Raw genomic sequence first — 96,504 nt, forward strand, 5'->3', positions numbered from 1 at the left:
CGATCCGTGGAACTCCAGCTTCAGGCGGCGGTCGAAACAGGGCCGAAGTGGGTGGCGATCCGATTCACCTTCCGGGTTCCGCATCCGAGCCGCCCTCTGTCTGATATAAGCTTCTGATTCTTATACATGAATCAGACACAAACCGCATCAAATGGTTCGGTCACTTGGGAAATGCGGGTCTATACCTGGTTGACGCACCGCCTGCCGCGCGTCAGGCGCGCCAATGGCGATTTCGTAAGCTGGTACGCGCTGCGCGACCAGTTCGGCCCCGATGTCGCCGATCTGAAGCGGTTCCACGCCACCTTCAAGGCGGCGCTGCGCCAGGCGACGGCAGTCTACCCGTCAGCGAAGATCAGCCAGGTGGACGGCGGATTCCGCCTCTACGACAGCGCGCCGCCGGTCAGGTGGGTAGGGTGATGGCTGAAAGCGGCTGGAATTTGGGAGAGTGGCTGCGTCTCGATCAAAAACCCGATGGCATGACGACGATCACCGACTTCTGGCTGTTATCGGGCAAAATCTTTCATCTGCCGGGTGATGCCATCATTATTGGCTTGGCTGAGCATATGCCGAAGGTGGCAATCTTTCTGGAACTCTCTGGAGACAGTCTGGGGGAATTTGGGTCCGGTGTCATATCGTTCTTTGTGTGGATGTTCCTATCGGCGGCGTACTTCAGCGCTTTGGGGGATTAATTATCCACGCTAAGGGTAAGGGTGCGTCAGGGTTCATAGCTCAGAAGATTGTCTGAGTAGACCCACCAAGACTAACGGTTACCCATAAGCGTCCCATACAGATTTATGGCCGACAACGTCGTTGCCCTCTTTGAGCTGACACTCCAAGACGATGAGGTAAAGGTTGTCGAGGAACGGCACTATAAGCTGGTCCCTGCTTCCGACCTCGACCGCGACGCAATACGGACCTACCGCGATTAGCGCCTCGCAGCATCGAAAGAAGCAGCATCGTTTTCAAAGTGTGGGAGAGAATGTGGGATAAGCTGGGAATAAATCTAGTTTATCGAACAAAATCAATAAGATAGTATGTTTTTTGGCGGATGGGGTGGGATTCGAACCCACGAAGGGTGTTACCCCTTGCCGGTTTTCAAGACCGGTCCCTTCAACCACTCGGGCACCCATCCATGCTCTTGCTCAAATGCCGAACTTTCAAATTACTTTGAAGCGATCCGCCGACTGGACAGCAAAGGCAATATCACCCGCAGGCGGCAGGGTGCAAGAAGGCGTCATTCGAAATTCGATAGATCTGCGTCTAAAATCAGCGCAAACAGCTGCGCCGCCACGGATTTGGGAAGATTAAGCCGCCAAGCAGTCGAACACATCGCCATCGCTCGGATGGCCGAGAACATGGATTTGGTGCCAGGTAGCGTAGAATAGCAGAATCCAGGCGGCAAAATTCTGGTGTTTGCCGCCGTCTTTGAATATGCCGCGCACTTGGTCGGGCAGGCACAATTCAGCGACGCCCGGTTGCTCGGCCACCAGCGCGCCGAGATTCGCGCCATGGCGGTTGATCCAGGTCCCAACCGGCACAGTGAAGCCGCGCTTGTGCTCAAAGGCACGGGCCTCCGGCAGCCGCGAATCGAGCCATTTTCTGAGCAGCCATTTGCCGAGGCGCCCGCGAATCTTGAGGCTGTCCGGCAGGGCGAAGGCGACCTCCGCTACGGCGGGGTCGAGGAACGGCGTGCGGCCCTCGACACCATGCGCCATCAAGCAGCGGTCGAGTTTGATCAACAGATCATTGGGCAGCCACTCGGCGCAATCCACTGTTTGCACCCGCTGGAGGGGGGTGAGGCCGGCGCCGTGCGCCAGATGTTCGGCCGCCGCCACACCGTCGCGCCAACCATGTGGCGCTTCGCGCAACAGGCCGAGCCGCTCCAGTGCCGAGCGCGCCCGCATGGCTTTGGCACCACCGCGCCACCACGGCCGCGTGGCGCTCCGGTAGCGTCCGTACCCGGCGAACAATTCATCGCCGCCTTCGCCGCACAGTACTACCTTCAATTCCTCAGACGCCGTCTGCCCGAGCTTATAGGTCGGCAAGGTGGCGTAATCGGCCACCGGATCATCGAGCGCCGCCGCGACGCGCGGCAAAAGGGTGAGAAAATCCTTCTCATCGAATTCGATCTCCACATGTTCGGCGCCAACCGCCCGGGCCACAGCGCGGGCATGGGCCCGTTCGTCATGCGCGTCGCCTTCTGAGAAACCGATCGTGAAGGCGCGCACCGGCGTCTCATTCAGCCGTGCCATGGCGGCGAGCAGGGCGGAGCTGTCAATGCCGCCGGAGAGAAACATGCCGTAGGGCACGTCCGAACGCTGATGCACCATCACGCTATCCATCAGCGCCGCGTCGAGGCGCTCGAGCGCTTCATCTTCGCTTTGCACTTCTGGTGCCGATGATGTCGGGAGGGCTGAGATATGGCGGCGCTCGACGATGCGTCCCGCACGAACTTGAATGGTCTCGCCCGGCAGTACTCGTTTGATATCACGGTAGATCGTGTCGCGCCCGGTGGTGAACTGCATGCTCAGCAGCTCATTCTGGGCGCGTCGGGAAAGGTCCGAAGCAACGGCGAAACCGCCGGAGATTAGGGCCCGGGGCTCAGATGCGAAGGCCAAACCGAATGCACCTTCGACATAATAAAGCGGCTTGATGCCGAACGGATCACGCGCCAACAACAGGCTATTGGCGCGACGGTCGTGCAGCGCCAAGGCATACATACCGCGCAGGTCGCGTGCGACGTCCACGCCAGCGCCTGGATAAAGCCGAAGCGGCACTTCACAATCTGATTGCGTCGTAAATTCGAGATCCGGGTGCTCGGAGCGCAACTCAACAAAATTATAAAATTCAGCATTGGCGATCAGGGTCGCGCCGGCACCATCATTCAGCGGCTGATCTCCGGTGACGAGGTCGATGATCGACAACCGGGTATGCGCGAATGCTACATCCTGTAGGGCATAGGCGCCGCTGCCGTCGGGCCCGCGGTGGGTCAATACAGCGCCCATACGATCAACCGCGCTGATGTCTGGGCGTGTGGCATCCAGCGTCATGAGGCCAGCAATGCCGCACATCAGCTTCGTACCTGTTCGAAGAAATCCAGATAACGGCGGACGATGGCCGCTTCTGTGTAAGTTTCGGCATAGGCCGCGCGCCCGGCCTTCGCCAGCCTTGCTGCCAATTCCGGGTTATCGATCAGGGTGCGAATCGAAGTCGCCAAAGCCGGCGCATCTTCCAACGGGACCAGCAGCCCGGTTTCGCCGGACGTGATCAGGCTTATCGGCCCGGCCGCGGCAGCGGCGACCACAGGCGTGCCATGCGCCCAGGCTTCGATCACGACATTTCCCAACGGCTCGATGCGCGATGGGCAAACGAATATATCAGCCGCCGCCAATAGCGCGCCGACATCCTCGCGCCAACCCAGAAAGCGCACCCGCGCCGCAACGCCGAGGCTGTCCGCAAGGGCGTGCAATTCCGCTTTGAGCGGACCATCGCCGGCGATCCATGCGTAGGTGTCCGGCAATTCGGCAAGGGCGTACAGCAATTGGTCAAACGCTTTGTTGACGTGGAGACGGCCGAGCGCCACCACCAGCGGCGCGCGGTCTGGCGTTTCCAATTCGCCGCGCACGACTGCCGGCGCCGGTTCGGCAGAAACGAAATTTGGGAGGTAGTGGCTTCGTTCCGCTGGCCAGAGTTCGCTCCGAACGTAGCGCACGATGCCCTCGGTATTGCCGATCAGATGATCGCAGGAAGTATAATATTTGAGATCGTAATAACCGCCGAGGCGGGCGACATGGGTAAAACCGTGATCGGCGACTTTGGCCGGACATAGATGACTTGCCCGGTTCATCCAGGTAAGGACGACATGCGGAGAGAACGACTTAATTTCCCGCCCAAATGCGCGGCGCGTTGTGAAATCCGTCCAGCCGCCAAAGGGGAGCGCCACCGGTTCAAGCCCGCCATCGCGCAGCGCGGCTACCCAGGGCCGCCCATCGCGTACCAGAATATGTTGATCCACGCCGGCGCGGGCCAGCGCCAGCGCCAAGCGCACAAAAAAAGTCTCCGCCCCGCCATGCTCGCCGCCAGCGATCGCCTGCAACAAGCGCAAGCCAGATGCGCCGCCTGCGCTATTCATCGTCCAACTCGGCCTTGAGGTGAGAGAGCAGGGGATAGAGCGCCGCCATGAGGGCGATAGCAAAGCCCCAGCGGCCTTCGCGGTAACCCTTGCGCATAAAGTAACATTTTAGAAAGCGCGAGATTGAGCGCCGCAGCGTCCAAATCATGGGCGGCAACTTAACATCGCTAGCACGTAAATCTGCTGCTCGGGCATCGCTATAGCGTTGCAGGCGAGAGATCATGTCGGCAAAATCGCGGTCGACATAATGTGTCATAGCCGTGTGCAGCCAGCGCTTGGGTCCGCTCAGTATGAGCGGCGGATGAATGCGGCTCGACCCCCACTGCTTGGCGCCCGGCGTGAACAGGCGGGGTGCCGCCATCACCCCCCATGAGCCGCCCCAGCCGTAGCGCACTAGGCGGGCGCCTATATAGTTGTCGAACGGCACAAGAAAATATCCCGGCGCGGCATGGGCGATGGTCTGGCGGATTTCCCGGCCCAGCGCTTCGGAGGCGCGCTCGTCCGCATCCACTTCGAGAATCCAGTCGCCGGTGCAGAGATCGATGCCGGCATGGCGTCTCGGCCCCTCGAGCGGCCAGTCCCCAGCAACCGTCCGTGCACCAAACCTTTCGGCAATCTCCTTGGAGCCGTCGCTGCAGCGGTCAAGCACCACGATAATTTCATCGGCGAAAGCGAGCGCCTCCAAGCACTCGGCTAATTGTTCCGCCTCGTTGTGCACGCATAATGCGACCGACAGTTTTGGCGCTGACGATGCCTCGGTTCCGCCAGCGTTCATGAGCGCGTATCCAAAACCCGCGCCCACAATTCACGTGCAGCGTTCTCGGCCATCTCCACGGTCAAGCTGTCCATCAGGCTCCCGGTCGTCCTGTGATCGTAGCCGCTTCCGCCGACCAATTCGTCATAATCCAGACCCGTCCGTACGACCGCGCATTGTGCGCCCCAGGGCGCATAATGCGCCTCCCGGCTCGGCCCGAACAGGCCTAGTGTCGGGACCCCAGAAGCAGCAGCAATATGCATGAGCCCGGAATCATTTCCGACATAGAAATCGCAACGCGCAAGCAGGGCCGCGACGGTTAGCAAATCGAGCTTGCCCACCAGGTCATGTACTTGGGCTGCCGGAAGTGAGTCGATCGCCGCAGCCGCCGCAGCGCGCTCCGACGCCGCGCCAAGGATGATCACCGCCGCACCCGGCAGAATTCCGTCGCTGGCGGTCAGGCGAACCGCGAGCTCAGCGAAATTTTTGCCCGGCCATTGCTTACCGCGCCAATTGGCGGTCGGGCCGAGGGCGAGAACCGGCCCCTCGGGCAATACACGAGCCGCGGCGTTTTCCTGCGCCGCGCCGATCCACAAATGCGGCGGCGGCGGTTCGGGCAAGCGCGCAAGTTCAGCCAGCGAGGCCAGCCGGTGCGCCGCGCCACTATTGGGGCGCCAGACCATACGCCGGCGCGCCATCAGACAATAGGAAAGGGCGGACGCCCTGAGATCGATCACCAAATGCCAGTAATTCGGCCAACACTGCCACCAGAGAGCCAGCCAGTGCACTGCCAAGCGGCGCTTCTTCAGTGCAATGACGCGCGCTACCTGGGGTGTTTCAGCAAACAACGGCGCGGCGGCGGGGCCGCAGGCGATGGTGATCTCCGAGTCAGGATATTGTTCGATGAGGTGGGAGAGCAGCGCCGTGGAGAGTACCGCGTCGCCGATGCGCGTCGAGGTGATGAAGAGAAGCTTCATCGAAAGATGGTTTCGAACTCGCTTGCCGTTGTATCCCAACTTCTCGAACGCCCATGGCGCCGCGCCACGATGCTGGCGGATTTGAACTCGTCGTCGTCGCTCAGCATACGAACCGCGTGATCGGCGAAATCACTTTTCGAATCAGTTAAAAATGCCGATTTGTCGCCAATGACACGTTCTTTGACCGCGCCCATCGGGCGCGCCACAGCCGGCACTCCGACGGCCTGTGATTCGGCCAGCGTGGAGCAATACATTTCTTTTTCCGAACCGGGATAAAGATGAACTCGGGCGTGCCGGTACGCCTGGGACATGTCCCGGTCTCCCGCAGGTGCCTTGATTATGATGCCGCTCTGCTCGGCGGCGATGACCTTGCGGTAAATTTCGTTGAGCTCGTCGGGCAGGGTTTCGCCGGCTTCGGCCTGCTTGAAGGCTGCGGAATAGATATGCAACTCGGCGTTCGGAACTTTCGGGCGGACCTGCGTGGTCCAAATATCGAGAAGCCATTCAAGCCCGTGCTTGGGATGTGTGGTGACAATGGCGATCGGCGGGTCACTCGGGTCCATTTCATCGGCTTCGCGGTATTCCTCGCGGACGCCAGGTGAAATGTTGCGAGTCGAAGATTCTCCGGTGCCTGTGTAAGTCTCCCGATGGCTGCGCCCGAGAAACACCAAGCGCGCCTCGGTGCGTTGCAACATGTCCGTTACTTGCGGCTTGTCGAGATATTCGGCTGGGCCAGTAAGCCACAATATGCGGGCTTTGGTGGCGCGCACGAATTCCAGCAGCCGGGGTTTGCGGAATGCAATCAGCACCTCGGTGATCGGCGGGCGGCGGCCGTCCCAATCGACCCAACTGACGTTTTCATAACCCATGGCGTTCGGTGTGCGGTTAATCACGCGCACCACATGTCCGGCCCGTGCCAAGGCAGCGGGCAGGCTGGCAAACGCCTTTTCCGCTCCACCGAGCGGCTGATAGGCGGGTGTCATCCCGTTGAAGGGTATGGAATCATCGACCAGAGTAACCAACATCTTCCGGCCTTATAGCCATCCCCAATCGGCTTGCCAAGCACCCTGGAACACGACACCTTGCCAAGCGCCGCAATTCGCCCTAACTCATTGTCGAACAACATAGTCGTTAACAATTCATGGCGCGTTATGACAGGTATTTGTTACATCGAATTGGAGAGCCGGGGCGTCCTTGCAGTAACCGGCGGAGATGCAGCGGAATTCCTCCAGGGTTTGGTCTCCAATGATATTGCGCAAGTCGGCGATGGCCGGGTGGTGTATGCCGCGCTGCTCACTCCTCAGGGCAAGTATTTGCATGATTTCATGGTTGCCTGCGCGGCGGGCGCCTTCCTGCTCGATTGCGAGGCTGCACGCCTGATGGATTTGGGCCAGCGTTTCGGTGCGTACCGCCTGCGCGCAGATATCGAATTGTCGGATGCGACGGAGGATTGGCGTGTCGTCGCTCTTCTCGGCGACAATGCCGAAGCCCAGTTGGGGTTTTCGTTGGCTGAGCCCGGCGCCGCGGCGCCGCTCGAAAGTGGCGGGCTGATCTACCGCGATCCAAGGCCACAGATGCCGGGACTACGCGCTTTCGTTCCGCGCGACGCCGGTTTTGGCCAGTTCGAGGCGGCCGGAATTCCGGCCGGCACATTGGTGGATTATGAACGCCTCCGGATTGCCGCAGGCGTCCCCGACGGCAGCCGCGACATGACCGTCAATAAATCCACATTGATGGAATTTGGCTTCGAAGCCCTAAAAGGGGTGGATTTCGAGAAGGGCTGCTATGTTGGCCAGGAGCTGACTGCGCGGACCAAATATCGCGGTCTGGTGCGCCGGCGCTTTCAGCGCGTCTTCGTCGACGGCGCGGTGCCGGCGCCCGGCACACCGATTATGGCAAACGACAAGGAAGCCGGTGAAATTTGCTCCAGTGTGGGTGATCAGGCGCTGGCTCTGCTGCGTATCGATCGCAGCGCAGAAGCCGAGGCCGCCGGAATCTCCTTGACCGCCGGCAAGGCCACACTTCGGCTGCTGGAAAACGACGGCGCCTAGATTAGCTTGAACAGTTCGTTTGCCGCGATTTAGTCCGACAGAGCTCCGTGCAAGAACCCCGCGCTCTAATCCTCCAAACGCTTGCGGAATCGGTTGAATTCTTGGTGATAAGTTTTGAAGACATCTAGCAGTTTTGGTTCGAAATGCTCTGTCGGGGTGAGGCGGTCATCCCCGACGGTAAGTATGTTATACGTCTTTTCGTGGCTGAAGGTCGGCTTGTAGGCGCGCTCCGAGCGCAGTGCGTCATAAATATCGGCGATCGCCATAATACGCGCCGAAATCGGAATTTTCTCGCCCCTTAGGCCGTCCGGATAGCCCCCACCGTTCCATTGCTCGTGGTGTGAGCGCGCGATATCAGCAGCCATTTGCAAACGATCGGAGCGCTCCAGAATCTGATGGCCGTAGGTGGTATGCTGGTTCATCTCGAAGCGTTCATCATCGTTGAGACGCCCCCGCTTGGTTAGAATCGCGGAGTTCACGCTCATCTTGCCAATATCGTGTAGTCGGGCGCTGAAGTGAATTTCATTGCAAAATTCCGTCGGCATGCCGACTTTTTTGGCCATTAAATAGGCATATTCATTGCATCGGATAATGTGATTTCCGGTGTCTTCGTCATGTACTTCGGCGGCGCGGGCAAGTAGACGGATGGACACCATGAAGGCTTCTTCGGTATCTTTTTGTAACTCCTCGATCTGAGATTGCTGCGTGCGCAAGGCCTTGTTCTTGACTCTCAGATCAGAGTTGCTTTTGTTTATTTGTTCAAGCATATCAGCACGCTCAATGACACGGCCGACAATATGATTGAACGGCATTATCAGATCCGCTTGCGCGTCTTTGAAGGCGACAGTCTCTTTTTTCTTACCTGCTTTGCGATTGATAAGCTGCACAACGCCAATTACTTTTTTCTGAAAATTTGTCAGCGGGAATGCCAGCATTGAGCACGAGCGATAGCCGGTCGCCTTGTCGAAGGATTGGTCGAAATCAAACGGGACATTTTTCGGAATCGAGTAGAGATCGTCGATCAGTACCGTTTCGCCTGTCGACGCTACATAGCCGGCGATTGAGGTTGGCACGATTGGAATGCGGAAATCCGCCTTGCTCAGCCTGATGCGGTCATTTTGTATGCTGCTGGCTACAAGCCAGTTCTGCTTGCCGGTTTTGCGTACGATGAATATCGAGCCCGCCTCAGCGCCTGTCATTTGTCGCGCCTTCAGAAGAACACGGTCGAGCAGATCGCGAACCGTCTGTTGCCCCGGTTGCTCGATAAATTCTAGGAATTCGAGAATTGAACTCATATCTCGAAGCCGCTCCCCGCCATGTGCCATCCAAATGATAACGCGGAATTCCGCACGGAAAAATAATCTGTTTGGCTAGTCCTAATCAATCGAACACCTAAAAACCCGCTCCGGTTCATTTCCGCCGCCAAGAACTTTGCAATATAGCATTCCGAAGTTAATGCGGCATAACCCGAGATATTAGGTGGTTCCGCCCGAAACGAAGGAATCCCTTACTTGCGGTATCACTCGGCCGCTTGAAAGGATTCCGAGTAGCCACCGTCACAGGCTGCGCCGTGTTTGGCTTTAGCAACTTCGATCGCGGTCCGGCCTTCGTCGAGGCGCTGCGCCCGAGCCGCGTCGTCGTCCTGCAACAAACGATCGAGATAATAATTCAGCAAGTGATGGATCGCGCGCTCAAGATTTGCCATCGGCCCGGGTACGAAGGCCCTCGAAGCGACGCCGTTCTGTAACGATTCCAGCATTTCATAATCCTCGGTGACGACGAATTCGATGAAATCACTGTAGATTTTATTCTTCTCTTCGAAGCCCGGAGCATCGAAATACTCTTCCGGCAGCTGGGTATAGACAGTGACCAGGCTAGATTTCTCGTCGAGCGGAAGCGTCACCAAGGGCTGGATCAGATCATGACGGCCAAATAAATTCATGGTCGGGCGCATAAAGGTGGTGCAGGCAAAAAGATCCGTCACCTTGCCGCGCAGCCAAGGCATGGTGTCAAACAGGGTCACACCATTTGGCGCCATTGTGTGGCTCTCATAGGTCGCGTCATAGCCATATTTGTTCAGATTGAAGCGGAAATTGGAGACCGGGAAATGGCCTCCGAACGAACCCTTGTGAATGACGCCGACATGGTACATGTCCATGAAATTTTCGGGCCCAAATTTCCAATTACATGGCACGACGACCTCGAGCTTATGTGAAAGGCGGGTATTCTCCGGCTGCAGAAAGGCCGCGAATTCGCGAATACCATCTTCATCAAGATAGTCTGCCAGGCTCTGGCAATTAGGATCCAAATTGATGAATATATAGCCGCCCCAATCGTCGATTTGAGCGCGCGGCAAACCGCATGTGCTGACATCAAAGCCCTGAACTTCAGTGGCGAGCGGCGCATTCAGCAATTGGCCTTGCAAATCATAGACCCACGCATGATAGGGGCAGGTGAATTTGGACAGATTGCCCCGTCCGGAGGCAACTTCGACTCCCCTGTGGCGGCAGACATTGCGAAAGGCGTTCATTTTCCCTGCGGTGTCGCGGCATATCAGGACCGGCTCGCCGGCAATGCGAATTGCAGCGTAATCCCCGGGATTGGGAAATTCCTCAAGTCGTCCGACGCAGAGCCATTCCTTCATAAAAATGGTCTCCACCTCATGCTGATAGAGTTCGGGCGACGTGTAGAACCAGCCTGGCAAATGTCTGGATTCATGTAGGCCAGCGCGGGTTTTCGCCACTTCCTTCAACAAACTTTCGTCCATCCGAAAATTATTCGCGGACATCGGCGTTCTCCGTGCAATTGGCATCACAATAAAGGTTTAAAAAAGTATAGGGTATGGAGCCTACATCGAGAACAACAACATTGCGTACACATTAACCAGCAAGAAATTGTGTAAAAGTCGAAACAGGCCGAGACGTCGGCTATTCTTGACAAAATTTGGCGATGCGCCCTAAAACCGGGCACTGAAGCTAACGGGAGAGGGCAGCACGCATGGCTAGAATCAAAGGCAAAATCGCCCTCGTCACCGGCGCGACCGCGGGAATTGGAATTGCGGTGGCGTTGCGTCTTGCTGAGGAAGGCGCCCACGTCTATGTCAGCGGCAGAAATGAGGAAGCCGGCAACGACGTAGTCGCAAAAATATTAGAAGCGAAAGGCGAGGCGACATTCTTGCCGATTGATGTGGCCCAGGAAGCCGATTGGCAGACCGCCTTAAAATCGATCGAGGAAGCACACGGGCGGCTTGATATTTTGGTCAGCAATGCTGGCATCACCATGTGGCAAAATATTGAAGACACCGCACTGGAAGATTGGCGCAGTATCATGGCGGTCAATGTGGACGGCGTATTCCTTGGAACGAAACACGCCATACCGCTCATGCGCCGCGGCGGCGGCGGATCTATCGTCAATATATCCTCTGTGTTGGGCATTACCGGCATCGCGAAAAGAGCGGCCTATACCTCGAGCAAAGCCGCCGTCCGCCTGTTCACAAAATGTGCCGCGCTCGAATGCGCCGAATACGGCATCCGTGTAAACTCCATTCATCCCGCTTTCATTCATACGCCGATGATGGAAGATGCGGCGATGAGCATGTATGGCGATGTCGCCACCGGCAAGGCGGAGTTCGGCAAGCTCCATCCCATCGGCCGTGTTGGCGAGCCCATAGATATCGCCAATGGCGTGCTCTATCTTGCCTCAGACGAATCAGCCTTTACCACCGGCGCTGAACTGGTCATCGACGGCGGCTATACGGCCATATGAGCGAGCCGGCCTAAGGGCTAGCGCAGCACGGCAGCGTCGCTCCGCGCCGGGTGCCTGCCGTTTATTTGGGCCGCCACTCGCGCGCCGGTTATGCCGCTGCGCCAATCTGCATCGAGCACTTGTTTTCCCGCCACGATTTTACCGAAATCGATGGCGTTGCCCGCCCAGGAATTAGCCTGCCGCCTGCTTTGCTTCCTGGATGAGCCGCCAAATCTTGTTTGGGCGCAATGGCAACTCATTGATTTCGATTCCGAAGGGGCTGAGCGCATCACATATGGCGTTGGTAAGCGCACCCGGCACAGGCGCCGGAATGCCCTCGCCGAGTCCACGAGAGCCAAGCGGAGTGTACGGGCAGGGCTCACTGGCATCGTGATAGACCTCGATATTCGGGACATCAGCAGCGGTTGCCAATTTGTAGTTTTCGAAATCCGCCGTCAGTTGCTGGCCGTTCTCATCGTAAATGAACTCCTCGAACATGGTGTTCGATAAGCCTTGAACGACGCCGCCCTGGATTTGCCCCTCGACGACTTGCGGGTTGATCACAGTGCCGACTTCTTCCGAGGTGACATAGCGGGTGATCTCGAACTGCCCGGTTGCGATATCGACCTCCACCGTCGCGGCATGCGCGCTGAAACAAAACATCTGCGTGGGTGCTTCGAAATAGGCGGTGTGCTCGAGCCCGGCGCTTTCACCTGGCGGCATATTGATCGGCGCCATAATGATTCTCTCGGCCACATCGCAAAAACGCTGGCGACGATTATTGTCCTTCGAATAGATGATGTTGCCGTCGGCGAAGACAAAATCTTCGGCTGTCGCATCAAGCTCAAGGTCATGCGCGACAAAGCGCGCCATTTTATCTTTCAGTACGCGGCAGGCCGCAGCAACGGCGCTCACTGTGTAGGAGCCGGCCCGCGCGCCAACGGTGCCCGAGGAAAGCGGCGTTGTTGCCGTATCGCCTGTCGTCAGCGCGACATCATCCGGGAGGATGCCAAACTCATGCGCCGCCACCTGGGACATGGTGGTCTCATGGCTTTGCCCTTGCGGTGCATCGCCTTCGAAAATCGCGACCTTGCCGCGCGGGTCAACGCGCACGGTCGCCGAGCCATAGCCCGGCTGATTCTCCATCGGCACCAAAACTTCGGAGGCAACGCCCGATGTTTCGGCTCCAACCCCAAAGCCGACGCCAATATAACGCCCCTCGCGCAACGCCGCCTTTTGGCGGCGACGGAAACCCACCAGGTCAATGCGCTCCAGCAGAAGATCATAGGCGCCGATCCAGTTGCCGCTGTCATAATTGAGACCGGTGGCCGTGGTATAGGGCAGGTCGCGAATCAAGTTTATGCGCCTGACTTCTGCCGGCTCCATGCCGATACGCCGGGCCACCATGTCGATCGCGCGTTCCAACGCAAAGCGTGTGGGAAAGGCACCAAATGAGCGCGCCGGGGTCAGCACCGATTTGTTGGTGATCGCGACTCGCATGGAAATATCGCAATTCGGCAAATCATAGGCGTTCGGCATCAGCGCGGCGCCCATGAAGGGCATAACGAAGCCCCAGTACACGCCGGCGCAACCGTCGCCATTATCGGCCACGCCGCGATCGCGCAGCGCGACAATTTGGCCGTCCTGGTTTGCTGCGATCTCGAGGTCGTGAAGCTGATCACGTTCCTGGCTCACCGCCATGAGATGTTCCTGGCGGGTTTCCTGCCAGCGCACCGTGGCATCCAGTTTGCGCGCCAGGTGACAGACCAGAATGGCTTCACGGTAAAAGGGCGCTTTGACGCCGAACCCGCCGCCTTGGTCGCGCGGCGCAATGACGCGCAGCTTGTCGGTGGGAATATCGAGCACATCCGACATGGCCAGGCGGTCAATATGCGGCCGCTGAGTGGTGATCCAGGCCGTCAGTCCGTCGACTGAATCCCAGCGCGCCAGGACGCCGCGTGGCTCAAGTGGCGTAACGCCGCAGCGGTGCATGCGAAAACGCTGCTTGACGACGACCTCGGCACCGCCGAGCAGACGCTCAACCTCCGCTTCATTCGCCGCCTGGGATGTTGGGGTCAAGCCGCCAGTGACGGTCTTGGCGAATATCTCATTGCTGTCCCAGCCGTCGTGAACGATGGGTGATTCGGGCAACAGCGCCGCTTCCATATCGCCGACATAAGGTAGTGGCTCATAGGTCACGAGAACCGCCTCGGCGGCGTCCGCGGCAAGATATTTATCGGTGGCGACAATGGCGGCAACCGGCTCGCCGTGGAACTTTGCTTTGCCCACCGCCAACGGCCAAAAGGTCGGGAAATTCGCCTCGAGGTCGGGAACTACCACCGGCTGCGGCAGCGGCTTGATCTCATGCCTGATCGTTTCGCCGGTCACAATGCAGATAACGCCCGGCATCGCGGCTGCGGCCGCGGTATCGATCGAGACGATCCGTGCATGCGCGTGTTCGGAGCGCACGAACATCAAACAAAGCGCCTCCGGCGCCTTGACGTCGCCAAAATATTGGCCTTTTCCGGTCGTCAGGCGGTGGTCTTCCTTGCGCCTGACCGAGCGGCCGATCCACGTGGTCCCCGATTCAATTTGTGGCAATTGCGCCTCCCGCACACCGTCTGCGTCCTGCATCAAGCTGAGCACGGTTCCCGGAACAGGGTCAATGGCTGAGCAGAGCGGCGATTCCGTAAGCAGCGATGAAGAGTGTAAGGCCGTTTTGGTATATTGGGTTCGCAGTGCGCAAAAAGAGCCGGTTGCCGATCAGCAGATAGATCGCCGCTGCGATGCCGGCCATCGGCAGACTGTGCAGCAGTCTCTCGGCTTCGCCTAAGAATGTCACAATCATCAATATCTGGACCGCGCCGAAGGCGAGATAGTAATGTGCGACCGTATAACGGATAGCGCCTTTTTCGCTGTGCTGACCGGTGGCGAGAATCGCTAAGAGGGCGCCGCCGAGATTGGTCATGCCGTGAATGAGGCCCATGACCGCGTGATACAGCATCGAATGTTTCTTGACGACGCCCGAGATCCAGGCATTAGAGCGCGGCCACAGCCTAAAGACAGCCGAGATTAACATCACCGCGCCGATCAAAATATTGACCCAAGAGCCCAGGGCGCTGCCCTGAATAACCCACAGCCCAATCCCGATTCCCGGCAGGCAAATTAAATAGAGATTGCGTGAGACGGCGACCCGGTCTTGTTTGGAGGTCGTGACCTGCAGGAGAGAAATGGCGAATGATGCAGGGACAAGAAGGCTAATGGCTTCGGTAAAACCATAGCCCAGCAGCAACAGCGTTGGCGTGCCGAAAATCAGCACGCCCATACCGAATATTGATTGAACGACCGAGAGAACTGTGATGACCGCCACAACAGTGAAGGTATCTGCCGTCATATCGCTTCCCGCCGATCCGGCGGCCCGTGTAAATATTCGTTATCAAGGTGAAGCATGGTGGATTGCTGCACTACCAGCCTGCAATGCAATGAGGCCTATTGGCAAAGGAACTGTCCGGGCTTTATGCAGCTCCTTATCCCGGTATGTCTAATTGTAATGCGGGCAGATGCTCCGCCGGCGCCGGCATATCGCCCTTCGCCGCGGCGGCGGAGAAGGGGGGAGCAGTCGCCGAGACCGAGTGCCACGCTTTTGATGACGATTTGGCAGATCTTCTTTAGCGGGGAGGCGGGGCAGTGTTAGACGCCTGTGCCGTCAACCGGTCCCAAGCTCTGTCATGGCTGGTAGCCGTATTTCCGCATTGCTACTGGAGCTCCGGCGGCCTGTCGTCTTGGCTCCGTGCTTGGCCGCCGGCACATATCTTCCGTTAATCTAATCCGGCAACTGATCCGCGCGCTCGACAATTATTGCGAACCTGTCACCGAGTGCGGCGAGGCTGGCGTCATGCAGGCTGGCGGCGTCAATCACGCCGCCGGAGGGGGTCGGCAAATCGCGCGTGGCGGCGGCGGCGGAGACGAGGGTGGATCGGTAGCCGAGGTCGAGCGCCGCGCGCACGCTGGCGCTGACGCACATGTGGGTCATGAAGCCGACGAATATTAGATTTTTCGTATTTAGCTCCTGCAGCTTGTCATGCAGGATAGTGCCGGCGAAGGCGTTGGGCAGGTCTTTGCTGATGATGGTTTCGCTGCCGGCTTGCGCCACTTGCGGCGCGATCTGGCCGCCCGCACCGTCGAGATCGAAAGCGCCGCCAGCCTGGCCTTTATGCACGATATGAATGATCGGCGCATCGGCGGCACGTGCGCGCGCCAGCACCCGCCCGGCTTCCGCAAGCGCTGCATCCACGCCCGGCAGTGGCACGCCGCCAGTGACATATTCCATTTGGCAATCGATCAGGACGAGAGCGGAATCGGAAAGCGCATTTGGCGTCATATCGGCACCGGCCATTTCCAACAGAGTTTTCGGTTGGCTCATAAAATTTTTCCTCTTGCTGCGTTCAACAAACGGTACTTTATGGCGTCGTGAAATGCGATAAAGTCTTTTGTGAAACGCAGAACCAGCATCGGGATAAGGGGACGAACATGCCAGCCGACAAAAAAACCTACTTCACACCGAAGAGCCATAATTGGGCGCAGAAGCTCCCAATGTCGGCAGCGGTGCGCGCCGGTGATCTGCTCTTTATCTCGGGCCAAGTGAGTGCCGACACCAATCTCAAACCAGGCCATCTCGGCGATGTGAAGGCGCAAGCGCGGGCGGCCTTCGACAAGATCAAGGCGCTAGTCACCGAGGCCGGCGGTTCGATGGCGGACATTGTCGATATCATGTCGTTTCATTCCGATGTGCGTGATATTGACGCCGTCTTCGATGTCGGACGACAGGTGTTCAAGAAGGATTTTCCGGCCTGGACGGCGCTCGGCATGCACGGCACATACGGTCCGGAATTTCTCGTCAGTATCCGCGCAATTGCCCATCTCGGCGCCGGCAAGAAGAAATGCGTCACGCCTAAATCGATGACCTGGATGAACAAGCTGCCGATGTCGGCGGCCTGCACCAAAGGCGATTATCTATTCACCTCCGGCATCGTTTCCGCCGATGCGGCAGGAAATGTCGTGTCACCCGGCGATCACTATGCTCAGGCGCGTGTTTGTTACGACCTTTTGCGCGATACCTTGAAGGCCGGTGGCACCAGTCTCGAGGATGTGGTTGATATGATCTGCTTCAATCAGGACGCACGCGGCATGGACGATGCGGTCAATTGCTGGTGCAACGAAGTGGTGCAAAACGTGCCGGTCAACGGCGTGACCTCCTATACCGCCATCGCCATGACAGGATTTCACAAGATCGGCATGGTCGGCGCCTACCGCGCGATCGCCGATTTCAGCAAAGGCCCGCGCATCGCTGCCAATATCCCGAGCGTGCATTGGTATAAAGAGCGCATCGCGGGGGCGGCGAAAAAGAAGGAAGGCCGGCTGATCGGCATTTCCGGCCAAGTCGCGTCCGATGGAGCGAAAAATATCATCGCACCAGGCGACCCGGCGGCCCAGGCGCGCTATTGCTTCAGCCAGATCCGCGGCATATTGGAAAAACACGGCGCCAGCCTCGCCGATGTGGTCGAGATCACGTCATTTCATAAAGACCCGCGCGCTTGGAGCCAAGTGATGAAGGTCGGCGAAGAGATTTGGGGCAAGGGCAGGGGACCGGCGTGGACCCCGATCGGTTGCACTGGCCTTTACCTAGAAGGCTATCAGCACGAGATTTACGCTCTGGCGATGGTCTGACGGGTTGGCCCTGCGCTACGATATGCGTGAAACAGAAACAGAATGCGACTGGCGTTCTGACACGAGCGACGGCGCGTCTGAATTGATACGCGATAGCCAAAAGCTTGGCCGCGCCCACCCGCCGTCTGAGGGGCAACAAATATGAAATTAAACCAAAATCAATTGGCCGAGTTCGAGCGCAGCGGCTGGCTTTTTCTGGAAAACCTGTTCTCCGCCGAGGAAGTCGCCGTTCTTACAGAAGACGTGCCGCGCATCTTTTCGCTTCGGCGCGAAGAGGTGGTGCGTGAGAAAGATGGTGAGACACCGCGCACCGCCTTTGCAGCGCAATACTACTCCGAACCCTTTAGGCGCCTCAGTCGCCATCCCAGGCTGATCGAACCGGTACGCCAAATCCTGGACGGCGATGTTTATCTGCATCAGTTCAAGGTCAACGCCAAAGCCGCCTTTGACGGCGATGTCTGGCAATGGCATCAAGATTACGGTACCTGGCAGCGCGACGATGACATGCCTGATGCTCGGGCGCTCAACATCGCCCTCTTTCTGGAAGACGTAACCACCTTCAATGGCCCGCTCATGTTAATTCCGGACAGCCATCGTGACGGCGTCTTTGGCGCTGGACATGACCTCGCCACCACGTCCTATCCATTGTGGACACTCGACAAGGAAACCGTCACCCGTCTCGCCGATGAAAAAGGCATGGTTGCACCATTGGGCAAAGCCGGCTCGGTGCTGATGTTCCACGGCAATCTCGTACATGGTTCGCCCGGGAACATGAGCCCCTTCAGCCGCACCATCGTCTATATCAGCGCCTGCCATGTCGATAACCATATCCGTAAGTTTCAGCGCCCGGAATGGATCGCCCATCGCGACTTTACGGCTATCGACTGCCTGCCTGACGATTGTCTGACCGCGCCCTCTTAGGCCAGGCGCAACCGGTCATCTTTAATTTAATAGCCCTTAACACCGGGCCGGCGCGCCCGCGCCACATGGCTCCCTGAGGGCTACTCGTATTAACTAACTCGGGCGCGCCTCTTTATATGTTCCTTCAAGCGCCAGGCGGCCGCGACCGCGGCCTTATCTTGGCGCGCATGCCGGAATTTAAAATGCATTTCGGTATCACATATTTTTCCAGTTGCCGAGTTTCTCCACCGCATCGGCGACCTGCAAAACGGTCAGATCATCGAAATGCTTGCCGACAACCTGAAAGCCAACCGGCAGTCCGTTGCTCATCCCACACGGCACGCTGATAGCCGGATGGCCGGTGAGATTAATGCATGCGGTGTTGTGAATCATGTTAAGCGAATTGCCGACACGCTCTTCCAACGGTGAATCATTGTCGGGAATTGGCGGCGCCACCATGGGCACCGACGGCATCACGAGGACATCGTACTTCTCCAGCAATTCATCATACGAGCGGTTGATCTGGGCGCGAATATTCTGCGCCTTGGCATGGTATCGACCGTAATAATCATTCTGTAAATATTCGCCCGCTAGCAAAACGAGCTTGGCTGAAACGGATATGTCGTTCATGCGGGATTTTGCAGATTTGGCCACATTGTCGAGTAGCTGGGTGTTGTAGAATCCAGACCAGTTGGTGCCGATGCCATTGCCCTTCAACATGAACGCGGTGGAGCCTTCGAGAATAATGATACTCCATAGATGAAAGGCATCCTGATGGCGCGGATTAGAAACTTTGGTAACGCTTGCGCCTTTCTTTTGGAGACGCGCGATCGTCTCCCGCACTTTCTTATCGACGCCTTTTTCGCTTCCGGGCAGCCCGGTATCGCCCCACGGATCGGGAAAGCCGAAGCCATCTTCGAGCACGCCGATCTTGAGCCCTTTGCAGCCTTTGCCGAGGGCGGCGGTGTAATCCTTCACATAGTTCTTTGGAATAACGCCGCGCTGGCGGGGATCGAGCGGGTCGGGACCAGCCATCGCCGTCAACAAGCGAGCGCAATTTTCCACATTGTCCGCCATAGGGCCAACATGATCCATGGTCATTTCGATCATCATGGCGCCGGTGTAGGGCACGAGGCCATAGGTTGGTTTGTGGCCAACGATGCCGGTCCAAGACGCGGGAATGCGGATCGATCCGCCTTGGTCACCGCCCGTGGTGAGTTCACAATCGCCCGCAGCGATGGACGCGCCACTGCCGCCTGACGAGCCGCCGGCCGAATGACCCGGATTGTGCGGATTGCGCACCGGCCCGAGAGCGCAAGTATGGCTGCCGCCCGAGAACGACATATCCTCGCAATTGGTCTTGCCGATAATGGTGCCGCCGGCATCGAGAATTCGGGTAACGATGGTGGCGTCGATATCGGGCACATAGCCCTCGAACAGGCGACTGCCGTTCATCATCGGCAGGCCAGCAACGCAGACCGCGTCTTTGACGCCGACCTTGAGGCCCTTGAGAATTCCCTTGCCCGACCCCTTGATATCCGAGCGCCAATACCATGCGTTATAAGGATTGTCTTCCGGCTTCGGGCGAGCACCCGGGGTGCGGGGATATTTGACCTCGGGCTTGTCCTCGGTCATGGCGTCGACGCGGCGCGAGGAATTGACCACGCCCTGCATAAATCCCTGGTAGGCCACTCCTTCTTCTTGGCTCATTTCGATGCCGAAAGATTCGGCCAATTCCCGGACCCGGGCAACGCTTGGTAAATTCACTCCGATAGGCATTACTTATTTCTCCCGAATGCTAAGTGTTATTCTGCGGCTGCGGCTACGGCGGCAGCACGCAATCCATTGCTTTGAACTAGTGCTTCGATTTCGTCCAATACTTTCCGGGTGCGGACGAACATGTCATCGATCTCGGCCTCGTTGATAATGAACGGCGGCGCGAAGATCACCGATTCTCCGATCGGCCGGAGGATCAATCCATTGCGTTGCGCCGCGCGCACCACCTGCTCGCCGATTAGATGTTCCTCGGCGAAGGGTGTTTTGCTGGCTTTGTCGGCGACGATTTCCAATGCACCGATCAAGCCGACGCCGCGCGCCTCGCCGACCAACGGATGATCGGCAAAACTTTGCAATCCCGCCTGGAAACGCGGCGCCACATTGCAGAGATTTTCGAACATGCCGCCAGGCTCGGTGATCAACTCTAAGGTTTTTAGCGCAACCGCGGCGCCCACGGGATGGCCCGCCGTGGTGAAGCCATGCGGAAATTCGCCCAACGCCTCGGCGGCGTGCATCAATTGCGCGTCGATTTCAGGCGACATCAGCACCACACCCATCGGGAAATAACCCGCCGTCAGGCATTTCGAGGTGCAAATGATATCGGGGCGGAAGTTGAAGGTTTGCGAGCCCCACATGCTGCCCGTCCGGCCAAAGCCGCACACCACCTCATCGGCGATAATAGCGATATCGTGCTTTCTTAATACCACCTCGATCTTTTCAAAATAGCCTTGCGGCGGCACCAGCGCGCCGCCGGCGCCCATCACGGGCTCCGCGATGAAGCCGGCAATCGTATCGGCGCCTTCGGCCTGGATCAGGGCTTCCAAATTGTCAGCCAGACGCTGAGCGTAATCGCTTTCACTTTCGCCGGGTCTGCCGTCGCGCCAATAATGCGGGCAATCGGTATAGAGGATTTCCTTGAGCGGCAGACCGAAGCACTCGATATATGGTTTGCCGTTGAGGCTGCACGAGGCGACCGTGGTGCCGTGATAGGCGTTCTTGCGCGAGATGATTTTGCGCTTCTCCGGCCGACCGGCGCCTTTGTTCAACATCCACAGCATCTTGATCGCGGTGTCATTGGCTTCCGAGCCAGAATTGACGAAATAGACGCGCTTCATCGGCACCGGCGCCAGTTCGATCAAACGCTCGGCGAGATCGATCACCGGCGCGGCCGTGCGCCCGAAAAAGGTGTGATAGGCGGGCAGTTTTTTCATTTGCGCATAAGCCGCTTCGGCGATGCGCTCCTCGCTAAAACCGACGACGATGTTCCACAGGCCCGAAATACCTTCGATGTAGCGTCGACCCTGATTGTCGATAACGTAGATGCCGTCACCGCTTTCTAGCACCAGTGGCCCATCCTCGGCCAAACTCGGCAGATGGGTGAAGGAGTGGAGGTGATAGGCGAGGTCGCGTGCCTCGGCTGAATTTGATTGCTGTCCGCTCATGATCGTTCGCCTCTTTCGGTGGTTGGCATTGCCCGCTCGGCGGCATTTCGCTACAGAATGACCGAGCGGGACCCATCTCGACAATCGAAAAGAATAGCCATGCCCAAGGTCATCATTCATGACGCCGTCGACCCAGCAGCGCGCGCCCTGCTCGAAGCGCGTGAAAACATGGAAATCGTCACCGTCGAACGCGATGAACGAGAGCGTCTGCGCCGTGAATTGGCCGACGCGGACTCTATTATCCTGCGCTATTTGCCGCTCGATGCCGACGATCTGCGCGCCGCGCCAAATCTCAAGGTCGTCGCCCGCCACGGCGTCGGCTATGACAATATCGATATGGTTGCGGCCAGTGCGTGCGGCATTCCCGTCGCCACCATCGGCGATGCCAACTCGGTCACCGTGGCCGAGCTCGCGCTTTATCTCATGTTGGCCGCCGCCAAGCAGGGCCTGGTCTATGACGCGGCTTTGCGCAGCGGCGATTGGTGGCAGATACGTGAATCCGCTCACACCATCGAGCTGTATGAGAAAACTGTGCTCGTCGTCGGCTTCGGCCGCATCGGCAGCCGCGTGGCGCCGCGCTGCAAAGCCTTCGGCATGGAGGTGATGGTGTGTGACCCTTACATCCCGCAAACCGCGATCAGCGCTGCGGGATTCACGCCGGCGCCGGATTTCGCCGCGGCACTGTCCGACGCCGATATCGTTACCCTGCACACCCCATTGAACGACGAAACCCGTCACATGATCGACGCGCCGGCCCTGGCAAGCATGAAAAATGGCGCTTTGCTGGTAAACACCTCGCGTGGCCAGGTGGTAGATGGCGATGCGTTAAGCGCGGCGATCACGTCGGGTCATATATACGCCGCCGGTCTCGATGTGTTCGAAGAAGAACCGCCGGAGCCCGGCAGCGCGCTCCTAAGCCATACCAACATGGTCTTCACCCCACATATCGGCGGCCTCACCCGCGAATGCTTTCACCGCTCCGCCATCGTCTGCGCGCAAAACTCGCTCGACGCCATGGATGGCAAACTCGACCCGGCCTATGTCGTCAATCCCGAAGTGCTGTGAGCGCACCATTAATAAATTTACCCACCGGCACCGCCAATCGGAATGCTCTATGCATTCCGGCAAGAGCGACCGCGCGCCCGAGTTAATACGAGGCAGCCAAGAGAGCGGACGCGGCCGCCCGGCTCCTGAGGGATCAAACGAAAAGTGAATAAAGACCAGCAATCCAACTGGACCATCATCCTGCTGGCGGTCGGAGCGGGAATTATCACCGCGATGCAGGTCGGCAAGGTGCCGCCGGCATTGCCGGTCATAGCCGAGGATCTGGAGCTATCCCGCGTTACCGCCGGCCTGGTGGCGTCGCTGTTTTTCGTCGTCGGCGCGCTGTTCGGCGTCGCCGTGGGCGCCATTGCCGACCGGTTTGGCGAGCGCCGTCTGCTGTTTGGCGGCCTCATCCTTCTGGCTCTCGGCAGCCTGATCGGCGGCCTTGCCGCCGAGACCGGCATCTTGCTGGCCACGCGCGTGATTGAGGGTGTGGGGTATATTGCCGTCGCTGTATCGGCGCCCAAAATCATCTCCGGCGCTGCGCGGCCGGGCGATGTGCCGTTAGCCATCGGCATCTGGTCGACGTTCATGCCGATGGGCATGGCGATCATCATGGTGCTGTCACCGTTTATGCTGGACGGCATCGGCTGGCAAGGCCTGTGGCTGGTCAACGCCGCTGTCTTGGCCGCCTTCATCGCTGTTCTGCCGCTCGGCCTGCGCCCGAAAAGCCGGCGTGGGCAGGAGCCCCGATCGCTACAACAGGCAAACGACGGCGCGCCCAGAATTGAAGCACCACATGCCGAGGCACCGCGCGCCTTCGATTGGCCCGGCACCAAAGCCTTGATGGCGCGCCCCGGCCCGTGGCTGCTCGGCGTTATTTTTACGCTCTATTCGCTGCAATGGTTCGCCGTCATGACCTGGCTGCCGACATTTTTGATCGAGACCCAGGGCCGCTCGCTGACCAACGCATCGCTGTTTGCCGCGCTTGTGGTGTTCGTCAATGTGTTCGGCAACCTCGCCGCCGGCTGGATAATGATGCGGCGCGGCGCCCCGCGCTGGAGTCTGATCGCCTTCTCCTTCGTCATCATGGCGACGACTATCCCGCTGGTGTTTTCCGCCGCCGTCGGCGGCGATGGAAAAATCCTGTTGGCCATCGCCTTCAGCTCGCTCTCCGGCCTGTTGCCCGCCGCCTGCCTCGCCGGCGCGGCTGCACATGCGCCGAGCCCAGCACAAAACGCGATGTCGAACGGCTTCGTCATTCAGGGCGCGACCATCGGCAGTTTGCTTGGCCCGCCGATCATGGGTGCGCTGACGAGCAGCTTCGGCAGCTGGGAAAATTTCTGGTGGGTGATGCTGATCGGCCCGGCGATCGGACTGGTGGTGGTAGTACGGTTGAGGAGCGCGGAGCGGCGCTTACTAGGTCCCGCCTAGAGACTATTTGGGCAGTGCCCCTCAACAAAGCGTTTTAGATTCTGCCAAGCACAACCCAATCACTCGGTCGGCCGCCCATATTTCCTTTGGCCTTGGGCGAGCCTAACAGTACCGAGATTCCGCCGAATAGCGTTATTCTGCCGCCGCCTTATTCGCTTCCTCCCTCACTTTTTCGATGCACTCTGCCGCCGTCATGACATGCGCAGTGGAGAATGCCAGCGCTATCAAGGTGGAACGATGAAGTTCGTCGGCGGAGAGGGCGCCGTAGCCGAGGTCGGGGTAGGCGAGGGTGGCAGTGCAATCTGAAATGAAGGCGACGCGGTAGTCGCGGAACATCGCGTCGCGCGCCGTGGCGTGGCAGCAATTCTCTGTGGTGACGCCGGTCACGATTACCGTGTCGGTGCCGAGGCCGCGTAGGATCATGTCGAGATCGGTGCCGAAAAACGCGCTATAGCGGTGCTTCTTGATGATCACTTCGCCGGGCTCGGGCGCGATGTCAGCGTAGACCTCAATGCCGTCAGAGCCATCCACCAGCCCTCGGCCTTCGGCAATGGCCGGATATATATCGGCGAAGCGTCCGGCGTCTGTGCCATCCGGCCGATGCGCGTGGGTAGTGTAGATGACGCTGATCCCGGTGCCCCGGCAAAAGCCGATCAGCTCTTTCAGCTTGGGCAGCATCTCGCGGCCGGCTGGCACTTCGAAGGCGGCGCCGGGTTTGACGAAATCATTCTCCATATCGACGATGATTAAAACCGTCCGCGCCGGATCCATGCGCTCTATCTGTTGCGGCATAATGTTGTTCCTTCCCTATCCCTGTCACACTCTCTCCAGCAAGCCTACGCCCTAATATCCTTTTGGAATATGCCTAATCTGCGGCGGCACAACGCTCGAGTTCATAGGCGGCGGCTGGACAGTTTCACGCGGTCTCACCATATTTCTTGATCAATTTTGCTCGAATAACTTTCATAGTCGCCGCGGTTTAGGGGAAATTCACTTTCAAACCCGCGTGAGTTGCGGCGGCGAACTGTTGCTGTTCTCGTCTGACTGTGGCATAGGGCGACCTTTCTTGGCATTTGTGTGGAGTCGAATATGTGGCGTTTGCGAATATTATTGTTTGCTCTGCTGACGCTCGCGCTTCTGCCGATGTCCGGCCCATTCGGCAGCCCGACCGCTCGCGCAGAAGGCGACGCACCGGATTTTGCGGTTTGGCTTGAAGAACTGCGAATTGAGGCGCTGGGGCAGGGGATTTCTGCCGTAATCCTCGATGCCGCCTTGGCCGACGTGAAACCGATCCCACGGGTGATCGAACTCGACCGTTCGCAGCCCGAAGGCACGCTTACTTTCGAACAGTATATGGACCGTGTGGTGCCCAACTCACGCGTGGCGAAGGGGCGCGAGAGGCTCAGAGAAAATGCCGCGGCGCTTGAGGCGGTGCGGAAGGTGTATGGCGTGCAGCCGCGATTTATTGTGGCGCTCTGGGGTATCGAGACCAATTTCGGCCAGCATACCGGCGGCTTTTCCGTTATCGCCTCGCTCGCCACGCTCGCCTTTGATGGCAGGCGCAGCGCCTATTTCCGCGCCGAGCTGCTGGACGCGCTCAGAATATTGGAAGAAGGCCATATCGCACCCGAGGCGATGACCGGCAGTTGGGCCGGCGCGATGGGGCAAAGTCAGTTCATGCCATCGAGCTTTGTCCGCTTTGCCATCGATTTCGACGGTGACGGCAGGCGCGATATCTGGACCACCAAATTGGATGTCTTTGGCTCGGCGGCGAATTATCTTTCCAAGTCCGGTTGGAAGGGCGACCAGACATGGGGGCGCAAGATACAGCTTCCCGCTAATTTCGACGCTGCGCTCGCCAGCTTAAAAATTTCCAAATCGCTGGCCGAGTGGCAGACGCTTGGCGTGCGCCGGGCCAACGGTCAAAACCTTCCCATCGTGGCCGGTATGATGGGCTCCATTGTTTTCCCCGGTAGCGATAGCGGGCCAGCCTTTCTCGTCTATGACAACTTCAAAACGACACTCAAATGGAACCGCTCGACCTATTTCGCCATGGCCGTCGGGCATCTTGCCGATCGCATTGCAGGCCAGTAACATATCAAGGGATAGTGTTGTCAAAAGCTGAGACCACCAGATCATGAGAATTTTGCGGACCATCGCTGCTTTGTCCGCCTTGTCCGTGGGCGCCGCACTGCTGTCCGCCTGCGACGAAACCTCGCTCATTTTCCATTCCGCCAAGAAACTCAACCGAGCAATTGAAGGCGAGCCTACGGCCGAACCACCGCCGAGCCTGCCCGTTCCGGCCGGCTATAAGCTCGGCAATGCCTATTTGGTGGAAGGCGTGCGCTATTTTCCGCATTTCGACCCAAGCTATAATGAGACCGGGATCGCTTCCTGGTACGGCGAGCCATTTCATGGTCGTAATACTGCCAACGGCGAGCGCTATGACATGAACGAGCTGACCGCCGCGCACAAGACCATGCCCATGCCAAGCACCGCGCGTGTGACCAATCTGGAAAACGGCCGCACCCTGATGCTGCGCGTGAATGACCGCGGACCGTTCGTCCCCGGGCGCATCATCGATATTTCGCGGCGTGGCGCCCAGCTCCTCGGATTTCACAAAAATGGCACAGCAAAAGTACGGGTCGAGTTTCTTGAATTTGCGCCATTGACCGTCATCGCCGACCGCGAGCAGCCGAAACGGCGCTTGGACACGGAGGAAGTGGTCGCAATGGAAAGCGAGCCCACCGTCGAACGCCCGGCAATCTCGAGCCAGTATCTGGACGCCCCCGAGAGCGAATTGGGCAGCAGCGGCAATGATGAATTATCCTCCACTTTGGGGCCGGAAAACGGCACCACGCTCACCGGCACGTTCGTTCAGATTGGCGCCTTTGCGGAGCGCGCCAATGCCGTCACCCTCGCGCGACAGCTGAGCGGGCTCTCGCGCAGCGTTATTTCCGCGGCCAATATCAACGGCCGCACTCTGTTCCGAGTGCGAATGGGGCCGATCGCCGACCTCGAACAGGCGGACAGCCTCCTGGCAAAAGTCATCGGGGCCGGACATAGCGATGCCCGCCTTATCGTGGCCCAATAACTTTCTTACGCCGTGGCATGCTCAGGAGAAGGCGGCTAAGCTCCACTTTGCGCCCCCGCACGCATCCGCAAAGACCAAGCGAGAGACTTAAATAACATGTTCCATATATTAAAATGGTTGCGGCCGCCGGCAGGACAGCGTGCGAAAAGGATAATGCGATTCAGTGCCGCGAGCCTGATTTCCTTTATCCTGCTTGCTGGCGCACCGAGCGACGGCACAGCCGCGTTTGAGACTAGCGCCGCACAAATGATTCTCGTTGATGACACCACCGGGGCGGTGATGCTTGAGAAGAATTCAGACCAGCCCATGTTTCCGGCCTCGATGAGCAAACTGATGACCCTTTACGTCGTTTTCGAAGCATTGACGGAAGGGAGCCTGTCGCTCGACGCCCCGTTGAGGGTGAGCGAAAAAGCCTGGCGTATGGGCGGGTCTAAGATGTTCGTTGAGCTGAACAGCCGAATCTCGGTGGACGATTTACTGCGCGGCGTCATCGTGCAGTCCGGCAACGACGCTTGTATTGTGCTCGCCGAGGGCATTGCCGGATCGGAAGCGCAATTTGTCGATCTCATGAATGCGACAGCAAAAAAGCTTGGCCTCAACAACAGCCACTTCATGAATGTTACCGGATGGCCGGACCCGCAACATGTCACCACGGCGCGCGACCTAGCCATATTGGCACACAGCATTATTCGAAATTTTCCGCAGTTTTATTCCATATTTCAAGAGAAAAACTTTACCTATAACGGCATTAAGCAAGGCAACCGCAACCCTCTGCTTTATACCTATGCGGGCGCCGACGGCCTCAAGACCGGCCACACGGAGGCCTCGGGCTATGGTCTAACGGCGTCGGCAAGCCGGGGCGGCAGACGCATTATTGCGGTGGCGAATGGCATGAGTAACGTGAACGAACGAGCCCATGAGGTCGAACGCATTCTCGATCACGGCTTCACTGAATATTCCAACTACACCTTGTTCAAGGCCGGCGACATTGTCGAACAGGTCGAAGTGTGGCTGGGAGACAAAGTGAATGTGCCCTTGATAATTAATCATGACCTGACCGTGACCCTGTCGCGCAGCCAACGGCACGAATTAAAGGTTAAGGTGCTGGCGCCCGGGCCGGTACCCGCGCCGGTGAAAATGGGCACAGAGATCGCCAAACTGGTGGTCACCGCTGGCGACAGAAAACCCATCGAACTTCCGCTCGTGGCGGGAACTGAAATCGGCCGCCTGTCCGCCTTCGGGCGGATCGGCGCCGCGTTCAATCATCTGCTTTGGGGCGAGCAAACACGTTGAGCGGCGGATATGGCGCGCGGCCAATTCATTAGCTTTGAAGGCGGGGAGGGCGCCGGGAAGTCCACCCAAGCGCAGCTTCTTTGCCGGCGTCTGGAAATTTTCGGCATTGAGACGCTAGCGACGCGCGAGCCCGGCGGCTCCCCCGGTGCTGAGGAAATTCGTGCCCTGCTTGTTTCTGGTCAGGTCGAGCGCTGGGACCCGCTCACGGAAGCACTGCTGCACAATGCCGCGCGACATGATCATGTTCAGCGCACCATCTTGCCGGCGCTCGAGCGCGGCATTTGGGTAATCACCGACCGCTTTCTGGATTCGACCCTGGCTTATCAGGGCTACGGCCAAGGCGTCGACCTCGACAAGCTAAACCACTTAGGGGAGCTGGCTGCCGGCGCCGCGATGCCGGATCTCACGCTAATTCTTGATCTGCCAGTCGTCGATGGGTTCGCGCGAACCGAACGCCGCGCTGCTGGCGTCAGCCGCTATGAACAGATGGACCGCGCCATGCACGAGCGGCTGCGCTGCGGATTTCTTAGCATTGCCGAAGCCCAGTCCGCGCGCTGCCGAGTGATAGATGGCGCGCTCGACACCGACAGCGTCCATCAAGCCGTCTGGCAATCAGTGCAAGAGCGCTTCAAAATTGAAGCATCATAGGTTGATTGAACAACTTGGCTGACGATTTAAACGCCATATCGCCGCCCGCGCCGTTCCCACCGCGTGATAATTCTGTTCTTTGCGGCCACCAACATGCGGTCAAAACGCTGTTCGAGGCGTGGCGCGCAGGCAAGTTGCAGCATGCTTGGCTTCTTTCTGGTCCACGCGGCATCGGCAAGGCGACGCTTGCCTATCAGTTCGCCCGATTTGTGCTCGCCGGCGGTCCACAGGGAAGCGGCGAGAGTGGGCCGCTTTTTATCGCACCGGACCACCCGATTTTCCGCCGCGTCGCGTCTGGCGGCCATACCGATTTCATGACCATCGAGCGAAGTACAAATGAAAAAACCGGCAAAAAGCGCTCAGAAATCGTGGTCGACGATGTCAGACGGGTCGGCCGCCTGGTTTCTCTCACGCCAGGGGAAGGTCTGTGGCGCGTGGTTATCGTCGACGGTGCCGAAGACATGAATCGGAACGCCGCCAACGCGATCCTCAAATACCTTGAGGAACCTCCGCCACAGACTCTGTTTCTGCTCGTTAGCCACGCGCCGGCACGCTTATTACCGACCGTCCGCTCGCGCTGCCGTTCGCTGACCATGCGCCCGCTCACCGATGCCATGGTGAGCGATCTCATCGCCATGCAAATCGCGCCTGGACTGGGCGCGCAGGAGCGAGAAATATTGACGTCGATTTCGGAGGGCAGCCCGGGCCGCGCTCTGGCGCTGGCGGAGCAAGGTGGGGTGGAACTCTACGAGAAACTGATCGGCATCCTCAGCGGTTTGCCTGATCTCGATATCCGCGCTGTTCATAGTCTCGGCGATAGGGTCGCACGCAACGACGGTGCCGAAGCCTTTCATACAGTTTCCGGTTTGCTTGTCTGGTGGCTCAATCACCTGATCTGCGATGGCGCGAAATCAACTCAGCGGCGCGGCATTTCGGAGCGCGAGGACGCGCTGCGCCGGCGCCTATTGGCTAAGGGCGACCTTGAACATTGGGCTGCGGTATGGGAAAAACTGAGCCGATTGTTTGCCCGCGCCGAAGCCGTCAATCTCGATCGAAAGCACGTGATATTGAACGCTTTCACCGCATTGCAGCAGGCGGCAGGGGATTGACCTAAGCCCGAGGAGCGCGCGCATCATGCGGAAAACCGCATATTACATCACCACGCCGATCTACTATGTGAATGATTCGCCGCATATCGGCCACGCTTACACGTCGCTCGCTTGTGATGTCGTTGCGCGCTTTATGCGCCTCGATGGCCGTGACGTATTCTTTCTCACCGGCACCGACGAGCATGGCCAAAAGGTGGAAAAATCGGCTGCGGCGGCAGGACGGCAGCCGAAGGAGTTTGTCGATGAGGTGTCCGGACGCTTCCGCGAGCTCACCAAATTGATGAACTTCTCCAATGATGATTTCATTCGCACCACGGAACCGCGCCATATCCGCTCTTGCCAGGAATTATGGCGCCGTATCGCCGGCAACAAATCTCCTTTGGGCCGGGACAACATCTATCTGGATACCTATGGCGGCTGGTATTCGGTGCGCGACGAGGCATTCTACGCGGAATCGGAGCTGGTCAAGAGCGCCGACGGTGGACAGCTGGCGCCGAGCGGCGCGCCAGTAGAGTGGGTTGAGGAACCGAGCTATTTTTTCCGACTCAGCGATTGGCGCGATCGATTGCTGGAATATTACGGCGCGGCGGGGAGCAATACCGTCTCGCCGGAAACACGGCGCAACGAAGTGATCAGTTTCGTCGAAGGCGAACTATTCGACCTTTCGATTTCACGCACAAGCTTCAGCTGGGGCGTGCCGGTGCCGGGTGATGATGCGCATATCATGTATGTCTGGCTCGACGCCCTCACCAATTACATCACCGCCACCGGATTTCCAGACGAAGACAGCGAAAAGTATAAGACATTTTGGCCGGCCGATTTGCATATGGTCGGAAAAGACATCCTGCGCTTCCACACAGTTTATTGGCCGGCATTTCTCATGGCCGCCGGGCTCGAGCCACCAAAGCGGGTTTTCGCCCATGGCTGGTGGACGAACGAAGGCCAAAAAATCTCAAAATCGCTCGGCAATGTAATCGAGCCCTCTGACATCGTGACGCGCTACGGCCTCGACCAAGTACGCTACTTCCTGCTGCGTGAAGTACCGTTCGGCAATGATGGTGATTTTTCGCACCGCGCGATGGTCGGGCGGATCAATAGCGAGCTCGCCAACGATTTTGGCAATTTGGCCCAACGCGTGCTGTCGATGATCAACAAAAATTGTGAGGCGAAATTACCGCAGCCGGGAGCATTGCGCGACGTAGATGATGCCTTACTCGCTGCGGCGCATAGCTTGATCGATACGGTCAGAACAGAGCTCGCCGAAAACCATTCGTTTCATGAGGCGCTGAGTGAAATCTGGGCGTTCGTACGCCTCGCCAACGGCTATGTCGCGGCACAGGAACCCTGGGCCCTCAAAAAAACCGACCCTGAGCGCATGGCGACGGTGCTCTACGTCGCGGCGGAGGCGATCCGCCATCTGGCAATTTTGGCGCAACCTTTCATGCCGGACTCTTGCGCAAGAATGCTCGATCAACTCGGCGTGCCCGTGGATGCGCGCGACTTTTCCCATCTCGGACCGACGGGCGCCGGCAAACCCGGCACCGAGCTGCCGCCGCCCAGCGCAATATTTCCGCGCTTTGTCGATGACGCGCCCGAAGATTGAACGCCGGTACCGCTATGCTTGTTGATAGCCATTGCCATCTAGATTTCGAGGATTTCGACGGGGATCGGGACGCAGTCCTGGCGCGCGCCGCGGAAGCTGGGATCGGTGCCCTGCAAACTATCTGCACCCGCTTGAGCCAATTTAGCCAGGTATTGGCGATCGCCGAGGCTTATCCGAACATCTGGTGCTCGGTTGGGATCCATCCCCACCATGTTTCCGAGGAAGATGATTTTACGACAGCAGATCTACTCCACATTGTAGAATCACACGAGAAAGTCATCGGCATCGGCGAAACCGGCCTGGATTTCTTTTACGACACGAGTCCGCGCGAAGAGCAGATCGCTGCCTTTCGCAAGCATATCGATGCTTCCAGGGAGTGCGGGCTGCCTTTGATCGTGCATACCCGAAGCGCCGACAGTGAGACCTGCGAAATTCTTCGCGAAGAGGCGGGGAAGGGGGCGTTTCCGGGCGTCATCCATTGCTTCAGTGTCGGCCGTGAAGTGGCGGAAACGGCACTGGATCTCGGATTCTATATTTCCCTCTCCGGTATCGTGACGTTCAAAAACGCCGAATCTTTGCGCGATATCGCCCGCGACATACCTCTCGAACGCCTCCTTGTGGAGACCGATTCACCCTATTTGGCGCCTGTACCGCATCGCGGCCGGCGCAACGAGCCCGCTTTTGTTCGCGATACCGCGCAATTTATCGCCAATTTGAAGGGTGTTGATTTCGCGGAAATTGTCGACCAAAGCAGCAAAAATTTCTTCGAGTTGTTTACTCGGGTCGATTCAAAACTATTTGATAATAAATGAATATAACGATTTTAGGTTGCGGCACTTCATCCGGTGTTCCGGCGCTGGGCTGTGACTGCGCCGTATGCCGATCGGACGATCCCAAAAACCAGCGCCGGCGCGTATCGATCGTGGTGGAACAAGGCGATACGCGGCTTCTGGTCGATACATCGCCGGACCTTCGTGCCCAATTGCTCGATACCGAAATTACGCATTTGGATGGCGTGCTTTACACCCATGCCCACGCCGATCATCTACATGGCCTCGACGACCTACGCTCGGTAAATTTCAACATGGACCGAGCGATCGACGTATGGGGCAGCAAAGCGACGCTGAACATGATTCAAGAGCGCTTCAGCTACGCATTTCAGCCGATCGGTAGCTGGTGGAGCCGCCCGAGCCTGAATGCACATGTGCTGCCGCACGGAAACACGATCAAGATCGGCGATATATCGATTTTGGCATTTGACCAAATTCATGGCCGCGCCGTTACGAGCGGTTTTAGATTCGGCGATGCCGCATATTCCACCGATGTGAAGGAATTCCCCGATTCCAGTTTCGAGGCGCTCAAAGGCATCAAACTCTGGATCATCGATTGCGTTGGCTTTCAGGAACATCCGACCCACGCGCATCTTGATCTCACTCTCGATTGGATTGCGCGGGTGAATCCCGATAGGGCAGTTCTCACCCATATGTCGCATCAATTTGACTACGAGGACCTCCTGGCGCGACTACCAAATGGAGTGGAACCCGGATATGACGGTATGACACTGCAACTTTAAGTCCGGAGCGAAATAGAAAATCATCGAAATTAATAAAGCTGCATAAAATCAACGACATAGTATGATTTTCAAATGTCTAACCAATACTATTAATTTTCCATAATATATATTATGCGCACTTAGGAAATTCTAGATGAGTAAGAATATAGGAGCATTGTTGGATGTCATGACCCGACTCCGAGACCCTGATTCAGGCTGCCCCTGGGATATCGAACAAGATTTCAAATCCATTGCCCCTTACACGATCGAAGAAGCCTATGAGGTCGAACAAGCGATCCAGGATTCCGACATGGACGCGCTGCGCGATGAATTGGGCGACCTCCTCCTGCAAGTGGTCTATCACGCTGAAATGGCCCGCGAAGCCGGCGCATTCAATTTCGACGATGTTGCCGCAGGCATCTCCAACAAAATGATCCGCAGGCACCCGCATGTGTTCGCCGATACAAAAATCAACGACGCAAATCACCAAAGCCTGGCCTGGGAAACACTAAAGGCCAATGAGCGCTCGGTGCAGGCGGAAGGAAAAAATACAGCAGCGAGTGCACTTGACGGCGTCGCCTTGGCCCTCCCCGCCCTGATGCGCGCGGAAAAATTACAAAAGCGCGCCGCACGCCTGGGATTTGATTGGCAGGAAACCGCGCCGGTCATTGAAAAAATTGCTGAAGAGCTGGCCGAAGTCGAGGAAGCCAGATCCGAGGGCGGAAACAATGAGAAACTCAATCTCGAATGCGGCGACCTGCTATTCGCCTGTGTAAACCTTGTGCGGCACATGGGAATCGATGCCGAATATGCGTTGAGACAGGCAAACGCGAAATTCGAAAAACGTTTCCGCCGCCTTGAAGCGTTGGCAGCGGCCGACAATCAAAAGCCTGAGAAAATGTCGTTGGAAGAACTCGAACGAATTTGGCAACGGGCCAAGAAGGAAGAGAACTAATCCCTTCCCCTCCCCGCTGCGCAATATTCAGGACGCTGCCCTGGTAAAAGGAAAAAGGACCGGCATCAAACGATGCCGGTCCTAAATTCGAAATATGCCAAGCCAAGTATTGGCGGGCCTTACATGCCCATGCCGCCCATGCCGCCCATGCCGCCCATACCACCCATGCCGCCCATGCCACCAGGCATATTGCCGTGCATGGCGTCTGCCCCATCGGGAAGGTCGGGAAGCGGAAGTAGCTCGGGAATTTCGACAATCATCGCTTCGGCGGTAATCATCAGACCGGCAACCGAAGCCGCATCTTCCAAGGCCGTGCGCACTACTTTTGCTGGATCAATAATTCCGGCGGTCATCATGTCGCAATATTTACTTTTCTGAGAATCGTAGCCGCGATTGGATGGCTTGCCCTCCAATAACTTGCCCACGACCAGCTCACCATTGTCACCGGCATTGTTAACAATCGATTTGGCTGCAATCGACAAACTGTTGCGCACGACCGAAATGCCGAACTGCTGCCCTTCGTTTGCGCCCTTCAATTTAGTCAGAGCCCGTTGGGCATTAAGAAGTGCCACGCCGCCGCCTGGAACAATGCCTTCTTCAACCGCACAACGGGTTGCGTTCAACGCGTCATCCACGAGGTCTTTGCGTTCCTTCACTTCGATTTCACTGCTGCCGCCAATTTTCAAAACAGCGACGCCGCCGACGAGCTTGGCCAGGCGCTCCTGAATGCGCTCTTGCTCGTATTCTGAATCTTCAGCGGCAAGCATATTGCGCAACTGCCGGCAGCGCGCCTCGACGTCGCGCTTACTGCCTTTGCCCTCAATGATCATGGTTTCAATCCGGCTGACCTCAACCCGGGAGGCCTGCCCCAGATCATCGAGCGTGAGATTTTCGAGCTTGTTGCCTTTATCTTCGTTGACCACGACGCCGCCCGTCTGGACGGCTATATCTTCGAGAATAGAGCGCTTGCGATCACCAAATAGAGGCGCCTTAACGGCGACGACGCTCAAGCCGCCGCGCAGCTTGTTCACCACCAAACTGCTTAGAGCCTCGCCGTCAACATTCTCGGCAATGACCAAAAGCGGCCGTCCCGACTGCACAACCTGTTCCAATATATTTATCATACCGGCAAGATTGGAGATTATGCTGTCGTGCAGCAGGATATAAGGATTACGCAGTTCCGCGATCATTTTCTCTTGATTGGTCATGAAATAGGGCGACAAAAATCCCTTGTCGAAGCGCATTCCATCGACGATCTCAAGTTCGCTTTCCAGCGCAGTGCTTTCCTCGACGGTAATAACACCGTGTTGGCCGACTTCTTTCATCGCGGTGGAAATCATCTGACCGACCATTATGTCGCTGTTGGCGGCGATGCGCGCGACATTGGTAATCTCATTATGCCTGGACACCGACTTTGCCCGTTTCTTGATGTCAGCGACGGCAGCCCGAACCGCCAATTCGATGCCACGCTTCACATCCATTGGGTTCATTCCGGCAGTGACGCCCTTTAGGCCTTCACGCAGCAATTCCCGCGCGAGAATCGTCGCCGTGGTGGTGCCGTCTCCTGCGACTTCCCCCGTGCGGGCCGCCACAGTGCGGATCATCTGGGCTCCCAAATTTTCGAAGCGATCGGAAAGTTCAATTTCCTTAGCAACGCTCACGCCATCCTTGGTGCTGCGTGGCATACCGTCACGCTCAAATATGACATTACGGCCCTTGGGGCCGAGCGTTACTTGAACCGCATCTGCGAGTTTGTCCGCGCCGCGCAACATCTTCGCGCGCGCGGCATCGGAGAACCGGATGTCCTTTTTAGCCATAGTGTTACGCCTGCTTTACTTGATGATTCCCATGATGTCGGATTCCTTCATGATGAGAAGTTCTTCACCATCAAGTTTGACTTCGGTGCCACCGAACTTGCCGAATAATACGCGGTCACCTTTTGATACGTCCAAAGAATGAATTTTTCCATCTTCGTCCCGTGCACCGGGCCCGACCGCGAGAATTTCGCCTTCTACGGGCTTTTCCTTAGCAGAATCAGGAATAATGATTCCGCCCATTGTTTTCTCATCCACAACGATACGGCGAACCAAGACACGATCTTGTAACGGTCTGATATTCATGGTGTATCTCCCACCAAATTCTGCGAGGCGAGAGCCTCTGATTCAAATTGCGCTAATCTCTCGGCGCGGTTATTAGCACTCCGCGCCGATGAGTGCTAGGCGTTATATACGGACGCAGGCCTCGCCCTGTCAACCGGATAGCTAAAACGAAGGCTAAACTCTTGAATTTAAGCCGGGTTTCGGCTCTATCGGCCAATTCTTCGGAGCCGACCCAGGCGCTCTACGTCAGCCGGTGTGAGGCTCACCCGAAAATGAGCGTGCAAATCATCGTCTGACCTGTTCAGGACTTCGCCATGGCGGTAGAGCCAAGCAATTGTCGCGCCGTCCGTCAGATTAATCTTGGGCGTCACGATCTCTCTGTCAGCCGACAATTCCCGGTCAATCAAGCTCAAGAGGCGCTCCAGCCCTTCGCCCCGGAGCGCGGAGATGGGCACAGATGAACTACTCTGCTCGGTTACTGCGGCGAGATGATCGCGCGTAGCCTTGTCGAGCAAATCCGATTTATTGTGAACTTCGACGAGCCCGGCTTTTACGTTCTCTTCGAGCCCCAATTCCGCAAGAACCGTATGGACATCGCGCCGCTGCTGCGCGGTTTCAGCGTGCGAAATGTCGCGAACGTGAAGAATGAGGTCGGCTTCGCTCACCTCTTCCAAAGTTGCGCGGAATGCGGCCACCAGATCGTGCGGAAGATCCGAAACGAAGCCAACTGTATCGGACAGAATCACCCGACGTCGCGACGGCAGCGTCAAACCGCGCATGGTGGGGTCGAGGGTCGCGAACACTTGGTCCTTTACCTCGACTTCCGCACCGGTCAACTGGTTGAACAGGGTAGATTTCCCGGCGTTGGTATAGCCCACTAGGGCGACCACGGGGTGGGGCACCCTGTGACGCGCCGCGCGGTGAAGTGAGCGCGTCCGCGCGACTTCATTCAATTCACGCTTTAATCTGGCGATACGATCGCGAAGTTGGCGTCTATCAGATTCGATCTGTCTCTCGCCCGGACCACCGAGAAAGCCGAACCCGCCGCGTTGGCGCTCCAAATGGGTCCAAGACCGCACCAGGCGGCTGCGCTGGTAAGAAAGCGCGGCCAGTTCGACTTGTAATTTGCCTTCTCGCGTGCGCGCCCGGGCGCCAAAAATTTCAAGAATAAGGGCCGTTCGATCGATGACCTTGCAATCCCAAGCGCGCTCCAAATTCCGCTGCTGCACAGGACTGAGTGTGCCATCAACAATGACAATCGCCGCGTGATTCGCGACAACGATTTCGCCGATTTGCTCAACTTTACCGGAGCCGAACAAGGTCGCCGGGCGGATGCGCGGTATCGGAACGACGGCGCGATACGCGATTTCCAGGCCAATAGCGCCGGCCAGACCAACTGCTTCCTCGAGCCTAGCTTCACAATCGCGAGCAGCGGTATTATTATTCGCCGTCGATTGCCCACCATTACCAACGTAATTGCGCCGTCTTTTTGGCGGCACATCCGGATGAATGACACAGGCGATAACCGGCGTGGCGATATTTCCTGGGCTCGCAGTGTCAGGGGAAATGGGCGGCGTCCCTAATCATCCTCTTGCCCATTTTCATCGTCGCCGGAATCAAAGAGCTGAATCGGCTGACCGGGCATCACCGTCGATATGGCGTGCTTATACACAAGTTGCGAATGGTTATCGCGTCGCAAGAGCACACAAAAATTATCGAACCAGGTGATCACGCCTTGCAATTTTACACCATTCACCAAAAATATGGTGACCGGCATTTTGACTTTGCGCACGTGATTTAGAAACACGTCCTGAAGGTTCTGTGATTTGTCACTAGGCATGGCTTATTCCCCCGTTTCTTTTCTGCTCTTATTGCGGCCCGAACCTTTCTGTCGGACCAAAACAGCTGCCAATTTGACGGCGCGCCGAATTTCCTTGCCGCATTCACTAACTATATGGGTGTTTACGCCACAGCGACAAATAATTGGCAGCACCAAGAAGTAACATTTTCCGGAGCGAACCCGCCGTTCGCGACCCTCATTGGCTCCAACACGGCTGCGGAAGCTGCGTCTGCTGCCATTTTGGGCGGTGCGAAACTAATCTACCGGCCGCAGCATTTATTCGTTTGAGCCGGCGCCTCGGCAATAATCGAGATAAAGAGCGCGCAGACGGCGAGTGACCGGGCCCGGCGCACCATCGCCGATCACGCTCCCATCGATCCCGATGATTCCGCGAACGAACGATGTCGTACTGCTTAAAAAAGCTTCCGGAGCCGCCAGCGCTTCGGCCAGAGAAAACGGCCGCTCGATGACCTCCATCCCGTGCTCGCGTGCTAGTTCAAGGATGGTCGCGCGGGTTATTCCACCCAATATATTGTTATCCAGCTGGCGGGTCACGATATTGCCGTCGCCGTCGACAATCCACGCATTGGTCGAGGAACCCTCGGTCACGAAGCCATCCGCGTCAACCAGCCAGGCTTCGTAGGCGCCCTTCTCGCGCGCCTCTTGTTTGGCGAGCACATTGGGCAACAAGGATATCGATTTCACATCGCGGCGTAGCCAACGGATATCTGCGACGCTGACGACTTTAGCACCGGAATCGTCATCTGCGTTGAGCGGCCATTCAACGGCGCGCGCGGTCATCACCAGCGCGGGCTTCACATTTTTGGGAAACGGATGATCCCGGCGCGAAACGCCGCGCGAGACTTGAATGTAGATTATTCCATCGCGCACGCGGTTACGGCGGAGGGTCTCGCGGCAGACCGCGGCGAACGGCCGGTCCAGCATCGGCATCGGCATTTGCAGCTCGCCTAGCGAGCGCTTGAGACGCGCAAGGTGGCCGTCCTCATCAATTATCAGGCCTCGGAAAATGGCGGCTACTTCGTAAACACCGTCGGCAAATTGGTAGCCGCGGTCCTCGACATGGATTTGCGCCTCCGCATGCGCAACATACTGGCCGTTGACATAAGCTATTCTTGACATCCGCGTTTCATATCCTCAAAAGAATTCGAGACTGACAGCAAACAATTTTTCGAGTTTTCGCACCGCCGAAGCAGCGGCGAATACCACGACCCGATCATGCGCGGCGATGACCGTGTCGCCGCGCGGAATGATGACCTCGCCGCCGCGCAGAATGGCGCCGATCAGAATGCCATTCGGCAGCTTGATTTCATTGAGAGGTTTACCGACAAGGGGCGAAGTTTCCAGCGCTTCGGCTTCAACGATCTCCGCTAATCCATCGCGGATCGATTGAATGCCCAATATTCGCCCGCGGCGAATTCTTTGCAGAATAGTGGATATTGTCGACTCACGCGGGCTGACCGCGACATCCACTCCAAGCGTGCCCATGAGGGGCGAATAATTCGAACTGTTGACCAGAGTAATGGCGCGCTGGCAACCGGCCCTTTTCGCAAGAAGCGACGCCAGGATGTTCACTTCGTCATCATTCGACACAGCAATGACGGCTTCGGCCATGGCAATATTCACTTCCCCCAGAATATCGCTGTCCAAGGCATCACCATGTATGACGGTGGTGCCGGAAAGATTTTCCGCCAAATATTGCGCGCGCTTGGCGTTCACTTCGATGATCTTAAGATTCAGTTCGGGATGCGCTTCTTCCAAATCGCGCGCCAGAAAAAGGCCGATGTTTCCGCCGCCGACAATGACCATGCGGCGCGCCTTCTTTTCCTCATGCCCGAATACCGCCATCGAACGGTCTACATGCTCGGTGTCGGCAACGAAATACACTTCGTCACTGACCAACATTTGGTCGTCGCCGCGTGGGACGATCAATTTATCTCCGCGCATGATTGCAAGAACGACAATATTAAGGTCTGGAAAAATTTCGGTCAGCTGCCTGAGCGGCGTATTGACGATCGGACAGCCATCCTGGCACCGCACCGCAATAACGCGAAGTCGGCCATCGCCGAAAGGCAACATATCGAGAGCGCCTGGCACCTCAAGGCGCCGTTCAATCGCGTGCGCCACTTCGATTTCAGGCGAAATGATCAGATCAATTGGCAAATGATCGGGGCTGTAGAGATCTGCCCATGCTGGCAACAGGTAACTCTGATGACGAATTCGCGCGATCTTTTCCGGTACGCCAAATATGGAATGCGCGACTTGGCACGCGACCATATTGACCTCGTCGGAATAGGTCACAGCGATTACCATATCAGCATTTTTTGCGCCCGCCTCATCCAGCACGTCGGGCAGCGAAGCGCCGCCGACGAGGCAGCGGACCTCAGCGCTCTCAGAGAGCTTTTGCAAGATCACCGGATCACTGTCGATCACTGTGACATCATTGGCTTCACCCGCAAGCTGACGCGCAATGCTTGAGCCGACCTGCCCGGCGCCACAAACGATTACCCTCACCGCACGATGCCCCGTTTGGTCATGATCGATCTAATTCCTCGCCGACACCCGCTCTGTCGCGCGACCGGTCCGAATCAGTCAAATTTAAACCTTTTAATTTGCGGTGAAGCGCCGACCTCTCCATCCCGACAAACTGCGCAGTACGCGATATATTGCCGCCAAAGCGGCTGAGTTGCATCGCCAGATATTCCCGCTCGAAGACTTCTCGCGCCTCCCTTAGGGACAGGGCCATGATTTCGCCAGTCCATTGATTGCTCGTCATTTCAGTTGCCGCAGCGCCGAGTTCTGGCGGTAGCATCACCGCTGTGACAACGTCCTTAGACGTGCCGGGCGACATAATCAACAGCCACTCGATGACATTTCGTAATTGACGCACATTGCCGGGCCAATCGCAGGATTGCAGAACAGCCATGGCTTCCGCTGCAATTTCTCGCGGCGGCAGACCGGAGGATTCAGCGGCGCGCTGCATGAAGTGACGCGCCAATTCGGGTATGTCATCGCGACGATCACGCAACGCCGGAATCGCAATCGGAACCACATTCAAACGGTAGAAGAGATCCTCGCGAAAACGCTTGGCCTTTATTTCCTCGGCAAGATTCCTGTTGCTTGCCGCGATCACGCGCACATCCACCTCAACGCGGGTGCTACCGCCCACACGTTCAAACATCTGCTCCTGAACCACGCGCACCATTTTGCCCTGAGTTTCCAGCGGCATGTCAGCAACTTCATCAAAAAATAATGTGCCACCATGTGCCCGTTCAAATGTTCCGATCCGCCGCGCGCTATTGGAATCGGGATACCCCTGTTCGGTGCCAAACAATTCCATCTCGAGGCTGTCAGGCCGCATCATCGCCGAGTTGACGACAACAAACGGCCCGCTCTTGCGATGAGAATTTTCGTGGATTAGCCGCGCGATAACTTCTTTTCCGGAACCGGCCGGCCCCGAAATCATGATCCTGCTCCCGGTTGGCGCAATTTTCATGACCGCCGCTTGCAGGCTGGTAACGGCGGATGATTCCCCAATTAAGTTGGGGGGCGGCCCGACGCGCAGTTTGAGCTCGGTATTCTCGCGCCGCAACTCCGCCGCTTCCAGCGCGCGGGTAACTTGCAGCAATAGCCGATCCGATTTGAACGGTTTCTCAAGAAAATCATAGGCGCCCAATTTTATTGCCGCGACGGCGGTCTCAATATTGCCGTGTCCGCTAATCATGATAACCGGGAGCTCCGGATGTTTGCGGCTCAACAGCTTGAGCAACTCCATCCCGTCCAGGTCGCTGCCTCGCAACCAGATGTCCAAAATCACCAGAGCCGGCGGCGGACTGGCCTCAAGCATTGCCAGTGCTGCCGCACTATCCCCCGCCACACGTGGATGATAACCCTCATCTTCCAGGATGCCCGCGACCAACAAGCGGATATCTTTTTCGTCATCAACGATGAGGATGTCGTGCGACATTTCTCTATGCCCCGGCATCTATTTTCTTGGCACCATCATGGAACTCGTCAAGCTTGGCGGGGGGGAACCTCAGCACCGCGAGTGCGCCGCCGCCGAAGCGGTCGGACAGAATAAACTCGCCGAAGTGATCCTCCATGATCTTGCTGACGATTGCCAAACCAAGACCCGTGCCGCGCGCGCGCGTCGTCACATAGGGTTCCGTGAGGCGGTCGCGATTCTCCATCGGCAAACCCGGTCCGTTGTCTTCAATTTCGATGACATTCTCACCATTTTCTCCGCGCACCTTGATGATAATTTTTCCTTTTTCGTCCACGCCAGCCGGGTATTCTTCACGACCTTCAATCGCTTCGGCGGCATTTTGAAGCAAGTTGGTCAAGCATTGGCCAAGTTGGCGAGAATCGCAGTCCATAGTCACCGGCCCGTTCGGCAGATCCAGCACAAATTCTATGTCCGGATGGGCGACACGCTGAAGTAAGACCGCACGCTGGACAATTTGTTCTAAGTTTTCCGGCCGCATCACTGGGGTTGGCATGCGCGCGAACGCTGAGAATTCATCGACCATCTGGCGAATATCACCTACCTGACGGACGATGGTATCCGTACAGGCTGAGAAAACTTCGGGCTCGGATGAAATTTCGTGCAAATATTTTCTTTTGAGACGCTCAGCCGATAACTGAATGGGCGTTAGGGGGTTTTTGATTTCATGGGCAATGCGCCGGGCCACATCGGCCCAAGCCGCGGTCCGCTGCGCCGCGACCAGCGTCGTGATGTCATCGAACGTGACAACATAGCCAACAATATTCCCTTCCACTTGTTCCGCCACAATACGTACGAGGAGCGTTCGTTTTCGTCCACCGCGGGCAAGTTCAATCTGCTCCTCGATCAACCGGTCGGGGCGGGCTTGTGCTTCCTCTATGAGATGTATCATTTCGGGTACTATTTCTTCGACTGATCGTCCGATCAAAACGTCAGCACTTGATTCGAGGAGATTTAGTGCTGAGCGGTTGGGAAGGGTAACCAGCCCGTCCGCGTCCAGACCGATAACACCGGCCGACACGCCGCCCAATACCGCCTCAGTAAACTGACGCCGCTCGTCCAATTGCCTATTCGCCTCAACAAGTTCCTCGCGCTGCTCGGCAAGCTGCCCGGTCATGCGATTAAAGGCTCTACTGAGGCTGCCGATTTCATCGCCATCGTCACCCTCTTCAACGCGCGCGGACAAATCACCCGCCCGCACCCTTTCGGCCGCCGATATCAAACCGCTTATGGGCCGCACAAGCTGATTCGAAAATGCTAATCCGACCCAAATCGAAGCGAGCAGGACCAGGAGCGCAACCACCACAAAAATCAAAACGAAAGTAATCTGAAACCCTGATTGTCGGCGCTCCAACTGCTTGTACTGGCCGACGGCGCCTTGGACACGCTGCACATGATTCAACACGCTGCTTTCGATATACCGGCCGACATAGAGGTAGGCATCGACGAAAGCGACAAGCCGGACCAGCGCGCGAACCCGCTCATCCGGCTCGCTCGTCAAAACAACAACTTCACCGGCCGCGGCGCGGAGCATTAGGGGCTCCGGAATGCGGTCCAATTCCAGCGCGAAACTGAGCCCGCTACGGGCCAGGATGCGGCCATTGCGGGTGAGCACCACCGCGTCAGAAAGCGAGCGCAGTTCGGCCAACCGGTTGACCAATTGGCTAAGACGGCCCGGATTTTGAACGAGAAACGGCGCTTGGCTGTTGAGATCATTGGCCATTGCAAGGGCATGTCCCTGTATGGCTTCCTGATGCTCGTGCATATAAGATTCGGCAACGACAAGCGATTGATCTAACGCAGTCGAAACCTGCCGCGAAAACCACGCCTGCAGACCAAAATTTAGAAACAGTGCGGAAAATACCGCCACGACGATGGCCGGTGTTACAGAAACCAGACTGAACAAGCCGACCAAGCGCGTGTGCAGTTTGGAGCCAGCAGAGCCACGCCTGCGCTCAAGCCACAGCCGCACTAGCCGCACCGCGACTATCGCGCCCAATATGAGAAGCAACACCAGATCTATGTTGAGCAATATCAAGACATTTCGGGGGTCGGAGCCAAACGGTGCGGATCCGGACATTGCGCCGTAGGTGGCGATGCCGGAGGCGATGGCCGCGGCCGCCACGGCAATGGCGAGCTTGCGTGGCAAGCCGACTGCGCGCGACCAGTGGCCAAACCACTCACGCAGCCGAGCCGGGCCAGCAGCCGGCACTGGCCGCGATGGCAGTGGCGGCGGCTGCACCTGCTGGCTATTCAATTCCGTCAATGTCCTGCCTGACGCCGCGAATCACCCGAATGTCGAGGTCGCGAATTTTCTTGCGCAACGTGTTGCGGTTTATGCCGAGCATTTTTGCCGCCTTCAATTGGTTTCCGCCGGTCGCTACCAGGGAGACTGTGAGCAGGGGACGTTCGATTTCCCGCAGCACGCGGTCATATAAACCTGCGGGCGGCAATTCACCCTCATGTGCGGCAAAATATCCGCTTAGTTGACGCTCAACTGCCAAGCCCAAATTATCGTCTCCTGGCGCGCTGGCCGCTCGTAGCGCGCCCTCAGATTCCGCGCTGTAAGGCGGTGGCATGCTTTCCGCCAATTCCTTCTCAATCGCGTCGGGTTCGATTATTTCCTCATTATGCAAAACAGCGATGCGCCGTGCCAAATTTTCCAACTCGCGTACGTTGCCCGGCCAATCATGCAATTTCAGGCGCTGCATCGCGGCCGGCGATATGCTTTTCCCCGGCAGGCCCTCGTTCACTGCACGAACTAGAAAGTGGCGCATCAACAAGGCTATATCGTCTTTGCGCTCGCGCAAGGGTGGCAGGCGTAACGGCACCACATTCAGGCGAAAAAATAGATCCTCACGAAACAATCCCTGGGCAACCATTTGCCGCAAATTTCGATGGGTCGCGGCGATAATCCGCACATTTGTGTAGAGCGGCTTGATGCCGCCAACGGAAATGAATTCGCCTTCTTGCAGAACTCTCAGGAGGCGGGTTTGAGCCTCCAGCGGCATGTCACCAACTTCATCGAGGAACAAGGTTCCACCATGGGCTTGCTCAAACCGGCCTTCCTTGCGCGCGACCGCTCCAGTGAACGCGCCCTTTTCGTGACCAAAGAGCTCGCTCTCAATCAATTCGCGTGGAATCGCAGCCATGTTGATGGCCACGAAAGGCCCCGCGCGGCGCTTGCCATATTCGTGCAAGGCACGCGCGATCAATTCCTTTCCGGTTCCGGATTCGCCAACGATCATGACCGTCAAATCGGTGCTCATCAGGCGGGCCAGCGTGCGATAGATCTCCTGCATCGCCGGCGCGCGGCCGATCAGCGGCAATCGTTCATCAAATTCGCTTTCGTCATCCTGGGCAATTGCTTCGCTATTATTACCGGCTTTTGCCGCCAAACCACGCCGCACGGCGCGTGCGACCTCGTTCAAATCGAACGGCTTGGGCAAATAGTCAAATGCGCCGCGCTCCGTTGCACGGACGGCGGTTTGCAATGTATTGCGCGCGCTCATAACAATGACCGGCATGTCCGGTCGTGTCTTGCGGATGCGTGGCAGAATATCCAGGGCATCTCCATCCGGAAACATGACGTCAGTAATGAGCAGGTCTCCGGCCCCCTGTTCCACCCATTTCCATAACGTCGTGACATTGCCGGTGACCTGCACCTGATGGCCGAGCCGGGCCATTGCCTGATGCAGGACGGTGCGTATGGAACGGTCGTCGTCGGCCACCAGAATGGTTGCGTGGCGCTCGCCTGGTGAAGCGTTCATCGCGCTACACTCCCTTGGTCGGCAGCCGGCAACAGAATGCGAAAGACCGTGTTGCCGCGCTTGCCCTCGACATCGACCACACCGCCATGATCGGCAACAATTTTTGCCACCAGCGCCAAGCCAAGGCCCGCGCCGCCCGATTTGCTGGTCACGAAGGGCTCAAACAGGCAATCTCGCAGATCTTCTGCAATGCCGGCACCATTATCTTCTACCCGTATGGCTATGGGCAGTTGCACGCGCAGGCGTCCGCCGCCACGCACGTGAAGACCATGTTCGTAGCGCGTCTTGATGGCGATTTCACCGCCGCGCGCCGGCAGGGCCTCGGCGGCGTTTTTAACAAGATTGAGGAAGGCTTGAATTAACTCATCGCGGCTGCCGGCGACCAGTGGCAGAGAAGGGTCATATTCCGTCTTGATTTCGGCCTGGCCGGCGAACCCGGATTTGGCGACGAGCTGTACATGGTCAAGCAGTTCATGAACGTTTAACGCTGCCGTGTCACGCGGCATGGATTCATCGCCGAATATCTCCATTCGATCGATCAGCGCCGCAATCCGGTCGCTCTCGTCCCGAATCATCCGGGCCAGCGCCTTGTCCTCTTCGCTTGCGCCACTCTCAAGAAGCTGTGCCGCGCCGCGGATGCCGGACAACGGATTTCGCACCTCATGCGCCAATGTGGCCGCCATGGCGGCATTGGATCGGCCGGCATCGCGCTGCTGAAACTGGCGGCCCAACTGTTCGGCGACGGTGCGCATGGCGAGCGAGAGGACGACAAGATCCGGCTTCTGCGCGAGGGGTGCGGCGCGGACGTCAACCAGACGCGGGCCCCCTGCCCGCGGCAAATCCAATTCGACGCCATGTTCAAACATGGTCTGCGCATTCTGGCGCACTTGTTCGATCATCGCGACAAGGTTGCTGAAAGGCGAGACAATGCCGGTCAACCCGACTTTTCCCAGCACCGCCGCGCTGGTGCCAAGCAGCTCTTCCGCCGCCGGATTAGCGTGCAGAACGACACCGTCCCGACCGATCAGCAACACCGCTAGAGGGAGCGCGTCAAGAATGGCCGCTTCGAACGATTCGGCCGCCGCACCGACCGGTGACTGGCGCAGAGTCGCGCTGCTCATGGTAATGGGACGCTCATGCCGCTGCTCGATCCGCGAGCGGTAAATAGAACTGCTTTATCTCGTGAATGACAGAGGTCGGATTATCCATGCGATTGACGCGCGCGCGAAATTCGCTCTCGCCCGGCAAACCTTTGCAATACCAGGCGATGTGCTTGCGTGCGACGCGAACTCCGACGGCGTGGCCGTAATGTGACAGCAGCCCTTCGTAGTGGCGCAATAGCACATCACATTGCATGTCGAGCGGCGGCGCCGGAATTTTTCGGCCATGGCGGAGATAATGGGCGACTTGTGAGAGAAACCAGGGTCTCCCATAAGCGCCCCGGCCGATCATCACCCCGTCGGCGCCAGACCGCCTGAGCAGCGTTTCCGCGTCTTCCTCGTCAACGACATCACCGTTTCCCACCACGGGAATTCGCACCGCAGCCTTGACCTCGGCGATGAAATCCCAATCTGCCTGACCGCGATATAGTTGGCAGCGCGTGCGGCCGTGGACCGAAACCATCTTGATGCCGCACTCTTCGGCGATTTTCGCCAGGCGCGGCGCATTACGGTTGTCATCGTCCCAGCCGGTCCGCATTTTGAGAGTCACCGGGACGTTCACGGCGTCGACCACGGCTTGCAGAATGCTCCCGGCAAGCCTTTCGTCACGCATGAGGGCGGAGCCGGCTTGACCGTTCACCACCTTTTTGGCCGGACAACCCATATTGATGTCGATGAGAGCGACGCCCTCTTGCTCATTTATTCTCGCCGCTTCCGCCATGACATCCGCTTCGCAGCCAGCGAGCTGCACGGCGATCGGCTTTTCATCGTCGGATCGGCGGAGCAATTCTCTGGTGCGCCGCGAATCATGCAGCATTTCCCGACTGGCGATCATTTCCGATACCACCAGCCCGACCCCGAAACTCTTGACCAACCGGCGAAACGGCATGTCGGTCACGCCCGACATGGGCGCGAGCAAGACCGGATCGGCGATGCAAAGCGGGCCTATTTGAAGCGGAGGCAGAGTGATCATTATTTAAACATATCCCTATATGCACAAAAAAAGAGCATTTTATGATCGAGCAGTTGTTTCACATATAGTGCCCATAAATCCAATGCTTATGTTTCATTTTCAGCATCCTATTGCATTTTATTCACTCATTCTCTCCGCCTTCAGGGCCATAGAACACAACCCAAACAGCTAAATCATCGGTGAAATCAACGAAACGGTGGTCGAAACCGGCGGGTACAAATAACATATCGCCGGGCACAAAGGCCTTTTGCACGTCACCGCACAGGAATTGACCTTGCCCGCGCATCACGAAATAGACTTCGTCTTGCACATGCGGTTGTTGCGGATCGCTGCCGCGCGGCGCATAGAGGCCGACATGCATGGTGCCGTGACGCATCACGACTTCATACGGCTTGCCCTCCGGACTTCGATTGCTCTCGAGCCGCTTCGCCGTTTCACCCAACGTGACCCGCCAATTCTCTCGAACGGTTTTATCGACCATCAATTATTCCCCTCATTGATCAAGTTGCGCGGCCGCAAGAGTGGCGAATCGCCGATCAAAACGATAGGTTTGATTTTTGTTGATGTGAATGAGGGGCCATGCCGCGCACCGTCGCGCTTATCGTCGCCGCAGGCCGCGGCCATCGTGTTGGCGGGCCTCTTCCGAAGCAATATCGCGAGCTTGCCGGGCATCCGGTGCTTTTTCACACCATCCGGGCGTTCACAAACCATGCGGCGATTGACGCCGTCTGCACGGTCATCCATCCCGACGATGAGCAACTTTATCGAGCGGCGGTATCCGGACTCGATTCCGGGTACGACGGAAAACTTCTGACACCGGTACACGGCGGCGAAACACGGCAGGATTCTGTGCGCTTGGGTCTGGAAAGCCTGGCGCAAGATACGCCGCGCGCGGTGCTGATCCATGACGGCGCCAGGCCGTTGATCGACGGCGCCCTCATCACCCGCACCATAGGTGCGCTCGAAGAGAATATTGGCGCCATCGCTGCCCTACCGATTAGCGACAGCATCAAACGCGCCACGGCGGACAGTAACTTGATAGATCAGGATGTCGCGCGCGCCGGACTGTGGCGGGCGCAAACGCCGCAAAGCTTCCGCTTTGAAGAGATTCTCGCCGCACATCGAGCTGCTGAGGGCCGCAATGCCACTGACGACGCGGCGGTCGCCGAGATGTATGGCCTCGGCATTGTGCTCGTGGAGGGCCGCGAGGAAAATATTAAGATCACCACGGAGTCCGACATGGCGCGTGCCGAACTTATCTTGCAGAACGAGCCCGCCGCGGACGCGCAGCCCAAGCGGGTGAAAGTCGGCATAGGATACGATGTTCACCGATTTGCCGAGGATGGAGATCATCTCATGCTGTGCGGCGTCCCTGTGCCGTTCGAGCGCGGCGTCATGAGCCATTCGGATGGCGACGTGGCTCTTCATGCATTGGTTGACGCTATTCTGGGCGCTTTAGGCGAAGGTGATATCGGTGTTCACTTTCCGCCAAGCGAAGAAAAGTGGCGCGATGCGAAATCGGAGGTTTTCGTTGTCCACGCACTAGATTTGTTGGCGGCGCGGCGCGGTACTCTCGACCATGTCGACATCACTTTAATTTGCGAACGGCCGAAACTGAAGGACCATCGGGCTGCGATGCAGGCTCATTTGGCGTCGCTTCTCAGCCTGCCGCACTCTTCCGTTAACCTCAAAGCGACGACCACCGAAAAACTCGGCTTCACTGGGCGTGAGGAAGGCATTGCGGCCCAGGCCGTGGTCACGCTTCGCATACCGGCGACAGGTAACCTTGATGACGCAAACTGAACCGCGTCGCCCGGCTTCATGGCACCCGGCCCATGTGCTCGCCACTTGGTTCGGCGCCGGCCTCAGCCCGGTGGCACCGGGGACGGCCGGGTCGCTGGCCGCCCTGCCCTTGGCTTATGTGCTGAGCCACTATTTGGGAATCATCGGACTTGGTGTGGCCATCGCAGTCGTCTTGGTCATCGGGATTTGGGCTGCGCACCGCTACAGCGTGCGAACAGCCAGTCACGATGCCGGCCCGATCGTCATCGATGAGGTTGCTGGGCAATGGCTGGCACTGCTTTTGGTGCCGGCGGATATCGTTCTCTACGCCATCGGCTTCGCACTGTTTCGCCTCGCCGATATCTTCAAACCCTGGCCTATCGGCTGGGCCGACAAACGGATAAAGGGCGGCTTCGGCGTGATGTTCGACGATCTGTTGGCCGGCGGGCTAGCCGCCATCATATTGTGGAACATTTGGATTCTAACAAAAGTATGAACATCTCTCCCTCCCTCACGGCGCGGGCCGAACAGCTCCTCGCCGCCTGCCGCGACAACAGGATCAAGATCGCCACGGCGGAATCCTGCACTGGCGGTTTGATCGCCGGATGCCTCACCGCAGTGGCAGGCTCCTCAGACGTCGTCGAGCGCGGCTTTGTCACCTATTCCAACGAAGCCAAATCAGAAATGCTCGGTGTACCGGCGGAACTCATCCTGCGCGTCGGCGCGGTGAGCGAAGAAGTCAGCCGCGCCATGGCTGAGGGCGCGCTCCAACATTCCCGCGCCCAACTCTCCGTCGCGGTAACCGGCGTCGCGGGTCCGGGCGGCGGGACGGCGGCAAAGCCGGTGGGTCTGGTGCATCTCTCTTGCGCCCGGCAAGGCGGCGGCACACAGCACGAACGCCATGTCTATGAGGGTGATCGTGACGCGGTGCGATGGGCAACGGTTGAAACGGCACTCGATATGGCCCTGGCGGCCATCAAGGCCGAAACGGCTATCGCCTGATCATGCCGAGCTATTCGGCTGGAACGGTTGGTTCAGCCTGCGGCACATCACTGGCCGGGCCATAGATTTCACCCGCCCGGGCATCGAAGGCGCGGACCATACGGTGGACGGCTTCGGTAAAAAGCGTGCCCATGACTTTTTGCAGAAGGCGTGAGCGAAATTCGAAATCGACAGAAAAATCTATTTCACAGCCTTCGGCGTGGGGCAAAAACCGCCAACGGTTGACCAGATAGCGAAACGGCCCGTGCGTGTAGCGGACGTTGATTTCGCGGCTCGCCCGGTCAAGCTCCACATGCGAGCCGAAACGCTCGCGAAACATGCCAAAGCCGATCAGCATATCCGCGTCCAGGCTGTCGCCCTCGCGTTTCGTGACTCGTGTGCCTAAGCACCAGGGAAGAAACTCGGGATAGCGCTCAACATCCGCGACAATCTCAAACATTTGTTGCGGTGAATGGCGAAGAACGCGCTGTTCTTCATGCTTCGGCATGAAGCTGCTTAAGCCTCCGGAGCGGGTGCACCCCGTTTGCCAAGCCGGGCCTCTCGATTGGCCCGCAATTTCGCAAAATCATCGCCGGCAAAATAAGACGAGCGAGTTAGCGGCGTCGCCGAGACCATCAGAAAGCCCTTGGCATAGGCCAAGCGCTCATACTCCTTGAACTCGTCCGGCGTGACGAAGCGCATCACCTCATGATGGCGCGGCGTCGGCTGCAAATACTGGCCGATGGTGATAAAATCGACATTCGCCGAGCGCAAATCGTCCATCACCTGAAGAACTTCGCGGCGCTCTTCGCCGAGGCCAACCATGATTCCCGATTTGGTAAACATAGACGGGTCTAGGACCTTCGCCTGGTCGAGTAGACGCAATGAGTGAAAATAGCGCGCGCCCGGGCGGACTTCGGTATAGAGCCGCGGCACAGTCTCAAGGTTATGATTGAAGACGTCTGGTTTGGCCGCGATGACGGCTTCGAGCGCGCCTTCCTTGTTGCGGAAATCCGGTGTCAAAACTTCTATGGTCGTATCCGGCGTGGTCTCGCGCAGGCGTTCGATGCAACGCACGAACTGCCCCGCGCCACCGTCCGCGAGATCATCGCGGTCAACCGAGGTGATCACCATATGAGTGAGGCCCAAGGATTCGACGGCGCGCGCAAGTTCTTCTGGCTCATGCGGATCAAGCTGATCGGGGCGTCCCGTGGCGATATTGCAAAAAGCGCAAGCGCGCGTGCAAACCGAACCAAGGATCATCACCGTGGCGTGGCCTTGCGACCAGCACTGACCAATATTGGGACAGGCTGCTTCTTCGCAGACGGTATTCAGTTTGTGCGACCGCATGAGCTTGCGCGTCGCGTGATATTCCGGCGAGTTGGGCGCTTTGACGCGCAGCCAAGGCGGCTTGGGCGCGCGACTGGCGCGCTCCTTAATCGGTGTCACAGTCGAATCTACCATCGTAAATGCCTTAGGAGATTTGTCTCTTAGATGTGGAGCACACGGTCATAGGCGTCAAGGACCGATTCATGCATCATTTCGGATAGCGTCGGATGCGGAAAAATGGTTTGCATCAAATCCGCCTCCGTACATTCCATTGTCTTGGCAATTGTATAACCCTGAATGAGCTCAGTGACTTCCGCGCCAATCATATGCGCGCCGAGTAATTCCCCGGTTTTAGCGTCGAACACAGTTTTGACCATGCCTTCTGTTTCGCCGAGGGCAATCGCCTTGCCATTGCCCATGAAGGGAAAACGCCCGACACGAACTTCATGGCCTTTTTCCAATGCCGCCGCTTCGCTGAGGCCAACCGACGCGATTTGCGGGCGGCAATAGGTGCAGCCGGGCACATTGCTGGCATTGAGCGGATGCACGCCTTCAACGCCGGCAATTTTTTCGACACAGAGCACGCCTTCATGCATCGCCTTATGCGCCAGCCAGGGCGCGCCGGTAACATCGCCGATGGCATAGATGCCAGACGCATCCGTCTCCATGTAGGGGCCGGTTTTGATATGGCCGCGATCGACCTGCACGCCGCTTTCCTCGAGGCCGATATTCTCAACATTACCGACAATGCCAACAGCGAGGATGGCGCGCTCGAAATCAAGCTGCTTGACCTTTCCGTCCGCCGTTTGAATGGTGGCGCTGACCGCGTTCACACCCTTTTTCTTCAGCGACTGCACGGTCGCGCCGGTGAAAATCGTCATCCCCTGTTTCTTGAATTGCTTCTCCGCAAATGCGGAAATTTCCTCATCCTCAACCGGAAGGACACGTGGCAGAACCTCCACCACCGTAACCCCGGCCCCCAAATCGGAATAAAAGCTGGCGAACTCCATGCCGATGGCGCCCGAGCCAACCACGAGAAGGCTCTTGGGCATCGCCTTTGGCACCATCGCTTCCTTATAGGTCCAAACCAAATCGCCGTCGGCCACGAGGCCGGGTAGCTCGCGCGCCCGTGCGCCGGTGGCGACAATGATGTGCGTGGCGGAGAGTTGGGCAATTTCCTTGCCATCCTTGGAGACTGCGACCTTACCGCCACCAGCGAGCCGTCCGTCACCCATGATGACCGTGACTTTGTGTTTTTTGAGCAGAAATTCCACGCCTTTGGAAAGCTGCCCGGAAATCTGGCGCGAGCGTTTGACGATCTTTGAAATGTCGAAACTTATCTCGCCGCAAGAGAGACCGAATTCGTCGAGCCGGTCCAGGGTGTGGCGGATTTCCGAAACACGCAGCAGTGCCTTGGTCGGAATGCAACCCCAGTTGAGGCATATGCCGCCCAGATGTTCGCGCTCTACCACCGCAGTCTTCAGGCCCAGCTGGGCAGCGCGGATGGCCGCGACATAGCCGCCTGGTCCGCCGCCTAGAATGACGACGTCGAATGATTTCTCAGCCATGATGTCCTCCGCTGCGAGTTTACGAAAACTAAAGCAGCATGGTCAGCGGGTCCTCGATGAAGCCCTTGAAGGCACCGAGGAATCTTGCGCCGGCGGCGCCATCGACCACCCGATGATCGACAGACAGCGTGCACGACATCATGGTGGCGATGGCCAGCGCGCCATCCTTCACCACCGGACGCTGTTCTCCCGCGCCGACGGCCAAGATCATGGATTGCGGCGGATTAATGATCGCCGCAAATTCCTTGATTCCGAGCATGCCAAGATTGGAGATACTGAACGTGCCGCCTTGATACTCTTCCGGCATCAGACCCATGGGCTTGGCTCGGGCGCGCGCCGCAAGTTCTTTCATTTCTTCCGACAACGCGCTTAGACCCTTATGGTCGGCATTGCGCAGGATGGGCGTCACCAGGCCATCGTCGATGGCGACGGCAACCGAGATATCGACGCCAGAATATTGCCGCAACCCGCCATCGATCCAAGACGCGTTGCACTCGGGCACCTTCCGCAGAGCGAGTGCCGAGGCGCGGATGACGAAATCATTGACTGAGAGCTTATAGGCGTCCGAGCGGCCATTCAGTTCTTTGCGCACCTTGAGCAGGCCGTCGATCTCGCACTCTATCGTCAGATAGAAATGCGGCACCGTCTGCTTCGCCTCTTGCAAGCGCTGGGCGATGACCTTGCGCATCTTGCTGGTCGGGATGTCTTCGTACGGCCCGATGGCAGCCAACGGCGCCGCAGGCATCGTAGTGGGTGCGGGCGCGGACGGCGCTGCGCCGGACAGGACTGCCTCGATATCCGCTTTGACGATCCGCCCCTTTGGGCCTGAACCGGCGATCGCGGCAAGATCGAGACCCGATTGCGTTGCCATCCGGCGCGCCAACGGGCTCGCGAATATCCGTCCTTCGGGCCGCGCGGCCTGGGCTGCGTGAGCCACCGGTGGTGCCTGACTTGCCGGAGCTGCTTGGGCCACGATCACTTGGGCCGCCGGAGCCACCGGAGCCACCGGCGCGGCTTGAGCTGGCGCGGCAGTTTCAACTGGCGCCGCTGCGACGGCTGGGATTTCTATCCCGTCCAGCACCGCGGCGTCCTCGCCCTCTTCCAAGATAATCCCGATGACCGCATTGACCGGCACGTTTTCCGTACCGTCAGGAGTCACGATCTTGCCCAGCACACCGTCGTCGATGGCCTCGATTTCCATCGTCGCCTTGTCGGTTTCGATTTCACAAAGAAGGTCACCGGCGGAAATCTTATCTCCCTCCTTTTTCATCCAGCTGGCGACGTTGCCTTCGGTCATGGTGGGCGACAGCGCCGGCATGAGCACGTTTATCGGCATGTGGTCGGTCTCCTTGGCGTTTCTTTGGGCGCCCGTTTGGGCGGTTCGATCAAGTTGAGCTGCAAAGTTCTCTCGCCGCCTGGGCAATATCATCGACCTGCGGCAAAGCTTCGGATTCTAAATTCGCGGCATAGGGCAGCGGCACGTCGCTGCCACCGATACGAATCACCGGCGCATCGAGATAATCGAAGGCGCGCTGCATTACCATGGCGGAGATTTCCGCGCCAATTCCTGCCATCGTCCAGCCTTCTTCTACTGTGATCAGGCGGTTGGTTTTTTGGACTGAAGCGATAATGCAATCTTCATCGAGCGGGCGGATGGTGCGGAGATCGATAATTTCAGCATCAATGCCTTCACCTGCGAGCGCTTCCGCCGCCGCTAACGCTTTGTCGACCATGATCGAAAATGTGGCGATAGTTACATCACGCCCAGGGCGCACCACGTTGGCACTGCCAATCGGCACGGTATGATCCGCGCTATCCGGAACTTCAAAGCTTTGGCCGTATAGGATTTCGTTTTCCAAAAATATCACCGGGTTGGGATCGCGGATGGCCGATTTCAACAGACCCTTGGCATCGCCTGCCGAGAACGGTGCCACGACTTTCAATCCGGGAATATGAGCATACCAACTCGCATAGCATTGCGAATGCTGCGCCGCCACGCGCGAAGCTGCCCCGTTTGGGCCGCGAAAAACGATCGGCACGTTGACCAAACCGCCTGACATGTAGCTCGTCTTTGCGGCGGAATTGACGATCTGATCAATCGCCTGCATGGCGAAATTGAAGGTCATGAATTCGACAATCGGCCTCAGGCCGGCCATCGCAGCGCCAACGCCGATACCGGCGAACCCCGCCTCGGTGATCGGGGTATCGATCACCCGGCGTGCGCCGAATTCCTCCAGAAGGCCCTGGCTTACCTTGTAAGCGCCCTGATATTCGGCCACTTCCTCGCCCATCAAGAACACGTCGTCATCGGCGCGCATTTCCTCGGCCATCGCATCCCTGAGCGCTTCGCGGACGGTTAATTCAGCCATATTCCCTGCCTTTCCGCTCACGCCGTCGCGAGGATACTAGTGTATAATTCGGCGCTGTCGGGTTGCGGACTATCTTGAGAAAATTCGGCGGCGTCATTGATTTTGGCTTTGACGTCACGGTCGACCTCTTTAAGCGCTTCGTCATCGGCATAGCCCGCCGCGATCAATCGCTCGCGCACATTCTCAATCGGGTCGCGCTCCTGGCGCATTTTGGAGACTTCCTCTCGGGTGCGGTATTTGGCCGGGTCCGACATGGAATGACCGCGATAGCGATATGTCATCATTTCCAGTAAAGCCGGGCCATCGCCGGCGCGGCACTTCGCCACCGCTGCCTCCGCCGCCATTTGGACCGCCAGCACATCCATGCCGTCTGCCTGATGTCCTGGAATGCCGAAAGCTTCGCCGCGCTGATACAATTCTTGAATCGCGGTCGAGCGAGCGAGCGAGGTGCCCATCGCGTATTGATTGTTTTCGATCACGAAAATGACCGGCAGCTTCCACAGCGCCGCCATGTTGAAGGCCTCGAACACCTGCCCCTGGTTGGCGGCGCCATCGCCGAAATAGGTCACCGATACGCGGTCGTTGCCACGATATTTATGGGCGAACCCGAAGCCGGCGCCAAGCGGCACTTGCGCGCCGACGATACCGTGGCCACCGTAGAATCCGCGTTCAGGGGTGAACATATGCATAGAGCCGCCCTTGCCCCGGGAGACGCCGGCGGCGCGCCCGGTGAGCTCTGCCATCACGAATTTTGGGTCCACACCTGCCGCCAACATATGGGCGTGACAGCGGTAACCGGTAATGACCGTGTCGCCGGGCTCCAAGGCATGCTGGACGCCGGTAACCACCGCTTCCTGTCCGATATAAAGATGGCAAAATCCGCCAATCAGACCCATGCCGTACATTTGCCCCGCCTTTTCTTCAAACCGGCGGATCGTCAGCATTTCACGGTAATAGGTCTCAAGGTTTTCGCGCGATGCGGGCGGCGCGGCACTGCGGGCTTTGCCCGTTTTTGCGCTTTTAAACTTCTTTATTGCGCCGGCCATAGAATCTCCTGCAGGACTCTCCGCACATGAATTTCGCGGCTTAATGAGAGCAACAAACTACCTTCCGCAGAACCCGCTGGCAAGAGTGCGGCAATCATATTAGTTGCCAAGACAAGTATTTATATTGAACGCCGACGAAGTCGGGGCTTAGCCGTCGGCCGGCGTTTCCAAGAGGATGATTTCGCCCGGCTTTACCAGATTTAAAACCGCTCGAGTGCGCTCATCCAGGAGATCGAGATCGAGGCTTTCCGGGCGCAACAGGGCCACGCGGTGAGCCAGCGCGTCGCGGTGCACGCGCTCGTTAGTGAGTTTCTGCTCCGCCACCGCGACATCTTGTCCGCGTTGTATCCATGCGAGCAATCCCCGGTCGCCCTGGACGCCGGAATAAATGAGGTACACCAGAGTCAAAGACCCGAAGAGCGGTACGATAAGGTATCGCGCGCGTTTGCCAATCTCGCGAATCACAGGGTCCATAGCGCCAACGAATCACAGGCGATTCGACCATGTCAATAAGAAGTTCTAACCTCGGCCATAAGCCTGCAAACCAGCGGCAGAGACAAAACCGTCCTCTAAATCCTGCTTCACCGCCGCTTCGGCCCGTTCTGCCGGCGCGCCGTAGCCGCCGCCGCCCGGCGAAAGTACGAGAATTTTGTCACCACGCCTCAGCTTGATATTGACGAATTTTGATGGGCTCACGGTACCAAACAGTTCAACAACCGTTCGGAACTCCGTCTCGCCCGCGAGGCATACAAAGATGCCGCACGGCGCCCCCGCACTACCGCCCCAGAGGCCATAGGGGCCGTCTGTCATGCGGTCAAAAAGCGCGCTCACCGTCACCTCGTCGCAAATCACCTCGAACTCCCGACGAATACCGAGGCCGCCCCTCCAGGTGCCTGCGCCGCCAGAATCTGCCCGCAGCGCATAGCACAGCGTGCGCAACGGATAGCGGCTCTCGAATATCTCAATCGGCGTGGCGCGGATTGTGCTGCCATGCGCAATGCATTGAGAGCTGTTGCCGTCGCGTTGTTTGCCGCCGCCCCAACCGCCGCCGTCGAGTTGGTAGTGGGTATAGAATTCGCCGGTGTCGGGATGGACGCCACCGAGCAATAGATTGCACGCGGTGCCGCCCTCCGCCGCACCGACCCGGTCTGGGATCGCCTTGGCGAGAGCGCCTTGGATGGCTGAGATAACGCGTGGTTGGCCTTCTGTGTTGCCGGCGACACTCGGCGCCGGGAACACTGGATTGACCACGGTTCCGGGAGGCGCCACGACTTTGATCGGCTTAAAGCAACCTTTGTTAAGCGGAACGTCACGCGCGCCAATAGCTTGAAGGACTGCCGTGCATCCGGCCGCAGCAGTGGCGACGTAGGTGACGTTGATAGGCCCGAACGCTTGGGCGTCGGACTCGGACAGGTCTATAATGATTTCGTCGTCCATAATTTCGACCCGCGAGCGGATGTAATAGCGCTTGGCGACAACGCCATCGTCTTCGAAAAAATCCTCAAAACGATACTCGCCGTTCGGCAGTTTGCGGATTTCGGCGCGCGTCCATTCCTCAGCATGGGCAATCAGCGCATCACCAATGCGTTCGAAGGCGTCCAAGCCGAGGCGCGAAACCAGCTCCTGAAGCCGCCGCTCCGCCGTGGTGAGTGATCCCATGATGGCGTGGAAATCGCCCCAGGTTGTGTTTGGGGTCCGGTGATTGGCCATCACGATGCGCCACACATCTTTCACATACTCGCCGCGGTTCATTAGCTTGACCGGCGGCAGACGGAGGCCTTCCTGAAAAACTTCGGTCGCGGTGCTGGCAAATGAGCCCGGCGCCATGCCGCCGATCTCGGCGACATGCGCTATGTTGGCGGCGTAGCCGATCAACTCACCGTCGAGGAACACCGGCTTCATCAACAAATGCTCCGGCATATGACACTGGCCACGGTAGGGATCGTTGTGCACTACGACATCGCCGGGAAACAATGTATCGGCGCCCAATTCCTCGACACAATGCGGCACGGTGTGGAGCCCGGCGCAGATGATTGCGGGATTCATTTCAGCTTGGCCGATCAGACGCAAATCCCTATCGAACAGCATGCAGGAGAAGTCGCGCGATTCGCTGAATATTGGCGAATAGGCGGTGCGCACCATGGTGCTCGCCATTTCGTCGCAAATGTTCTTGAGCGCATTGTTGACAATCGTCAGCGTCACTGGATCACGCTCTGGTGCCTTTGAGATGGCGAGCGTGTCCGCCGCGCCGCGCACCGCCACCAGCAGGCTGCCGTCCGGCTGAATCTCAAGGGAGTCACCGGGATGCACCAAAGTCGTTGAATCCATCTCCTCGATTACGGCCGGTCCGTCGATGCGCGTGCCAGCATTTAGCCCCGGGCGGCGGTATACAACCGTCTCCACAAAGCCGTCACTGGAAAAATAAACCTGGCGAGTGCCATGGCGCCCGCCATCGCCGCCGGCAGGAGCCGTAAACGATGCTTCGGCAGCTTCTTCGCCAAGCGCGATGACGCGGACTTCGGTGATTTCGACCACTTTGCCACGCATGGAATAGCCGTAGAGTTCTTCGTGGCGGGTGTGCAGATTTTGCACCGCCTGCTCGAATACATCGGCGTCGACAATAATCTGCTGCACCGAAATAATTTCGCCGAAGCTCTGGCCGAGATAACGCATGTTCAGGAGGCCGCGAATTTGCGCCTCGCCCTGATGGCCCTCGCGGCTGAGATCGGCCGCCGCCTCGCCAGCAATCTCGCCGAGCTGCTCAGTGAGACGCGCCAGATCAATCTTGTCAGAACGATGCAGAACGGTACGAGCCCGGTCGACCCGCTGATTGGTTAAAAGTGTGCCCAACGCCGAACAGAGGCCCGGATGGGGCGGCACGATGACCCGCGCCATATCGAGCCGCGCCGCCACGTCGGACGCATGCAAGGAGCCGGCGCCGCCGAACGCCGTAAGTCCGAAGCCGCGGTGGTCAAGACCGCGCTCCACGGTCATAAGGCGAATGGCATCGGCCATGTTCTCCGCCGCGGTATCGAGAATGGCGAGCGCCATCTCTTCGACCCCGAGGTCCAGTTGCTCGGCCAGCGCGGCAACGGCGGTATGCGCCAACTCGGGCCGCAATTTCATACGCCCGCCAAGAAAATATTCCGGATCGAGCCGCCCGAGCACGATATTCGCATCGGTGATGGTCGGTGCGATGCCGCCCCGGCCATAGCAAGCTGGCCCCGGCTCGGCGCCGGCGCTCTTGGGGCCGACGCGCAGGAAGCCGCCGGAATCGACATCTGCGATTGAGCCGCCGCCGGCACCGATGGTGGTGTAATCGATAAAGAGCGCACTCACTGGAACGCCCCATTCGACCTCATATTCGGTTGTAGAGCCGAACTCGCCGTCGATGATTAGGCCGACATCCGCGCTGGTACCGCCCATATCTAGGGTCACGCTATTGCCATCGAGGTGGTCTCGGGCAAAACGCCGCCCGGCAATGACGCCGCCGGCGAGACCTGAGAGAAAAACCTGCACCGGCACATCCGCGGCGGTGGCGGCATCGGCATGCCCACCGTTGGACTTCATCAGCGTCAGCGGAGCGGACACGCCCGTTGCGCGCAAATCACTAGAGAGACGAGCGGTGAATTGCGCCATCAGACGTTTGATTGAGGCGTCGACGATGGTCGTCGTGGCGCGCTCATATTCACGCCAGGTCGGCGACACCCGGCTCGACAGCGACACCGGCAGATCCGGGAAGCGCTCGCCAAGATAGACGCCGATCTTTGCCTCATGGTCGGGATGAACATAAGAGAACAGCAAATTGACTGCGACGGCCCAATCACCGTTCGTATCACCGGCAAGCTTGGTGTCGATCCAATCGCCGAGGCGCGCCAGCTCAGGTTCTACAAGCGAAGTCAGCACGGTACCTTTGTGGTCGACGCGCTCTGCAATGCCGAACACATTACGGCGGCGGACGCCGGAATCAGGTTTCGGCCAGGCCGGGTTATAGGCCTCTTTGCGGTCGATGCGTCCGATGATCGGCACATCTTCGAATCCCTTGGTGCCGACGTAAAGCACCGTGGCGCCGCGTTTTTGCAGCCCGGCATTGGTGGCGATTGTGGTGCCGAGCACGATGCGGTCCACCGCAGCAGGCGGCGCGCCAGATTCTCTTACCGCCTGGAGGGGCGCCAACGCCGGCTCCTCCGGCGTCGAGGGTACTTTGACCGTTCGAATTTCTCCGGTCTCATCGTCGAGCACGACAAGATCCGTGAAGGTGCCGCCGGTATCGATGCCAATTTTGATCACAGCCGCTCCCCCTATTCCGTCCGCTGCGAAGCGCGCCGCTTCACATCGGCACATTGCGGCTCACAAAACTTATCGTCGGGAAAATCGTCGTCGACCCAAATATTCCGGGCGATCATCTTGCCGCAATAGGAACAGTTCTCAATGCGAGTCTCGTACCACGGCACCTCGATAGTCAAATTCTTCCCGGTCATGGAGGTTCCTTACTAATATGCTTGTTGCGCATGTTAACCGATAACATAGAGCGAACCAGCCGTATTGAAGGAAGCAAAGTGATGCCTGAGGCCACAATCCGCCGTGAGGCCGATCTGGAATGGGAGAGCTGGGACGATGCTGTGTTGAAAGCGCGCAGCGACGTGCGCTGGAAACTGTTGATCTCGGGGGAGCGCACGCCGACGGCGGGGTTGGCCATGGGCATTGCCGAAATTGCACCTGGAGCAACGCTGGTCGGCCACCGCCACGCCCATGCGGAAACCTATTACATCACCAGCGGTAGAGGGCGCATGCGCATCGACGGTGTGGACAGCGACATCGGCCCCGGCACGGCGATCTACATTCCGCCCGATGCGCACCATTCCTGCCGATGCGACGGCGACACGCCGCTCGAGTTCATATTCACCTTCCCGTGCGACCGCTTCGAAGAAGTGGTTTACCGGTTTGACCAGTAAGCCGCCGGTCAGTCCGCTTCCGTCGCGGTAACGTGAATGTCGGCCCGGTCAAATACCGCGGGCAGGATATCCGTGCCGAGGCCCGGGCCTTCCGGCGGGTAGACATAGCCGTTTTCGATTTTCGGCAACACCGTGACGAGTTCCTTGTACCAACCGGCGTAGAAGGCTCGGACGGTTTCCTGAATCAACGCGTTCGGTACGTTCAGACAGAGATGGATGCAGGCCATCAGCGCCACCGGGCCGCTGCAATCATGTGGTGCGATGGGGCGGTGGAAGGTTTCGGCGAGGCTGGCGATCTTCTTTGCCTCGCTGATACCGCCGCACCAGGTGAGGTCCGGCATGATGATGCCGGCGGCGCCGGCTTCGAGGATTCTGTGGTGCTCCCAGCGCGCGCCGAGTGTTTCGCTGGCGCAGACTGGGACGTTGGTCGCCGCGGCAAATTCGGCCACTGCGTCGATACTGTCCATACGGATCGGGTCCTCGAACCAGAAGGGATTAAATTCCTCGAGCGCCTCGGCGATTTTGATGGCAGCGGGAAAACGCCACAGTGAATGCAGCTCGACCATGATGTCCATTTCATCTCCTACCGCCGCGCGGATTTTACGGAACGGTTCAAGCGCCGTGTCGAGATCAGCGTTGGAGATGTAATAGCCGCCGGACGCCTTGGCGGCGAAATCGAACGGCCATATTTTCATGCCGGTGATGCCCTCCGCCAACAGGCTCTCGGCCAGGGCGCCGGCATCGTTTAGGAAAGCGTCGAGATCTTCGTAAGGGCCCTCTGCGTTGCCGCCGGTGCCCCAATCATCAAGCCCCCAATTCGGCCGCGAACGCACATAGCGATAGCCGGCGCAGGTGTTGTAGATGCGCATTTTGTCATGGGTAAGGCCACCGAGAAGTTGATAGACCGGCTGCTCGGTCGCCCGGCCCCATAGATCCCAGAGCGCGATATCGATGGCTGACCGCCCGCGCGTCTCGGCGCCGGTGCCTGCGAAGCCGATATAGGGCGTGAGGTCCCGGGCGATACGTTCGATCTGCAGGGGGTCGCGGCCGATCAAGGCTGGCGCTGCAGTTTCATGGATGTAGGCTTCAGCAGCGCGGGCACCGAAGAATGTCTCGCCCAGTCCGATCACACCGGCATCGGTATGCAGCCGCACCCATAGGAGATTGGAGAATTCATCGAGGCGTATGGTCTCGACGCGCGTGATCTTCATGGCTTTGCCCCGCGATTTTCAATTGTTGTCGCTTCGTGGACTCTATCCAATAGAATGCCGCCAACAGTCAATGGAATAGCAAGAGGCGAGCCATGAAGGCGGAAATCAAATGGGTGGAGAAACGCAGCTTTCTCGGCAAATCGAGCAGCGGATTCACGGTTCCATTCGGCACCGCGTCTGAGCCTGACGGCATTCGCCCAGGACCTTCCGCCATGGAATTGGTGCTGATTGGCACCGGCGGATGTGCGGCTTGGGATGTGGTGCAAATTCTCGAAAAAGGTCGCCAAAATGTCGAAGATTGCGTGGTCGAACTCGATGCCAACCGGGCCGAGGAAGACCCCAAAGTGTTCACCCGAATTCATATGCATTTCATCGTCACTGGGCGCGGCCTCAGTACCGACAAAGTGGCGCGGGCGATTACGCTATCTGCCGACAAATACTGCTCAGCCTCCGCGATGATGGCTAAAACCGCCGACGTGACCCATGATTTCGAGGTGATCGAAAGCGCTTGAACGGCGCTAGCTCGGCCGTTTCAACAACACGCTGTTTCCGGCGTAAACCGCGCTCGGCCCCAACGCCTCTTCGATGCGGATGAGCTGGTTATATTTGGCCGTGCGGTCTGAACGGGCGAGCGAGCCGGTCTTGATCTGGCCGCAATTTGTCGCCACTGCGAGATCAGCAATGGTGACATCCTCGGTTTCACCGGAGCGGTGCGACATCACCGCCGCATAGCCGGCGCGGTGCGCCATATCGACCGCTTCCAGGGTTTCGCTCAAAGTGCCTATCTGGTTGACCTTCACCAGTATGGCGTTGGCCACCCCTTCCGCTATGCCGCGTGACAGGCGCGCCACATTGGTCGCGAAGAGATCGTCGCCGACCAAACGAAGACGCTCACCGAGCGCTACCGTTAGATCAGCCCAGCCTTGCCAATCGTCCTCGGCCAGCCCGTCCTCGATCGAGACGATGGGATATTTACCGGCGAGATCCGTATAGAGCGTGATCATCTCATCGACACCGAGACTGCGCCCCTCACCTGCCAGCTCATATTTACCGTCGCGGAAGAATTCGCTGGCGGCGACATCGAGCGCCAACACCACATCTTCGCCGGCGCGGTACCCCGCCGCCTCAATTGCCTTCATCACCAGATCGAGTGCATCGGTTGTACTGGCGAGGTTGGGCGCAAAGCCGCCCTCATCGCCGACGTTGGTGCTCAGACCGGAATCGGACAGGCGCCGCCTGAGCGCGTGGAATATTTCTGCCCCGACCCGCACCGCATCGGCGAAAGTTGGCGCGGCAACCGGCATGATCATGAATTCCTGGAAATCTATGGCGTTGTCAGCGTGAGCACCGCCATTGAGGATGTTCATCATCGGCACGGGGAGCGTGTGCGCTTGCACACCGCCGACATAGCGAAAGAGCGGCTGTCCACGGTCCGCGGCCGCGGCCTTGGCGACGGCGAGGCTGACGGCCAGCGTGGCATTGGCGCCAAGGCGCGCTTTGTTCGGCGTGCCATCCAGATCCACAAGCATGGCGTCGATCAAATTCTGTTCATCAGCCGACATGCCACCGATTGCCGGGAAAATCTCATCGTCCACAGCGGCCACCGCGCCAAGAACGCCCTTGCCGCCATAACGTGTCTGGTCCTGATCGCGGCGCTCCACCGCTTCATGGGCGCCGGTGGAGGCGCCAGACGGCACGGCCGCGCGTCCCATCACACCGTTTTTCAGCACCACATCCACTTCGACTGTGGGGTTGCCTCTACTGTCGAGAATTTCGCGGGCATGGATGTCCGTGATCGCAGTCATTATGATCTCCCTTATCTGCCGCTGTTTCATGGCATAATCGGCGGGATTCGAAAAGTAGAGATCGGAAAAATCGATGGATGTACTTGTAGTCGGCGCAAACGGGCGCACTGGTCGGCATGTTTTGCCACTCCTCAAACAGGCCGGGTTTAATCCGCGCGCCATGATCCGAAATTTCGATCAGCGCGACGATATGGAGGCGCTTGGTGCCGAAATCGTCGCCGGCGATTTGGAGAAACCACTGGGCTATGCGGTGGGCGACAACCGGGCATGTATCTTCGTCGCCGGGTCGGGCTCAAAAACTGGGCCGGAGAAAACCATCGACGTTGATTTTCATGGCGCCGTCAGCCTGATGGAGACCTGCGAGCGCAAGAAAATCCGGCGCTTTATCATGTTGAGCTCAATGAATACGGACGATCCAGAATCTGGCCCGGAAAAACTTCGCCATTATCTCAACGCCAAGGCAGGGGCCGACAACCGCCTGCGGACAAGCTTGATGAACTGGACAATTGTCCGCCCAGGGTTCCTGACCGACGAGCCGAGCCATGAATTGCTCGAAATTGCGCCCAGCCTCGGCTTGATCGAAGGCGCTGGGTCGATTAGCCGCGAAGATGTCGCCAAAGTGCTTGTCGCTTGTCTTGCGCGCGACAATACCATCGGCAAAACCTTCGATATTGTCGATGGCAAGACGCCGCTGGAAGAAGCCCTCGACAGCATATGACAAGCAAAGCGGTATTTATCGATTGTCCAACCTTTCTCGGACAACTCTATAGCGCCGAACTGCGCGCCATCCTGCCCGATCTTGTGATGAATATCGGCGATCCGCCGGGCGGCGACACGCCTGCGATGCTGGCCGGCGTGCAGGGCGCCATCAACGATCACACCATGATGAACGAAGAAACCCTGCGGGCGTGCCAGGACCTGAAAGTGATCGTCTTTATGGGAACCGGCGCGTCGAGCTATATCGATGTCGAAGCGGCGGAGAAAATCGGCATCCGGGTGCGTACGATCCGCGACTATGGCAACCGCACCGTTGCCGAACACGCCGTAGCCTTGATGTTCGCTGCAGCGCGGCGCATCGCCGCCATGGATAGCGCCATACGGGACGGTGTGTGGGAAACGCTCGACGCCGTGGAACTCGAGCATAAGACGCTGGGCGTTGTTGGCGTCGGCGGCATCGGCCGGGAAATGATCCGTCTCGGCCACGGCCTTGGCATGAAGGTGTTGGCCTGGAACCGGAGCGGTGTGGCGAGTGATTTACCCTGCGAGGAATGCGCGCTCGACGAGTTGATGAAGCGCTCAGACGTGCTGTCGCTGCATCTCTCTCTCAATGACGAAACCACAGGCATGATCGATGCCCGCCGCATCGGCCTGATGCGCCCCAATGCCATACTCGTCAATACCGCGCGTGGCGGCGTTATCGACGAGGCCGCGCTGATCGACGCGTTGAGAGACGGAAAAATCGCCCATGCTGGCTTAGATGTTTTCGCTGAGGAACCGTTGCCGCCGGGCCACCCCTTGTTGACCATGGGCAATGTCACGCTTACGGCACATGCCGGGTTCATGACGCGTGAAGCATCGGCGCGGCTGTTGCGAATGGCGCTTGAGATCATGCGGGAGGAATTAGCGGCAATGGACGGCGCGTCCGCCTGAAGGTTTCTGGACCGCCTGCCCCAGCTTGGTACATACTTTGTTTGAAAGTGGATTCGACTTAGATTTGACGCGACATGGAAAGGAAACAAGACCATGGACCTCATCTTACGCAACGGCTCCATCGTTACACATGCCGAGGAATTTATCGCTGATATCGGCATCGAGGGCGGCAAGATCAAACAAATTGGCCACAAATTAGGCCCGGCAGCGAGAGAAATCGACGTCAGTGGCAAGTATCTTTTCCCAGGCGGCGTGGATGCCCACACACATGTGGATTTCGAATTGATGGGCAAACGCACCATCGACGATTTTCATTCTTCCACCGTTCAGGCGGCCTGCGGCGGCGTGACGACGGTGATCGATTATGTTTTCCCGGCGCCGGGGCAAACTCTGATGCAAGCGGTGGAATCCTGGAAAGCCAAGGCCAAAGATAAAACCGTCATCGATTACGGCCTACACCCAACCCTCTTCAAACCCGACGACCAGATGATTCAAGAAATGGGCGATCTGGTGGCGGAGGGCCACACCAGTTTCAAAATTTTTATGACCGAACTGGGTGAATTCGACCAGTTCGCGCCGCAATATGTCGAGGCCATGCACATGGCAGGCAAGCTCGGCGCGCTTACCAACATCCATTGCGAAGACCAGTGCTGCATTTCCTATATTACCAAGCAGTTGGAAACGGCCGGTAAATCAAACGTCAAACATTTTGCCGATTCACGCCCGCGTATTTCGGAAGGCCTGGCGGCGCACCGCGCCTGTGCTTTGGCGCGGGTCGCCGATGCGCCAGTCTATCTGGTCCATCTCTCGTGCGAAGAAAGCATGGATGAGCTCAACGACGCACGCGCCAAGGGCCAGACGGTCTACGGCGAAACCCGCCCGATCTATCTCCATCTCGACCGCGAGCGCTTCAATTCAGAGGTCGACCCTGAGCGCTACGTCGGCTGGCCACCGCTGCGCGAAGCGAGCCAAATGGACGTGTTGTGGCAAGCCCTGGATAGCGGCGTCCTGCAAACCGTGGCGACCGATCATGTCGGCTGGTCGATGGAACAGAAGAAGGAAGAAACCACCGTCGATAATTTGCAGCCCGGCATGTCGAATCTAGAAACGGTCATGCCCATGCTCTATTCGGAGGGCATCGGTAAGGGTCGCATGTCGCGCAAACGGTTTGTCGAAGTTATCTCCACCAACCCAGCAAAAATCTTCGGCCTCTATCCGCAGAAGGGCACCATCGCCATCGGCTCCGACGCCGATATCGTTGTCTTCGACCCCAAGAAAGACGTCACCATCCGGCATGAAGATATGCATTCAAACCAGGATTGGGAATTGCATGAAGGCTTCGAAGTCACGGGCTGGCCAGTGATGACGCTCTCACGCGGCGAGATCATCGTCGAGAACGGCAATGTGCTGGCTAAACCTGGACGCGGCAAAATGCTGAGGCGGCAGAAGTTCGCCGAACTTTAGAATATGACGATCTGAGAGGGCTTTAGACGCACCCCGCCGCGGCGTCGATCAGGCGGCGCGCGTAGGGGCCGAGGCCGATTTCCGGGGCAATGCGGTTGGGGCAGAAGCTGAAGGCGAGTTTGCTGGCCGGGTCGGCGAAGCCGAGTGCGCCGCCGACACCGAGATGGCCGAAGGAGTCGGGATTGGCGTTGAATTTGGCGAAATCATTGTTGAGCATGAAGCCGTAGGACATGCGGACATCGAGGCCGACCGCGTCGAGCCCGGCCCATTGTTCGCGGGCGATCCATTTCATCGCGCCCTTTTGGATCAGGCGCACGCCGGCGATCTCACCGTCATTGACCAGTGCCGCGTAGAAGCGCGCCACCGCACGGGCGTTGCCATGGCCGTTATAGGCCGGCATTTCGAGTCGGCGGAATTTGTCGCTGTTGAAATCCTCGCCGTCATTGAGCGGCAGCGGGCGCCAATATCTGCCGTTGAGTGTATCGAGGTCGAGGAACATTTCGGTCCAGGGGTCCGGCTCGGGATGGACGATATCGGCGCAGCGCGCCAGCTCCGCCTCTCCCAAACCAAAATAGAATCCGCCGCCGAGCGGCTCGAATATTTCCTCGCGCACGAAGCGGCCGATGGATTTACCGCTCACGCGGCGCACCACCTCGCCGGTGAGATGGCCAAGCGTGAAGGTGTGATAACAGCCTTCTTCGCCGGGCACGCTGATCGGCTGCTCCCGTTCGATGGCGCGCAGCATGGCGTCCCAATCATAGGCATCGCCGGGCCAGGCGCTGAGCACGCCCGGCAGGCCCGCCATATGGGTCACGATATGTCGCACGGTCGTCGATTCTTTGCCGGCCTGGGCGTATTCCGGCCAATATTTCGCCACGCGATCATCCAAGCCAATTTCGCCGCGTTCGGCCAGCATAAGGAGAGCAAAGATCGCGAACGGTTTACCGACGGAAAACATGCAGGCGATACTGTCTTGCTGCCACGGCAAACGACGCGCCGCATCCCGGTGGCCGGCCCATAGATCGACCACGCAGCGGCCGTTGGCCCACACCGCGACAGCCTCCCCAACTTCATCACCGGAAGCAAAATTTTCCTGCAGCGCGTCGCGAACGGCGGTAAACGCTGGATCGCACGTACCGAATATTTCGATCGACATGATAGCGCCTTACATCAGTGTCCGGATGACGTTCAAACCTTCGAGCAAATCGAAGATGCGCGCGACATAGTGATCGCGCACGGTGAAGCGCGCTTCGCCCTTCCCCTTCAGCTCCTGTTCCAAACACGTCACCAATTTTTGAAGCCGACGTTGATGAATGCCGAGGCGACGTTGCACCGGGTCGCTCACGACGCCCGAGAAAGCCGCAAACACAGCACCGAAAGCAACCAAACCGCCGGTTGCGCCCACGGTCAACGCCGCCGGCGCCACAGCAGGAAAAAGACCATACCAAACGCCGCCAAGCCCGGCGCCGAGCGGAAACGACGCTATCGCGGCACTTTGAACGAGCGCATGCGCGGCGACCGGACCGAGCGACATCATGCCCGGAGTCAATTGCTTGAAAACAACGGCGCCAACACCGGCGCTCAACAGCGCGTTGCTCATATCGGCAGAAGACACGCGCGTGCCTTGATAGGTAGTCAGCGCGCCGGTAAGCCAGGCGCGAAATTCGGCGTCATGACCTTGCACGCCGGATTCTTGCAACTGCTCGGAGATGGCACCTACCACTCGCGGATCGCGCAGTAGTTCTTCCGCCAACGCGTCGCGTTCGCTGACACGTGATCCTTGTGTGTAAGGCAGTTCAAGATAATCGACAAAGAGGCGCCATTCGAGCTCACGCGCTACATCCGTTTTCAAATAAAAGCGGCGGCTCTCCAGCCAGGCGGCACTTTGCTTGCGCCCGACAGCGCGGCATCCGGCCGCGATAATTTGCGTGGTCAGAAACGGCGCGCTCATGGCGAGATTTGCCGGCGCCCGGACCATGTCCAGGCCCACGGCATGGCGATGCAGACGAAGAGAACCCAGGAAGCTGAAATTATCTTTGGCGAATTCCTCGACCTTGGCGCGGCGGGATTCGCAGTAGCGGTCCACAGCCTCACTGACGATTTCTCGCGCCCGCGCCCGATCGACAAGCCTATCGACGGCCTTGTCGGTGGGCTCCGGGGGCGCCTGCCGCGCGCTCATTTCTGAAGTAGCGCCCTCATCCGTTCAGAATGTCTTCGATCCGGGTGCCGTGCCAACCGGCTTCGCGCTTGCGCCAGTATTGATCTTGAATCCGGCTGGTTAGCAGGCCCTTATGGCCGTTGCCGATAGGCCGACTGTCGAGTTGTGTCACCGGCATCACGCCGCCCGCAGTGGTGCTGCAGAAAATTTCATCGACGTCCTGCAATTCGTCAGGATGCACTTTGCGTTCTTCATAGGGAATATTTTCAGCCTCGCAAATTTCTCGCACGGAGCGCCGGGTGACGCCTTCGAGAATGTTGCTGTTCGGCGTCGACACCTTGCCGCCCTGAACGATGAACATGTTGTATCCCGGCCCTTCGGTCAGATAGCCGTCTGGGCCACAGAGGAGCGAATCATCGCAGCCCCGGTCATAGGCTTGGAAGCGCGACTGCACCAAATCGGCGCGGTCATAATTCTTGAATCGCTGATCAATCGCTTTTGAAGAGATACGCTCAACGCTAGAGACATATAGGTTCACGCCTTCGCGGCATTTTTCCTCACCCCAAATCCACACGTAGGGCATGGCATAGGCGACGAACTGACAGTCGCCGAGGCGCGGGTCGCGTGTTTGGCTGGGAGTGACGCCTCGCGTCATCTGTACCTTGATATAGGCGTTATCCAGTTCTGCCCGGTCAACGCATTCGGCCAAGATCCGGCGCATCTCGTCATGACTGTAGGGATTGGTCAGGCGAAATCCGTCAATGGATTGCTGGAAGCGCTGAAGATGTTCGTCCAGCATAAACACCCAGCGATTCCAGGCCGACGTCACATCATAGACCACGTCGCCCCAAACAAACCCGTTATCGAAGATCGACATCTTCGCCTCTTCGGGCTTCACATAGTCTCCGTCGATGAACACGATTCCGTCGGACATAGCGTTTCCCCGTTTTAGCCGTTGTACTCCTTGGCCAGCTTATCGAAAGCCATGAGCCTGTCCAACAGTGCCGGCATATCCTCGAGCGGCACCATGTTGGGGCCGTCGGATGGCGCGTTGTCAGGATCGCGGTGAGTTTCCATGAAAACTGCGGCAACGCCCACAGCCACGGCGGCTCGCGCCAACACGGGTACGAATTCACGCTGGCCGCCGCTCACCGTCCCCTGCCCGCCTGGCTGCTGTACGGAATGCGTCGCGTCATAGACCACCGGGCAGCCAGTAGCCGCCAATTCAGGCAGACTGCGCATGTCAGACACCAGCGTGTTGTAGCCGAAGGAGACGCCGCGCTCGCACACCATAACGTTCGGATTGCCCGCATCGATAATCTTAGCCACGACATTTTTCATATCCCATGGTGCCAAGAACTGCCCTTTTTTGACGTTGATCGCCCTGCCGGTAGCGGCAGCGGCCAACAACAGATCCGTTTGACGGCACAGAAAGGCCGGTATTTGCAGCACGTCGACTGCTTCCGCCACCGGCGCACATTGCTCAGCGCTGTGCACATCCGTAATGACCGGGCAGCCAACAACTTCTCGGACCTCGGCCAGAATTGGCAAGCCATTAGCCATACCGATACCGCGCGCGCTTCCAGCGCTGGTGCGATTCGCCTTGTCGAACGAACTTTTATAGATCAGTGGAATTCCGCGCGGGCGTGTCATCTCGACCAAAGCCTGGGCCGTCTCGAGCGCATGATCGCGGCTTTCGATTGCGCATGGCCCAGCGATTAATACCAGCGGCAAATTGTTGCCCACAGCGAAATCGCCGATACGGACGTGAATCGGGGCCGTCATTTCATGGCTCCCAATGATCAAACCAACCGCGATTGGTCAACGGCGGCTTTGACGAACGAAGCAAACAACGGATGCGGCGCAAATGGCTTGGACTTCAGCTCAGGATGAAATTGCACGCCGACAAACCACGGATGGTCCTCGCGCTCGACGATTTCCGGCAATTCGCCGTCCGGCGAAAAGGCCGTAAACCGCATTCCGGCTTCTTTTAGCTGACGCTGATAATTAACGTTCACCTCGTAGCGGTGACGGTGACGCTCGCTAATCAAGCCGGTGCCATAAGCCTCGCGGACTTTGCTGCCGGTGCGCAACAGAGCGTCATAAGCGCCGAGGCGCATGGTGCCGCCTAGGTTGTCGCCGGCACTTCGTTGCTCCACATCGTTGCCGCTCTTCCATTCGGTCATCAGGCCGACCACGGCGTCCTCACACGGGCCGAATTCGGTTGAGCTGGCGTTTTTCAAACCGGCCAGATTGCGCGCCGTTTCGATAACAGCAAGCTGCATGCCGAAACAGATTCCGAAATAGGGCACGCGCTTGGTCCGAGCGAAGGTTACGGCGGCAATTTTGCCTTCCGCGCCGCGCTCGCCGAAACCACCTGGAACAAGAATGCCGTTCACCGATTCAAGCTCCTGCATTGCGCCTTCGCTCTCGAAAATATCGGCATCGATCCAGCGCATATCAACCCGCACATTGTTGGCGATGCCGCCATGGGCCAACGCTTCGTCGAGTGACTTATAGGCATCCTGAAGACCGGTATATTTACCGACGACCGCAATACTAACTTCACCCTCTGGAGCCAGTAGCCGATCAACGATGTGGTGCCAGACGTTCAAATCCGGCTCGCTCTCGCTATCAAGACCGAAATGGTCGAGGACTTGGGTATCGAAGCCTTGATTGTGGTAGTGAACGGGAACTTGATAGATCGTATTGACGTCAGTGGCGGCGATAACCCGACGCTCGGGAACATTGCAGAATAGTGCGATCTTGCGGCGGTCCGAATCAGGAATCGGGCGGTCACTGCGGCACAGCAGCAAATCGGGCTGAATACCGATACTGCGCAATTCCTTTACCGAATGCTGCGTTGGCTTTGTTTTGAGCTCGCCGGCTGCGGGGATATAGGGCAACAGAGTCAAGTGCACATACATCACCTTGTCGGACCCAAATTCATAGCCAAATTGCCGAATTGCCTCGAAGAAAGGCAATCCTTCGATATCGCCGACCGTGCCGCCAATCTCGACAAGGACAAAATCTGCCCCGTCCACATCCGCTGTAATGGCTTCTTTGATGGCGTCGGTAACGTGTGGAATCACCTGGACAGTACCCCCCAAATAATCGCCACGGCGCTCGCGCGCAATAACTCCGGAGTAAATCCTGCCTGCGGTGACACTGTCGCTGCGGCGCGCCGGTACCCCGGTAAAACGCTCGTAATGGCCGAGATCCAGATCGGTCTCAGCGCCGTCGTCGGTGACGTAGACCTCGCCATGTTGATACGGACTCATCGTGCCCGGATCGACATTCAGGTAAGGATCGAACTTTCGCAATCTGACCGAATAACCCCGCGCCTGAAGAAGGGCGCCCAGAGCTGCGGAAGAAAGACCCTTTCCGAGAGAGGAAACCACGCCGCCGGTGATAAATATATACCGCGTCATGGGCGCTTAAACTAACAGAGGCAAGGCGAAGGCCCAAGCATTAGGTCAATAATATTTCGAAGATCAGCCCAAGCCTTAGTTCTGCAATGCTTATCAGTCCGGCGACGGGACGCTCGGCTGATCGCTGTCGCCCGATTGCAGGTCCGACTCGGGTATCGGCGCCTTAGACTCGGGAACGCCCTCCAGGGCGTCTGTCTCGACAACGGTCGGCGCGGAACCGCTGTCTAACGCGTCAGGATCGTAATCTTCTGAATCGAACGGCTGCAACTCATTCGAATTTTGCTCAACCGGCGTCGTCGAAGTGTCCATGACTGAAAGACCTTCATCCGAATTGCGGCTGAGAATTGCCAGCACCAAGCTCAAAATCATGAACACCGCGCCCAGTCCAGCCGTCATCCGCGTTAGGAAATTGGCCGAGCCGCGAGCGGAGAACATGGCCCCTGGACCACCACCACCGATGCCAAGCGCGCCGCCTTCACTGCGCTGAAGCAGCACTGCGCCGATCATCGTGACAGCGACAATCACCAAAATGACGAGAAGTATGGTTTCCACCCTTGCCTCGCTGGGTTCAGTGCGGTTTCGGCCACATGGTCATGTTAGCGGCCGTAATGGGCACAAATTTTCCAAAAATTTTCCGCCGACAGGCTGGCGCCGCCGACCAAAGCGCCATCGACACCCACAATTGATAAGATTTCACCGGCATTTTCTGCTTTGACGGACCCGCCATATAGCACGCGCAAGCCATTTTTGCCGCCAGTTTTTAAATCGCCGAACAGGTTGCGGATATGTTGGTGCATTTCGCCGATCTCAACCGCTGTTGGGATGCGGCCCGTGCCAATCGCCCATACCGGCTCATAGGCGATAATGATACTGGCGCTGCCGCCTTTGTCGGGCAGCGATTTGCTCAGCTGCTCACCAACCACGGCAAGCGCGCGTCCTGCTTCCCGGTCATCCTCGCTTTCCCCGACACAAAGGATCGCACACAATCCCGCCCGAAGCGCCGCAGCGGCTTTCATGCAAACCATCTCATTGGTCTCGCCATGATCCGCACGCCTTTCCGAATGCCCTAATATCACATAACTGCAGCCGCAATCAGCGAGCAATTCGGCGCTGATTTCTCCGGTATGCGCCCCTTTTTCTTCGGCGTGGCAGTCCTGGCCACCAAGCGCGATCCCGACGCCTTGTAAGGTGTCGCGAAGCTCGAACAGAAGCGCCGCCGGCGGACACACGACGATGTCGCACGCTGGCTCACGCGCCGCCCGCTTGAGATCGGCAAGCCCGCGTCCTAAATCCCGGCCATCACGCCGCAATCCGTTCATTTTCCAATTTGCGACGACGACAGGGCGAGACGCCGCCGCACCGCCCGAAGCCTGAGACATGGGACACCAAGAATTATGCGGAGAATCGGCGCAGAATTAACATAGCGTCCCGGTGATTGCCAGTGCAGGCATCGGAGGCAATTGCATATTGCGGCCCCCTTCTTGCGCCTCTATGATCCGGACCGTCGCTCTCTCGGGAGCAACCCGCAGTTTCAATGGGTTAGAAGGGAATCTTCACGACCATGCTCAATGCTCTCAGGAAGGGATCGCAGACCTGGACCGGTAAAGTTATCATGGTCGTCGCCGGTGGCGCGCTGGTCATCTCACTCGGCTTTGGCGATGTCTTCAATTCGGGAGGGAGTGCGTCCTCCATTGCGATGGTGGGCGACGTCGAGATTTCGACCGCCCGCTTCGCCGCAGAATATCGACGTGAAATGCAGCGCATTCAACAGCGCGTGCCGACCTTCACCGCCGAACAGGCGATTTCGATGGGCCTCGTGGATCAGGTCCTTAGAAGCTTGGTCGGCGAAGCGCTGATCGAGGAAGAAGCCGAGAGCCTCAGCATCAGTGTCGCCGATATCATGGTGCGCAACGAAATCCTCGGGCAAACGGTGTTCACGGGCGAAAGCGGGAAATTTGACCGGGAGCGCTATGAGCAGACACTGCGGCGTAATAGCCTGACACCCGAAATATATGAAGAACGCATTCGCGCCGGCATCCGCAGCGACCAACTTATTCGCACGGTGGCAGGAAACCGCAAGGCGCCGCGAGCGCTCTCTGACGCACTTTACCGATTCCGCAATGAAGTGCGCAGCGCCCGGATCGCCATTATTCCGAGCGATACCAGGTATGACATCGGCTCGCCGAGCTTAGCCGAAATCGATACTTATTATAATGAACATGCCGCCAGCTTTACCGCACCCGAATACCGCACCATCACCTACTTGTATCTCACGCCTGAATCGGTCCTCCGCGAAATCGAATTGAACGATGATGATATTCGGGCTGAGTACGAGGCGCGCGCCGCATTATTTGACCTTCCCGAACAACGTGAAGTGCAGCAAATCCTGTCCGTCGATGAGGCTCTCATCCGTGAGGGGCGAAACATGCTGAACTCGGGCCAAAGCTTCGACGACGTCTCGGAAGAGCTGGCGCGGCGCGGCGCCACCGTACTCAAGATGGGCGGCATCGAGCGCGCCGCTTTGCCTGCCGAAGCCGGCGATGTCGTATTTCAGCTTGCGACCAGCGGCGCCAGCGACCCAGTGCAAACTTCGCTCGGCTGGCATCTCTTTCAAGTCGATGAAATTATCCCGCCACGGCGCGTCGCATTCGACGAAGTGCGCGATGAGTTGCATCAGGAAATGGCGCTGGAAGCGGCGGTCGATAGCCTCTACCGCTTGTCCACCATATTGGAGGACGAGTTGGCGGGTGGCGCCTCGTTGGAACAGGCCGGTCAGGCAATCGGCATTGCTCCCGTGACGGTGGCCTCGCTCGACCTGCGCGGGATGAGCGCCGGTGGCAGCCCAGCGCTCGGCGACTTGGCCGATGCCGGCGAAATCGTGCAGACCGCGTTCACCACCGAAAACGGCGCGGATTCGATCGTCGTCGAATCCGAGGCCAGAAACTATTTTGTTCTCCGCGTGGATTCGGTCATGCCGCCAGCATTGCGCTCACTCGATAGTGTGCGCCATCAGGTGATGGACGGCTGGCAGGCTATTGCGCGGGGCACCCAGGCTCAGCGTGCGGCCGGGCAGCTTGCCGAACGGGTCCGCGGCGGCGAGAGCCTTGCCGCAGCGGCACAGGCTGAACGCTATGACGTGGTGCTGGTCTCCGAGCTTCTGCGCGGCGCCGTGCCCAGCGATAGAGGTGTATCTCAGGAAATTCTGGCCGGGATATTTGAGCAAGACCCCGCCGACCCGCAACCTGTCGTCGGAGAGATCGGAGAAGGCTATGCCGTAGCCATGCTATCGGGTGTCGAGTCTGCCGAGCCCGCCGATGAAGCAGCCTTTGCTGAGCAGTTGAGCATCGAAATTGGGCGCGAGCGCGGCGCCGATATTTCTTCGCTCTACCGTTTCTCTCTCGCCAGCCAGCACGAAGTATCAACCAATCAGCAGGCATTGAAGACGTTCCTGAACACTCCATGAGCGCCTCTCCGGATTTCAAATCCTTCGCCCCGGCTTACGAAATGGGCAGGCCGCAAGCGGTATGGACTACCTTCGTTGCCGATCTCGAAACGCCGGTATCAACGATGCTGAAATTGGCGGAGGGGCGGGCCAACAGCTTTCTCTTAGAATCCGTTGAAGGCGGCGCGGTGCGCGGTAGATACTCGGTAATCGGGCTGAAACCCGATCTCATTTGGCGATGCTTCGGGCCGAACGCCGAAATCAATACCAGCGCCCGCTATGATCCAGACGCTTTCGAGCCCTGCGCGCAGAGCCCCCTCGTTTCCATGCGCGCGCTGATTCGAGATAGCCGTATCGATTTGCCGGAAAATTTACCACCGATGGCGGCCGGCCTGATCGGCTATGTCGGCTATGACATGGTGCGCCACATGGAGCAGCTGCCCGATCCCAATCCCGATGTGCTCAAGCTGCCCGATGCCATATTAATTCGTCCGACTATCATGGCGATCTTCGATTCAGTTGAAGACCTGGTGACCTTGGTGACCCCGGTATGGCCGGAAGATGGGTTGAATGCGCGGGCAGCTTACGGGCGCGCCGCTGAGCGTCTTGCCGACACCGTGGCCGATCTTGAGCGGCCGCTGCCGGTTCGATTTGAAAGCGCACAGACCGATATTCCTGAACCGAAACCAACATCGAATACCACCCCGGCGGAATATCACCGGTTTGTCGAGCGTGCCAAGGAATATATCGCCGCCGGTGACATCTTCCAGGTCGTACCATCGCAGCGTTTTTCGGCGCCCTTCACCCTGCCACCATTCTCCCTTTACCGTGCGCTGCGCCGCCTGAACCCCTCCCCATTTCTCTATTTTCTTAATTTCGGTGGATTTGCCGTCGTCGGATCAAGTCCGGAAATACTTGTCCGGTTGCGCGACGACAAGGTGACGATTCGGCCGATTGCCGGAACCAGACCGAGGGGCGCAAATCGCGCCGAAGATCAGGCCTACGCTGACGATCTGCTGTCGGACCCGAAGGAACTTGCCGAGCATCTGATGCTGCTCGATCTTGGCCGCAATGATGTCGGCCGGGTGGCGCAGATTGGCACAGTCGAAGTCACGGAAAACATGACGATCGAGCATTATTCGCATGTCATGCATATTGTTTCCAATGTCGAGGGCCGTCTAAAGCCTGGACTCGATGCGGTCGATGCGTTGATCGCCGGCTTCCCGGCCGGAACCGTATCCGGAGCGCCCAAAGTACGCGCAATGGAAATCATCGACGAATTGGAGAAAGAACGGCGCGGTGTTTATGCCGGAGCGGTGGGATATTTCTCCGCCTCGGGCGCGATGGATACCTGCATTGCCTTGCGCACCGCGATCGTAAAGGACGGCACGATGTATGTGCAGGCCGGCGGCGGAGTGGTCGCGGACAGCGATCCGCAAGCAGAATATGAGGAGACCGTTAACAAAGCACGCGCCTTGTTCCGGGCGGCTGAAGAAGCGACCCGCTTCGCCGCGCGCACCGGGAATTAATCCGGATTTCTCAGCACGCGCATTCCAGTGCGGCAATGGTGCTAATGGGAACAAACTCGAAGCCGCGCTTGCGCGCATCGGGCAACCAGCGTTTCAATACCGCTAGAGTTTCATTGTGGGGGTGGCCGATGGCCACCGCTCGCCCGGTTTCGCGCGCCAACTCTTCGACGGCGCGCAATTGATCTTCAATGAAACTTTTCTCGAGCGAGTTATCGAGAAAGACATCTCGAGACGCAAAGGGCATGCGGGACGCCTCTGCGAGGCGGGCGCCAATCGTAGAGTTGATCGTTACGGAATCTAAATAGAGTAAGCCACGCGCTTCAAGCTCGCTCAGAACTACCGACATCGCGTGCCGGTTCTGGGAAAATTTGCTGCCCATATGATTGTTAATGCCGACATATCCCGCAAGGCGAGCCAGATTGTCAGACAATCTGCGCATGAGTTCGTTGTCGCCCAGATTGATCAACAGGGCATTCGGCCCTGGGTCGGCGGATGAATCTGTCGGCTCCATCGGCATGTGGACAAGAATTTCGAAACCACGCTGCCTAGCTCGCTGCGCAAATTCCGCCGCGCGCGCGGTGTAGGGCAGAATGGCGAGCGTTATCCCCTCGCCCAGCGCCATCACGCGCACAAACTCTTCTTCGTTATGGCCCAAATCATCGATCACGAGGGCGATGATTGGCGCTTCACCTGATTCCTTCGACTGCGCGGCATAGCGCCGCCAATCGGGAAGTTCCGATTGCACTATTTCGGAAGACTGCAGATCTGTGATCTCTGATACTTGCCCTTGCGCCGACCTGCTCACGGCAACCGCGGATTTTAATTCAGTTTCTGCAGCTTCAGCGCCTTGCCAGGAAAACGCGTTGGCTGACAGCAATGCGATGAAGAACGTGGCGAACACGGCCAACGGAGCGTTCATACGTCCCGTGGCCCAAGCGCCAGTTCTTGCAAAATCGGACATTCCGGCCGTTCGTCACCATGACACTTATCGGCCAAATGCAATAAGGTGCGCCGGATGGAATCTAGTTCCGCCATTTTGCGCTCGATCTCGTCGACATGTTTGAGCGCGATGTTCTTCACGACCGCACTTGCCCGTCCGCGGTCGTTAAAAAGCGCGAGAAGATTTTTGACATCTTGTATCGAGAAACCGAGGCCGCGCGCGCGGCTCACAAAGCGCAGAACTTCGATATCCTGTTTATCATATTCGCGGTAACCATTCGGCGTTCTATCGGGCTTGGGGATGAGGCCAATTTCCTCGTAATAGCGGATTGTCTTTGCCGGCACACCGGAGCGCGCGGCCACACGACCTATTTGCATCACGCTTATCCTTAGCGCAGCTTCTTCATAGGATGGCGCCGACTTGCCACGGCACGAACTCCTCATCGCCGAAGCCGAACGCTTCGCTCTTACTCGGCTCACCGGAGGCCGTGCGGAGAATAAGCTCGAAGATTTCCTGCCCGAGATTTTCTACATTGGCGTCGCCATCGACGATGCGACCGCAGTTGATATCCATATCCTCTTGCATGCGCCCAAACATTTCGCTGTTTGTCGCAAGTTTGAGGCTGGGCGTCGGCTTGCAACCGAAGACGGAACCTCGCCCGGTGGTGAAACAAACGACATTGGCACCACCGGCCACCATGCCTGTGACGGATACTGGGTCGTAGCCCGGTGTGTCCATAAAGACGAACCCCTTCGACCGGACGGCTTCGGCATACCGATAAACCTCGACCAAATTGCTGGTGCCGCCCTTCGCAGCGGCGCCAAGTGATTTTTCCAAAATTGTGGTGAGTCCACCCGCTTTGTTGCCCGGCGTCGGGTTGTTGTCGACAACGGCTCCGTTTTTCTTTGTGTAGTCTTCCCACCAGGCAATACGCTCCAACAGTTTGCGGCCGACGGATTCCGATTCGGCGCGTCGGATAAGGAGGTGTTCTGCGCCATATATTTCGGGCGTTTCGCCAAGAATCGCCGTGCCGCCATTGCGCACCAAAAGGTCGGCGGCGGCACCCAAGGCCGGATTCGCGGTGACACCCGAAAACGCATCGGAGCCGCCGCACTCCATGCCAAGCGTAATATGGCTAGCCGAGACGGTCTCACGTTTTGCCGCATCGGCCGCCGGTAGCATAGCTTCGATGCAAGCGATTCCCTCGCGCACCGAAGCATTGGTGCCACCCATGGCCTGTATCGTTTTGGTGTGCAGCGTCTCTCCCGTTGCAAGCCCGAGATCGTCCACCAGGCTATCGACCTGATTGATTTCGCAGCCTAAGCCCAACAAAAGGGTGCCAGCGATATTCGGGTGTACGGAATATCCGGCGATACAGCGGCGCAAATAGTCCCAGCCTTCGCCGTGAGAAGCGGTGCCACACCCGGAGCCATGGCTCAGCGCGATCACGCCATCGACATTTGGCCACTGATCCAGAGCGGGGCCGCGAAAATGGTCGGCTATATAGCGTGCGACCGTGGCCGAGCAGTTTACGCTGGTAATGACGGCAAGATAATTGCGCGTCGCGACGCGGCCATCGGCGCGAACGATACCTTGGAACGTGGCGCGCTCGCCCTCAGGGATAAATTTAGTGGGCTTAGCATCCACGCCGAATTCATAGTCGCGGGCGAACTCTGCAAAAACGAGATTGTGATCATGGACATGCTGTCCGGGCGCAATATCACAGGTAGCGAAGCCGATAGTCTGGCCATATTTCCGCACTGCCTCATCCTTGGCGATGTCGGCGGTGGCGATTTTGTGGCCAAACGGAATAGCGTCCGTCACATACAGAATTATACCGTTTTCCGGCAATTCGGTGCCGGCCTGCATATCGCCCTTGCTGACAACAACATTGTCAGAGGCGTGCAGCCGCAATACGGCATCATCATTTCTCATCGGATTCACCACAGAATTTCAACGCGGGGCTCAAGTATAAAGCAATAGTCAGGCGCTCACTACTGGGAGGCTTTTGGCGGGCGGTTTGCTGGTCGAGCGACAATGAGGCGGATAATATCGTCAACCAGAAAGTGGTTTTCGACTTCTTCAAATCCAGCCTCTTCGAGATAGAGATGGGTGTTGCGGTCGAAGGCGGCTCCATAGGCGAAGCGCACCCAGGGCGCCCACAGGCGCATGATGAAACGCTTCATGGGGTTTCTTGAATAGCTGTATTCGAGAAGACGGATTTCTCCATCGGGCTTGCAGATACGCGCCAATTCCTTCAGCGCCGGCAATTGATGCTCTCCCGCGAGCACGCAAAACAGGAAAGTCGAAACCACGGCGTCGAAACTGTTGTCCTCAAAGGATGTGTGCATGACATCCATTTCGACCAGTGCCACATCGCGGCCCTCTTCGTCGCGCCGACTGCTGGCGCGTGCCAGCATCGCGGGGCTGAGGTCAATTCCCACCATGTCGCTGTCTTGCGGATAAAACGGGATATTGCGCCCCGTACCGACACCGGCATCCAGGATGCGCCCGGACAGACCGGCAAAGAGAAGCGGCCGTATCGGTTGATAGCGTTTGCGCTCAAACGGTGCGTCGAGCAGATCGTACCATCTGGCGATACGTTGATAGGTAGCGCGTCGGCTCATGCGCCTACAGCCTAGCCGCGCGGAGACGCAGCGCATTGGATATGACGGATACCGAACTAAGACTCATGGCGACGCTGGCAATCATGGGATTGAGCAAGAGTCCGAAGGGCAGAAACAAAACGCCGGCCGCGATGGGAATACCGAGAAAATTATAGGCGAAGGCGAAAAACAGATTCTGGCGAATATTACGCATCGTCGCCCGGCTGAGCTGACGCGCCCGGGCGATGCCGCCCAAATCGCCGCGCAACAAAGTTATCGCCGCCGCTTCGATGGCGACATCAGTGCCAGTTCCCATGGCGATGCCAATATGCGCCGCTGCCAGGGCGGGCGCATCGTTGACGCCGTCGCCGGCCATGGCGACAATCCGCCCCTCGGCGCGCAGTTTTTGCACCACCTCCTGCTTTTGCGCCGGCAGCACTTCGGCCTGGACCTCGTCGATCCCGAGCGCCGCGGCAACCGAATTTGCGGTTGCGAGATTATCGCCGGACAGCATGACGACGCGCACGCCGTCGGCGTGCAGCCGGCGCATGGCCTCATATGATGACTCCTTGATCCTGTCCTCCACCGCAATAAGACCGGCGGCGGCGCCGTCTAAGGCGACGAACATGACCGTGCGGCCGGCCGCGCGGTGCGGCTCGGCAAAAACTTCGAGCTGGCCGATATCGATATTTTTTTCTGAGAACAGGCGGGCATTGCCAAGATTCACCACGACGCCTTTGACCTGTCCCGTCACGCCACGGCCGATTTCGGCCTGGAACGCGTTCGCCTCGCTTATGCCGAGCGATTTCTCGGCTGCAGCATCCATGATCGCGCGCGCCAAGGGGTGCTCACTGGCGCGCTCCAAGCCTGCGGCCAAGCGGAGTATGTCGTCTTCCCGATGACCTGAAAGCACCTCGATCGCCGCCACCCTGGGCTTGCCTTCTGTCAGAGTCCCGGTTTTATCGACCACAAGCGTATCGATTTTTTCAAACAGCTCCAGCGCTTCGGCATTGCGGATTAAGACGCCTACTTGTGCGCCGCGCCCGATGCCCACCATGATCGACATCGGCGTCGCCAGGCCAAGCGCGCACGGACAGGCGATGATCAAAACGGCGACCGCATTGACGAGGGCGTATCCCAGGCTTGGCGCCGGCCCAAATATCCCCCAGACCACGGCGGTTGCCAGCGCCACGGCGAGAACGACCGGAACGAACACCGCGGCGACCCGGTCGGCGCTGCGCTGGATCGGCGCCCGGCTGCGCCTGGCTTCGCTGACCATCTGTACAATGCGGAACAAGAGCGTTTCCTCGCCGACATGTTCGGCCTGCATAATGAACGCGCCGCTCGAATTCATCGTGCCGCCGGTGACGGCGTCGCCCGCGGTTTTTTCAACAGGCAGCGATTCGCCGGTCATCATCGATTCATCTATGGCGCTGCCGCCCTCGAGGACCACGCCGTCAACCGGCACCTTTTCGCCGGGGCGCACACGTAAGCGGTCTCCGACCTTGACTGCCGCCAGCGCGATGTCGTTTTCCGAGCCGTTCGCGCGGACGATTCGCGCCACTGCCGGGGCGAGATCCAGCAGCGCTTGAATCGCCGCTCCGGTCCGCGCGCGGGCGCGCAATTCCAACACCTGGCCGAGAATGACCAGAACGATGATGACACCCGCGGCTTCGAAATATACCGGAACGTTCCCCGCCGCCGAGCGGAACGCCGAGGGAAATATGTGCGGCACTGCGGTCGCGACAATGCTGTAGACGAATGCGACGCCGGTGCCGAGCGCAATTAAGGTGAACATGTTGAGATTGCCGCTGGTCACCGATCGCCAGCCGCGCTCGAAAAATGGCCAACCACCCCACAGCACGATCGGCGCTGCCAGAACCAGCTGAATCCAGGTCCACAGCCGCACTGAGGCGATTTGCTGCAACGGTTCGCCCGGTACCATTTCAGACATTGCGATAAACAGCAGCGGCAGGGCAAGTGCGCTGCCAAACCACAGGCGCCGGCGCATGCTGATCAGTTCCGGGTCTTCCGCCGCATCCAATTGGATTGTTTGTGGCTCCAGCGGCATCCCGCAAATCGGGCAGTCGCCGGGCTCTTTGGCCTCGACTTCCGGGTGCATCGGGCAGATGTATTTGGTCTCGCGGAGAGGCACATAGCTTGCCTCCAACGCCATGCCGCAACTGGGGCAAATGCTCGGCCGCGCGCTCTCTATTCCCGGACACATCGGACAGGTATATTTTTCGCCGGGGTCTGCCGGCGATGTTCTTGGCGCATCGCCAGGTTCGCAACATGAGTGCGCGTGGGTTGGTGTGTTTGTATTCATATGCGGTGTTCAAACTGGGAAGACAGTGGCGTATAAAGCCTGCCGGAAAACAGGGTGCTCATAAGTAGTATATGGTCCTTCCAGTTGCCGGAAGGTCAATGGTCAGGTTGGCCGCAGATTGCGCCCACGCTAGGCGCCCGTAAACGGCTGATGCATTTTACAAAAAGGACGCTATAACATATTGATATGTTGCTCTTAATCGACAATTACGACAGCTTTACCTTCAACCTCGTCCACTATTTAGGCGAGTTGGGGGCGGAAGTGACTATTTATCGCAACGACGCGATCAGCGCCGACGAGGCGCTGGCGTTGAGGCCGGATGGCATCGTCTTGTCTCCCGGACCCCGCGATCCGAACCAAGCAGGAATTTGCCTTGAGCTGATCAAGAAGAGTGCCGGCAGCATTCCGTTATTGGGTGTTTGCCTTGGCCATCAGGCGATCGGACAAGCGTTCGGCGGTAAAGTTGTACGGGCAACCAGCCTGATGCATGGCAAGACGAGCGACATCTACCACGAAGAACATGGTCTGTTTCAGGGATTGCCAACGCCCTTCACCGCCACGCGCTATCATTCCTTGATGGTTGAGCGAAATACGCTGCCAGGGTGCCTTGAAGTTACCGCCCAAACCGACGACGGTGTGGTGATGGGGCTATCGCACCGCGACTACCCGGTGCATGGCGTCCAATTTCACCCGGAAAGCATTGCCTCAGATCAAGGGCATGAATTATTGAAAAATTTTCTCGATATCGTGACAGGCAGCGGCGCAGCGTGAACGCGAGCATGGAAGATATTCGCGCGCTTATCGCCCACGTTGCCGCCGGAAATTCACTCAGTGTGGAACAGGCGGAGCGCGCCTTCGATATCATGATGACGGGCGAGGCAACGCCGGCGCAAATGGGCGGCTTGTTAATGGCGTTGCGCGTGCGCGGCGAAACCGTGGATGAGATCACCGGCGGCGCCAAGGCCATGCGCGCGCGCGCAGTGGCGATTGACGCACCTGAAGGCGCGATCGACACCTGTGGCACTGGCGGTGATGCCAAAGGCACGTTCAATGTTTCCACGGGAGCCGCGATCGTTGCCGCCGCATGCGGCGTACCGGTCGCAAAACACGGCAATCGCGCACTTTCATCCAAGTCCGGCTCGGCCGATGTTCTGACGTCGCTCGGCGTCAATATCGAGGCTGACATGTCGCTGGTGCAGGAATCGTTGTGGCAGGCGAATATCGGATTTCTGATGGCGCCACGGCATCATGGAGCGATGCGCCATGTGGCGCCGACGCGGGTCGAATTGGGAACCCGCACCATTTTCAATTTATTGGGACCCCTGTCGAACCCGGCGGGCGCGAAGCGCCAACTCATCGGCGTGTTTGACGGAGTCTGGGCGGAGCCTATGGCCGAAGTGCTGCGCAATTTGGGCTCCGAGCGAGTGTGGGTCGTGCATGGTTCCGACGGCACCGATGAGCTCACCACCACCGGTCCCAGCGATGTCGTGGAATTGCGCGACGGGGAATTGCGGCGCTTTGAAGTGACGCCTGAAGAAGCCGGGCTGGCCCGCGTATCCCTAGACGCCATCAAAGGCGGCGACAGCGACGAAAATGCCCGGACCATGGTGGCGGTTCTGGATGGCGTATCCGGGCCAATCCGCGATATCGTGCTCCTCAATACGGCGGCCGCCTTAATCGTGGCCGGACGGGTGGAGACATTGCGCGACGGCATCGCGGCGGCGGCTGAAACCGTCGATTCAGGCGCCGCACGTGCGACCCTGAATGAGCTGGTCGCGATTACTAACCGTGCGGCATGAGCGATATTCTCGCCCAAATATGCGCCGACAAGCGCGAGCATATAGCGCGCTGTAAACAGCAACAATCGCTCGGCGTGCTGGAGACCGCCGCCAAAGCCGCCGCTGCGCCGCGAGGGTTTGCCGCGGCACTGACCCGGGCGTCGAAGAATGGCGGATTGGCGCTTATCGCTGAGTTGAAGAAAGCCTCTCCCAGTAAGGGGCTTATCCGATCTGACTTCGATCCGAAGACATTGGCTCGCGCGTACGAATCCGGTGACGCCTGCTGTCTTTCGGTGCTGACCGACAAACCCTATTTCGATGGCGAGGATATATTCCTCACCCAGGCTCGCGCCGCGGTGGTGATCCCGGTGTTGCGCAAGGATTTCATGTTGGACCCGTATCAGATTGTCGAAGCGCGGGCGCTTGGCTCCGACTGTATCCTGCTCATCATGGCGGCGCTTTCAAACAGCCAGGCGGCGGAATTGAAATCCACTGCGGAGACCTTAGGCATGGACGTGTTGGTGGAAGTCCATGACGCCGCGGAACTGGCGCGCGCTGCTGAACTCGGCGCGGCACTGATCGGCATCAACAATCGAAATCTCAAAACTCTCGCAGTGGACCTCGCTACGACCGAACAATTGTTGCCCGGCGTTCCCGCTGGATGCGACGTGGTGTGCGAAAGCGGCCTCAACTCTCATGCCGATTTGAAGCGCATGGCCAAACTTGGCGTGACACGCTTTTTGGTCGGCGAATCGCTAATGCGCCAGGCCGACGTGGCCTTAGCCACCAGACTCCTGCTCACCGGCGAGAGCGGCGTGGAAGGAAGGGTCTGAGCATGTCCTCATTCACCCATTTCGACGATGACGGCCGCGCCCGCATGGTCGACGTCTCGGGGAAAGCAATCACTGAACGTAGTGCTACCGCCCAGGCCAGCGTTCTTATGCAACCTGAAACGCTGCAATTAATCCGCACCGGTGGCGTCAAGAAGGGCGATGTGCTTCAGGTTGGACGGCTCGCCGGAATCATGGCGGCCAAACGCACATCTGATCTGATCCCGCTCTGCCATCCGCTTGGGCTGGACGCGGTTGAGGTGGACCTCGTTTGTGACAGCGAACGAAACGCCGTTGATATCTCTGCCACCTGCCGCGTTAAATCACGCACCGGTGTTGAAATGGAAGCGCTGACCGCCGCTTCCGTGGCGGCGCTGACGGTCTACGACATGTGCAAATCCGTCGATCGCGGGATGCGCATTACGGACTTGCGGCTGACATACAAGGCCGGCGGCAAATCCGGCGACTTTGTCCAAGACTGAACTTCCCTGGCATTAGGACGACGCCCGAATGATATCCGTTGGCGAGGCCATTTCACGAATTACTGGTGCATTCGAGCCCTTGGCCGCCGAAACTGTATGGCTGGGCGAAGCGGTTGGCCGCGTTCTGGCGGAAGATGTAGTGGCGCGAACGACGCAGCCACCGTTCGATGTTTCGGCTATGGACGGGTACGCGGTGCGGAGTGAAGACGTGACGCATGCGCCCGTAACAATTAGGCAAATTGGCGACGTACCTGCCGGGCAACAGTTCGAAGGAACCGTCGGGCCGGGCGAGACGGTGCGCATTTTTACCGGCTCACGCATGCCAAACGGCGCTGACACGATCGTCATTCAGGAAAATACCGAGGCTGACGGACAGCAGATCACGGTTTTGAAAGCGGCACGCAAAGCGCAGTTTATCCGCCCTGCCGGCCTGGATTTTAGCGCCGGCGACATCGGCCTCAAGGCTGGGCAGCACCTGACACCTCGTGCCATCGGCTATGCCGCAGCCATGAATCATCCTTCGCTCGCAGTTCGGCGCAAGCCGCGCGTGGCGATCCTGGCGACCGGCGATGAAATCGTGATGCCTGGCGAGCCGATCGGGCCCAACCAGATCGTCAGCTCAAACTCTCACGCGCTTGCAGCCGCCGTACGGAACTATGGCGGTGAGCCGCTCAGCCTCGGTATCGCCCCGGATGACCGGCAAGGACTGAAGGCGATGGCGGCCGGAGCAAGGGGCGCGGACATATTGGTGACTACGGGCGGCGCCTCGGTGGGCGATCATGATCTGGTGCAAAGCGTGTTGGGTGAGATCGGACTTGAACTAGATTTTTGGAAGATTGCCATGCGCCCCGGCAAGCCCCTTATCTTTGGCTCGATCGGCGATACGCGCGTGCTGGGTTTGCCCGGAAATCCGGTTTCGGCGCTCGTCTGCGCGCTTATTTTTTTGCGCCCGGCGATGTTCCGCATGCTCGGCCTCGCAGCCCAGGCATCGCCAGAATGGCCGGTACGGATTGATCGCGATTTGGCGGCCAATGATGAACGGCAGGATTATTTGAGGGCGACATTGCAGACGACACCAGACGGCGAACTTTCTGTCTCGCCGTTTGATCGTCAGGACAGTTCGATGATTTCTCTCTTGGCCCAATCAGAGGCGCTTATTGTGCGTCCACCATTCGACCCCGCCGTTGTGGCAGGCGATGTAGTCAAGGTCATCCCGTTTTCTTCGGATATTCCGCTAATATAGAAATCACCGCCTCGGGCCAGAAACTCTCCGATAATTTCTTGACAGCCAAAAAGAACCAAACTAGAACATAACTCATCGTTTCTATTTTGTTCATTTTGTGGAGGGCCGGGCGTGCTGACCAAAAAACAGCTTGAACTACTGCTCTTCATCGATGAACACTTGAAAAATCACGGTACGGCTCCGTCATTCGAAGAGATGAAAATGGCGGTAAATCTCAAGTCAAAATCTGGAATTCATCGGCTTGTTACGGCGCTAGAGGAACGTGGTTTCCTGCGCCGTCTGCCGCACCGTGCGCGGGCCTTGGAAATTACCAAGCTGCCGTCGTCGCATCGCGCCGAAGTCGCCGAACCGGTGGGTAGAGGCTTCCATCCCAGCGTCATCGAAGGCGACTTCAGCCAAAACCGGAACAATCGCGCAATCGAATCCTCAGAGAGTGTGTTGTTGCCTCTTTATGGGCGTATCGCTGCGGGCATGCCGATCGAAGCGCTGCGCGATGAATCAAATACGATCAGCATCCCTGCCAGCATGTTGGGCAAAGGGGACCATTACGCGCTTGAAATCGACGGCGATTCCATGATTGAGGCCGGCATTCTCGATGGCGATACGGCCGTCATCGAACGCTGCGAAAGCGCAGAAAATGGGACCATTGTGGTTGCCCTCGTGGATGAGTCAGAGGTCACGCTGAAGCGCCTCAGGCGCAAGGGCGAGTCCATTGCGCTTGAACCGGCAAACATGTCCTACGAGACGAGGATATTTGGCCCCGGGCGCGTGCGTGTGCAGGGCCGGCTAGCCGGAATCATACGTAGTTACTGAGACTGCTGCCCGGCCGATTGTTTTAATTTTTCTCAGTTTGCCGGCGCCGCACCCACGGCCTGTCGCCCCGCGCCTCGGCGACCGTGCGAACGCGGGCGCCCCCAACTTCCAACCAGATTGCATGGGCACCGTGCCGCCACAGATCAAAACGGTCAATCACAGTATGCGGCGCAGCGCAGAGTATTCTTACCGGAACCAAGCTGATCACCAGGTTTGCCTCAGCACAATCTTCTGGTAGCGCGCGTGCGTCACGGACGAAGGCGATCTTCTGTCCGGCAATTTCCTGTAAACATCCGAGGGAATCGCAGCGCAACCCTTCCGGAGCTGGGGCGCCTTCGCGCCAAGGCCACTCCGATGATTTTTCTTGGCCCGCCCGGCGCAACCAAATATCGCCAGCAAATTGCGCCCGGCGCAGCGATGAAAGCCAAATCTCACCGCTTTCGTCCCGTGTCGCGATCAACCGGCCATCGCCGTCGATCAAAATATCGGGCGAGCGGTGAGTCAGCATGAGGACAAGGCCGGGTATGACAAGTAGGAACCCGGCCAAGCGCCACGGCCGCCGCCAAATACAAAGCCAAACACCGCCCAGCACGATCAAGGCGAGCGCCAGCGGTGGCATGGCACCGGCGTGAATGACCGATCCCGGCATGCCGGCGACACTCCCGGCAATCCAATCCATCGCTTGCAATCCCAAGCCCATGGGCTCAAGCGCTAATTTTTCGAGACCGAACGGCATCAGAAGCAACGCCAACAGACCCCAGGGCATCACCCATAGCCCGGTCAGTGGCACTGCAGCAAGGTTGGCCAACAAACCATATTCGGCGAAGCGGTTAAAATGGTAAATCGCGAACGGCGCGGTCGCGCCGCCGGCGACAATAGAGGTTACAGCGATGCCGAGGAGATAAAGCAGCGGTCGAAGTTTCAGGCTCGCGCCTGAAGCGAGACTAGCCAGTGGCCGGCGCAAAAATTCATAGGCAGCGACCAGTGTGGCTGCTGCCGCGAATGACATTTGGAAACTCGGCCCCATCAAACTCTCCGGTCTGAAGAGAAGCAGAATGAAGGCGGCAAGAGCGATCAAGCGCATCGACAGCGACGTGCGGTCCAGAATTATCGCGAGCAGTACGAGACTGGTCATCATGAAAGCGCGTTGGGTCGGTATGCTGGCGCCGGAAAGAAGCAAATAGCACAGTGAGCCAAGCAGAGCCGTCAGCGCAGCCCACTTTTTTATCGGATAGCGCAAGGCCAATGGCTCGATTGCCGCCAGACCTATTCGAACGACAACAAATATGATGCCCGCGACCAACCCGATATGTAGTCCGGAAATCGCCAAAAGATGCGCGAGCCCCGAAGCTCGCATGTTGTCCAATGTAGATTTTGGAATTGCGCTCCGGTCGCCGGTCAACAGCGCCGTTGCTAGCCCACCGCCGCGATCTTCCAAAACGGCGACGATGCGGGACGATATCCGATACCGCAAACCGCGCAGCCAAACGGATACGCCGCGGTGCGGTGGCTGACTCGCATCATCGAGAAGTTCCGCCGCGCCGTAGGAAAACCCGACTGCGCCAACTCCTTGAAACCAAGATTGCCGGCCAAAATCCCAGGCACCGGGAGCAACTGGCTCGGGCGGTGGCTGTAGCGACGCGGTGAGGCGAACATAATCACCGGGCGTAGGGCGCGACGATGCGCCGTCTTTATTGCCGAGGGATGGAACATGAACGGTAATGCGGGCGCGCAACGGTGTTTCAACAGCCGGAACGTCTCGTATCGTCAAATTGTCTAGAACATAACGTTGTTGACCGTCGCCGATTCCGGCATCAATTAAGCGACCATGCACTTCAACCGGGCCAATTTTCTCTTTCAAGATCGGCGCAGCGACGATCATTGTTCTGACCTGACCGGCCGCTAAGCCACAACCCGCTATGGCGAGTCCAAGGAAAAACAAAGCCAGCCAGGTGCGTTGCCGAGAGCAGAAAGCGAGGCCGAAGAAAATGGCAGCCCATGCCGGCCCGGCCCAAAGAGGCGGCTCGATAGGGAGCAAAAAATACCCGGCAACGCCGAAGGCTAAAGCGACGGGCGCCCACAGTAACCAGCGTTCACGCTCGGAATACAAAAGCGCAGCGGCTAATCGCTCCTTCGTCCGGCCGAGCGCATGGCTCAGAGAATCCAGACCGCTAGCCACCGCGAGACGCATGAAGCACCCCCGTTTTATTGCTGTATCAACTCGTTGCGCCCGGCCACAAATAGCGGGCAGTAATTTCCCTATCCCGGACGGAATATGCTACATGCCGGACGCGCGAAGCATCACAACAGTAGCCTTTGAATGGTGGCCAAGAAAGCATGACCGTCGTTACAAGATTCGCTCCGTCGCCAACTGGATTTCTTCATGTCGGCGGCGCCAGAACTGCGTTGTTCAATTGGCTCTATGCGCGCCATACCAACGGCAAGTTTCTGCTTCGTATCGAAGACACAGATCGCGTTCGCTCGACCGAAGACGCCGTTCAGGCCATTTTCGATGGCCTTGACTGGCTGGGCCTAGCGCATGACGACAAAGTGGTATTCCAATCCACAGGCGCCGGGCGGCACGCGGAGCTTGCACATCAGTTAATTAAGACTGGAAATGCATATCGCTGCTGGTGCACGCCGGAAGAATTAACCGAAATGCGCGAGCAGGCGCGCGCGGAAGGCCGGCGCATGCTTTACGACCGGCGCTGGCGCGACCGCGACCCCGCCGAGGCGCCAGCGGGCATCGCGCCGGTTATCCGTTTCAGGGCGCCGACCGAAGGTGAAACGGTTATCGAAGATTTGGTGCAGGGCGCCGTGCGCGTCGCCAATGCACAGCTCGATGACATGATCCTTCTGCGCTCAGACGACACGCCGACCTATATGCTTTCCGTCGTCGCAGATGATCACGACATGGGCGTGACCCACGCTATACGTGGCGACGATCATCTGACAAATGCCGCGCGCCAAACACAGCTCTTTTTCGCGCTTGGCTGGCAACCGCCTCAATATGCGCACATACCCCTCATTCACGGTGCCGATGGTGCCAAGCTATCGAAGCGCCACGGCGCGCTTGCGGTCGCTGCCTATGCCGAAATGGGCGTTCTTGCCGAAGCCATGTGCAACTACCTTCTGCGCTTAGGATGGAGTCATGGCGATGACGAAATAATCTCGCGCGAGCAGGCTATGGAGTGGTTTGAGCTGGCGTCAATCGGCCGTTCGCCGGCGCGCTTCGACATGGAGAGGTTGAACAGTCTCAACGGCCATTACATCCGCCAAGCGGATGACAGCAGGCTGCTTTCTCTGCTCGAGCCGCGCATAGCGGATTTGCTTGAAAAGGCGCCGGATCCGGCTCTGCTCCTGCGTCTCGAATCCTTGTTGCCGAGCCTCAAGACAAGGGCAAACAATCTCGTTGAAATAGCTGAAAACGCACTGTTTTTGTTTGTTCAGCGCCCTTTGTCTTTTAATCAAAAAGCTGCAAAAATCATCACGCCGGCCACACGAATAATGGTGGCGGAATTGTTGACCGAATTGGAAGCGCTGGACGAATGGAGCACGGAATCTCTGGAATCAGCGGTGCGCGGCTTTATTGACAGCCATTCATTGAAAATGGGTGATGTGGCACAGCCATTACGAGCAGGATTGACCGGGAAAACGGTATCTCCCGGCATTTTCGATGTAATGATATCTCTTGGGCGAGAGGAATCTCTCGGGCGGTTGAGTGACGTTGCCGCGCAAGCGCCCTAGCCGGCCTTTAGAATTGATAAATACTGCCTTCAGGCCTATGATTGTGGGCCTGGGCCAAGTGGGTCTTCGCACGCCGAATTCGCCCGAGAACGCTTGCTGTCCATATCTACGATAAGGAATATTTATGACCGCCGATGCGCAGAAAGGTTTGTCCTCCGACAACGCAACCTTCTCTTTGACAGACAACGCGACCGGTCAAACCATCGAGCTTCCCGTTATTACAGGAAGTTTGGGACCGAAAGTGATCGATGTCCGCAACCTATACAGCGGAACCGGCAAATTCACTTACGACCCGGGCTTTACCTCTACTGGTTCGTGCGAATCCAAGATTACCTATATCGACGGCGACGAGGGAACGCTTCTCCATCGCGGCTATGCCATCGACGATCTTGCCGAGAACAGCGATTTTCTCGAAGTCGCATATCTACTGCTTTATGGTGAGCTTCCGAATGCTCATCAGAAACAGAGTTTCGACGACACCATTACCCAGCACACAATGGTGCATGAACAGATTAATTACCTGTTTCGGGGTTTCCGACGTGATTCCCACCCGATGGCCGTGATGATCGGCGTCGTCGGCGCCTTGGCGGCGTTTTATCACGATACCACCGATATTGAGGACCCGCGCCAACGGATGATTGCGTCACACCGCCTCATCGCGAAGATGCCGACGATCGCGGCGATGGCCCATAAATATGCCATCGGCCAGCCTTTCGTGTATCCGCGCAACGATCTGAATTATTCCGAAAATTTTCTCCATATGCTGTTTGCGGTGCCGTGCCAGGATTATGAAATCAACCCGGTATTGGCGAAGGCGATGGATCGGATATTGATCCTGCATGCGGATCACGAACAGAATGCCTCGACCTCGACGGTCCGCCTCGCCGGATCGTCGGGCGCCAATCCTTATGCTTGCATCGCCGCCGGAATTGCGACCCTGTGGGGCCCGGCACATGGCGGCGCCAATGAAGCCGTCGTCCATATGCTTGACGAAATCGGCACCGTGGATCGTATCCCCGAATTCGTTGCCAAAGCCAAGGACAAGGAAGACTCCTTCCGCCTGATGGGTTTCGGTCATCGGGTTTACAAAAATTATGATCCGCGCGCGAAAGTGCTGCACAAAACCTGCCATGAGGTGCTGGACGATTTAGGCCTGGACAATGAAATGCTTAACATCGCACGGGAAATGGAGCGGATCGCGCTGGAAGATGAGTATTTCATCGAGCGCAAGTTATATCCCAATGTGGATTTCTATTCCGGCATCATCCTACAGGCTCTTGGCATTCCGTCTCACCTGTTCACGGTGATTTTCGCCTTGGCGCGCACCGTGGGGTGGATCGCGCAATGGAACGAGATGATTGAAGATCCACATCAAAAAATTGGCCGGCCGCGCCAGCTTTATACCGGCGAAAAACAGCGTGGCTACATCGCCGTCGATCAGCGGTGAATAACATGCTTGAGCGTGCGCCGGGAGACCGGCATCGTAGACCCGCTGGGTCAGGCGGATTTCGCGGACGGCAAAGCAAGGCAATTGAATCAGGTCCGACGCGCTATCCCAGGGACGCCTGGCCGGCAAACGACAATAAGCCGCCGGCATGGCGCGGCGCGCGCGGATGGGCACTTTTGGGCATGGGAATCGGCAGCTTTGCCTTTGTAGCCGTTACGCTGTTGCTTTAGCCAGAATAGGTGCTCATCGCGGCGCCTTTATTTTTTCTCGATCAGCTCAATTTTGTAGCCGTCCGGATCATCAACAAACGCGATGACTGTAGTGCCGTGCATCATCGGCCCCGGCGGCCGAGGAATGTTAGCGCCCGCGGCTTCGAGCTTCTCGCAGGTACCGTAAATGTCAGGCACGCCAATGGCGACATGGCCAAATCCGTTGCCGAGATCATAAGCCCGTTCCTGGTCCCAATTATAGGTCAATTCGATTACGGCGCTTGAACTTGCGTCGCCATAGCCGACGAAGGCCAACGTGAATTTTCCACCTGGATAGTCGTTTCGGCTGAGCAGCTTCATGCCAAGCAATCCGGTATAAAATTCGACCGACTTGTCGAGATCCTTCACCCGGATCATGGTGTGAAGTATTTGGGCTGCGGAACCAGTCTCACTCATTTTTATTTCTCCATTTTCGCTAGTGTGTTTTGACGACAGCCAATACGGCTTTCGCCGCCAATTCGCTCGGCGCAATTCCGCCGATTCCCAATTGCCGCGAAACGATGCGGAAGCATTCGATTTGATCAGCTCGAGCTGCAGGGTCAAGCAATATGTTCTCGACCGCTGGCACGAGCTGACTTGGCGTGCATGCCTCTTGCAGAAACTCGGGGGCTGCGCGGCGTCCCGCCACAATGTTGGCCAATGCGATGTGCTGCACATGCACGACCTTCCGCGCCAACGCAACGGTGACCGGGTTGGCGCGATAGGTAACTACCATTGGCACCCCGGCGATCGCCAGCTCGAGAGTTGCCGTGCCTGATGATGTCAGCGCGGCGTTGCTGGCGGCTAGCGCGGCGTATTTGGCGTCTCGCTCACTACCGTCGATGATCACCACTTTAACGTTCCAACTTTCCACGGCCGCTGCGATCTCCTTACGCAATGCCGGTACCGCCGGGACGACGGCCCAATCGAGCGTCTTACGCGCCGCCAGAGAATTTACTGTTTCGCCGAAAATCGGCAAATGCCGTGAGACCTCTGAATGCCGGCTACCAGGAAGGATCGCGAGCAATGATTCACTAGCCGGAATGCCATGCTCGCGGCGAAATGCTGCGCCATCGGCATCGCCAATAAAGCCCTCGGCCAGGGGATGGCCGACAATCGTCGTTTGCAGACCGGTTCCCTCAAAATAATTCTCCTCAAACGGAAAGAGCAGCAGCAAATGCGCGAGAAATTTGGCTATCTTGCCTGCCCGCCCGGGACGCCAGGCC

General features: G+C 58.1%; 84 protein-coding genes, 1 tRNA gene and 2 pseudogenes. 35 read left to right on the forward strand and 52 right to left on the reverse strand.

Annotated features, from left to right (window positions below; all coding sequences use genetic code 11):
- Window positions 1-126: 126 nt before the first annotated feature.
- The gene (locus O3A94_05530; protein MDA1355716.1) at window positions 127-417 is read left to right on the forward strand and encodes a hypothetical protein; all 291 of its coding nucleotides are present in this window, start codon (window positions 127-129) and stop codon (window positions 415-417) included.
- On the forward strand, window positions 417-689 hold the full coding sequence (locus O3A94_05535; protein ID MDA1355717.1) for a hypothetical protein: 273 nt from the start codon (window positions 417-419) through the stop codon (window positions 687-689). Before O3A94_05530 ends, O3A94_05535 begins: the two co-directional genes overlap by 1 nt.
- Before the next feature lie 353 nt (window positions 690-1,042).
- On the opposite strand, the gene O3A94_05540 is transcribed toward O3A94_05535, so the two are convergent.
- The 6 genes from O3A94_05540 to O3A94_05565 all read right to left on the reverse strand — a co-directional run bounded on the left by O3A94_05540 (window position 1,043) and on the right by O3A94_05565 (window position 6,888).
- Window positions 1,043-1,132 (reverse strand) — tRNA-Ser (locus tag O3A94_05540).
- Between the two features lie 172 nt (window positions 1,133-1,304).
- On the reverse strand, window positions 1,305-3,071 hold the full coding sequence (gene asnB / locus O3A94_05545; protein ID MDA1355718.1) for an asparagine synthase (glutamine-hydrolyzing): 1,767 nt from the start codon (window positions 3,069-3,071) through the stop codon (window positions 1,305-1,307).
- Window positions 3,071-4,132, reverse strand: coding sequence for a glycosyltransferase (locus O3A94_05550; protein ID MDA1355719.1), 1,062 nt, complete (start codon window positions 4,130-4,132; stop codon window positions 3,071-3,073). The genes asnB and O3A94_05550 overlap by 1 nt, the downstream gene beginning before the upstream one ends.
- Window positions 4,125-4,907 carry a glycosyltransferase family 2 protein gene (locus O3A94_05555; protein ID MDA1355720.1) on the reverse strand — a complete coding sequence of 261 codons (783 nt, stop codon included), beginning with the start codon at window positions 4,905-4,907 and terminating at the stop codon, window positions 4,125-4,127. The genes O3A94_05550 and O3A94_05555 overlap by 8 nt, the downstream gene beginning before the upstream one ends.
- Window positions 4,904-5,863, reverse strand: coding sequence for a glycosyltransferase family 9 protein (locus O3A94_05560; GenBank protein ID MDA1355721.1), 960 nt, complete (start codon window positions 5,861-5,863; stop codon window positions 4,904-4,906). Before O3A94_05560 ends, O3A94_05555 begins: the two co-directional genes overlap by 4 nt.
- Window positions 5,860-6,888, reverse strand: coding sequence for a glycosyltransferase (locus O3A94_05565; protein ID MDA1355722.1), 1,029 nt, complete (start codon window positions 6,886-6,888; stop codon window positions 5,860-5,862). The genes O3A94_05560 and O3A94_05565 overlap by 4 nt, the downstream gene beginning before the upstream one ends.
- An 87-nt stretch (window positions 6,889-6,975) precedes the next feature.
- Between O3A94_05565 and O3A94_05570 the strand changes: the two genes are divergently transcribed.
- On the forward strand, window positions 6,976-7,914 hold the full coding sequence (locus O3A94_05570; GenBank protein ID MDA1355723.1) for a folate-binding protein: 939 nt from the start codon (window positions 6,976-6,978) through the stop codon (window positions 7,912-7,914).
- Window positions 7,915-7,979: 65 nt separating this feature from the next.
- On the opposite strand, the gene O3A94_05575 is transcribed toward O3A94_05570, so the two are convergent.
- On the reverse strand, window positions 7,980-9,209 hold the full coding sequence (locus O3A94_05575; GenBank protein MDA1355724.1) for an HD domain-containing protein: 1,230 nt from the start codon (window positions 9,207-9,209) through the stop codon (window positions 7,980-7,982).
- A 224-nt stretch (window positions 9,210-9,433) separates the two neighbouring features.
- Window positions 9,434-10,702: an aromatic ring-hydroxylating dioxygenase subunit alpha gene (locus O3A94_05580; protein ID MDA1355725.1), complete on the reverse strand. Its 1,269-nt coding sequence runs from the start codon at window positions 10,700-10,702 to the stop codon at window positions 9,434-9,436.
- A 209-nt stretch (window positions 10,703-10,911) separates the two neighbouring features.
- On the opposite strand from O3A94_05580, the gene O3A94_05585 reads away from it, so the two are divergent.
- Window positions 10,912-11,679: a glucose 1-dehydrogenase gene (locus tag O3A94_05585; GenBank protein ID MDA1355726.1), complete on the forward strand. Its 768-nt coding sequence runs from the start codon at window positions 10,912-10,914 to the stop codon at window positions 11,677-11,679.
- A gap of 171 nt (window positions 11,680-11,850) precedes the next feature.
- Here the strand turns inward: O3A94_05585 and O3A94_05590 are convergent, their stop codons facing one another.
- The 3 genes from O3A94_05590 to O3A94_05600 form a co-directional block, all read right to left on the reverse strand.
- Window positions 11,851-14,292, reverse strand: coding sequence for a xanthine dehydrogenase family protein molybdopterin-binding subunit (locus tag O3A94_05590; GenBank protein MDA1355727.1), 2,442 nt, complete (start codon window positions 14,290-14,292; stop codon window positions 11,851-11,853).
- Between the two features lie 28 nt (window positions 14,293-14,320).
- Window positions 14,321-15,052, reverse strand: coding sequence for a hypothetical protein (locus O3A94_05595; GenBank protein ID MDA1355728.1), 732 nt, complete (start codon window positions 15,050-15,052; stop codon window positions 14,321-14,323).
- 429 nt (window positions 15,053-15,481) lie between these two features.
- On the reverse strand, window positions 15,482-16,081 hold the full coding sequence (locus O3A94_05600) for a cysteine hydrolase family protein (GenBank protein ID MDA1355729.1): 600 nt from the start codon (window positions 16,079-16,081) through the stop codon (window positions 15,482-15,484).
- A 107-nt stretch (window positions 16,082-16,188) separates the two neighbouring features.
- Here O3A94_05600 and O3A94_05605 point away from each other — a divergent pair, with 107 nt between their 5' ends.
- Window positions 16,189-17,385: a Rid family hydrolase gene (locus tag O3A94_05605; GenBank protein MDA1355730.1), complete on the forward strand. Its 1,197-nt coding sequence runs from the start codon at window positions 16,189-16,191 to the stop codon at window positions 17,383-17,385.
- Between the two features lie 141 nt (window positions 17,386-17,526).
- Window positions 17,527-18,306 (forward strand): phytanoyl-CoA dioxygenase family protein, encoded by a 780-nt coding sequence (locus O3A94_05610; GenBank protein MDA1355731.1) that lies wholly within the window; start codon window positions 17,527-17,529, stop codon window positions 18,304-18,306.
- Between the two features lie 195 nt (window positions 18,307-18,501).
- Here O3A94_05610 and O3A94_05615 read toward each other — a convergent pair whose 3' ends face one another.
- Complete coding sequence (locus tag O3A94_05615; GenBank protein ID MDA1355732.1) at window positions 18,502-20,064, reverse strand: amidase; 1,563 nt, start codon at window positions 20,062-20,064, stop codon at window positions 18,502-18,504.
- 26 nt (window positions 20,065-20,090) lie between these two features.
- Window positions 20,091-21,503 (reverse strand): aminotransferase, encoded by a 1,413-nt coding sequence (locus tag O3A94_05620; GenBank protein MDA1355733.1) that lies wholly within the window; start codon window positions 21,501-21,503, stop codon window positions 20,091-20,093.
- A 99-nt stretch (window positions 21,504-21,602) separates the two neighbouring features.
- Here O3A94_05620 and O3A94_05625 point away from each other — a divergent pair, with 99 nt between their 5' ends.
- The gene (locus tag O3A94_05625) at window positions 21,603-22,568 is read left to right on the forward strand and encodes a hydroxyacid dehydrogenase (GenBank protein ID MDA1355734.1); all 966 of its coding nucleotides are present in this window, start codon (window positions 21,603-21,605) and stop codon (window positions 22,566-22,568) included.
- Between the two features lie 144 nt (window positions 22,569-22,712).
- Window positions 22,713-23,981 carry an MFS transporter gene (locus O3A94_05630; protein MDA1355735.1) on the forward strand — a complete coding sequence of 423 codons (1,269 nt, stop codon included), beginning with the start codon at window positions 22,713-22,715 and terminating at the stop codon, window positions 23,979-23,981.
- 132 nt (window positions 23,982-24,113) lie between these two features.
- Here O3A94_05630 and O3A94_05635 read toward each other — a convergent pair whose 3' ends face one another.
- Complete coding sequence (locus O3A94_05635) at window positions 24,114-24,773, reverse strand: cysteine hydrolase (protein ID MDA1355736.1); 660 nt, start codon at window positions 24,771-24,773, stop codon at window positions 24,114-24,116.
- 297 nt (window positions 24,774-25,070) lie between these two features.
- Between O3A94_05635 and O3A94_05640 the strand changes: the two genes are divergently transcribed.
- The 9 genes from O3A94_05640 to mazG all read left to right on the forward strand — a co-directional run bounded on the left by O3A94_05640 (window position 25,071) and on the right by mazG (window position 34,235).
- Window positions 25,071-26,075: a lytic murein transglycosylase gene (locus O3A94_05640; GenBank protein ID MDA1355737.1), complete on the forward strand. Its 1,005-nt coding sequence runs from the start codon at window positions 25,071-25,073 to the stop codon at window positions 26,073-26,075.
- A 43-nt stretch (window positions 26,076-26,118) separates the two neighbouring features.
- Window positions 26,119-27,075: a septal ring lytic transglycosylase RlpA family protein gene (locus O3A94_05645; protein ID MDA1355738.1), complete on the forward strand. Its 957-nt coding sequence runs from the start codon at window positions 26,119-26,121 to the stop codon at window positions 27,073-27,075.
- 153 nt (window positions 27,076-27,228) lie between these two features.
- Window positions 27,229-28,368 (forward strand): D-alanyl-D-alanine carboxypeptidase, encoded by a 1,140-nt coding sequence (locus O3A94_05650; GenBank protein MDA1355739.1) that lies wholly within the window; start codon window positions 27,229-27,231, stop codon window positions 28,366-28,368.
- Window positions 28,369-28,377: 9 nt separating this feature from the next.
- Complete coding sequence (tmk, locus tag O3A94_05655; protein MDA1355740.1) at window positions 28,378-29,016, forward strand: dTMP kinase; 639 nt, start codon at window positions 28,378-28,380, stop codon at window positions 29,014-29,016.
- A gap of 14 nt (window positions 29,017-29,030) precedes the next feature.
- Complete coding sequence (locus O3A94_05660; GenBank protein ID MDA1355741.1) at window positions 29,031-30,125, forward strand: DNA polymerase III subunit delta'; 1,095 nt, start codon at window positions 29,031-29,033, stop codon at window positions 30,123-30,125.
- A gap of 25 nt (window positions 30,126-30,150) precedes the next feature.
- Complete coding sequence (gene metG / locus O3A94_05665) at window positions 30,151-31,728, forward strand: methionine--tRNA ligase (GenBank protein MDA1355742.1); 1,578 nt, start codon at window positions 30,151-30,153, stop codon at window positions 31,726-31,728.
- Between the two features lie 14 nt (window positions 31,729-31,742).
- Window positions 31,743-32,540, forward strand: a complete 798-nt coding sequence (locus O3A94_05670; protein MDA1355743.1) for a TatD family hydrolase — start codon at window positions 31,743-31,745, stop codon at window positions 32,538-32,540.
- On the forward strand, window positions 32,537-33,301 hold the full coding sequence (locus O3A94_05675) for an MBL fold metallo-hydrolase (protein ID MDA1355744.1): 765 nt from the start codon (window positions 32,537-32,539) through the stop codon (window positions 33,299-33,301). Before O3A94_05670 ends, O3A94_05675 begins: the two co-directional genes overlap by 4 nt.
- A 133-nt stretch (window positions 33,302-33,434) precedes the next feature.
- A complete protein-coding gene (gene mazG / locus O3A94_05680; protein ID MDA1355745.1) occupies window positions 33,435-34,235 on the forward strand; it encodes a nucleoside triphosphate pyrophosphohydrolase in 801 nt (266 codons plus the stop codon).
- A 119-nt stretch (window positions 34,236-34,354) separates the two neighbouring features.
- Here the strand turns inward: mazG and groL are convergent, their stop codons facing one another.
- From groL to O3A94_05740, 12 genes are all read right to left on the reverse strand, one after another.
- Window positions 34,355-36,052 carry a chaperonin GroEL gene (gene groL, locus O3A94_05685; GenBank protein ID MDA1355746.1) on the reverse strand — a complete coding sequence of 566 codons (1,698 nt, stop codon included), beginning with the start codon at window positions 36,050-36,052 and terminating at the stop codon, window positions 34,355-34,357.
- Between the two features lie 15 nt (window positions 36,053-36,067).
- The gene (locus O3A94_05690) at window positions 36,068-36,355 is read right to left on the reverse strand and encodes a co-chaperone GroES (protein MDA1355747.1); all 288 of its coding nucleotides are present in this window, start codon (window positions 36,353-36,355) and stop codon (window positions 36,068-36,070) included.
- 185 nt (window positions 36,356-36,540) lie between these two features.
- The gene (hflX, locus tag O3A94_05695; GenBank protein MDA1355748.1) at window positions 36,541-37,833 is read right to left on the reverse strand and encodes a GTPase HflX; all 1,293 of its coding nucleotides are present in this window, start codon (window positions 37,831-37,833) and stop codon (window positions 36,541-36,543) included.
- An 80-nt stretch (window positions 37,834-37,913) separates the two neighbouring features.
- Window positions 37,914-38,174 carry an RNA chaperone Hfq gene (hfq, locus tag O3A94_05700; GenBank protein MDA1355749.1) on the reverse strand — a complete coding sequence of 87 codons (261 nt, stop codon included), beginning with the start codon at window positions 38,172-38,174 and terminating at the stop codon, window positions 37,914-37,916.
- A gap of 276 nt (window positions 38,175-38,450) precedes the next feature.
- Window positions 38,451-39,314: a D-amino-acid transaminase gene (locus O3A94_05705; protein MDA1355750.1), complete on the reverse strand. Its 864-nt coding sequence runs from the start codon at window positions 39,312-39,314 to the stop codon at window positions 38,451-38,453.
- Between the two features lie 15 nt (window positions 39,315-39,329).
- Window positions 39,330-40,706, reverse strand: a complete 1,377-nt coding sequence (trkA, locus tag O3A94_05710) for a Trk system potassium transporter TrkA (protein ID MDA1355751.1) — start codon at window positions 40,704-40,706, stop codon at window positions 39,330-39,332.
- Between the two features lie 19 nt (window positions 40,707-40,725).
- A complete protein-coding gene (locus O3A94_05715; GenBank protein ID MDA1355752.1) occupies window positions 40,726-42,159 on the reverse strand; it encodes a sigma-54 dependent transcriptional regulator in 1,434 nt (477 codons plus the stop codon).
- A 4-nt stretch (window positions 42,160-42,163) separates the two neighbouring features.
- Entirely contained in the window at window positions 42,164-44,461 is a 2,298-nt protein-coding gene (locus O3A94_05720; protein ID MDA1355753.1) for a PAS domain-containing sensor histidine kinase, read from the reverse strand.
- On the reverse strand, window positions 44,445-45,965 hold the full coding sequence (ntrC, locus tag O3A94_05725) for a nitrogen regulation protein NR(I) (protein ID MDA1355754.1): 1,521 nt from the start codon (window positions 45,963-45,965) through the stop codon (window positions 44,445-44,447). The genes O3A94_05720 and ntrC overlap by 17 nt, the downstream gene beginning before the upstream one ends.
- On the reverse strand, window positions 45,962-47,086 hold the full coding sequence (locus O3A94_05730) for an ATP-binding protein (GenBank protein MDA1355755.1): 1,125 nt from the start codon (window positions 47,084-47,086) through the stop codon (window positions 45,962-45,964). Before O3A94_05730 ends, ntrC begins: the two co-directional genes overlap by 4 nt.
- Window positions 47,087-47,099: 13 nt before the next feature.
- Window positions 47,100-48,098 carry a tRNA dihydrouridine synthase DusB gene (dusB, locus tag O3A94_05735; protein ID MDA1355756.1) on the reverse strand — a complete coding sequence of 333 codons (999 nt, stop codon included), beginning with the start codon at window positions 48,096-48,098 and terminating at the stop codon, window positions 47,100-47,102.
- A gap of 121 nt (window positions 48,099-48,219) precedes the next feature.
- Complete coding sequence (locus O3A94_05740; protein MDA1355757.1) at window positions 48,220-48,579, reverse strand: cupin domain-containing protein; 360 nt, start codon at window positions 48,577-48,579, stop codon at window positions 48,220-48,222.
- 98 nt (window positions 48,580-48,677) lie between these two features.
- Between O3A94_05740 and O3A94_05745 the strand changes: the two genes are divergently transcribed.
- Genes O3A94_05745 through O3A94_05755 form a run of 3 tightly spaced genes read left to right on the forward strand, consistent with a single transcriptional unit; the run spans window position 48,678 to window position 50,882 of the window.
- Window positions 48,678-49,901 carry a bifunctional 2-C-methyl-D-erythritol 4-phosphate cytidylyltransferase/2-C-methyl-D-erythritol 2,4-cyclodiphosphate synthase gene (locus O3A94_05745; protein ID MDA1355758.1) on the forward strand — a complete coding sequence of 408 codons (1,224 nt, stop codon included), beginning with the start codon at window positions 48,678-48,680 and terminating at the stop codon, window positions 49,899-49,901.
- Window positions 49,888-50,376, forward strand: coding sequence for a phosphatidylglycerophosphatase A (locus O3A94_05750; GenBank protein MDA1355759.1), 489 nt, complete (start codon window positions 49,888-49,890; stop codon window positions 50,374-50,376). Before O3A94_05745 ends, O3A94_05750 begins: the two co-directional genes overlap by 14 nt.
- On the forward strand, window positions 50,373-50,882 hold the full coding sequence (locus O3A94_05755) for a CinA family protein (protein MDA1355760.1): 510 nt from the start codon (window positions 50,373-50,375) through the stop codon (window positions 50,880-50,882). Before O3A94_05750 ends, O3A94_05755 begins: the two co-directional genes overlap by 4 nt.
- A 10-nt stretch (window positions 50,883-50,892) precedes the next feature.
- Here O3A94_05755 and O3A94_05760 read toward each other — a convergent pair whose 3' ends face one another.
- The 9 genes and pseudogenes from O3A94_05760 to O3A94_05800 form a co-directional block, all read right to left on the reverse strand.
- On the reverse strand, window positions 50,893-51,369 hold the full coding sequence (locus O3A94_05760; protein MDA1355761.1) for a type II toxin-antitoxin system RatA family toxin: 477 nt from the start codon (window positions 51,367-51,369) through the stop codon (window positions 50,893-50,895).
- Between the two features lie 8 nt (window positions 51,370-51,377).
- Entirely contained in the window at window positions 51,378-52,325 is a 948-nt protein-coding gene (lipA, locus tag O3A94_05765) for a lipoyl synthase (protein ID MDA1355762.1), read from the reverse strand.
- 26 nt (window positions 52,326-52,351) lie between these two features.
- Window positions 52,352-53,758, reverse strand: a complete 1,407-nt coding sequence (gene lpdA / locus O3A94_05770) for a dihydrolipoyl dehydrogenase (GenBank protein ID MDA1355763.1) — start codon at window positions 53,756-53,758, stop codon at window positions 52,352-52,354.
- Between the two features lie 28 nt (window positions 53,759-53,786).
- On the reverse strand, window positions 53,787-55,094 hold the full coding sequence (locus O3A94_05775) for a pyruvate dehydrogenase complex dihydrolipoamide acetyltransferase (GenBank protein MDA1355764.1): 1,308 nt from the start codon (window positions 55,092-55,094) through the stop codon (window positions 53,787-53,789).
- 49 nt (window positions 55,095-55,143) lie between these two features.
- A pseudogene (locus O3A94_05780) lies at window positions 55,144-56,115 on the reverse strand (pyruvate dehydrogenase complex E1 component subunit beta).
- A gap of 29 nt (window positions 56,116-56,144) precedes the next feature.
- A complete protein-coding gene (gene pdhA / locus O3A94_05785; protein ID MDA1355765.1) occupies window positions 56,145-57,173 on the reverse strand; it encodes a pyruvate dehydrogenase (acetyl-transferring) E1 component subunit alpha in 1,029 nt (342 codons plus the stop codon).
- 147 nt (window positions 57,174-57,320) lie between these two features.
- Window positions 57,321-57,638 carry a septum formation initiator family protein gene (locus tag O3A94_05790; protein MDA1355766.1) on the reverse strand — a complete coding sequence of 106 codons (318 nt, stop codon included), beginning with the start codon at window positions 57,636-57,638 and terminating at the stop codon, window positions 57,321-57,323.
- Window positions 57,639-57,692: 54 nt separating this feature from the next.
- Entirely contained in the window at window positions 57,693-61,463 is a 3,771-nt protein-coding gene (locus O3A94_05795) for a hydantoinase B/oxoprolinase family protein (protein ID MDA1355767.1), read from the reverse strand.
- 11 nt (window positions 61,464-61,474) lie between these two features.
- The gene (locus tag O3A94_05800) at window positions 61,475-61,654 is read right to left on the reverse strand and encodes a hypothetical protein (GenBank protein ID MDA1355768.1); all 180 of its coding nucleotides are present in this window, start codon (window positions 61,652-61,654) and stop codon (window positions 61,475-61,477) included.
- Between the two features lie 81 nt (window positions 61,655-61,735).
- On the opposite strand from O3A94_05800, the gene O3A94_05805 reads away from it, so the two are divergent.
- Window positions 61,736-62,128: a cupin domain-containing protein gene (locus O3A94_05805; GenBank protein ID MDA1355769.1), complete on the forward strand. Its 393-nt coding sequence runs from the start codon at window positions 61,736-61,738 to the stop codon at window positions 62,126-62,128.
- An 8-nt stretch (window positions 62,129-62,136) separates the two neighbouring features.
- On the opposite strand, the gene O3A94_05810 is transcribed toward O3A94_05805, so the two are convergent.
- Window positions 62,137-63,339, reverse strand: a complete 1,203-nt coding sequence (locus O3A94_05810; GenBank protein MDA1355770.1) for a mandelate racemase/muconate lactonizing enzyme family protein — start codon at window positions 63,337-63,339, stop codon at window positions 62,137-62,139.
- Between the two features lie 92 nt (window positions 63,340-63,431).
- On the opposite strand from O3A94_05810, the gene O3A94_05815 reads away from it, so the two are divergent.
- Window positions 63,432-63,851, forward strand: coding sequence for an OsmC family protein (locus O3A94_05815; GenBank protein MDA1355771.1), 420 nt, complete (start codon window positions 63,432-63,434; stop codon window positions 63,849-63,851).
- 6 nt (window positions 63,852-63,857) lie between these two features.
- Here the strand turns inward: O3A94_05815 and eno are convergent, their stop codons facing one another.
- Complete coding sequence (gene eno, locus O3A94_05820; protein ID MDA1355772.1) at window positions 63,858-65,144, reverse strand: phosphopyruvate hydratase; 1,287 nt, start codon at window positions 65,142-65,144, stop codon at window positions 63,858-63,860.
- Between the two features lie 73 nt (window positions 65,145-65,217).
- On the opposite strand from eno, the gene O3A94_05825 reads away from it, so the two are divergent.
- From O3A94_05825 to hydA, 3 genes are all read left to right on the forward strand, one after another.
- Window positions 65,218-65,862: an SDR family oxidoreductase gene (locus O3A94_05825; GenBank protein ID MDA1355773.1), complete on the forward strand. Its 645-nt coding sequence runs from the start codon at window positions 65,218-65,220 to the stop codon at window positions 65,860-65,862.
- A complete protein-coding gene (locus tag O3A94_05830) occupies window positions 65,859-66,794 on the forward strand; it encodes an NAD(P)-dependent oxidoreductase (protein ID MDA1355774.1) in 936 nt (311 codons plus the stop codon). The genes O3A94_05825 and O3A94_05830 overlap by 4 nt, the downstream gene beginning before the upstream one ends.
- Before the next feature lie 93 nt (window positions 66,795-66,887).
- Window positions 66,888-68,258, forward strand: a complete 1,371-nt coding sequence (gene hydA, locus O3A94_05835) for a dihydropyrimidinase (protein MDA1355775.1) — start codon at window positions 66,888-66,890, stop codon at window positions 68,256-68,258.
- 22 nt (window positions 68,259-68,280) lie between these two features.
- Here the strand turns inward: hydA and O3A94_05840 are convergent, their stop codons facing one another.
- The 7 genes from O3A94_05840 to tpiA form a co-directional block, all read right to left on the reverse strand.
- Window positions 68,281-69,414, reverse strand: coding sequence for a serine hydrolase (locus O3A94_05840; protein ID MDA1355776.1), 1,134 nt, complete (start codon window positions 69,412-69,414; stop codon window positions 68,281-68,283).
- 9 nt (window positions 69,415-69,423) lie between these two features.
- Complete coding sequence (locus tag O3A94_05845) at window positions 69,424-70,437, reverse strand: hypothetical protein (GenBank protein MDA1355777.1); 1,014 nt, start codon at window positions 70,435-70,437, stop codon at window positions 69,424-69,426.
- 16 nt (window positions 70,438-70,453) lie between these two features.
- Window positions 70,454-71,350, reverse strand: coding sequence for an aminotransferase class IV (locus tag O3A94_05850; GenBank protein MDA1355778.1), 897 nt, complete (start codon window positions 71,348-71,350; stop codon window positions 70,454-70,456).
- Between the two features lie 14 nt (window positions 71,351-71,364).
- Entirely contained in the window at window positions 71,365-72,201 is an 837-nt protein-coding gene (kdsA, locus tag O3A94_05855; GenBank protein MDA1355779.1) for a 3-deoxy-8-phosphooctulonate synthase, read from the reverse strand.
- A 17-nt stretch (window positions 72,202-72,218) separates the two neighbouring features.
- A complete protein-coding gene (locus tag O3A94_05860) occupies window positions 72,219-73,847 on the reverse strand; it encodes a CTP synthase (GenBank protein MDA1355780.1) in 1,629 nt (542 codons plus the stop codon).
- A 93-nt stretch (window positions 73,848-73,940) separates the two neighbouring features.
- Complete coding sequence (secG, locus tag O3A94_05865; protein MDA1355781.1) at window positions 73,941-74,399, reverse strand: preprotein translocase subunit SecG; 459 nt, start codon at window positions 74,397-74,399, stop codon at window positions 73,941-73,943.
- A 44-nt stretch (window positions 74,400-74,443) separates the two neighbouring features.
- Complete coding sequence (tpiA, locus tag O3A94_05870) at window positions 74,444-75,226, reverse strand: triose-phosphate isomerase (GenBank protein MDA1355782.1); 783 nt, start codon at window positions 75,224-75,226, stop codon at window positions 74,444-74,446.
- A gap of 182 nt (window positions 75,227-75,408) precedes the next feature.
- On the opposite strand from tpiA, the gene O3A94_05875 reads away from it, so the two are divergent.
- Window positions 75,409-77,310 (forward strand): SurA N-terminal domain-containing protein, encoded by a 1,902-nt coding sequence (locus O3A94_05875; protein ID MDA1355783.1) that lies wholly within the window; start codon window positions 75,409-75,411, stop codon window positions 77,308-77,310.
- The gene (gene trpE / locus O3A94_05880; protein ID MDA1355784.1) at window positions 77,307-78,818 is read left to right on the forward strand and encodes an anthranilate synthase component I; all 1,512 of its coding nucleotides are present in this window, start codon (window positions 77,307-77,309) and stop codon (window positions 78,816-78,818) included. The genes O3A94_05875 and trpE overlap by 4 nt, the downstream gene beginning before the upstream one ends.
- 10 nt (window positions 78,819-78,828) lie before the next feature.
- On the opposite strand, the gene O3A94_05885 is transcribed toward trpE, so the two are convergent.
- The 5 genes and pseudogenes from O3A94_05885 to O3A94_05905 form a co-directional block, all read right to left on the reverse strand.
- A complete protein-coding gene (locus O3A94_05885; protein MDA1355785.1) occupies window positions 78,829-79,737 on the reverse strand; it encodes a divergent polysaccharide deacetylase family protein in 909 nt (302 codons plus the stop codon).
- Window positions 79,734-80,135 (reverse strand): Cu(I)-responsive transcriptional regulator, encoded by a 402-nt coding sequence (gene cueR, locus O3A94_05890; protein ID MDA1355786.1) that lies wholly within the window; start codon window positions 80,133-80,135, stop codon window positions 79,734-79,736. The genes O3A94_05885 and cueR overlap by 4 nt, the downstream gene beginning before the upstream one ends.
- A 25-nt stretch (window positions 80,136-80,160) precedes the next feature.
- Window positions 80,161-81,693, reverse strand: a complete 1,533-nt coding sequence (locus tag O3A94_05895; protein ID MDA1355787.1) for an altronate dehydratase family protein — start codon at window positions 81,691-81,693, stop codon at window positions 80,161-80,163.
- A gap of 59 nt (window positions 81,694-81,752) precedes the next feature.
- Complete coding sequence (locus tag O3A94_05900) at window positions 81,753-82,385, reverse strand: class I SAM-dependent methyltransferase (GenBank protein MDA1355788.1); 633 nt, start codon at window positions 82,383-82,385, stop codon at window positions 81,753-81,755.
- Between the two features lie 4 nt (window positions 82,386-82,389).
- Window positions 82,390-84,639: pseudogene (locus O3A94_05905) on the reverse strand (copper-translocating P-type ATPase).
- A 237-nt stretch (window positions 84,640-84,876) separates the two neighbouring features.
- Between O3A94_05905 and O3A94_05910 the strand changes: the two are divergent.
- From O3A94_05910 to lexA, 6 genes are all read left to right on the forward strand, one after another.
- Window positions 84,877-85,461 carry an aminodeoxychorismate/anthranilate synthase component II gene (locus O3A94_05910; protein ID MDA1355789.1) on the forward strand — a complete coding sequence of 195 codons (585 nt, stop codon included), beginning with the start codon at window positions 84,877-84,879 and terminating at the stop codon, window positions 85,459-85,461.
- 8 nt (window positions 85,462-85,469) lie between these two features.
- Complete coding sequence (gene trpD / locus O3A94_05915; GenBank protein ID MDA1355790.1) at window positions 85,470-86,489, forward strand: anthranilate phosphoribosyltransferase; 1,020 nt, start codon at window positions 85,470-85,472, stop codon at window positions 86,487-86,489.
- Window positions 86,486-87,301 carry an indole-3-glycerol phosphate synthase TrpC gene (gene trpC / locus O3A94_05920; GenBank protein MDA1355791.1) on the forward strand — a complete coding sequence of 272 codons (816 nt, stop codon included), beginning with the start codon at window positions 86,486-86,488 and terminating at the stop codon, window positions 87,299-87,301. Before trpD ends, trpC begins: the two co-directional genes overlap by 4 nt.
- Window positions 87,302-87,303: 2 nt before the next feature.
- Complete coding sequence (moaC, locus tag O3A94_05925; GenBank protein MDA1355792.1) at window positions 87,304-87,780, forward strand: cyclic pyranopterin monophosphate synthase MoaC; 477 nt, start codon at window positions 87,304-87,306, stop codon at window positions 87,778-87,780.
- A gap of 28 nt (window positions 87,781-87,808) precedes the next feature.
- The gene (locus tag O3A94_05930) at window positions 87,809-89,023 is read left to right on the forward strand and encodes a molybdopterin molybdotransferase MoeA (protein MDA1355793.1); all 1,215 of its coding nucleotides are present in this window, start codon (window positions 87,809-87,811) and stop codon (window positions 89,021-89,023) included.
- Window positions 89,024-89,134: 111 nt separating this feature from the next.
- Entirely contained in the window at window positions 89,135-89,836 is a 702-nt protein-coding gene (lexA, locus tag O3A94_05935) for a transcriptional repressor LexA (GenBank protein ID MDA1355794.1), read from the forward strand.
- A 22-nt stretch (window positions 89,837-89,858) separates the two neighbouring features.
- On the opposite strand, the gene O3A94_05940 is transcribed toward lexA, so the two are convergent.
- Window positions 89,859-92,027 (reverse strand): ComEC/Rec2 family competence protein, encoded by a 2,169-nt coding sequence (locus tag O3A94_05940; GenBank protein MDA1355795.1) that lies wholly within the window; start codon window positions 92,025-92,027, stop codon window positions 89,859-89,861.
- 146 nt (window positions 92,028-92,173) lie between these two features.
- On the opposite strand from O3A94_05940, the gene gltX reads away from it, so the two are divergent.
- Both gltX and gltA read left to right on the forward strand, forming a co-directional pair.
- Window positions 92,174-93,583, forward strand: a complete 1,410-nt coding sequence (gltX, locus tag O3A94_05945; protein MDA1355796.1) for a glutamate--tRNA ligase — start codon at window positions 92,174-92,176, stop codon at window positions 93,581-93,583.
- A 124-nt stretch (window positions 93,584-93,707) separates the two neighbouring features.
- Window positions 93,708-95,030, forward strand: a complete 1,323-nt coding sequence (gene gltA, locus O3A94_05950; protein ID MDA1355797.1) for a citrate synthase — start codon at window positions 93,708-93,710, stop codon at window positions 95,028-95,030.
- Between the two features lie 257 nt (window positions 95,031-95,287).
- On the opposite strand, the gene gloA is transcribed toward gltA, so the two are convergent.
- Window positions 95,288-95,695: a lactoylglutathione lyase gene (gene gloA / locus O3A94_05955; protein MDA1355798.1), complete on the reverse strand. Its 408-nt coding sequence runs from the start codon at window positions 95,693-95,695 to the stop codon at window positions 95,288-95,290.
- A gap of 19 nt (window positions 95,696-95,714) precedes the next feature.
- Window positions 95,715-96,504: lipid-A-disaccharide synthase (locus tag O3A94_05960; GenBank protein MDA1355799.1), on the reverse strand; the 790-nt coding region annotated here is incomplete at its 5' end.

The sequence above is a fragment of the Pseudomonadota bacterium genome, from assembly GCA_027624955.1.
Classification (GTDB): Bacteria; Pseudomonadota; Alphaproteobacteria; order UBA828; family UBA828; genus PTKB01.

Bases quoted from the DNA above. Each gene is read 5' to 3' on its own strand.
- O3A94_05690 (MDA1355747.1), bottom strand. From the start codon at position 36,355: ATGAATATCAGACCGTTACAAGATCGTGTCTTGGTTCGCCGTATCGTT.
- O3A94_05755 (MDA1355760.1), top strand. From the start codon at position 50,373: ATGAACATCTCTCCCTCCCTCACGGCGCGGGCCGAACAGCTCCTCGCC.
- gltA (MDA1355797.1), top strand. From the start codon at position 93,708: ATGACCGCCGATGCGCAGAAAGGTTTGTCCTCCGACAACGCAACCTTC.
- O3A94_05580 (MDA1355725.1), bottom strand. From the start codon at position 10,702: ATGTCCGCGAATAATTTTCGGATGGACGAAAGTTTGTTGAAGGAAGTG.
- moaC (MDA1355792.1), top strand. From the start codon at position 87,304: ATGTCCTCATTCACCCATTTCGACGATGACGGCCGCGCCCGCATGGTC.
- O3A94_05670 (MDA1355743.1), top strand. From the start codon at position 31,743: ATGCTTGTTGATAGCCATTGCCATCTAGATTTCGAGGATTTCGACGGG.
- O3A94_05860 (MDA1355780.1), bottom strand. From the start codon at position 73,847: ATGACGCGGTATATATTTATCACCGGCGGCGTGGTTTCCTCTCTCGGA.
- O3A94_05900 (MDA1355788.1), bottom strand. From the start codon at position 82,385: ATGAGCCGACGCGCTACCTATCAACGTATCGCCAGATGGTACGATCTG.
- O3A94_05930 (MDA1355793.1), top strand. From the start codon at position 87,809: ATGATATCCGTTGGCGAGGCCATTTCACGAATTACTGGTGCATTCGAG.
- O3A94_05845 (MDA1355777.1), bottom strand. From the start codon at position 70,437: ATGAGCGCGCGGCAGGCGCCCCCGGAGCCCACCGACAAGGCCGTCGAT.
- lipA (MDA1355762.1), bottom strand. From the start codon at position 52,325: ATGGTAGATTCGACTGTGACACCGATTAAGGAGCGCGCCAGTCGCGCG.
- eno (MDA1355772.1), bottom strand. From the start codon at position 65,144: ATGACTGCGATCACGGACATCCATGCCCGCGAAATTCTCGACAGTAGA.
- O3A94_05595 (MDA1355728.1), bottom strand. From the start codon at position 15,052: ATGACGGCAGATACCTTCACTGTTGTGGCGGTCATCACAGTTCTCTCG.
- mazG (MDA1355745.1), top strand. From the start codon at position 33,435: ATGAGTAAGAATATAGGAGCATTGTTGGATGTCATGACCCGACTCCGA.
- O3A94_05840 (MDA1355776.1), bottom strand. From the start codon at position 69,414: ATGTCGATCGAAATATTCGGTACGTGCGATCCAGCGTTTACCGCCGTT.
- O3A94_05705 (MDA1355750.1), bottom strand. From the start codon at position 39,314: ATGTCAAGAATAGCTTATGTCAACGGCCAGTATGTTGCGCATGCGGAG.
- gloA (MDA1355798.1), bottom strand. From the start codon at position 95,695: ATGAGTGAGACTGGTTCCGCAGCCCAAATACTTCACACCATGATCCGG.
- O3A94_05895 (MDA1355787.1), bottom strand. From the start codon at position 81,693: ATGAGAAATGATGATGCCGTATTGCGGCTGCACGCCTCTGACAATGTT.
- O3A94_05730 (MDA1355755.1), bottom strand. From the start codon at position 47,086: ATGAGCAGCGCGACTCTGCGCCAGTCACCGGTCGGTGCGGCGGCCGAA.
- O3A94_05625 (MDA1355734.1), top strand. From the start codon at position 21,603: ATGCCCAAGGTCATCATTCATGACGCCGTCGACCCAGCAGCGCGCGCC.
- groL (MDA1355746.1), bottom strand. From the start codon at position 36,052: ATGGCTAAAAAGGACATCCGGTTCTCCGATGCCGCGCGCGCGAAGATG.
- O3A94_05635 (MDA1355736.1), bottom strand. From the start codon at position 24,773: ATGCCGCAACAGATAGAGCGCATGGATCCGGCGCGGACGGTTTTAATC.
- O3A94_05575 (MDA1355724.1), bottom strand. From the start codon at position 9,209: ATGAGTTCAATTCTCGAATTCCTAGAATTTATCGAGCAACCGGGGCAA.
- O3A94_05560 (MDA1355721.1), bottom strand. From the start codon at position 5,863: ATGAAGCTTCTCTTCATCACCTCGACGCGCATCGGCGACGCGGTACTC.
- O3A94_05535 (MDA1355717.1), top strand. From the start codon at position 417: ATGGCTGAAAGCGGCTGGAATTTGGGAGAGTGGCTGCGTCTCGATCAA.
- O3A94_05715 (MDA1355752.1), bottom strand. From the start codon at position 42,159: ATGTCGCACGACATCCTCATCGTTGATGACGAAAAAGATATCCGCTTG.
- trpE (MDA1355784.1), top strand. From the start codon at position 77,307: ATGAGCGCCTCTCCGGATTTCAAATCCTTCGCCCCGGCTTACGAAATG.
- gltX (MDA1355796.1), top strand. From the start codon at position 92,174: ATGACCGTCGTTACAAGATTCGCTCCGTCGCCAACTGGATTTCTTCAT.
- O3A94_05775 (MDA1355764.1), bottom strand. From the start codon at position 55,094: ATGCCGATAAACGTGCTCATGCCGGCGCTGTCGCCCACCATGACCGAA.
- hfq (MDA1355749.1), bottom strand. From the start codon at position 38,174: ATGCCTAGTGACAAATCACAGAACCTTCAGGACGTGTTTCTAAATCAC.
- O3A94_05600 (MDA1355729.1), bottom strand. From the start codon at position 16,081: ATGAGCCAACCGAAAACTCTGTTGGAAATGGCCGGTGCCGATATGACG.
- O3A94_05640 (MDA1355737.1), top strand. From the start codon at position 25,071: ATGTGGCGTTTGCGAATATTATTGTTTGCTCTGCTGACGCTCGCGCTT.
- tpiA (MDA1355782.1), bottom strand. From the start codon at position 75,226: ATGTCTCAGGCTTCGGGCGGTGCGGCGGCGTCTCGCCCTGTCGTCGTC.
- O3A94_05830 (MDA1355774.1), top strand. From the start codon at position 65,859: ATGACAAGCAAAGCGGTATTTATCGATTGTCCAACCTTTCTCGGACAA.
- metG (MDA1355742.1), top strand. From the start codon at position 30,151: ATGCGGAAAACCGCATATTACATCACCACGCCGATCTACTATGTGAAT.
- O3A94_05615 (MDA1355732.1), bottom strand. From the start codon at position 20,064: ATGCCTATCGGAGTGAATTTACCAAGCGTTGCCCGGGTCCGGGAATTG.
- kdsA (MDA1355779.1), bottom strand. From the start codon at position 72,201: ATGACGGCCCCGATTCACGTCCGTATCGGCGATTTCGCTGTGGGCAAC.
- O3A94_05910 (MDA1355789.1), top strand. From the start codon at position 84,877: ATGTTGCTCTTAATCGACAATTACGACAGCTTTACCTTCAACCTCGTC.
- O3A94_05620 (MDA1355733.1), bottom strand. From the start codon at position 21,503: ATGAGCGGACAGCAATCAAATTCAGCCGAGGCACGCGACCTCGCCTAT.
- O3A94_05550 (MDA1355719.1), bottom strand. From the start codon at position 4,132: ATGAATAGCGCAGGCGGCGCATCTGGCTTGCGCTTGTTGCAGGCGATC.
- trpD (MDA1355790.1), top strand. From the start codon at position 85,470: ATGGAAGATATTCGCGCGCTTATCGCCCACGTTGCCGCCGGAAATTCA.
- O3A94_05740 (MDA1355757.1), bottom strand. From the start codon at position 48,579: ATGGTCGATAAAACCGTTCGAGAGAATTGGCGGGTCACGTTGGGTGAA.
- O3A94_05805 (MDA1355769.1), top strand. From the start codon at position 61,736: ATGCCTGAGGCCACAATCCGCCGTGAGGCCGATCTGGAATGGGAGAGC.
- O3A94_05565 (MDA1355722.1), bottom strand. From the start codon at position 6,888: ATGTTGGTTACTCTGGTCGATGATTCCATACCCTTCAACGGGATGACA.
- tmk (MDA1355740.1), top strand. From the start codon at position 28,378: ATGGCGCGCGGCCAATTCATTAGCTTTGAAGGCGGGGAGGGCGCCGGG.
- O3A94_05585 (MDA1355726.1), top strand. From the start codon at position 10,912: ATGGCTAGAATCAAAGGCAAAATCGCCCTCGTCACCGGCGCGACCGCG.
- O3A94_05645 (MDA1355738.1), top strand. From the start codon at position 26,119: ATGAGAATTTTGCGGACCATCGCTGCTTTGTCCGCCTTGTCCGTGGGC.
- cueR (MDA1355786.1), bottom strand. From the start codon at position 80,135: ATGCAAATAGGTCGTGTGGCCGCGCGCTCCGGTGTGCCGGCAAAGACA.
- O3A94_05555 (MDA1355720.1), bottom strand. From the start codon at position 4,907: ATGAACGCTGGCGGAACCGAGGCATCGTCAGCGCCAAAACTGTCGGTC.
- O3A94_05745 (MDA1355758.1), top strand. From the start codon at position 48,678: ATGCCGCGCACCGTCGCGCTTATCGTCGCCGCAGGCCGCGGCCATCGT.
- dusB (MDA1355756.1), bottom strand. From the start codon at position 48,098: ATGATCACTCTGCCTCCGCTTCAAATAGGCCCGCTTTGCATCGCCGAT.
- O3A94_05530 (MDA1355716.1), top strand. From the start codon at position 127: ATGAATCAGACACAAACCGCATCAAATGGTTCGGTCACTTGGGAAATG.
- hydA (MDA1355775.1), top strand. From the start codon at position 66,888: ATGGACCTCATCTTACGCAACGGCTCCATCGTTACACATGCCGAGGAA.
- O3A94_05760 (MDA1355761.1), bottom strand. From the start codon at position 51,369: ATGCCGAAGCATGAAGAACAGCGCGTTCTTCGCCATTCACCGCAACAA.
- O3A94_05675 (MDA1355744.1), top strand. From the start codon at position 32,537: ATGAATATAACGATTTTAGGTTGCGGCACTTCATCCGGTGTTCCGGCG.
- O3A94_05875 (MDA1355783.1), top strand. From the start codon at position 75,409: ATGCTCAATGCTCTCAGGAAGGGATCGCAGACCTGGACCGGTAAAGTT.
- O3A94_05810 (MDA1355770.1), bottom strand. From the start codon at position 63,339: ATGAAGATCACGCGCGTCGAGACCATACGCCTCGATGAATTCTCCAAT.
- O3A94_05885 (MDA1355785.1), bottom strand. From the start codon at position 79,737: ATGAACGCTCCGTTGGCCGTGTTCGCCACGTTCTTCATCGCATTGCTG.
- O3A94_05940 (MDA1355795.1), bottom strand. From the start codon at position 92,027: ATGCGTCTCGCGGTGGCTAGCGGTCTGGATTCTCTGAGCCATGCGCTC.
- O3A94_05815 (MDA1355771.1), top strand. From the start codon at position 63,432: ATGAAGGCGGAAATCAAATGGGTGGAGAAACGCAGCTTTCTCGGCAAA.
- O3A94_05605 (MDA1355730.1), top strand. From the start codon at position 16,189: ATGCCAGCCGACAAAAAAACCTACTTCACACCGAAGAGCCATAATTGG.
- lpdA (MDA1355763.1), bottom strand. From the start codon at position 53,758: ATGGCTGAGAAATCATTCGACGTCGTCATTCTAGGCGGCGGACCAGGC.
- asnB (MDA1355718.1), bottom strand. From the start codon at position 3,071: ATGTGCGGCATTGCTGGCCTCATGACGCTGGATGCCACACGCCCAGAC.
- ntrC (MDA1355754.1), bottom strand. From the start codon at position 45,965: ATGAACGCTTCACCAGGCGAGCGCCACGCAACCATTCTGGTGGCCGAC.
- pdhA (MDA1355765.1), bottom strand. From the start codon at position 57,173: ATGGCCGGCGCAATAAAGAAGTTTAAAAGCGCAAAAACGGGCAAAGCC.
- O3A94_05650 (MDA1355739.1), top strand. From the start codon at position 27,229: ATGCGATTCAGTGCCGCGAGCCTGATTTCCTTTATCCTGCTTGCTGGC.
- O3A94_05825 (MDA1355773.1), top strand. From the start codon at position 65,218: ATGGATGTACTTGTAGTCGGCGCAAACGGGCGCACTGGTCGGCATGTT.
- O3A94_05750 (MDA1355759.1), top strand. From the start codon at position 49,888: ATGACGCAAACTGAACCGCGTCGCCCGGCTTCATGGCACCCGGCCCAT.
- O3A94_05800 (MDA1355768.1), bottom strand. From the start codon at position 61,654: ATGACCGGGAAGAATTTGACTATCGAGGTGCCGTGGTACGAGACTCGC.
- trpC (MDA1355791.1), top strand. From the start codon at position 86,486: ATGAGCGATATTCTCGCCCAAATATGCGCCGACAAGCGCGAGCATATA.
- O3A94_05850 (MDA1355778.1), bottom strand. From the start codon at position 71,350: ATGTCCGACGGAATCGTGTTCATCGACGGAGACTATGTGAAGCCCGAA.
- O3A94_05590 (MDA1355727.1), bottom strand. From the start codon at position 14,292: ATGCAGGACGCAGACGGTGTGCGGGAGGCGCAATTGCCACAAATTGAA.
- O3A94_05610 (MDA1355731.1), top strand. From the start codon at position 17,527: ATGAAATTAAACCAAAATCAATTGGCCGAGTTCGAGCGCAGCGGCTGG.